Raw genomic sequence first — 109,807 nt, forward strand, 5'->3', positions numbered from 1 at the left:
CAAAAGACGACCTTCGACGGGATGGAATGATCGACGAAGACGGTGAGGTCAAAGACGCGCATATTGCGGTTGACCGGCTTGGAGACGGCGAATACCGGCTTCAGGTATCGGACGACTTCTAAGCGCGGTTTCGCTGTTTCTCTCAAAATTTTCGCGCGCACCAGGGGTGCGTTTCATCTGCTTCCCGTGGAAACCACGCGCGGTGCGGGGTAAATTTGATTTTTGTGTCGTTAGACACACTCGCTAAGGGGATGTTGCCACGCAGTGGGAACGACCCGTGCGGTGGCCGGTGCGATCGACGACCCAACCGGAAACCCGGTGTCCACTCGAAATGGTGGTTTCGGTGAAAATCAGTGATTAGTATATAAAAGAACGACCAGAGAAAGAGCGTTGCCACTGTCGACCGGGCTTGTTTACCCCGGTCCGTAGCGTTCAATCAACCGATGCGCAATGCCGGTTCTTGTGTTCCCATTTCCGACATCGAACTTGACGATCGCCGCGTCGAACGTCGCCGGATCGCGACCCGCTTTGATCCACGAGATACGGCCGTACTCGAGCACTTCGCCGACGCTGTCGTAGCTGGTCGACTTGTAGGTATTCAGTATCTCTCGAATGCGGATCTTCGCGTTCTCGTCTGGTTTGTGTCCATTCTTGACGAGCTCCGCGCCGTATCGCGTGAGCCAATTCTCCCACGCGCGTCCCTTTCGCTCGAGATCGCGGGGATCGACCTGTAGTGTGTCCTCGATAATTCGAGTGGTTGCGTCGACGGTTTCGTCGAGCTGTTCGACGTGCTCGCGAACTCGCTCCCTAATCTTTTCGCTGAGGAACCCAACGTTCCCGTTCTCGTTGTCGAGAAGGTCGCTCAGCTTCCCGAGCGCCCGGTAGACTGTCGAGGTCGCCCAGTCCGTACCTTCCACGATTTCGTCGACGTGCGCCTCACCTCCGTCGGTCATGGCAACACGCTCGAGCACGTCCTGGTCGCGATCGGTGAGCCGGGTGAGCGTCGAGATCAGCACGGACTCCTGCGAGGCTTCGATCGACGGCGTCGGATCGCTGTAGAACGCGATCTCCCGATCGGATTCACAGGTAGGATCGAAATGATCGTCGCTCACAAATGCGACATCTCCTTTCGTCGGCACGTCCGCCCACTCGAGCACGTTCATTAGCATTTCCTCGAGCTCGCGAGCGAGGTCTTCGTGATCAGACCAGCGAACGCTCGTGTCCGCGTTCCACCCCTTCTTGAACAGCGCGCCGACCTTCGGGTGGTAAAGAGGATCGCTACCGGATTTCTTTCGCACGTGCTGCGGGTGGTAGTGCTTTACCTGCATTCCGCGACGGAGGCCGTCAGGAAGCTTACTGACCGCCTTCCGGTCAAGCCGGAGTTGGTGGTTGTACCCGACAATTTCGGTGTTGTCTGCCGAGTAGACGATTTTCGATCCTTCGTTATTCGCGAGTAAGTGGTAGATCCTGTGAAAAATCCCGTCGCCCTTCACGACTTTCTTTCCGAACTCGCGTGTGATACGAACGTAGCGCTCGTACTGTGTGATCGTTGAATATTCGTGCGGTGTGCCAGTGAAGTAGTTGCGGTTCCACTGAACACCGGCAACATCGGCGACTGTCTGTATTACACGTGGAATTAGGTTCTCGATTTCACGGGGCTCGAGGTTGACTGCTGTTTCTAATTTGCAGTTCGTCGCGAGCCCGAGATCAGCCGGAACGGAGTTCGGTCGACGTTCATCGGACCAATCGAGCCGTGGTTGAATCAAAAGCGGTAGTTTTCGGTTCTCTGGTCCGTGTGCCGTAATTCGATATTCGCGAAGATTTCCATCCACTTTGTCGGACGGGCGTGCCTCGAGTCCGCCGTTCTGATAGCCAACAGAGACTACCCACGGATCGCCGTCGATCTCGAGATTCATATCTTTCTGACCGCCGTCGAGTGCGCTAACGATCTTGCCGAGTTGCCAGTACGGGGAATCACCGTACTCGTCGTAGCACACGTTTCCACGGATTTCGTGAACAACGCTCGCAGGGTGTTCCGCGCTCATGCTGTCTCACCACTGAAATCCGCGAGCGTCGCGTCGGCGCTGTCCTCCTGGTCGCGAACATCGAGCGGGATCGTCGTCGGATCTGGATGGTGAACCAGCTCGACGTTCTCGAGCTCGGCGACGATCGTCTCCGCGAGCAACCGTCGGTGACACCAGCGCGGATCCTTCTCCCAACAGACCAACCAGATATCACGCTCGCGAGCGCGATCGCGTAGTTCTTCCACGACCACGGCCGGCCCCGGACGTGCGATATGCGCGCGATAGCGTTGCTCGTAGTCGACGTTATCCCAGGCGACGGCCGCCGGAATCGGCTCGTCGTTTTGCTTCGCCGCTGTCTCGACGGTCTTGAACGCCTCGAGAAGTGGTTCGGGCGGTGCGACAGCTGGGATATTCCGATCGACCAGTTTGTCGATAAAATCTCGAGGTCGTCTTACAACGCCGAAAACGTCGTCATCGTCCGCTGGTTCGAACGGCGACGACGGCGAGAGCCCGGTGAAGTACGTCGTTCGAACCGTCACGCCGACGCACCTCCTTTCCGCTGAATTTCGGACGGGTCGAATATCCGGCTCCACGTGAGTTGTGCGTAATCAGCGCGCTCACCGGCGTCGATCCACGAGGAAACGAGATCGTCGACGATCGTCGCCGGCACCAGCTTCATCGCGATCACCGGCCGGGCGGGGGTGGGTGCACAAACTGCGAACAGATAGACCGCTCCCTTCTCGAGAAGGTGTTCGTGCTGTTGCTGGCGAAGGTAGTACCGATCACGGGTTTGACTCTCGCCGTAAACGACCATCACCGATTTGATCTCGACGAGCGTCCCGATCTCCACGACCGGGAGCGCAATCGACGGCAGCTCGGCGGACGGAACGATCACCGTAGTCGCTCGAGCGTCGGCGTGTACGTCCTCGATATCGTCGAGGTGCTCGATCTCGGGAACAGTTTGAATAACAGCCGCTTCCGCGTTCTCGCCGCCGTGTTTCGCAGAGATTCGCGCTTGAGAACTCACCGCTCGTCACCTCCGGATCGGCAAGTGTCCGCCTCTTGTGAGCGGACGACGTCTCTCAGATGGTCCCGAGCCCGTCGAAGGTTCGGGTCGAGTGTTGAGAGATTCGGCGGCACGTCCGCCCTACTCAGGAAATACTCTATTTCTGTTAGAGCGGCTTCCGCCTGCTCGTCGTCGTCGTGAATCTTCGACGGGGCAGTCGTTTGGGTCGAGTGGTCAGTACCGCTCGAGGAAGTGCCGCCGTCGGCCCGAACCTCGCGATCGTCGTCTTCGTCCTGATCAGCGTCCGCGTGTACTGACTGCTTATCTGCTAGCTCGATAGTGACCGTCCCGCTGATTCGGACCTTTTCAGGGAGAACTCCAGCTTGATCCGGCACTCCAGCTATCTCAATAACAGCGTCGGCAAGTTCGAGAGTACCGATATTCGCTAAGTCGGCCGAATCGATTGCTGTCGTGTCAAGTTCAACGGTTCGTTCAGTATCGTCACTTTGCATCCCGATCACCCCCAAAATCCGTCAGCCTGATCGCGGCCATTCCGTGCTCGATCTCGCACGCAACGACGGTCGCAGTAAACGTCTCCTCGTCGCTATCGACTTCTACGGACACATGACGCCAAATATCCGCGAAGTCGAAGCCTTCGTTAACAGCCCTGGTTACATCGGTCGAGAGAATTAGGTCGCCATCGAACTCGTCAACCTGTTCAACCGGGATATGTTCGCCGTTGATTCGGTAAGTTCCGCTCGAGGAGTTGCCGCCATCGGTCCGTATCTCGCGATCGGCGTCTTCGTTCTGATCAGTGTCCGAACCCTCCGTGGTAGCGGACCACTTCGATTTGATCCGCTTTCTCGAGTTGCGGGCGGTGATAATCCAGCTACCAGTATGGTCAGTCCGTTCAGACAGACAAACGGGACACTCGGGTTTCCCGTCGATGGCTACATCTGCCAGATTCCCGCAGTCACACCTCTCGAGTTCGTCAAGTTCGTTGCAGGTGTCGTAGCTCATCGATCGAGCCTCCAGAACCGCGAGAAGTGGTCTCGAGTTGTCCAAGGGCGGATGCTCGCCGTGCCACCGCCGTAGGCCCACACTGTCGCGCCGAGAACATGCTCACGGGCAATGGATCGGCGATCGCTCACCGTTCCTCACCCCCGTCGGTCGCAACGGCTCGAGATTCGACGTGCGACCGAATGTTTGACGGAAGCTCGTCTATCGGAACGCCGAACCGATCTGGTTGCTCGAGCGGATCAACGTCGACGACGTCTTTTCCGGCAGCACTTCCGTGACCGAGCCGCCGAATGGTGTCGCATTCCGGGCAGCGGTGCGCGCGATCACGCCGATCTCCGTACCCGCGACGAAACTCGGGAGTGACGTGACTGCCACATTTCTGACACTGATTTCTGCCCGATGCGCTGGGATTCCAACGCATCATTTCTTGCACACCTCGTTGCTGAGAACGTTGGACGGAGAGGTGGCTGAGCTGCTCGGAGTTGAGAAGTTATAAAATTTCTGATGGGACCGCCGAGAGTCGAACTCAGGTCCTACGGACCCCATCCGCAGAGGATACCACTACCCCACGGTCCCGCATGTAAATCGGATGGGAGTGCGCTGTTTAAGCGTGTCGTTTCGCGAATATCCCCAGACGAGAACGGCCTCGAGGATCAGACCAGAACCCGCTCGAGTTCCACGACGGTACCCGATTCGCTCGAGTCATCACCGACCAGCGTCCCGAGACAAACCGCTGCTCCGTTCGGCGTGTAACAGGTCACGAGCGAGCCTCGGTCGGTGTCGGGAACGTCGAGTACGCCGGGGGCGTACACCGGCGCGCCTTCGGCGACTTCGCGGGCTGCACTGTCGGCGATGACGACCGAGGGAATGTGTTCGAGGATCCGTTCGCCGGGAAGGACGATCTCGTGAAGCGATTCCGGGTCGTCGTCCTCGAGCCAGAAGGCGAGCGCGTCGAGGAACTCCTCGGCGGTGTGGAGTGTTCGGTCGTCGAACGGCTCCGTCGCCGTCCGGCGAAGGTGACCCATGTGACCGCCGGTTCCGAGCGCCAGTCCGATATCGTGACAGAGTTTTCGAACGTAGGTACCGCTTTCACAGCGAATTCGCAAGAGGACTTGCCGGTCGCCCGCCTCGAGAACCTCGAGATCGTACAGTTTACGAACCCGTAGGCGACGCGAGACGGCGCTTTTTCGGGGCGGTTTTTGATAGATGGGGCCTTCGAACTCCGAAATTACGGGTTCGACGTCCGCAGGAACCGGCGCGTGACACTCGAGGACGGCGACGTACTCCTTTTGGCCCTCGAGAAACGCCTGCGCGAGGCGGGTCGCATCCCCGAGCATGACAGGCAGACAGCCGGTCACCTTGGGATCAAGCGTTCCGGCGTGGGCGGCGCGGTCGATAGTCGTTCCGGCCGCCGCCTGTTCGAGCGAATCGCTGACGGCGTCTCGGATCCAGCCGCTGACTTGGTGGGAGGACGGGCCGGGCGGTTTATCGAGATTGACGACGCCGAAGCTGAGCAACTCGGCGGGTGAACGGTCGTCCGGTGGGCCGCGGAGATTCATCAAAACTCGTAATCCAGTTCAATCGGGCTCTGTCCTTCGTCACCCTCGCGGTCGAACTCGTCGACTGCGGTAACGAGCATGTCGAGGACGGCGTCCGGTTCCCAGCGGGCGGTGTTGACCGAAAGGTCGTAGATCGTCAAATCGCGGATGTCGATCCCGTAGTACTCCTCATACCGCTGGGCTTCGCTCGCCTCTCGAGCCTGGGTTTCCTCCGTCGCTCGGGCCGGGTCTTTGTCCTCCCGTTCGGCGATCCGCTCGCCGCGAACGCTTGCGGGGGCATCGAGCCAAAATCGAAAGTCGGCACAATCGCCCGCGAGCCAGCCGGCGAGTCGAGATTCGAGCACGAGATCGTCCTCTTCGGTGGCGATCTCCCGAAGACGGCGATCCAGGTCGTGGTCGATCTGGTCGTTTTCTTCGGCGAGTTTGTTGAATTCAAGCGGCGTATACCCGCGTTCGTCGGCGAGTTCGCGAAAGATATCACCGCCGCTTACGTGAGAGAGACCGAAGGCGTCAGCAAGCAACCCCGCTGTCGTGCTCTTTCCGCTTCCCGGCGGTCCGGAGACGGTGAGTAACATATCTCACCTCCACGCTACCGGGTAAAATGGGTTTTGAATGCGATGCGACCCAGTCGGCATTCACGGTCTCGAGTCGAACTTCAACGCCGAATAACTATTCGGTCGATTCGGTAACGACAGCCGCCAGCCTTTTGCTCTGCGTGCGGTCGCAGAGCGACCGCTCTCGGCAAAATCCTCAAAAGAGCGCGGCGCGTTCTTTCGGACTGGGCGATTCCTTCGGAATCGCTTGCAGTCGGCGCTCTGCGCCGACAACCTCGCGGGAGCTACGCTCCCGCTTAGCGTTGATGAAAAGCACGTCGTCACCCCCTCATCCGCGCCGTTGGCGCGGCTTCGAGGGGTTCCTCGGCCCGCTCGCTCACTTGGCTCACGGTATCCCGTTCGCCTACTCGCGGCGCGTTGCGCCGCGCACCCGTTCGCTCGCGGGTGCTAGCGGTAAGTCTTCGTACTATACGTACCGCGCAGTTCGAGATACGCTTTGGCTACAAAAACAGGATCACCTGTTACTGATAATGAATAAGGCGAATAACGATGCGGTACCCGTTTGCCTACTGCGAATTCGAAGAAAAACTTTTCAACGGAAATGGATCAAGACAGTCGAGGAGATACGGTAGTCTCAGGTACTCGAGGGCGTCATATCGATGTTCAGCGCTTTCCGAAGCAACTGCGTAAAGCCCATCGAGCACAGGAAGTACCAGACAATCCAGGCGAACATCGGTCCGATGAGTCCTTCCTGCCACTGGACTTCGCCGACGAGCGGCATGACGACGTACTGTTCGGCACCCTCGAGCGTCGGCACTTTCCAGTACATCCAGAGGAACAGCGGAATCGTAAAGAGCATGATCCAGACCATGGGTCGGAACTGCTCTTTGAACATGCCGAGGTTGTCGGCCATGGCTTCCATCTGCTCTTCGCGAGCCTGTTGCATCTCGTTTTCGAGCGCCTCGAGTTCGGCCTCGCTCGCGTCGCGCTCTTCGGCTTCTTTCTTGCGCTCGCGAACGTCCTTTTGCTTTTCCTGCATGGCCTTCATCCGCTCTTGATACTTGCCGATGCGTTCGGTGTTCATCAGATTCGCCTGCAGCAGGGTCGAATACAGACCCGTGAGCATCGCAACCGCGAGAATCACGGCGTAGAACGGAAGCGCGGCGTCGAGCGGGCCGAAAATCATTTCGACGGTACTCCCGACTGTATTACGAACCGAATCGAGCCAGTAGCCGATCATCAAGAGCACGGAGCCGACGGCTGCCATCTTGTCCCACTGGGACCACTTGGCTTCTTCCTCGTCGATGTCGACGTCGGGGACATCGATACCGCCACCGCTACCGTCGCCGTCCAGTGCCTCGTCGTAGGCTTCTCTATCGGCGATTTCGAACCCTTCCTCACCGTCGACGAGGATCCCTTTCTCGATCAGTCGTCCCCACTGTCCGCTCGTGAGGTCGTCGCGGACGTCCGACCATTCGATCTCTCCTCCGTTCTGATCCGCCGTTTCGCGGATCGCCTCGAGCGCCTCGGTCATCGAGCCGTCCTCTCGGACGAGAGAATTGATTTTATCGGCTGTACGCGTCATCTATTCGCTCTTTGGGTGGTCCGATATACAAGTGTTTATCTTCGACAGCGAGCGGGAGATCAAACACAAAATACCGTTGCAGCGGACGGATGCAGAACAGAGCGACGAAACGGGGCGTACGTGTCTCGACAGATCGGGTGAGTCGCTCGCTCGAGTGGCCGGAATCCTCGTTGGTGAGCCGTCTCAGGTTTCCGACTCGATCGTTTCCTTGACGTCGTCCCAGACCTGCTCGGGGGCCTGCTCGCCGTCGACACGCTCGAGCGCTCCCTCGTCCTCGTAGTGTTCGATGACCGGCTCGGTGTTTTCTCGGTAGACTCGAAGCCGTTCTTTGACGGTTTCTTCCGTGTCGTCGTCGCGCTGGACCAGGCGTTGTTCGACCTCGTCGTCTTCCGGCGGATTGTACTCGACGTGGTAGATGTCTCCAGTCTCGGGATCCATCCGGCGGCCGGTGAGGCGGTGAACGAGTTCCTCCTCGCTGACGTCGAGCTTGAGAGCCAGATCGAGGTCGGTCATTCCCTCGAGTTCTTCGGCCTGCTCGAGATTTCGCGGATAGCCGTCGAGGACAAAGCCATCGGCCTGCGACAGCGCTTCGTCGACGATGGCATTGACGACTTCGTCGGGAACGAGTTCGCCGGCGTCCATGTACTCGCCGGGCGTGTCGTACTCGAGGTCGAGGTGGGAGATATCCATCTCCTTGTTTCCTCGTAAGGCGTCACCGGTCGTGATGTGGTCGATACCGAAGTGATCGGTGATTTTCGCGCTCTGTGTTCCTTTTCCGGCTCCAGGTGCCCCTAGGATCAGGATTCGTGGCTGTGCCATACGAAAGTCTTCAGCGCCGTCGCATAAAGGCTTAAAGAAACGAGAGCGTAGTTTCGGTATGAGCCGATTCGACGCGGCCGAGCCCGCAGAGCGGCGTTCGTTGTTCGTCGACGCGATCACTGCCCACCGAGATCGCGGGAGCCAGTTTCTGACCGTCGAAGTCGACGAGAGCGCACTCGAGACGGATTCCGAAACCGTCGAACTCGGTGCCCCGTGGCTCCAGTTCGCCGACGGCGTCGTTAATCTCGACTGTACGGACGACGAACTCGACCGGCTAAAGTCCGTACTTTCGGAGTTCCCCGCGTTCAGGATCGACGAAGTGACGCGTCCGGAAAACGCACAGGGTATCAACGTGCGCGTGAGCGCGAAGGCTGATGCGAACCGGATTGCACAATTTCTCGACGCAGCGATTCAGGCGGTCTACGATCTCCCCGAGGATAGCAAGGTTTGGGTCGTCGAACTGTAAGACCCGTTGACCCTCCTACTGAATCGAAAGCGACCCGTCGCCGTCGTCACCCTCACCCTCGTCCCACTCGAGTTCGAATTCGACGCTGAACTCGGCCGAGCCGCCGGAACTCGAGGTCTCGCGTTCGGCCTTAATTTCGAACGTCGGCCTGGATGGGGGCTCCATCGTTACGGACTCGGAACCCGCCTCGAGCGTGAGATCGTCCGATCCTTCGAGCGTGTCGGCGACCGTCCGAAGGTAATCAGCTATTTCCGCTCGATCCATCCGCCGTTCGAACGAGAAGAGTACTTCTTCTGGCATACGACATCTAGGAGAGTCGCAATATAAAGAGTATCGCCTGATCGTCGGTAAGTAAGTCGTGCTGGATACTAACGTAATCTGATTTGTCTTCGATACCGTCCTCTTTTTACCCACTGAGGGTCTTGCTCCGCACATGATGCCAGACGAAATGACGGTTAGGATACTTTTTCATCTGCAGTCTCGAGGACCGATCCGTGGAGGTGTATTGAATGGATGCTAAAAGCACGCAACCGCCACAGGAAGCGGACACCCAGTGGTTACCGCGATGCGATAGCGAACGACTACCTCACTCGGAACCCGTCACAACGCATCGGACTGTCGTAGATGGGGTGACCGGCGACGATGAGTGACGAAGAACTCGCCAAAGACCTCGGACTCCTCTCGGCGCTGACGATCGGAATCGGGACGATGATCGGCGCTGGGATTTTCGTTCTGCCCGGCGTCGCTGCACAGGAAGTCGGTCCCGCTGTCGTCATCTCGTTCATTCTCGGTGGCATGATCGCATTGATAAACGCGATGTCCGTGAGCGAACTGGGAACGGCGATGCCGAAAGCCGGCGGCGCGTACTATTACATCAACCGCGCACTCGGTCCGCTGTTCGGATCGATTTCCGGAATGGGTGATTGGATCGGCCTCGCGTTCGCCTCCGCGTTCTACTGTATCGGATTCGGTGGCTATCTGGCGGATCTCCTCGAGGGCGTTACGATCTCCTTGCCACTGCTCGGTTCCGTCGCCTTGCTCCCGACGATCGGGCTCGGTCCGTTTACGCTCGGCGGGATTCAGATCGGCGCGATAATCGCCGGCGTCATCTTCGTCGGAGTCAACTACATCGGAGCCAAAGAAACCGGAAGCATCCAGACGGTTATCGTCACACTGTTGCTCGGTATTCTCACGATATTCGCCATCATTGGCTTCTTCTCGTTCGAGTGGAGCACGGTCATGACCGACGGAACGCTGACGCCGATGGGAACGTTCGAAATCCTGCCGGGTGCCGCGCTCGTGTTCGTCTCCTACCTCGGCTACGCGAAGATCGCTACCATCGGGGAGGAACTCAAAAACCCCGGTCGAAACCTCCCGATCGCGATCATCGGAAGCGTCGCGATCGTCATGGTCATCTACGCGATCCTGGTCGGCCTGCTGATGGGGCTGATTCCCTATGATGTGCTCGATCCAGATGCGCCAATGTCCGAAGCCGCGGGAGTCGTCTTCGACTTCCAGATAGCGGTCGCCGGATTCGATATCCCGGTGCTCGGTGCTGGCGTCACGTCGATCACGCTCGCCGCCCTGTTAGCGACCGCCTCGAGTGCAAACGCATCAATTCTCGCCTCGGCCCGGATCAACTTCGCGATGGGACGGGACAAGATCGTCTCCGATTCGCTCAACGAGATTCACCCGAAATACGCGACGCCGTACCGCTCAATTGCCGTCACCGGCGTGATGATCCTCGTTTTCATCGTCTTACTGGGCGAAACCGTCGAGATCCTCTCAAGTGCGGCCAGCGTGCTCCACCTAGTCGTTTACGCGTTGATCAACGTGTCATTGATCGTCTTCCGGGAGGCCGACGCGCCCGAGTACGATCCGGAGTTTACCGTTCCGTTTTATCCGTTCACCCCGATCCTCGGGTTCGTTTTCTCGCTTGCGTTGATCTACTTCATGGACCCCGTCGCGTCCGCTATCGGGTTGTTGTTCGTCGTCTTCGCGGTCGTCTGGTATTTCGTCTACGCTCGCCACAAAACCGACCGCGAAGGGCTGTTGAGCGATTATATCCTCGAACGCTCCGAAGAGATGCCCGACTCAGCGGTTTCAGCCGTTAGCGCTGTCAAACCAAAAGGGGAGGACGAACCGCAAGTAATGGTTGCCATCGCAAATCCGCGAACGGAACGTGCACTCCTTACCCTCGGGAGCGCCCTCGCGAGCGAAAAAGGTGGCTCAGTTCTCGCGACACATATCGTGCAGGTCCCCGACCAGACGCCGCTACAACAGGGGGCGGACCACCTCGACCGAGTGAGCTCCGAATCTAAACGACTGCTCGCCGACGCGAAGGAGAGCACCGAAACGTTCGACGTCGACGTCGAGACGAAGACGATTATTTCCCACCGCTCGCTCGACGAGGTCTTCGACGCCGGACGAGCCGACAACGTCGAGGCCATCGTCATGGGAAGCGGCGGCTCGATGCTCCAGAGCGGCCGCGTCGAACGGCCGCTCGAGGAGTTGACGAACGAACTCCCAGCCGACGTGGTGGTACTGAACGGCGAGGAAGTCGCTCCGGACCGACTGTTAGTTCCAACCGCCGGCGGCGAGGAATCGGAACTCAGCGGCGAAATTGCCTGGGCGCTTCGCGAAGAGTACGGAAGCGACATTACGCTGCTTCACGTCGTCGATACCCCCGACGAACGCAAAGAGGGTGAAGCGTTCATCAGCGAGTGGGCGACAGAGAACGGCCTCGAAGATGCAACGCTCCGCGTCGACGATTCGGGCGATGTCGGAAGCGCAATCGAACGGGAAGCCGCAGATCACTCGATGGTCCTCATCGGTGCGACGAGACGCGGCTTGCTCTCGAGATACGTTCGCGGCTCGGAAGTGTCGGACATCGTAGATCGGCTCGACGTGCCGGTGCTTCTGACGGAAAAACGCGCCTCGCGGACGCTTCGCGAACAGTTGTTCGGTCGACGAGAAGAGTAAGGGGATTGATCGACTGGAAGTAACGATCTTCAGACATTCACTCCAACCTCGTGTCGACCCGAACATATTCGACCCATCGGCCGATTTGAGCGGTAATACGCTGTTTCTGGCTGCGAATAGCACATTGAGAGCGACAGAAAAAAGACCCGTGGGTCAAACAGACTAGTGACGGACTACGGGGAGTACACAACTGGTCACGAACGACACCACTGAAGCGACAGTCGTGAGCAGTGTAGCGGGCAGCGTTTCCAAATAGATAAGTGCTCCCAGCGAGCATCGTCCGACATATACCCGGTTTAGAAATAGAGGTGAACACAATCTACAGCGCACTTCCAACTCCGACTCCATCGCAGATTGGCACCGGTGCCGAGGAGATGACACGTGTCGACGTGTTCGAGGACATCTTCCTCGTCTTCCTCGCACTCGGTACGCTCGTCGGTATTATCGTCGTCTCGTATACACTGTACAACGCGTACAAGTACCGTGATACGGAGGACCGTACCGATGACGAAAATCTGCCGGCGCTCGGAGAACTTCCGACAGGCGGGGGCAGCGGCAAGAAACTATTCGTCTCGTTCATTCTGAGTGCGATCGTCGTGATCGCACTGATCGTCTGGACGTACGGGATGCTTCTCTACGTCGAAGACGGTCCCGACGAACTCGACGAAGACGCGATCGAAATCGACGTCCAGGGAGCGACATTTAGTTGGTCCTACGAGTACGAAAACGGACTCGAACCGAACGAACTGGTCGTTCCAGCTGACGAACCTATTCAGATAAGCGTCACATCAGTAGACGTCTGGCATACGTTTGGGATAACACAAGAACGGGTGAAAGCCGATGCTATCCCCGGTGAAACCGATGAAACGTGGTTCATCGCCGAGGAGCCGGGCGAGTACGAGAACGCGATCGAATGCTTCGAACTCTGTGGGTCGGGTCACTCAAATATGGACGATGATCTCCGCGTCCTCGAGGATCAGGAGGCCTACGAGGAGTGGGTTGACGAGCAGTTCACGCTCGACATCACCCTTGAGGACGAAGACGAAGAGCCCGTGACCGAAGGCATCGAGGAGCTCACCCTCGAGCACCAGGAAGAAGAGGGTCACGACTACGCCTACGACGGCGACGAGTTCGAGAACGGCTCGATCACGATCAACGAGATCGATCAGGGCGGCGACTACGACGTCGAGATCACGCCCGAAGACGACGAGTTCGAGCCGGTCGAAGAGAGCATCACCTTCGTCGGTCCGTCCGACGAAACGTTCACGATCGAACCGCCGGAGGATGAAGAAGACGACGGTGACGAAGACGAGGATAATGACGAGGAAGAAGACGACGAAACGGACAATGACGAAGAGGATGGTGAGAACTGATGAGTGATCTTCCGCCAAAAACGTCCATCAAACGGTGGCTGGTCACGACGAATCACAAGGACGTCGGCATACTCTACATCACGACAGCGCTTTTCTTCCTCGTCCTTGGTGGAATGCTGGCGCTCCTCTTCAGGACGCATCTGTGGCAGAGCGGCGGTACGGGCATTCTCTCTGACAACGGATTCAATCAGGCCGTAACGGCACACGGGCTGTTGATGGTCTTTTGGTTCCTCTCGCCGATTGCAACCGGCTTCGCGAACTACTTCGTCCCGCTACAGATCGGGGCCAAGGACCTCGCGTTCCCTCGATTGAACGCGTTGAGTTACTGGTTCTACCTGTTCTCGGGACTGCTGATCGCACTCTCGTTCTTCCAGGGCGGAACGTTCGCCGGCGGCTGGACGATGTACGCACCACTGAATGTGCCAACGTACACGCCCGCTGTGGAAGCGACGACCGGGGGGACCATCACGGTCTTTGCGTTGATCCTGTTCGTCTTCTCGATCACAGTCGGGACGATAAACTTCCTCGTGACCATCCACCGGTCGCGCGCTGAAGGGCTCGGCCTGTGGAACATTCCGCTGTTTACCTGGTCGTGGTTGCTCACGGTCTGGATGATGCTGTTCGCGTTCGCGGCTCTGCTCGCGGCGCTCTTACTGTTAGGAATAGACCGGGTCATGATGACCCAGTACTTCGCGACCGATCAAGGGTCGGGACTGCTCTGGGCGCACCTGTTCTGGTTCTTCGGCCATCCGGAGGTGTACATCGTCTTCTTCCCCGCACTGGGGATCATGTTCGAGACGTTCCAGACCTTCTGTGGTCGCCGTCTCGTCGGCCGGAAATGGGTCATCATCGCGATGGTCCTCGTGGCGGTCCAGTCGTTCCTCGTCTGGATGCACCACATGTTCCTGACGACGATCAACTTGGAGATCAAGACGCTGATCATGGCGACCACCATCGGGATTTCGTTACCGTTCGACCTGATGGTGTTCGCGCTGATCTACACCATGGTCAAGGGGCGGGTCAGATTCACGACGCCGTTCCTGTTCAGTCTCGGTGCGCTCGTCCTGTTCATCCTCGGCGGTATCACGGGGGTCTTCCTCGGCGCCGTCGTGTTGGACTACGAGTTCCGTGGCACCTACTGGGTCGTCGCTCACTTCCACTACGTGATGGTTTCGGGAGTCACCGCGTTGATCGCGGGACTCTACTACTGGTGGCCAAAGATCACCGGGAAGATGTACTCCGAGAAGCTCGGCAAACTCAACTTCGCCGTCTACTTCTTCGGATTTAACCTGCTTTACTTCCCGATGTTCCTCGCCTGGGAGACGCCGCGGCGCGTCTTCCACTTCGCGGAAGGGATGCAAATCTACCACCAGATGGCGACGGTTGGCGCGTTCGTCCTCGCCACCTCGTTCGCGATCATGTTTATCACGTTCGCTCACAGCTACCTGTACGGGCCGAAAGCACCCGATAACCCGTGGAAATACTCCCGAACGGCAGAATGGGCGATTCCGTCGCCCCCGCCGCTCGAGAACTGGAGCGGCCGCCCATCCTACGCGAGCGGCCAACTCGAGTTCGTCGACGACGCCGCGAAGGCGACCGACGGCGGCGTCGCGACCGAATCACCCGCCGCGCAGGCGGAAGAAGAGCACGCCGATCACGCGAGTATCTGGCCGTTCGGTATCGGCTTGGGTACGTTCGTGACGTTCCTCGGAGTCTCCGGACTGACGCCGTACGTCTACGAGTTCATGGAGTCGGCGGTCGAAGCCGGCGACGCCGAAATCGCTAATGGCCTCCCGGCCGGCCCCGCCGCCGAACCGGACATTATGTACCCGATCATCACGGTCATCGGGCTCGTGATCCTCGCGTACACGCTGTTCAAGTTCGGCGTCGAGGAGTTCAACGCACCCGAGATGGCCATCGCCGAACGCTGGCCGTTCGGCGGCATCGACAACACCAAGATGGGCGTCTGGGTGTTCCTCGCATCCGACGTCGTCGTCTTCGGCGCGGCAATCGGTGCGTACGTGTTCATGCGCATCCACATGGGCTGGACCGAGTGGGAGACAATTCCGTTCGCCTCCTGGCCCGGCCTGTTGAACACGTACATCCTGCTCACCTCGAGTTTCACCGTCATCCTCGCACTCGTGATGGCAGAACGCCAGAACAAGAAGGGGCTTCTCGCAACCCTCGGCGCGACGATGTTACTCGGATTCGCGTTCATGGGCGTCAAGGCCTACGAGTACAGCGTCAAGTTCGGTGACGGAGATTACTGGTTCTCCGGGCTCGAATACTCGCTGTACTACGTGACGACAGGACTCCACGCGTTACACGTGATCCTCGGCCTGCTCGTTGCAGGCTTTATGATCTATCGAGTGCTCTCGATAGACGCCTATCTCGAGGATCACAGGCCGGTGGAGTACTTCGGTCTCTACTGGCACTTCGTCGACATCGTGTGGGTCTTCCTGTTCCCACTGTTCTACCTGGTGTAGGGGCCGTCGCGACGACGGATTCTTTTTGCGTTGGTTTTGAAGGCTCGATGTCCGAAAACAGGTCGATAGCCGCACGATTGTAGGAGATTTGGCACTCGATCTCGAGCGATATGAGGAAGCTATAAGTGGCCTTCAGCCCCAATCACCAATCAATGGCGAGTGTTCGGACCTACGCGATCATTTACGTGGTGTTGCTCGTACTGGGTACTGCGAAGTTCGTATTCTTCGAATTCGACTTCGACTACTGGACGGCGATAAGCGGGGTCATGCTACTCGCGGTAATCAAGTCCCTCCTGATCGCCGGCTACTTCCAGCACCTCATCGAAGAACCCCGGGCGATCAGCTATATGATGACTGTGGCGGTATTCATGGTGTTCTTGCTTACCGTGGCGGCTGGCTTCTCCATTCAGTAACCGGCTCGGTCGACGCCGTTTTCGGTTCGTCTTTCCGTTCGACTCGAGATTTCGTGTCAATTTGTTGCTCCACCTCAAATCCGAATCGATATCTACGGAATCCCCTCGAGTAGTTCTCTCGTCTGCTCTCTCGAGAACGCCTTGAGGGTCTCGGAACTGACATTCCCCTTTTCGGTGACCGCGAGAACCGCCTGCGCGGCCGTTTCGTCGTCGGGAAACTCGCTGATAGTAATCGTGTCGTACCGTCCCATCAGCAAGTAAAACGCCTCGAGTTGCCCGCCCATCTCGTCGAACAGTTCCTCGATTCGATCGACGCGCTCCGGGCTGTCTCTGACGGCCTGTGCGCCTTGTGCCGTGAACTCCCAGAGGGTGACGTACGTCGGCATTGCGGTGCTAACGCCACCGGCAGGGGAAATAAAGGCTTGCTCCGAAGGCGGTGGTGAATCGATCCCCGCTCCGAGAATACCGACTACTCCTCGGACAGCCGCTTCGAGAGGCGGTCGAGTTTCTCCTCGGCGGACTCCCGCCGCTCGCAGGTCGTATCCGGCGAGTACTCGAGGTCGACCAACGCTCCGTCATCGACCGTTACGGATAGCACGCCGCCGTCCTCGCGCGCGTCGGGCGGGAGCCGTTCGACGGGAACGTCGAACTGTTCTTTCACGTCGCCGTCGTCCTCGACCAACACGACGGCCGTCTCGCCGTCGACAATTCGATCGATCGTCGCGGTGAATTCCCCGTTCATCATCCGGAAACAAGCGATCCAGTGGCTTCAACCACCGGTGACTGGGGGAAATCAAGCTGGCGTCGCTGTCGTCGTCCGGTTTCTCCTCGAGCAACGCCTCGGGATCGTTCGGAAACGCGTCGCTCGTCTCCACGCTCGCGTCGTCGCCGTCTGTCGCGACGACGATATCGCTATGGACGCCGGTCCAGTAGGTCTCGATTCCCATCTCCGCGTACCGCTCGAGCACTACCTCGTCCGGGTGACCGTACTGGGAGTCGTAATCGCTCGAGACGACGGCGATATCCGGATCGACGGCGTCCATAAACGTCGGCGTCGACGACGTCGATGAACCGTGGTGTCCGGCCTGATAGACGTCGGACTCGAGGTCCGATTCGCGCTCAGAAACCATGTCGTTTTCCGCGTCGTCTTCGGCGTCACCGGTCGTCAGGTACCGGAACTCGCCGAACTCGAGTGCTATACCCACGCTGTTGTAATGCATGTCGTCGGACGAGTCGTCCCCCTGCGGGTTCAAGACGAGTCCGTCGACGTCCGAATCCTCGATCGGCAACTCGTCGCCCTCCTCGACGATCAACAGCTCGTGACCGTGCTCGTCGACGGCGTCCAGATAGTTCTCGTAGGTCTGTGAGTCGTGCGGGACGCCGGAATCGTAGACGTTCCCTATGCCGTGCCTTCGGTTTCGAAGTGTTCGATCACCGCGGCGTGGCCCCCGATATGATCGGCGTGGGCGTGGGTCGCGACGAGATGGTCGATGCGGTCGATATCCTCGGATACGAGGTACGAGATCACGTCGGAGCCGTCCTGTCGCCAGTCGCCCGTATCGATCAGGATCGTCTCGTCGTCGGGCGTGACCACGAGGGTGGAATCGGCCTGTTCGCGTTGCCCGCGTCGATTCTCGCCTCGGGGTTCATCGAAGAGGCTAAACAATCAGGTAGTGGGGAGGAGCGATCGGGAGTACTGCCCACATTGCGGCGAACAACTCGATTGAGGGGGTGTTCGATTCTAGCAACGGAGTAAGTGGGTTGGGGCAGATTTGAACAACGCCAAGACGTTCCGGGTCGCTCATTTGGTTCGCTTCCCGGACTGCGACTTATCTCGTTCAAATTGCTCGTGACAATTTCTGACGACACGAACTCCTCGCTTCGCTCACGGCTCCGCTCGTCGTTGTTATATCGTCAGAAATGGGTTGGGACAGATTTGAACCACGGTCGTTCCGCTCACTCTGTTCGCTTCACTCCCTGATTCAAATCTCCCGTGACAATTTCTCAGCGACGAGCGCCTCGCTCCGCTCGTCGCATGATGTCGCTGAGAAATGGGTTGGGACAGATTTGAACTGCTGCAAGACATGCTCGCGTCGCTGCGCATGACTTGCTTAGTTCAAACTGCCCAACATAACGATTTTGGTGCTCGCGGAGTTGCTCGCAGCAAAAGTAGTGGGTTGGGGCAGATTTGAACTGCCGACTTCCTCCGTGTGAAGGAGGTATCATAACCGGACTAGATCACCAACCCGCAGGCGATTGTATCGCCGCTTTCGACTTAAGACTTCCTTTCAATCCCGATCGACAACAGCTCGAGCGGGCCGCATCGAATCCGACCGTCGAAATCGTGACGCAGTCTCGAGAGGGTCAATTCGATCTCCGTAACCGACTCATCGAGAGGAGGGCAGCGAACGCCGCGATCGCAGCCGGGACGGTGAATCCCGGGATCCCGTCGTCAGCCGTCTCGTCGTCACCTGTCTCATCGTCGTCTTGCAGTTCACTCCCGTCCGGGTCATCGCCGCGGGCCTCGTCGTCCCGTTCACTTCCGTCCGGTTCGTCGTCCGACCGTTCCGACTCGTCCGCTCGGTCGGGCTCGACCGTCGTAGTCGCGTTGCGACTGTTCGCGTCCGTCTCGACCGCGTGGCGATACGTCCCCGGTTCGTCCGGAGCGTCGACGGTAAACGAAAGCGTTTCCGACGTTCCACCGCTGAGGTTCAAAGATTCCTCCTCGCGCACCGAGCCATCGAACTCGTAAGTGACCTGATCCGTAACGTTCATCTCGTCCGCATTTTCGACTGTTGCCGTAATCTCGAGCGGGTCGCCCGCAGTCGCCTCCTCGGGCGCTTCGATCTCAGTTACCTCGAGAGAGTTGGCAGTTACCGACACGTTGACCGCCCTCGTACTCGTATCCGTCTCGCCGTCGTCGTTCTCGACGGTCAGTTCGATCTCCGTCTCGCCGGTCGATTCCAGGGTGACGTTCGTCCGTTCTCCACTTACCTCCTCGTTGCCGACCGTCCAGTCGTAGGCGTCGATATCGTCGCCCGTGGTGTTTCCGGCGTCGAGGGTCACCGTTTCTCCGACGACGGGGTTCGACGGCTCGATGTCGAACGCGGCCTCGAGTGGGGATCCCGCGCCTGGTCCCGTACCAGGACTCAAACCGCCGTCGACGGGTTCGCCGCCAGTGAGTTCGAGATCTATCGTTTCGTCATCGGGCGTCTCGACATCGATATACTCGTCGAGCGTATCGCAGTACTCCTCGTCGTCGACGCCGCCGCGCTCTAAGACCTCCGCGTCGACCGGGTCGGCGGATCCGAAGGCCGTGTAGAAGACGAACGACTCGTTAGAGTACTCGAAGGGTTCGGCGTCGAACGTGACGTAGCCGTCGTCGCCTTCGTAGGTGACCTCCCAGACGACGTGGTCATCGTCCACGACCGTCCCGGAACCGGGTGAATCGCCAGCCTCGAGGGGCGTGCGTTCGTCGTAGTCCCCATGGGTGCAGGCGTGATCGTGGTCGACGTTCCTCTCGCCGAGAAGTTCGAGAGTGTACGTCACCGGTTCGGGTTCCGGTTCGGGCTCCGGCTCAGGATCGGGATCCGTCCCGGGACCGGAGCCGGAGTCGGATTCGACCGTGAGCTCGACCTCGTCGGCCGTCCCGTCCGTGCTGTACTCGGCGACGATGGACACGTCGCCGTCGGCTTCTCCCTCGACCGTCGTTCCGTCGACGGACGCGATGCCGTCGTCCTCGCTCGAGAGCGTCGCCTCGTCGGTGACGTTTTCGGTCGTCCCGTCGTCGAAGATTGCCGTAACTGTCACCTCGGTCGCCTCGCCGGGCTCGAGGTCGGTCGCGTCGAGCTCGAGCTCGACGGCCTCGAGTGTCGGCTCGGGATCGGACGGTTCGTAGTCGAACGCTCCGGCCGGAAAGGTCAGTGACTGTTCGGTAGTCCCGGATTCGAGGTCGATCGGCCCCTCAACTGCGTCCGGCCCAGCAGCATCGCCGATGTGGATGGTGACGTTCTCGCCAGCGGCGCTGTCGAGGCTCAGCTTCTCGTCGAAAGCTCCCGAACCGCCGTACTCGCCGTCCGTCTCGACGGTGATCTCTCCGGCGACGTCGCCGCCGACCACGGCGACGATGGTCGTCCCGGTGGGAACGTCCGTCCCGTCTTCGTCGATAGCATCGCCGTAGAAGCTCGCCGGCTCACCAGGTGCACCGTCCTGCGCTGCAACAATACCACCACCGACGACGACGGCAAACACTACTACCAACGCTACTGCGGGCGGTCGTAGATAGTTCATTGGCATTCGGAAAACTGCCACACGACGGTTATTCACGGTCCTCGTCGCTCGTTTCGTCCGTCATTTCGCTGTCGGCAGTCTCGTTGCTACTGTCATCCTCGGCACCAGCATCGGTCGCCTCCTCGAGATCGTCGTCAGGATGTGAGTCGGCAGATTCTGCGTCAGACGTATCGTCTGTTTCGTCGGGAGCAGTGTCCACGTCGTCACCCTCCGCATCGCCAGTGGTTTCCTCGGAATTGTCTCCGTCCTCGGTCACGTCGCCGTCTGCGTCTTTATCGGCTGTTTCCCCCTCGAGAACGCTCGAGCGAACGGACGCGTCGTAGTTCGGGTCTACGATCCCGCGAACGTTCCGGTCGGGTTCGTCGACGTAGACCCAGTAGGTATCGTCCCCCTCGATCGACGACGACGTCCCAAGCTGCGTTCGCTGCTGTTCGTCAAAGACGGTGATTCCATCGCCACCGGCATCGATATTCACGAGGTCGTCCTCGAGGTCGCGCGTGCTTTCGTCTTCACCCAGTGCGAAGTTCGAACTCGCGAGATGCCAGCCGTTCTCGAGTTCGATCCCACCGGGCGTCGGGACCTCGGTCGTCTCGAATTCGTAGCCGAACCGTGCATCGCTGTCGGCGTCGACGTACAGCCCACGGTGGAGCGCACCGGGCGAATCGATGACGTCGTCCTCGTCGTAGTTCTCACCGAGACTGACGTAGCTTTCCGCCTCAGTGTCCCACTGGTTGATCGAATTGACGCCCTCAGTGTAGAGTGTCGCGGCCTGCGGGATCGACTCCGTGTTGAATCCCTCCTCGAGGGATCGGACTTCGTGAACGAGTTCGACCTGGCCTTCGAATCCGGTTTCGACTCCGTCGATGACGACAGTTGCTGGACCGGGCTCGACCCCTTCATCGATCGTCGTGGTATCGATTGTCGCCTCGGTGAGTTCGCCATCTTCGATGGCAACATCGGATTCTTCCGCGAGAACCTCGTCGTCACGGACCAACTGTACTGTCGCACCCTCATCGGTAATCTGATTCCCGTCTTCGTCGTTCAGCGCGGTTGCTGATACTGGCAGCGGTTCGTCATCGGAAACGATTCCCGCAACGTCGTATCCTACTTCGGTCGTGCCGACAGCACTCGGATCTTGACTAACTATGAAGTCGATTTGCCCGTCGTCAGGCGTTTCGACCTCGATGTATTCTTCGATGGTGTCAGTCTCGTATACGTTCCCAGCCCCCTCAATTTCGCCGACTTCGTCGCGCTCAATGACGTTCGCGTTGACAGGTTCCGCTGCACCATTGGCGACGTAGAAGACGAACGGACCTTCATATCCTGAGTCGTGTTCTGTAGTGTCGAACGTCACGTAGCCTGCACTGCCGTCGTACGTAACGTTCCAGTATACGTGGTCGTCCTCCAGTACTGGTCCATCACCGGGTGAATCACCGCCCTCGACCGCAGTTCGGGAATCCACCTCGCCGTGGAAAGCAGCATGGTCGTGATCAATATCTGTCTCCGCGAGGAAATTCACCCCCGGCGGTACGTCAACGTCGACAGTAGTGACGGGCGTCTCGTACGCGACGCCATCCGCGTCGCGGATCTGGAAGACGACATCGACTGTGCCATGTCCTTCACCGTCCAGTACGACACTGTCTCCGTGGTCCTCGATACTCAGTAGTTCTTCAGCAGTTTCGTCTTGTGGCTCGGCTCTGAGATCATACCCGGCTTCTTCACCGAGGTCAATCTCGTTATCGTCTTCATCGACGGCTACAGCATCGAGATCAACTGCAACGAAACCACCGTATCTCTCCCCCGGTGGATCTTTGATTTCCGGCAGTTCGCCATCCCACTCGTTCCCATCGACCGATGCGACGACCTCACCATCCTGCTGAAGTTCAAACTCGTTGATATTGAGTGAGTCGTCTTCCTCCCCATCTTCTTCAGCAGCGACAGGACCTGTCGCGAATAGGAGCCCTGTGAGTGCCATCGCGACGAACAGAATCAATCCTACTTTGAGTACGTTTTCTGGCAGTGAATGTTCAATTGTGTTATGAGTCATACAATACACCGGTCTATTGGTCATCTATAAAATTGTTATGGACTAATACAGTATTAACAACTAGAACTATTTCATTTGAGGAGTTTAATAACAGTCGGTACACCAATTGAGAGGTGTTGTAGACATCCAGAAATGGCTGTATTTTCCACCACAGAACGGCGAAAACGGTTGTGAAAAGTAATTACGGGGGTTGGAATTCGAGAACGATCACCCCGTCGTCGGGTCCGACTTCGATGTATTCGTCTAGGTAGGCACAGTCGCCATCGCCGACAGGCTTACCCCCAATTTCGGTCCCGACGTGAAGGGGTGTCGACCCGTCGGCGGTGTAAAAACGAACTGTCCGTCGTCGTGTTGCTAGGCGAGCGTGCCATCGTCAAGAACAGGCATCCCTCGATACCCTCGAACATCAATCGCCACATCATAGTAAACACTCTATCAAAATTAGCCGTGTTTAATAATACACCAGGTCAAGATAATAACATATTTATGTGCTTGCTCACACACGTTCGTATGAACCTGACACGCCGTTCGATGGTGAAAGCAGGCGGAGGCGCTATTGCACTCGGAACGATCGCCGGCTGTCTCGGCGAGCCGGACGAGAGCCAATCAGAGGGGGGATACGCCGCGTTCTTTCCACTCTGGGATTGGGCGGAGGAGATCGCAGACGGCCAGATCGATTTCGAGAATGCGATCGAGACCGGCGAGATGGGCCACGGGTGGGAACCGCCGAGCGACCTCCAGCGAAACATCGCGGACTCGAACGTATTCATCTACCTCGACACAGACGAGTTTCCGTGGGCCCAGGAGTACGCGGCCGAGTTCGAACGCGATTACGACGATCTCACGCTGATCGACGGCATGGACGGACTCGAGAACCAGCTTCTGGAGATGGATTCTGACGGAGATATCGACCGCGAGCCAGCGGAGTACGATTTCGACCCGAACGACCTCGAAATTGAGGGGTTCGATGTCTACAACCAGCGAACGGGTAATGAAATCGCCTACTGGCATATCGACCACTGGCACGGCGGCGTCCCAGATATTCCCCTCGATAGTGAGGTCGTGATTACGGGGATATTCGAGGACGACGAGGGCCGAGTCTTGCCGATCGGCGACGACGAACAGTTCCAGCTCGAGGCCAGTTTCGTCGAGGAGGCAGACGACGACCTCGAAATCGAGTCTCGAGGGGACAACGTCGTCTTTGACGGCCACGAACCGACGCAGGCGCGAATCGTGTTCGAACTGGTCGCCAACGGGGACGTTGTCTGGGATACGAGCGACGAAGCGATGTTGGTCTCGGTCGTCGAGGAACTCGAGGAGACGGACGCGCCGGAGTACCCCGATCCGCACGTCTGGGTCGATCCGGTCATCGCCCAGGACGTGGTGATGACCATCGCAGAGGGCCTCGGTGACGCGGATCCGGACAACACCGAACTGTACGAGGAAAACGCGCGAGCGTACGTCGAAGAACTCGAGGATATCGACGCGCAGTTCGAAGCGCTCGCCGAAAACGCGAGTCGGGACGTTGCCGTCTTCGCGGGTCACGATTCGTATCAGTACATTGAAACTCGCTATGACTTCGAGTTACACACGCCCGTCGGGATCTCACCCGACGAAGCAGAAACCAGCGCGGACATCTCCGAAATGATCGAACTCGTCGAGGAGCACGATATCGAAACGATCCTGTATGACCCCTTCGAAACCCAAAATCCCGACGAGGAGATCCCCCAAATGGTCGAGGTGCTCCTCGAGGAAACCGACGCGGAGCACTACGAGCCGCTGTCACCGGTCGAAGGGACCACTCAAGAGTGGAGCGATGCCGGATACGGCTGGATCGAACAGATGGAAGAGATCAATCTCCCGTCGTTAAAGCGCGCGCTCGGAGCAACGTAGTTTCACGCGGAGAGAGAAACTCGCCGATTACGGACCGGAGCGGTTCAAAACGGAGCAATTCAGAACGGAGAGATTTAGAACGGAGCGGATCTGTTCCAAATCCGATCTGGAACGAGGGTGGTTCGGAACGGAAACGGGTAGCAACGTACTGGACACTCTCGAGTAACGGGCTGTGTTCGATGTCAAAAAACAGTTCTCGCCAGCGCTGGCTGACCTACGACGATTGTACTTCGAGGACGATCCGTCCGTCGTCGGGCGTCTCGACCACGACGTACTCCTCGAGTGTCTCGCACTCGTCATCGTCGACCGCGTCGCGTTCTTCTTCGGTACCCTCGTCGGGTTCAACCGACCCCTCAGCCGTGTAGAAGACGAACGGGCCGTCGTACTCGTGAGCGTCGGCGTCGAACGCGACGTACCCCTCATCGCCTTCGTAGGTCACCTCCCAGATCACGTGCGTCTCGTCTTCCGTTGGTGCATCTTCGCCCGAGTCACCGGCCGAAAGCGGCGTCCGATCGTCGAAGTCGGAATGGAGACACGCGTGTTCGTGATCGACGTTCTCTTCGACGAGTAACTCGAGCGTGTGTTCCTCCGGCTCGGAATCGGGCTCTGACTCGGAGTCATCATCACCGTCGCCCGTCGTTTCGGTACCGTCGTCAGTCTCTTCGGACGCATCGTCGGACGCGCATCCGGCGAGCACAGCCATCGATATCGCCCCTGTACCGGCTTCGAGGACCCTTCGTCGTGAGAGCTCCATGCTATCAGTACCGTATTTGTTGTTTAAAATTGTTACTATAAAGAACAGTTTTAATATTCTTCGTGCCTCCGATAGACGAAGGAAAGACAGCTGAATTATCTCCGTCCATCGTCGGTGGGCGCTCCGGCACACTTCCAAAGATGCGTGACGATTACTCCACTTCGTGTCCGTCGTTTCCACCGAGAGTTCGATACGATAATGTCCCGTTGCCGGCTCGAGATGGAATCCGAAAACGCGTTCGGAGAGTACCGTACTTTTGTATAGCGTTATGGGGTTTATTGTATAACCAAGTCCAGAACGTCGTGCTCAAAATCAGTACGTTAAACTCGGTTCGTTCGTTATCGTCTCGTATGTCCCAGGAACTCGAACACGAGTGCCCGGAGTGTGGGGTCAAAACCTTCTACCGCGCCGCCAGTACGACTCTGCACCTCGGCGAGAAGATCAAGTGGCACTGTCCGGATTGTGAATACGGCTTCGTCCAGATCAACGACATCGACTCGAGCGCGGTGTAGCGCCGCGACAAGAACGTTCGACTGCTCGAAGTCGGTTCCGCCGCCTCGAAGGCTTACAGTTCCGACATCGGGAAGAAGCTCCATTCAGTACTTCGGCCAAAACGCCGCTATTCGAGATCCGCGATCGACTCGAAGGAACCGTCGGCGATCGCGTCCGCGGCCCGATCACTCTCGAGATCGTCCGAAACGTGATTCGGATACTTTCGGCGGAAATAGCCCACGATATTCTTCACGTCCCGTCGAAGGAACGTCGTCGCGTTTTCGTGGTCCGTTGGGACGGACTGGGGCCAGTCGAAGATTTTTATCCCCGCTTCGCTGACGAAAACGTTGTACTCGCTCATATCGGCGTGGACGTAGCCGAGCTCGTAGGCTCGAGTGAGCTCTTGCAACAGGAGGTCGAGCACGCCCCGAACCTGTTCGTCCTCGAGTTTGGTCTGGGAGAGTTCGACGCCGTCCATCTTCTCCATGACGATGGCGTGGCGGTTCTGTTCGATCGGACGCGGAACCGATACGTCAGGATACAGGGACTCGAGGATGTCGTGTTCCCGTTCGGCGGCTTTTCGGGCGGTGTACATCCAGGAGACGTGATCGTTATCGGCGGTGTAATCGCGCTCTTTGTGGACCTCTCGAAAGTTCGTATAGCCCTCGCGGTGATACTTCAGCGCAAGCGGTTTGTACGATTTGACCTCGTAGACGTCGCTTTCCTTGCCGACGCCCAGCGGCGATCCGAACTCCGAAATCGTGTCGCCTTCGACGAGCGCGCGCAACGCGAGCGTATCGTAGCCCTCGAACTGGAGGGTGTATCCCTCGTACTGGATCGTCTTTTTCTCGACTAATCCGCGTTTGAGACACCGCTCGAGGCGGTAGTCGACCTCCTCCGGAGTCAATCCGGAAAAGTCCGTCAATTTCTCTCGCTGGACCCACTCGGAGAAGCGCATCCCCTGTTCGACCCCCGAGAGGAGATAGAAGTCCTCGGTTTCGAGTTCCGGCAAGAGATTGGCGATATTCCGCACCATGGGCGGTGTACCCGCCGGATACGTAAAAACGTCGTGACGCGCGACTCTCGAAGGGTTGTCGAAGGAATACTCGCGGCCATAAACCGTATATCGGGATAGCAATTCTTTACTCGAGCGCCTGCCAGCGGTTCGGAAGATGTTTCGAGCGCGACTGACCCGATCATCTCATTGGTTCGCTCCGGCCCACACGATTGGCTGTTCGCTTCGAGACACACGAGTGAGCGGTTGATCGATCGAGTTCCGCACGAGGAGCGGCGAATGGGTAGCGCAACTGGATCGAACCAAACGTCATCGAGAAGTGATCTACATTGCACAATACACGTCGACCGCTTCCCTAACTCGTAGTGGGCGAGCGAGCACCAACGAGTGGGTAGAACAGTTCGCCCACCGCTCTAACACATACCGACCACGCCACTCAACGGACAAACGGTCGCTGAATCGTCTGGCACCTGTAGTGTCGACAGTTTCATCGAAAATATGCTCGCTCGACGCATTGTTTCACACGACTTCGATTTCAGTGGCAGAACTTCCGAATGATCCACTTTGCGTACTCGAGACTGAGAGCGTATTGATCGAAAGAATAGGCTTTAGTAAATCACCCTACTGCGTCGGGATGTAGTGTCTCGCTGTTTTCCCCGGGCCGGTCAATCAGTTCGTCGCCGCCGGATTCCTCGAGGGTGCAGTCACGATTGTTCCAGCGTGACGCCTCGAGCGACGTGATTTTATGTAGTAAGTCGTCGCCGTCTAGCGGTTCACCAGACCCGGTTGCTCGAGTCCCCGACCAGCGCAAATCGTAACTACTAAGCGTGTTTTAGGACCACCTAAAATCGAATGGCAGAATTGCAGGCGACCGATGACCGCTCGGCTGGTCGGGACCGAGAGAATTGGGTCACGCGGAAGCTCGTGCTCTTTTGTCTCGCGAGCGCGGCTATCACCGTCGCCGCGGGATTAGTGCAGGTACGGTACGGCTCGTACTCGATGACGTTCCCAGAGGCCGTCCGCGCGGTGACCGATCCGACGATCGTGTTCAACCTCGAGGCCTGGAACGCGTTCCTGCTCGGCGGCGACCTCCCCGAGATGGAGCCGAACAGACTCATCGTCTGGGAGATGCGGTTGCCGCGCGTGCTGGTCGCGATCATCACCGGTGCCACGCTTGCGATCTCGGGCGCGATCTTTCAGGGAGTGACTCGAAACGAACTCGCGAGTCCGTTCGTACTGGGCATCTCGTCGGGGGCCGGATTCGCCGTGCTCGCCACGCTGGTCGTCTTCAGCGGGCTCGCACCGTTTCTCCCGTTCATCGCAACCCTCGGCGGTACCCTCGCGTTTCTGGTCGTCTACGTGATCGCTTGGAAGGATGGAACCAGTCCCGTGCGGCTCGTGCTCGCGGGCGTCATCGTCAACATGGTTTTCCAGTCGCTTCAGCAAGGGCTGTTCTTCTTTGCCGACGACCTCGGCGTCGTCCAGACGGCAATTTCGTGGCTCACCGGATCTCTCACGGGGACTGGTTGGGGTGAGGTTCGGATGGCGCTCCTCCCCGCGATCCTCTCGATCGTCCTCGCGCTGGCCGGCGCACGACAACTTAACATATTGTTGCTTGGCGAACGCACGGCTCGATCGCTCGGCATGCGAGTCGAACTGATCCGATTCCTCCTCTCGGCGGTGGCGATCCTCGCTGCCGGCGTTGCGATCTCCGTCGCGGGCGTGGTCAGCTTCTTCGGCCTCGTCGTCCCGCACATCGTACGAAACACGATCGGGAGCGACTATCGTCCCCTCCTGGTCGGATGTCTGTTTGCCGGTCCGGCGCTGATGGTCACCGCCGATGTCGGCGCCCGTCTCGCGCTCGGCGGAACGCAGATCCCCGTCGGCGTGGTCACCGGGCTGATCGGCGGCCCGTACTTCCTCTATCTGATGCGAAAACAACGTTCCATGGGTGAAATCTGATGGTCCAAGATAACGACAGTTCGAACCCCACCGACGCGGCGCCCGACGGACGGGCGACCGCCGAACCGCGACTCGACGCGAACGAAACGGCTTCGTCTGTACCCCCGAGAACGGATTCGATGGCGACAGACCCGATCGATAGCGATTCGGAGCGCCACGACGACGGAGCCGACAGCGCACTCGTCGGCGACTCGCTCGAGTTGAGCTATCCCGGGATCGAGGAGACGATCGTCGACTGCACGCGGGTCGACATTCCGGCGGGAGAGGTGACCGCACTCGTCGGTCCGAACGGCAGCGGAAAGAGTACCCTTCTGAAGGCGCTCTCGAGTCACCTCAAACCCGAAAGCGGAGTTGTCCGTCTCAACGGGGAGGACCTCCGGTCGTTCGGACAGAAAGAAATCGCCCGCGAGCTCGGAATTCTCTCCCAGGAAAACGATTCGGCGAGTTCGCTCACCGTCGAGGATCTCGTCTATTACGGTCGGTATCCACACCGTGGAGCCTTCGATGGGATCTCCGAGGAGGATCGACGAGCCGTCGAGCGGGCGATCGACCTCGCGGGTATCGATCACCTTCGGAACGCGGAACTCGGACAACTCAGCGGCGGTCAGAAACAACTCGCGTGGATCGCGATGGTCTTCGCTCAGGACACCGACATCCTCCTGCTCGACGAGCCGACGACGTACCTCGATCTCCACCACCAGTTTCGCGTGCTCGAGACGGTTCGTCAGTTAAACGAACAGCGGGACGTCACGGTCGCTATCGTCCTCCACGACATCTCTCAGGCGGCTCGGTTCGCGGACTACCTCATCGCGATGGACGACGGGAAGCTCTACGACTGGGGACCGCCCAAGGAGATCGTCACGGAGCAATTGCTGGCGGACGTATTCGGCGTCGAGGCGACCGTCCAGCACGAGCCCGAGTTACAAATCCTTCCGAAACGAGCGCTCGCGACTAAACGTCGGTAACGATACCGTCGATTTCGAAACTGCTTTAAACTTTTAGGCTAGCCTAAAAATATGGGAACCGAAACGTACCGAACGAGACGACAATTGCTTCGATCGAGCGCTGCGGTGGCCGGAATCGGGGTGGTAGCCGGTTGTATAACCGACGACGGAACCGACGATGGAAACAACGACGGATCGAGCGGCGGCTACGAGGTGACGATGGAGCCCATCGGGACCGTCGAGTTCGACTCAGTTCCGGAGACCTGGGCCGCTAATAACGGAAGCTGGGCCGATATGGGCGTCGCGCTCGGGCAGGACCCCCCGGAAGCCGTCTACCTCACCGATCGGTATCACACCCAGCTGTACGACGAGATTCCTGGCGTGAGCGTCGACAAGAGCGACATGACGGCGCTCTGGGAAGGCGAACTCGACCCGGAGGAGTTCCTCTCGCTGGGCCAGGACGTCGACGTGTTCGTCATGGACCCGAACTTCATCATCGGTCGAACCGATCACTGGAGCGAAGAGGACGTCGAACAGATCGAGGCCGCGGGGACGCCGTTTTTCGGAACCAGCATCTTTTCCCGGGGCTACGATTGGCACGACTACGAGTACCTGACGCTGTACGACGCGTTCGAGAAACTATCGGAGGCGTTCCAAGAAACGGAACGCTACGAAGCCTTCGAGGCGGTTCACGACGAGTTTCAGGACGAACTCGAGAAGATCGTTCCGCCGGAGGACGAACGGCCGTCGGTCGCCATCATGTGGCCCCAACCGGCCGAGCAACCGACGGAGTTCTCGCCGTACCTCATTGACGAGGGAACGAGTTTCAAGCAGTGGCGGGATCTCGGCGTCGAGGACGCGTTCGCGACGACGGAGGTCGACGATTTCCACGCCGGCCGTTCGCGGGTCGATTACGAGTTGCTGCTCGATATCGATCCCGACGTGTTGTTGGTCCGAGCCAACGAGGCCAAGACCGCCGAGGAATTCCAAGACACCGTCGTCTCGTTTATGAAAGAACACAACGTCGCCAGCTCGCTGACCGCGGTCGAGAACGACGACGTCTACCGCGGCGGGCCGCTGTACCAGGGTCCCATTACGAACCTCGTGCTCACGGAGCGTGCGGCGAACCAGGTCTACGATATCGACCGCGAGTTGTTCGATCGTGATCGCGTCGGCGACATCGTAAACGGGGACTTCTGAATCGATCTCTAGTATGTCCGATTCGCACCCGAAGGACGCAGAACCGACCGACGACGAGTACGACGTCGTCGTCGTGGGCGGCGGCGCGTCTTGGAGGGGGTCGCCGACTACTGGGACTGGCGCGTCTGGGAGGGACTTACGGCGACGAGCAGCGGCACGAACACGTCGACGAGTGGATCGAGGGAACGCGTCCGACCGGCCGCACCCTCGAGGACGATCGCGTCAAACGAATTCGACGGGCGATCAAACGGGAGCGACTCGAGTTCGAACGGGACGACGCCGACCGCCGCCGCAGAATCGAACGCAGTCGCGAACTCCTCGAACGCCACCTTTGAGGGGACGATACGGCCGTGTGACCTGAAATCGGCCGCGTGACCTGAAGCTTGGGAGCATGGAATCGGTTTCACGCTCTCGAGCAAGTCGGCGTATCTCGAACCGTTGCATCATATTTAGGCCGCCCTAAACATCGGCAGGTTTAATATATTTAGGCCAACCTAAAGCTAGTGGACTATGTCTACTATCCAAACTGACGTAACAGCCGAATATCTCGATTCGATGGAACCCGCTGCTGATGATCTCGTAAGGGAGATGGAAGAACACGCGAGGAAGGATGGGATTCCCATTGCCAGTCGTTCAGTTGCGGGCCTCCAATCGATCCTCGCGCGTGCAACCGGCGCTGACCGCGCTCTCGAGTTCGGAACAGCCATCGGATACTCGACGCTGCACGTTGCGAGGACGGGAACTGACGTCGTTACCACCGAAGTTGACACCGAACGGATTGATTCTGCGGTCGACTATCTGCAACGTGATGGCATCGATGTCGAAGTGCTCAGCGATCCCACGAAAATCGACTCGGCTTCGACGGGCGATGGATCCGTGTTCATCGTCGAAGGACCCGCACTGGAGACGGTATCCCAACTTGGCGGATCATTTGATCTCATTTTCCTCGATGCTATCAAGGAAGAGTACGAGGAGTATCTCGGTGAATCGCTGCCGTTGCTGACAGTCGGTGGGGTCGTCGTTGCAGACAATCTTTTGCGAGGAGGCGAAGTCGCGGCCGCTGAAATAGCTAGCGAAGAAACCACTCAATCGTCAGTAGCTGCAGTTCAAAGATTCAATGAGTCGTTCATCAACCACGACGAACTGACTGCTATCATCACGCCGCAGGCAGACGGGACCGGTATTGGGGTGAAAGTCGAGTAATCGAAGCAGGCGTGGGCGATTTGCAATACATCGAATCGGAAATTAGTTCGAATCCGTTTTAGACCCGAGTATTTTAGGTTAGCCAAAATCAAAGCATATATGGTATTTTAGGTGCACCTAAAAATATGGCATTGAAGCCGGCTGCATTTCACTTACCAACGGCCGATAGAATCCTACTCTCAACAGAGGCGAATCCAGAAAAACGTCTTCCAGTACAACCCAGAGGGAAAATCGATGGCTGATGTCCATTCCGAGGATGCATCGCCATCCCATCGGAATCGGTCGGAAAGAGTGATGGTCGACCCAAAGCTACTCATGGTTTGTGTCGGCGGGTCAGCGGTAATCGTGCTTAGCGGGCTTATTCAGCTAAGTTTCGGTGCGTATTCGATGTCAATCGGACAAGCGTGGCGCGCATTATTCGATCCTGCCGTCATCTTCGATTACCGATGGCTGCTGAACTTCTTCCTCGGAGAGGGGCTCTTAGAGACGCTCACCGGATACCGGGTCGAACAGTTACCTGAACTCTCCACCGAGACGCATATCGTGTGGGATCTACGATTGCCGCGCGTGATCGTTGCGATTATAGTGGGAATGAATCTCGCCGTTTCCGGTACTGTCTTTCAAGCGGTCACTCGAAACGAGCTTGCGAGCCCGTTCATTCTCGGCGTTTCTTCCGGAGCGGGCCTTATGATCCTCCTCGTTCTGACGGTGTTCTCCGGGCTGACGACGTTCCTTCCGTTGATTGCCGCAGCAGGAGGTGCCCTCGCATTCCTTCTGGTGTACGTAATCGCGTGGAACCACGGAACGAGTCCTGTCCGCCTGGTTTTAGCAGGTGTTATCGTCGGGACGGTGGCCGGGTCCTTCCAGACAGCGTTGTTCGTGTTCACCGACGACATCGGTGTCGTTCAACAGGCAATCTCGTGGCTTAATGGATCCCTTTCAGGTGTTGGTTGGCAGGAAGTGAGGATGGCACTCCCCTGGTCGACCGTTGCCGTCGGAATCGGGTATCTCAGCTCCCGACAACTCGATGTGCTATTACTCGGCGAGGATACTGCCTCATCCCTCGGAATGTCCGTCGAACGCATCCGATTTGCGCTTTCAGGCGTCGCCGTCCTTGCAGCGGCTGTGAGCATTGCCGTCGCAGGAATCGTTAGTTTCGTTGGATTGATCGTTCCACACATCGTCCGGAACCTCGTCGGTAGCAACCACAAGAAGTTGATGATCGGCTGTCTGTTCGTCGGTCCTGCGTTGATGATTTCAGCGGATGTCGGGGCCCGACTCGCGCTGAATCCGGTTCAGATCCCGGTCGGGATCGTGACGGGGCTAATCGGCGGCCCGTACTTCCTCTACTTGATGCGGAAGAAACAACAATTGGGTGAACTCTGATGAACGGATTTCTACACAGTACACACTCGAGCGGCATGAACGCACCAGTTACCGACGGAGAACGAGAGCGCATCGATTCCGAAGTTACCCATCAGGGTACTGTCGAACTCACCGGGACAAACATCGGAATCACATATCCAGGTGCTGATGAACCGGTAATCGACGGAGAATCAATCGAGGTCCCGGAAGGGGAGGTTACAGCACTCATCGGACCAAATGGTAGCGGAAAGAGTACACTTCTGAAAGGAATCGCTCGCCAAGTCTCCTTGGATTCGGGCACCGTACTACTCGACGGACACGACGTCCACGAACTAGAGAAAAAAGAATTCGCTCGAAAACTCGGCCACCTCTCGCAGGAAAACGTGTCACCTGGCACCCTCACTGTCGAAGAACTCGTCTTCCACGGCAGGTACCCGCATCGAGGATTTTTTGAAGCCGTAACGGACGAGGACGAGGAAGCCGTCGAACGCGCTATTTCACTTGCAGGAGTAGATCACCTCCGAGAGCGAGAATTGAACAATCTCAGCGGCGGACAGAAACAGCTCGTCTGGATCGCAATGTCGTTAGCGCAGGAGACGGAAGTGCTCTTGCTCGATGAGCCGACCACGTTCCTCGATGTCCATCATCAGTTAGCGGTAATGGAGATCGTCGAAACGCTACGGGACCACAGCGATGTTACAATTGTTCTCGTCTTACATGATATCGAACAAGCAGCTCGCTACGCGGACCACCTGCTCGCACTCAAGGAGGGATCAATTCACGCGCGTGGTCCGCCAAATCAGATTCTCACAGAAGGTTTGCTAGCAGATGTCTTTCAGATCGAAGCTCGCGTAGAGTCCGACGACGATTCGATCGGACCGAAGATCGTTCCAATAAGTCCACTCCACGAGGACACTTCTATCAATCCAGACCAGTAGTCTCTGCGGATTTCCATAATTTCCCACCGATTTATCTGTGAAAAGACCAGGTTTTAGGTAGGCCTAAATCACAACACTTTTAATCTTTTAGGTGAACCTAAACTTGTATGACGAAAAGACGACGTGTACTCGCATCGACTGCAAGCCTTCTGTCGGTCGGCGTTGCAGGATGCTTCGCGGATACTGATGATTCGGACGGTGGAAACCCCGAGAACGGAGAGGTCGACCCGTACGAGGTGTGCGTAGAACCGGGAGGGTGTCACACATTTGATCACGTCCCGGAGGAATTCTTCGTAATACCAGGATCGCAAGAGGATATGGCGATGGCGCTGGGTCTACAACCGGAAGCCCACGCATACCCCGAACGGAAGCCGTACAAATTCTACGACCAGCTACCCGGTGTCGAACACAACCCTGCTGATATTCTCCAGTACGGTGAAGGAGAATCAGCACGAGACTACGATCGAGAGATTTTCTACGAAATCGATCCCGATGTCATCTTGGCCGATCCACGGATGCTCCAAAACTACTCTAACTGGAGCGACGCAGACATGGATGAAATCGAGACGGCCGTCGCTCCCTTCCTCGGGTCATCCATTCGATTCGACTTCGACGGCGAGGAACCGTACTACACGATGTACGAACTATTCGAGAAGGTAGCCGAGATCTTCCAGCGCCGAGACCAGTACGAGGCGTGGGTTTCGCTCCGCGACGAATTTATCGAGGAGATCGAATCGAACCTTCCAGCCGAAGACGAGAGACCGTCGGTTGCTCTCTTCTGGCGAGGTATCAATGCTGACGCAGGGGAGTTCCAGCCAGCACCCATCAACGAGAAACGCAACGATGCACAGAGTTTCCGAGATCTCGGTTTCGAGGATGCGTTCGAAGGGATGGACGTTCCCGGCGACATCGGATACGAAACCTTGCTCGACGTTGATCCGGATTACATCGCCGCCCTCAACTTGTCCTCGATGACCGGCGAGGAGTGGCAAACGGAAGTCGTGGAACCGCTCGAGGACCATTCGACCGGCCGCCGGCTATCGGCGGTCGAGGACGGTAATGTGGTTCGCTCGTCCGGGCAATTTATGGGTCCAGTCGCACATCTCTTCTCGACCGAGGCGCTTGCCAAGCAAGTGTATCCGGACCAGTTCGGCGAGTGGCCCGGCGATTCGGTGGATATTCCGACCGACGAACAGCTCTTCGATCGGGAGCGCGTCGCGGATATCATCAACAACGAGATATGAGAACAGATCACCGCGATTCGCTAGGAACGAACCTTTACGGCGTTCTGAGAACCCGCCTTCGAGGGTCCATCACTCGAGAGCAGCATCCGTCGTTCAGCCGACGGCGCTGATCCCGACAACCATGATCGGAACGACACTCGGAGACATTCGCCAGCATTTAGAGGCGCTCGCCGACGAGACGGGACCGTACTACCTGCGCTGTGGTCGCACCGGCGAACGCCCCGCGCCCGCAATTGGTCTTCGCTTCGAAAACAGGCCGACCGCTCGAGCGGGCGCGCGAGCGACAGAACAGTACCGGGCCGCCCTCCGTCGGTACGACCCGCAACTGCCGCGGTACGACGTGATCGTCTGTCAGGATAGCAACGACTCAAATGGAGGGACTTCGCCTCGAACCGTCGGTAACTCCTCCGACGAGGATACTTCTCGCGATGAGGTGTCTCGACAATCGACCGACGTTCACGACGCGGCCCTGCCGATGCCGCCCGACGGAGTGGACGGCGAGGAATCGCTCATCGACTTCTGTCACGCCATCGCCGGAGCGGTGTTCGAGACCGTCGCCGAATCGTCCCATCGGTCGGTCGAACGGGCGATTATGGATACGTACCTCGAGATTGCGGAAACGATCGAATCGCCGGACGAGCTTTGCCTTCGATTGCTCGAGAGCATGGCGATCGAACTCGAGCGACAACTCGAACCGGCGGAGCAGGCGCCCCTTCTGCTCGCCGCCGCACAGCGATTGTCGTCTCCGCCGGCGAACGACGAACCGCTCGAGGTGACGTTATCGAGACTCCAGTCGGTCGCGCTTCTCGAGGACTACACTGTCGAAGAACACGCGGTCGAACGCTCGGTTCGGTCCCGATCGTGGACCGTAACGTTGTCCGCCTACGCGCTCGGACGGGCGGAAACAGGCGTCGTAACGCTCCCGCTCGTGATCGAACTGTTCCGGTACTGGTCCGAGCCGAACGTGGCGATCTCGAGCGCCAAGTCGGTCGGCGAGAAGGAGTCGACGTGGGAATTCGTGCTGACGACTGCGTCCGAGGAGAAACCGTCCGGTCTGGTCAGCGTTCCGCCCGAATAACGATCGTTGTGTGCGAGATTTCTACGTCCCAAGCCAAATACTCATCAGTAAGAACAGGATAAGCAGTTACCGATCTATCCGAGCTATGCCAAAAATCGTCTGCTGAATATAGAGGATAAGTTCGGTAGTAGGCCGTGTTTTTTCTCAGATGATTGTAGACTCAAGAGAAGACCACACAACTGCGTATCGCTTGGATTGAGGTCGGGATACGTATCCCATCTGACTGGCTATCTGAAGATAGAGACAGCAAAAACTCGTCCATACATTATTCTATCATTCAGCGCAAAATATTTTATAGTGGCCTTGGTAGGTGTTCCAGGCTCAATGTTGAATTGATACACGTCGTGATCATCGCAACTTATCTAAGATGGTTTCGTGGTGTAATCTGTCGAAGACTGTCCGGCGACATTCGGCTGTCGTAGCCACATAGGTACTGATACCAAAACTCAAACTACCTGATCAATATCGGACTCCGTTAATGAGACAAATCACACTGCTGCTCGATGCTGGTGAACAGGGGTTTCACCCGGCGGATGTAGCCCTCCGTGAGGAATCATCTGTTACTCGCAAACAGATACACTACCTCAACGTCCTCGATGAAGAGACGTTCGTTACGCTTTACGAGGTACAAGGAGACCTTGAGAGGGCTATCGAGATACTCGAGGACAGGTCGGACGTGTACAATGTGGACATCGCGGGGGATAGAGAAGGTTTCATCTTTGCTCATCTAGCGGCTGCAGAACCGGACCTGACGATGACCAAGATCCTCGACCAGAAGGAGATACTGATAGAATATCCAATAATATATACGAAACAGGGGGTAGAGATCAGACTTGCCGGAACTAGCGAGGCGATTCAGGAGGCTGCGTCGGAGATCTCTGATAGTGTTCGCACCGAACTAGTGAATCGAGGGGAGTTCCGACCCACTATCGAACAACTCCAGAAGACGCTAACCAGACGGCAGCAGGAGGTTCTTGAGCTCGCTGTCACGATGGGTTATTTTGAATTCCCTCGTGAGACGAACTATGAGGAAATTGCGGAAGAGTTGGGGATAAACCAGTCTACAGTCGCCGAGCATATCCAGCGGATAGAGGCCAAGATACTCACCCACTTCGTCCCTCAATTGTGAATCCATCGGACGATTCCACATCCGCTTTCACTCATCTCGGAGCGCCTCAAGTCTGCACAGCAGTGATTCCTATAGTCGCAATATAAACCCACCCAAGATGTCCGGCGACAATGGTGAACTCTCAGCGTCTTAAGTAGTAACCGTGACGCAAATCAAAGACACGAGCCGCGAGATGCGCATCGACCCTGACTCGTTCGCAGGCGGATACTTCGAAAACGCAGTGTATCGCCACTGGGACCCCTACGAGGACGTCCCCCAGGCTGACCTCGAAGCCGACCGGGAGCGGCTCATCGCGGACGAACCGACTGCGGCGGAGTTCGATGAGTTCCGTGGGTTCATCGCCGAGTTCGGCGCGGGTGAGGAGGCCGTGACCGAGGACCTCGCGCCCCTCATGATTGCGCTGGACGACATCAACGACCAGATGTTCGTCTCGAGCCAGCTCTACGAGGAAGCCAAACACACACAGTTCTTCGACCGGTACTGGCGCGAGGTGGTCGATCCCGTTGCCGAGACGCTCGGCCACGAAGTGACGGCTCCGACCGACCAGCGTTACTTCAACGAGGACTACGTCGCCATCTTCGATGCGACCGAGGAAGCGATGGAGCAACTGCTGACTGACGACTCCCCGGAGCAAATGGCGCGCGCCATCAGCCACTACCACCTCACTATCGAGAGCGTGGTCGCCCAAACAGGGTACTTCGGGTTCCAAAGTATCTTCAGTGACAGCGGCCGCGACGACGTGGCCCGCCGCGAGTGGCCGGAACTGTCTGGTCTCATCGAAGGTATCACCTACGTCCGAAGCGACGAGGGCCGCCACGTTGGCTGGGGAATGCAGAAGGTGCGCTCGCTTATTCAAGATGCTGGCGTCAAACCCCAAGTTGTCCGAGACACTCTTCAAGGACTGATGCCCCGCGTCGTAGGCGCTAGCGCGACCGACTCGGAGATCTCTCGTACCGAACCGCTCGCCGAATTCTCCAGAGACAAACTGACGCGGCGCATCGAGATTATCACCGACAAGGACGCTACACTCCCCACGATAGAAGAACTCACCCGCGTCGAGAGTGGTTACGACGCCGGGAGCCACTAAGCTACCCTCACATCCAGGTGACGTTTCCGGGAACCTCCTCTCTACGAGATACGCGCTCTGTATTCGACACGATGCTGTGTGTCTTACTCGAATCTGATAGAACGCTTGCTGGTCAATAGGCACTTGTAGTGAGCATAGACCGTGCGTTCGCGCGGGGCGTGAGGACTCGGACAGTAACCAAACGAATTCTGAGACGAACGATCGTGCTTCGACAGCCCTCCGTAGAACCAAGACGAGGCTCCGCAACCACTAACTCGAGTCGACACGTCTGTCGGTGTATGACAACGGGTGACCTCGAGCGCCGGGACTGGCGACTAATCAAAGACGACCCTCGCGACGGCCCGACACAGATGGCACTCGAGGAGGTCGCGGCCCGAACGGCCCTCGAGGACGACCTCCGAACGGTTCGGGTCTACTCCTGGGAACCCAGCACGCTCTCGATGGGGTATCGACAGGACGCGGAGACGGTCGACTGGGAGTGGTGTGAACGAAACGGAGTCGGCGTCACCCGGCGGCAAACGGGCGGCGGCGGGATCTACCACGATTCGGTCGCCGACATCTCCTATACGATCGTTGCACCCGCCGAGGAGGTCCCCGGGGATCTCATGGACTGTTACGCCATGTTCTGTGAACCGATCCTCGAGGCGTTCTCCCGGATGGGCGTCGACGCGGCCTTCGCGAGTACCGAACGCGACGCGATTTACCAGCCCTCGTGTTATTTGCGGGATATTCATCCGGCCCACGACATCGTCGTCGACGGAGCCAAGATCAGCGGCAACGCCCAGTACCGACAACGAGACGTCGTCATCCAGCACGGCTCGATAAGCTTCGATCTCGAGCCCGAACGCCACGTCGGCGTGTTCGACACCGACCTCGAGGCGGCGACGTTCACCGATCGTGTGACGAGCATTCGCGAACAGGCGGGCCTCGACCGCGAGGAGGCCGTCGATACCCTCGCCGAGAGCCTCGGCGACTGGTGTGACGCCGAGGAAGGAACGTGGCGCGACGACGAACTCGAGGCCGCAGAGGAACTGGCCGGACGGAAATTCGGAGCCGACGCCTGGGTCCGAGACCGAGAAGAGCTCGAGGCCGGCGAGCGCTGAGATCGATCGTCGTCGGGTGCCGTTCGGGAACCGCGAGCGCTGGTTGCATCGAGGAGAGATCGCGCCGGTTCGTTATACCTATCACGGCTCGGTACTGACGAGAATCCATGAAGGTCGGCGCACACGTTTCGATTTCCGGTTCGCGTGTTTCCTCGGACGAAGAGACTCCACCCTATAGCGACATTCGGAACGCGGTCCACCGTCAGGTCGCGTTCGGCGGCAACTGCGGGCAGGTCTTTACGACCTCGCCGCAAGTCTGGGCCCAGCCCGAAATCGGCGAGGACGCCGCCGAGGGGTTCCAGGACGAAACCGAGGAACTGCTCGATGGGCCGTGGGTGATCCACTCGGCGTACCTGGTCAACCTCTGTACGCCCAAAGAGGACCTCCGTCGAAAATCAAAAGAGAGCATGCAGGCCGAACTCGACGCGGCCGATCGACTCGATATCCCCTACGTAAACGTCCATCTGGGCGCACACACGGGAGCTGGCGTCGAAGGCGGTCTCGACAACGCCGCGGGCGTCATCGACGACCTCGACGTTCCCGAGGACGTGACGATCCTCATCGAATCCGACGCGGGAAGCGGCACGAAACTCGGCGGCGAGTTCGAGCACCTCGCGGGGATCATCGACCGCACCGAGACGGATATCGGCATCTGCATCGACACCGCTCACACGCTCGTCGCGGGTAACGATCTCACGACGCCGGAGGCCGTCGACGAAACCGTCGGCCGGTTCGACGACGAGGTCGGCTTAGAGCACCTCGAGTACATCCATCTCAACGACTCGAAACACGATGTCGGCACGCACAAGGACGAACACGCTCACATCGGCGAGGGCTACATCGGTGAGGACGGCATGAAGGCGATCGTCAACCACCCCGATCTACGGGAATTGCCGTTCGCACTCGAGACGCCGACCGAGGACGGCCGCGGCTTCGCCTGGAACATCGAGAAAGTCAGGGAACTGCGCGAGGAATAAGAGCCGAAACCGCGGGCTGATCACCCAGTCCAAATTTTCCACGCTCCGAACCGATCAGCCGTCGCGAACGGCACTGCGAACCGCCGTTCGAGACGATCTTAGGTGTCTTCTTGCACTTCCCACGCCAGCTCGAGCGTGATCTCTTCTCGAGCGCCCCCGAGCATCGGCGACCGCTCCTCGGCCTCGATGGAGTACTCGATCGACGATGCCGGCGACAGCGCAACCATCTTGTTCCCGATTCGAATCTCCGCGACGTCGTCGTTTCGAAGCTCTCGAGCAAGTTCCTGTACCAGGTCCGACGCTTCTTCCCGTGCGATTTCGTCTTCGTAGGAGGTCGTATCGCCCATAGGGAACGACCACCGATCTATCGGAAATAGGTTGGCCGCGAATCCGCAGGCCCGGCCGCGAGCGACGGTCCGCTCCTCGACGGAGTGAGACTCCCCGCCCGGCCCGAACCGACCCGCTTTTACTCGAGACGCCGCAGTATCCACTCGTGCGCGAGTTTGCAGCCGAGTACCTGCGTCGAACCCGCGAGGGGATGTGGGACGACTCCCGGGACGCGCTCGCTCCGCTGGCTCTCGAGTCGAAAGACCGAATCCTCGACGTCGGCTGTGGGACCGGCGAGTTGAGCCGAGTTCTCGCAGCCGAGTCCCCGGGGACCGTCATCGGCTGTGACGTCGATTCGACGCTCCTCGAGACCGCCCGAACGCGAAACGGCGTTTCGTCGGTCGCCGGAAACGCCCTCGAACTTCCGTTTCCCGACGACACCTTCGATCTGGTCGTCTGTCAGGCGCTGTTGATCAACCTCCCCGAGCCAGCCGCGGCGGTTTCGGAGTTCGCCCGCGTCTCGAGCGATCTCGTCGCGGCGATCGAACCCGATAACGCCGCCGTCGAAATCGACTCGAGCGTCGACCGCGAGGAACGGCTCGAACGGCGGGCTCGTCGGGCCTACCTCGACGGCGTCGGAACGGACGTTACGCTGGGTGGCGACGCGAACGAGGCTTTCGAATCTGCGGGTCTCGAGGTGTGCAAAACGCGGTCGTACGACCACGTTCGGACGATCTCTCCACCTTACGAGGAACACGCACTTACTGTCGCCCGCCGAAAAGCGACGGGCGCTGGACTGGCCGATGACAGAGAGACGCTCCTCGCCGGCGAGTTGACCGAAACGGAGTACGGAGATCTCAGGAGTTCCTGGCGCGAGATGGGGCGGTGCGTGATCGACCAGATGCAGACGGAATCGTATCGGCGATCGGAGCGCGTTCCGTTTTACGTTACGGTCGGGCGCGCCGACGACCGATGATCAGTTATTCCTCTCGATAGCCCGACAAAGAGGCGAGGACACCGAGAAAGCCGATAACGACGATCAGAATGCCCGAGAGCGGATCGATTAGCCCTAACAGTCCGAGGACGGAACCGGTGACGACGAGACCGACGTTCGCAAACAGCGCGACCCGCGGCGTGAGTATTCTTCCGACCATCGACGATGCACTGCTCATACGAACAGGTCACGGAGCGACGGCAAAGACGTTTCGTCACGCGAACATTCCCGGAAACGTTGAAAACGGCGGAATCGATCACGCGTGCCGATTAGACGACATCGCCGCGAATCGTCACGCCCTCCTGGTTGGCCCGCCACTCGTGGACGGCCTGTGCAGCTTCACCCGCCTCCGGTTCGTCCATTCCGAGCATCTCGAGGGCCGACGAGAGCGTCGGGAGCGCGAGGTCGCTCTCGCGGAGTTTTCGAAACGCCTCGTCGCTGCGCGTGCCGTCGACCCAGAGACAGACGCCCCGCGGATCGAGCAACTGGGTGTAGTCTTCTCGAAGCTTCGCGCCCCGTAGTCGCTGCGTGACGTTGTCCTCGAAGGACGTATTACACACCTCGAGGTGAACCGGTTCGTCTTCCGGAAGCAAGTGCGCCGCGAGGCACTTCTCGGGTGCGGCGTGACCGTTCCGATTCGCCCGAAGGAATTCGGGGAACTCGTCCGCCCACTCGGTGCGAACCGACTTGCCGACGCCGTCGACGTCGTAGGAATCCTCGGTCTCCTCGACCGCCGGTCGGTGACCCGAGTTCTCCCGCATGAGTACGTCTTTCGTGAGGTAGATATCGAGCCGTTCGACGGGGTCGAGTCCCAGGGCCACATCCCCGAACGCCCACACCTCGCGGACGGGGACCGGCATGGGATCGTCCTCGACGGTATCGACGACGTTCTCGAGTCGATCGACCGCCGTAGAACGGTCAAATCCAGTCATTATGCCTCGTAGGGGCTCGATGCGCAAAATCGTTTCTTCGCGCGCTCGAGGAATCCCGGCACGAATAACCGTTCGTTTCCGGCGAAGGGAGTCTCGGAAACACCGGACAGAAGGCCTTTATATCAACCATACTGAAAATCCATCGATGGACGAGTCAGCCCCTCCAGGCGACGGTGGAGACGACCGCGGCCTCGAGAATCGCCGACAGTACGAGATCCTTCGACGCGCCATCGAAGACGCCCTGTTGAGCGTCATTGGAACGGTAGTTTTGCTCGCGTTCGCGTTCAGTTTCTTCTCCGTCGGTGCCTTCATCGTAATCGACGGCGGAACGACACCGGCCTTCGCGATCGGCGGGACGATGATGGCCGTCGGAGCCCTCGGTGCCGCTATTCTCCTCGATCTGTTCCCATAGGAGAATAGTGTCGCAGATCCCGTGTTCTCGTACGATCTGCTGTAACGATTTACCGTCCCAACCGCAGGACGGGCGCGGTTGAACCGGAAATGACGGACAGCAGTTCGTATCAGAGATCGATCCGCAACCGCTTGTGTCAAGAGCGCAGATTTTTGGTTCCGCCCGACGAACGGACGAGTATGAGACATCGGATCTTCAACGAGGGCAGCGACGACGACCTAGTCTTCATCATGGGCTGGGGGAATCGCTGGACCCACGAAAACGTGAGCTGGCTCATCGGGAAGCTCGCTGACGCCGGATTTCGAATCCACGCCTTCGAGCTCCCGACGAACATCGAGGACTTCAAAGCCGACTGGCTCGAGCCAGTCGTCGAGTACGTCATCGATCTGGACGGCTACCAGCTGCTCGGACACAGCGCCGGTGCGCTCGTCGGACAGGCCCTCGACGGGGCGGAAAACCACGTCTATCTGAGCCCCTGGTGGGGTTACAGCGAAGATCACCCCGAATTCGCCCTCGAGCTCGTCGAGAAAATCCCGACGGGCTTCCCGTTCGTTCCCTTCGGCGGGATGGGAAAGACCGAACTCGGAAGTCTCGCGACGGATCACCAGATCGCGACGACCCCCGAGTGGGTCTCACCGGCGTTCATCCGGGAGACGCGACGAGCACAACAGGAGCTACTCACGATCGACCACGACGCGGTCGTCTTCTGTTCGCTCCGCGACCCGGTCATTAGCCTTCGACCGATCGGCGAGCGTGTACCGTCAGAACACGTCGTGCTCTACAGCGGCGGTCACGAACTGTTTTCCTCCAAACCCCGCGAACGCTACGTCGACACTCTCATCGACGCTCTAAAAGACGGGGCCGAAGCCGTCGAAGACCGCCCGGCCGTTCCGGCCTGATCGATAGCGACACTCGAACACCTGTCGCTCCGTTTTCTCGACAAGAAGCAACGACTGACTAGTCGCCGAGTGCGCCGACCAGCGCGCGAAATTGCGTCGGACCGTGCTCGAGCAGTGCCCGCGGAAAGCCGCCTCGAGCGTTCGCCAGCGCGGTGATGAGCCCACCGGCCGGATCGTCGAAGAGTCCGGTTCCGTGACCGACGAGAATCCGTGACGGATCGAGGCCTGTAAACGCTTCGAACGGCGGCGTCGGGCGGCAGAACTCCGAGGCGCTCCGGGCCAACCGTATACAGTGGTGCGGTTCCGAGCAAGTCGGGGATGTACAGCGTGTCGTCGCTCTCGCGATAGGCGACCCCCTCGGACCACCCGGGTATCGGCCCGACCTGTTCGACGGCGAACCCGGACGAGCCGAGTTCGCTCTCGTAATACTCGAGTGGCACCTCGAGGCGTTCCGGCACGCGTCATCCACGAGGGAACGGAGACGGGAACGTCGTACCGCCGCGCGAACGCCGCCGAATCTCGAGCGTGGTATCGCGAACAGACCGCGATCCCGGCAACGTCGCCGAGCGCGTCGATCTCCTCGTCGATACCGGGCGCGTCTAACGGGTCGAACAGCCAGACGCCGCCGTCGTCGCCGACGAACGCGTGGCTCGCACGCAGTCCCGTCTCCTGGGGATGAGCCAGCCAGCCGAAGCCGCTGTCGAACGTATCGATCATCCGGTAGCCACTCGAGTCCGACCGGTCGTACATGACCATCTCCTCGAGAGAGTGGGAGGTGTTAGCCCATAGACGTTTCGCCGCCATCGTCCGAAACCGAATCAAGGAGTTTCGAGAACACCGTTGGAGACGAAACCGACATACACCCGGACCGACTAGGCGCTCACAATGGAGTGTAACCGGTGTGAGGAGCCCTCGGTCATGCACGCCGCGTACTCGGGAGCCCACCTCTGTGAGGCTCACTTTCGCGAATCGGTCGAAAAGCGCGTCCGTCGCAGAGTTCGTCGGGACGACCTCGTCCCCCACGACGCCACGCCCGAAAACCCGCAGACGTGGGTAATCGGCCTCTCCGGCGGCAAAGACAGCGTCGTGCTTACCCAAATCCTCCACGACACCTTCGAGGAAGACCCGCGCATCGAACTCGTCGGATTGACCATCCACGAAGGGATCGAAGGGTATCGCGACAAATCCGTCGACGCCTGCGTCGACCTGTCCGACGACCTCGAGATCCGCCACGAAGTCGTCAGCTACGCCGAGGAGTTCGGCGTCGAGATGGACGATGTCGTCGAAGACGACCCCGAAAACATGGCCGCTTGCGCCTACTGCGGGGTGTTTCGTCGAGACCTCCTCGAGGAGTACGCCGAGAAACTCGGTGCCGACCTCATGCTGACCGGCCACAATCTGGACGACGAAGCCCAAACGGCGATGATGAACTTCCTCGAGGGCGACGTCGCCCAGATCGCGAAGCACTTCGACGCCAGCCTCGGTCCGATTTCGGAACGCGAGGAGCAAGAGGAGTTCGTCCCGCGGGCCAAACCCCTTCGAGACGTTCCGGAGAAGGAGGTCGCTCTCTACGCACATCTGGAAGATCTCCCCGCACACATCACCGAGTGCCCCCACTCGAGCGAAGCCTACCGCGCCGAGATTCAGCAGCTCATCTACGACCTCGAGGAGAACCACCCGGGAACGCGACACTCGATCCTTTCGGGCTACGAGGAACTCGCCGGCATCGTCGCGGATCGCTACAACGGCGACGGCGAGGAAGGAGCCGATCTCCGCGAGTGTGTCGAGTGCGGATCGACGACGACACGCGAACGCTGCCGGAAGTGTTCGTTGTTAGACGCGCTCGTGTGATACGGTTTACTGTAAGTCATTTCCGGCGCAACCGCAGGACTGGACGCGGTTGCAACGGTTGACTCGCTTCGCTCCTCCACTGAGACTCGTCTCACACGGTTCGACTCACCACCGGTAAATTGGTGCAGTAATCCGTATGAGGCCAGCGTTGTCAGACGAATGCGTCGGATACCGTATTCGCCGTTCTATCAACGTGTTCTCGAGCGTGCACGAGATCGATCTGCGTAGACACGTTCAGGTGCCACCCCTCGAAACCGATTCCACTACGCTGGAGCAGGCTGGCTTCGCTGTTGTCGAGTAAGACGCGAGAAACGAGAATGGACTGAACGGATTATCGAATGACGTCGACGCCGTTTTTCTGCTCGACTTTGTTTCTGCCACCGTCGCTCTGGGTACCAGGATGCGAGTTTTCGACGTTTTGGCTCGCATCGAAGTCGGCTTCGTTGACCCCCTCGATACTCTGGCGGGACTTGTCCGCCTGTTTCTGCGTCGTCGGGCCGAGAACCTGCGCGCTCTGGACGCCGGTCATGATGGCCATGACGCGAACCTTACCCTTGTAGTTCTCCTGAATGCGCGCGCCCCAGATGACGTTTGCACTCGCCTCGAGTCGTTCGGTGATGTTATCCGCGATACCTTCGGCCTCTTTCAGTGTGAGATCCGGTCCACCGGTAATGTGAACGAGGCCGCCGGAGGCACCCCGATAGTCGACATCGAGCAGCGGGTGGTTCATCGCGTCGCTGACGACTTCCTGTGTCTTGTTCTTGTCCTGTGTCTCGCCGACGAGCATCACCGCGACGCCGCCCTGATTCATGATCGTGGACATATCCGCGTAGTCCAGATTGATCAGGCTCGGCTGGGTGATCGTCTCTGAAATCCCCTTGACCGTCTCGGCGATGATCTGATCCATCACCGAGAAGGCTTTGCCGATCGGGAGGTTCGGGACGTAATCGAGCAGCCGGTTGTTGTCGAGAACGATGATCGAATCGGCCTGTTCTCGGAGTTTCTCAAGGCCTTCCTCGGCTTTGACCGTCCGAGCGCGCTCGACGTTGAACGGTGTCGAGACCATTCCGACGACGATTGCGCCTTGGTCTTTCGCGATCTTCGAGACGACGGGGGCGGCACCCGTGCCGGTGCCACCGCCCATGCCAGCCGTCACGAAGACGAGGTCGGCGTCGCCGAGAACCTCTTTGATGGTGCTCTGGGCCATCTCGGTCGCACGTTCACCCATCGACGGATCGCCACCGGCACCGAGCCCGTTGGTCAGCGATTTCCCAACGAGAATCTTGGTGTCGGCCTCGATCATCTTCAGGTGTTGTTTGTCAGTGTTGATCGCGACGGTATCCGCACCGTCGACACCGATGTTATACAGCCGATTGATCGTGTTGTTGCCCGCACCACCGCAGCCAACGATCACGATTCGCGGATCGCCGAACTCGTCGTCGTCCATCGACTCGTCCATCTGACGAGCTTCGGCTTCGGCGTTGTCGAGGGCGTCTTGTACGATATCCTGCATCGTTACACCTTCGCCCAGCCGCGTTTACCCGCCTGATCGTGGCGGCCGTTTTGTTGTTCGTTGATCATCTCTCGGACGGCCGACCGGATTGCCTCGCTCCGGTTCGGAAACTCGCCCGAGTCGACCAGCTGTTCAACCTCGTCGATCTGCTGTTCCGGAATTCGCAGTGTCACACGCTCCATTGTTGTATTCCCTCTGGGTAAGACGGTGCGCCCCTGTTAGACGCTTTGTCTTACACGGTAGACCAGTTGTACGTCCGGTTTCCCGGGTTTTTGGCCTGGTGTAAGACGATCGTCTTACGCAACTATAGCAATGCTGTTGATGTGTAATAAACGTTTCGTAAGACGAGAAAAATTCCGTATTACGAAGTTCACGAATGCTGGCTGCTCGAGTCGAGCACGTCCGCCGCAGCCGTCCGACGACCGCATCCAGGACAGAACGCCCAGTCGGATCGAAGTTCGTCGCCACATTCGCAGAACAACCGGTGTGATGCCTTCTCGCCGCAGTTCGGGCAGTAAACGTGATCTCCCGAGAGGGATTCGCCGCACTGACCACACTGTTGGTCCCCGGACGGATGGCCGCCGCGATTCGCCTCTGGAGCGGACTGGGACGGTTCGGGGTGGTCGACGGCTGTGCCGGTATCGGCTGTCCGCTCTGTCTTACGTTCCTGTTGTGCGTTCTCGAGTGACACAGTGACGTTTACGTCCTGAGTCTCACGGTGACGATGCTCGGTCAACCGATCTTCGAGCAGCGTATCGACGCGCTCTCGAATGAGTTCGTCGATACTGTCGCCCTCGTGGGCAGTATCGTTTCGTGCTGGCTCGGCCTGGGTGATGGAGTCGTGGGACTGACTCGTCTCACCGCCCTCGAGGTACGTCCGAAGCGCGTCGCGCATGACTTCGCTTTTCGACGCGTCGAACGTCTCGAGTTCATCGATGAGCTCGTCGTCAGCACGAAACGTGATCTTGCTCATGAGTATCTCGATCGGATTCCTATTTTAGCCCCGACCATATGAATATTTGCCTTTGTCGGACGGTTGTCACACAGCCTTCGAATGATAACCCTTATGTCCGCCTCGTCTGCTATATTCGAGTGCCCGCCCTTAGCTCAGACTGGTAGAGCAGTCGACTGTAGATCGACTTGCCCCCCGTTCAAATCGGGGAGGGCGGACTTTTGCGACGACCAAATTCGTGAGCGAAGCGAACGACTGGTCGTCGCAAAAGGCTATCGCGACCCGATTTGAACACGCCAGTCGCAGCGCGCGAACGCAGTGAGCGTGACCGTCTGGCATCTGTTCAAATCGGGAAGGCCGGGTTACTCTTCCCATCGAACTGTGGCAAACGACCAATGCAATATTCCGTATGACAGCCACGTCCTCACGGAGTTTCGTCGCGACCGACAAGGTGAAAAACGGTGAACGATCACCGTGCGAGCGGCGCTGATCGTCAGGTGGTGTGCCTGAGCATCTCCACGCTGACGGCTATCCTGTAGAGCAAATAGAGCGCGGCAAATCCGATACCCAGCCAAACCCACGTCACTGCGGTTCCGAGGTCGTTCGTGTTTACGGGACCCGCCCAAATTCCGATGGACGTGGTGAAAAGAACGGTCGCAACCACAACAGTGGTGGTTCGAACGACATAATCAGCATAAATCTCGTCCAGTTCGTTCGACATGGGTCGAACACGTTACAGAGTGATCATCTTTCTTTCGATATTATCAATAGTACGTCCAATAGGGGACGCTCACTCCACCCGGATACTGATCAGAATTGCTTACAATCTGGGAGTTCAACGCGAAACAAGGGGGTACTCTCGGCGAGTTCCCATTCGTGGGTACCTCGAGAAGCCGCCCGTTTCCAGGACGACCAAACGGCTTCGAAAACGGCGAGTAACTCGAGGCTGCCCGTACACGCTTCAATCGAAACCCGTACTCAACTCGAGTCTTCGTCGATGCCACCGTACATCGACCAGAAGCCGAGGAGGATCGCGAAGAAGACGACGCCGATCGCGACTCGTAATCCGATCTCCTCCCAGCCTGTCGCCTCGGCGTGGACGAGTCCCCCGGCCCACCCGCCGATCAGGACAGCGAAGCCGGTCGCGGCCACGACCATTATCAGAAGTCTATCAGTGGGGACGTCCATTACTCGATTTCCGTCCCGAGACCGCTTAAACGGCCAGCCTGAACTGGCCACGTCGGACGCCTGATCGTGCCTCGTATTCGACGGAAACCACCAACCGATGAGTGCGACGCCGGTGGTTGTCGCCACGGCGACGAGAAAAACGACGAGACAACTCTCCGGTCGACTCCGGCTCAGAATAATTCCCAACTCGCACGCAAAACCGGGCTCCGGTCCGTACTCGAGACGCTAATATTCGTTTCCACACTTGTCGCACTCTTTCGTGCCGGGCGTCGGGTCCGGAGGTCGCTTGACCTTCTTTTCGTTGTACAGACACTGCGGACAGAGTTGCATCGTCATACGGCGTCCACCTCTCGAGGACAGCTGTCAGTCTCGAGTGGTGGCACCGATACGAGAAAAGCATCGGTAGAGTCGCCTCCCCCTAGCATATACGTTCCCATGTAGATCAATTCCTTTGGGAACGAAAGTATATGTATCGGCCAACGTATCGAGAGAGTATCCTTTCTGGCCGCTATCTCGACTTTCTGACCGCCATCTCGAGTCTCGCCAATCGCTAACTAACGAGATCCGTATCCGTCGGGCCCTGGCCGTCGAATTCCCGAACGTACTCGTCCAACTTCGCAGGGTCGTTCGCGTTCGGCAGTTGAACCTCGGCCGTCAAACACTGGGCGTCGACTCCCAGTTTCTCACAGACGAGGTCCGTCGTCGATTCGGCCATCTCCCTGTACGTCGTGAGCTTTCCGCCGACGATACTGACGAAGTTCTCGACGCCGTCGTCGGCGTGGTCCAGTCGAACGAACCCCCTCGAAATCCCTCGCCCGCCTCGAGTCGCTTCGTCGGACTCGTACAGCGGCCTGACACCCCACCAGGTTCTGGTGACGGTTCGATCGCTGACGTCCGGAAGCAGCTTCGAACACTCCGTAACCGTCCGTTCGACCTCCCACTCGGCCTGCTCGTAGTTGTCGGGATCGCTGACCGGAACGCTCGTCGTGCCGAGGACGACCTCCTCGTCGTGGGGGACGATGATATCTCCGTCGTCGGGATCGCGACAGCGGTTAAGTACCGGCTCGAGGTCGTCGTACTCGACCGAGATCATGACGCCTCTCGTCGGTCGCATCTCGATCGAGACCCCCGCAAGCTCACCGATCTGTCCCGCGTGCGCTCCGGTGGCGTTTACGACGACGGAGGGTTCGATCGTTCCGTCGATGTCGCCGCCGATCGAAACTCGCGCGATTTCCGTCTCGCCGTGTTCGCCTTCCTCGAGCGTCATCGACGTCACCGGCGCGTGTGTCAGGATTTCCGCGCCGTGATCGCGCGCATCGGCGGCGTTTGCCGCGACCAGTCTCGAAGGAATCACGACCCCGTCGGGGACCCACATCGCGCGTTCGACGTCGTGGTTGAGTTCCGGAATCTCAGCCCGAATCTCGGTTCCGTCCACGACCTCCGTCGGGATTCCGATCTCCTCGCACGCGGCGAGCTTCTCGTCGAAATACGCCGGATCGTCGCCGGCGAGTTGGACGAACAACCCTCGAGTGTGTCGGACGCATTCGCCGCCGATCGCTCGCAGGATCCGGTTTTCTCGGAGGCACTCTCGTGCGCCCGCTTCGTCGGCCTCGGCGTAGCGCGCGCCGCTGTGGAGGAGTCCGTGTGATCGACCCGACGCGCCCGAACTGAGACCGTCGCGCTCAACCAGCGTCACGTCCACGTCTCGGAGCGCGAGGTCTCTGGCGATTCCTGTGCCGGTCGCACCGCCGCCAATAACGAGAACGTCCGTCCGAGTGTTCATGGGTGAGTCAGACACTGCAGACGGACATATGTTTCACTCGAGTACGCATACGCTCGAGAATCGGGGTACCCTGCGGTAGCAAGCGGTAGGTGATGGTGTGATGGTGGCTGCCACCGCAGGGTGGGTACACTATCCGCGGACGGTTGTAAGGGTCGTCGTCGAAGGCAAGACGTGATTCGCCGGGTTCGAAGTCGAAGGAAGAAAAGAGAGTGACGGCACGAATCGGTGCTCACTCGACGGTTGGCTCGAGGCAATCGAACGCGAACACCGAAGCGATGGGGATGGATGCCGTCTCGTTCGGCGTGCGGTCGCGGCGGGTCTCACAACGCGACCGGGTTCGTTGATCGAACACGCCACGTGGATTCTCCTCGGAAGGTCTAAAAACCCTGTATATGACCTCTATAGAGCGCTACCGAGTACAGCATTGGTCTCGGGAAGATAGGTTTGCCTCCCCAAAATCACGGGAGACACGGGTCGGGTCGACGAGACACTCGTCGGCCCCGATACGCGCCGTCAGCCGCCGAACGCGAATTCATTACCGTGAACGACAGCCGTTTCGACCGGCCGCCACGCGCTCGCCAGCCAACCGCTTTTCAGCCCGCCGGGGATACGCTCGAGCATGTCCGAAGAACCCGACCGGGACCGTGCACAGGACAGCATCGACGACCGAAAAGCCGACCGAGCGGAGACAACCGAATCGATCCTCGGCGACGTCGAGGAGCACCTCGGCGAACTCGAGTATCCGATCACCAGCGAGGAGATCGCCTCGGAGTACGGCGGCGATCCGATGGAGCTTCCGAACGAAACCGAATCACTGGGAAGCGTCTTCGATCGGCTTGCGGGAGAAGAGTTCGACTCGGCCGAGGAGGCCCGCGAAGCCGTTTACGGCGAGATCACCGGCCAAGCCGGAGACATACACGAGGCGAACCCCGAACGCGATCTCGAGGGACTCGAAGAGCAGTCCCAGAATCCGGTCGACGAGCGCGATACGAATTCGCTGTGAGACTCGAGACGTGACGGGTTGGGCTCGCTAGTAGATGAGAGCAGTCGCTGTCGGATCGGTAGTGTTCGTCGAAAAATGCAGTCGTCATTCAGCGTCGCCGTCAGGCGACGGGGAAATCAGATTAGTTGCGGACGACGTTCGTCGCGCGGGGACCTTTCGGTGCCTGTTCGATATCGAATTCGATCTCTGTGCCTTCTTCGAGGTCCGGACCGCCAACGTCTTCCATGTGGAAGAATACGTCATCGTCCGCGTCGTCTGTCTCGATGAAACCGTAGCCGCCTGTGTCGTTGAAGAAATCAACGTTACCGTTTGCCATTACAAACAAATGTAGGGGTGCACCGCGGATAACGCTTGTGAGAGTCGCGGTACCACGACCATCATCGTCCGTTCGGCACGTTCTCCGACTCGTCGGTTGAATCCGCTCCGTTCGTCCGTAGTTCGGAAAAGAGACACTCAGTCCGGAGGAAAGACGTCTGCTTCGATATCCGTCGAAATCCCGTACTTGGCGTCCTCGAGCGAGGTGGGAAGGGTGATCGCCGTTCCGTTTTCACTGTCGACCGTGTCCGCAGTTTCGTCTTCGGCGTTGTTCTTCGTTGCAGCGGTACCCTCGACTCCGCTTCCGTCGTAATGCGCCCGCAGCGAAGCGCGAAGCGCATCCCGAACGCACGCTCGAGTCGCGCCCCCAACCGCCGTCGCCGTTCCCGAAAACTCGGTCCGGGGGCCACTGGGATCGTGTCCGACGACGACGGCGTCGCTGGTCGTTCCCGGAAATCCCGTCGTCTCGAGCAGGGTCGCGGCTTTGGCCTCCGCGGCGACGGTAAGGAGATTCGCGAGCGCACCCTCCGAAAGCGCCCGCGTCGTTCCGAGGAGAATATTCACGGTCCCGATCGACTCGTCATCCCCTTGCTCACTCAACTCATCCCCCTGCTCGCTCGTCTCACCATCCCGCGGGAGCACCCCGCCCGGCGGATCCATCGGGAGTGCAGCCGGGTTCGAAATTCCGGCAGTCACGATCGCAGTGACCGACCCGCATCGAGCACCGCGAGCGTCCGTCATGTCGACGCCGGTCAGTAACGCGGGGCCGCGGTCGTCGAATCCGACCCGCTCGAGTCGGTCGACGACGTACGTCTCGAGGTCCGTCCGCGGCCAGCCGTCGGGAACCGAGAGGTTGTACGCGGCGTTCGTCTTCCAGCGACCGCCGTTCGCGCCGCTCGAGAGCCACGCCATCCCCTCGCGGCGAAGCTGAACGACGCCATCCCGCCGGGTCGTCTCGAACGCCGTGCTTTCAGTCGAGCAACGAGTCTCGATTCGCTCGGTTGGATCGCTGGGAGTCGGATCGGGCGGCTCGGTCATCTTGTCGTCACCATCTCGGTCATCTCCGTCACCATCTCACTCGTCCTCCGGGGGGTCGACGCCCAGCGCCTCGAGGACCCGGTCGTTTCGCTTCCGATCCTTGACCGCAACCCGAATATGGGACTCGAGCGATCGGAACGTTGTCGCGTCCCTGACCGCGACGCCGCGGTCGCGTGCGGTCTCGACGATCGACGGAACGTCCTCGTCGCCGACGTCACACAGCAAGTAGGGTGCGTCCGACGGAGAGACGTCGAACCGGGACTCGAGGGCCTCGCGCATCCGCTCGCGTTCGCGTTCGACCCGCTCGCGTGTCTCCGCGACGAACGAATCCTGCTTGAGGCAGTACGCGCCGACGCGGGCCGCGGGCGTGCCGAGATTCCACGCGCGGCGAGCCGTCTCGAGCCGTTCGAGGGGCTCTCCCGAAGCCACCGCGAAGCCGGCTCGGATTCCCGGCAGTCCGAAGAGTTTGGTGAGCGAGCGGGCGACGACGACGTGCTCCCAGCGTTGTGCCGAGTTCCGTACCCGATCGACCACGGAGGGGCGATCGGTGAATCCGAGAAACGCCTCGTCGACGAGCAGCGTCGTCCCCGCCTCCCCGCAGCGGTTCGCAAACGTCTCGAGCGCGTCCAGTTCCGCGGCGTCACCCGTGGGATTGTTCGGCGTACAGACCACCGCGAGCGCACAGGATTCGAGCAGGTTCGTCGTCGCCTCGAGCATCGCGTCGTGGGGGGCAAAGACGGGGGCTGCTCCCTGCAGTTGGACCTCCCTGGCGTACTCCCCGAAGCTCGGGTAGGGAAGAAGTACCCTGTCACCGGGATCGAGGGTCGTCTCCATCGCGAGCCGAATCGCGGCCAGCCCGCCCGGCGTGGGAACGACGTTCTCGGCCTCGCAGCCGACGTACTCGGCGGCCGTCGCCCGAAACTCGGGATACTCGTCGTCCGGATAGCGACGCGAATCCTCGAGCGCGTCCGCGTAGACCTCCTCGACACCCTCGGGGACGAACGGGTTCGTGTTCGCCGATGCGTCGAGGATCTCTGGATCGGGTTCCCCGCCGTGGGGAACCCGGTCGCCGTCTCGAACCGAGTCAGGATCCATGGGTCGTTCCGTCGTTCGTGTCGGAGGGGCGTTCCCCGCCTCCGGATGCTTCGATGCCGAGTCGATCACAGACGATTTCGAGGCGGTCTCTGACCGCGAACATCTTCTCGTCGGGAACGAGCGAGAGCGCGCCGCCCATCGCGACGCCCTCTTTGGCCTCGCCGGCGCAGTATCGCTCCATCGCGACGTGGTCCGCCTCGTCGAAACCGGGATCGGTGACCGTCAGCTCACAATCCAGACGAAAACAGGCTTCTCCGAGCGAACCGGCCTGTTCGTCGGCGACGAAGGACGTGGTGGCCAGAGAGAGCTCGTCGTCGATGCCGCCGTGGCGCAACAGAGCGGCGACGGTCACCATCTGGGTTCCGCCGGCCAGCGTCACCGACGTTCCCGTCTCGAGCGCTCCCGCAGCGACGCCCATCGTCGCAGCCTGGACCGGATCTCCGACTCGTCGAATCGCCTCGAGCGGCCGATCCGTACAGTCGCCGATCTCGAGACCGCTCGCCGCGAGCGCCTCGTCGACGACGCCGCGTTTGCGCTCGATCGGGTTCGTTGGAAGCGACGATGACACGCTCGAGGGCTCGCCGAGCGCCGTGAGGACGCCGAGTGCGGTCGTCGTCCCACCGGGAATCGTCTCACCGACCAGGATTTCGTCGTCCGGAAGACCCGCGCCGAACGCCCGAGCGCGGTCGTAGATCGCCGCCGCGTCGGGAACGGCCTCCGGGGATCGAATATCGTTTCCGGGGGTCGCCTCGAGCGACACTGTCGGCGCGGCCGTCGACTCGGGGATCCCCGCATCGAGGACCGTCAGGTCGAACCCGACGACTTCCCTGACGGCTCGCGTGATCGCAGCGGGCGTCGGACAGCCGTTGGGACTGACCGGCGTCACTGGCGATGCCGTCGGCTCGCCGTAGACGACGATTTCGGCGTCCGCGGGCGGCGTGTGCGCCATCAACTCGGGCGTGGCACCGGCCGCGCTGATGCCGTCGATCAGCGCCGTTTCGGTGCCGCCGGCGGCGAGGATTACTCGCACGGGTCACCCCGCTTTCCGGCCCGATCCGATCGAATTTGCTCGCCAGCTCGAGCCGATCGAATTTCGGACGCAACTCGCGTCTCTTCCAGTCGATTCACGTTAATCGCCAGTCGCGGGTCGTAACTTACATGAGTCATATCTTGAGAAGTTGCGCCGACGATGTTGACCCCAGTCGGCACCAGGTGGGGTGTGTCCTCGAGTCGCGAGTCGATACGGACGCCCAGTCGACGTTTCAGCGCCGCGGGGACGCAGATCGTCCTGGAGCCAGTATCGTTGCCGTAGCGCTCGAGGATGCGGTCGAGGACGGTTTCCTCGAGCGCGGGAAGATCCGCGGCCACCGTCAATACCGGCGGCGTTAGTTCCGGCTTCTCGAGGGCGCTCATCAGGTCCGTGACGTATCCGTCACCGGCGGTCTCGATCGTGTTAATTTCGTCGACGGGCTCGAGGTGGGTCGCCGTCTCGGTCGCGTTCGGCGAGACTGCGGCGTGGATCGACTCGACGCGGCTCCATTCGAGCGCTTGACAAACGTGGTCGACCATCGGCGTCCCGTCGATCGGGTGAAGCGGTTTCTCGTGTGGACTCTCGAGACGAGTGCCTCGCCCGCCACACATCACAAGAGCATCCACGCGATCACCCCGGCGTGGATAGCGGCGACGCGTCCGATTTCGTTTGCGGCACCGAAGATGTCACCGTTGATGCCACCGAGGTGACGCACCGCGAGGAACCACGCCAGTCCGACACCCAGAAGCGCTCCACCCGCGGTCGCGGCCGCGGTGGGAGTCGGCCACGTGAGGCCGATCATCGAGATCGCGACGAGCAGCGAGATACCGAACCCGAGGGGCCCGACCGCGCCGGTGAGCGTTCCGCCCATCCCTTCGTATTCCGTGCTTCCGAGACAGGCCATCGCCGCCAATCCGAGTTTCGTGCTTATCTCCGCGACGACGACGATTCCGGCGGCGGTGAGCGCGTCGAGTTCGGTGAGTGCGAGCGCGCCGAATGCGAGTCCTGCCACGACGAGCGAAACGGCGAGGATCGCGCCGACACCCGCCGTCGTATCTTTCAACACCTCCCTCCGTCGGTCGACGTCACCGTGGACGGCCAGCGCGTCGCCCAGGTCCGCCACGCCGTCGAGGTGGTGGATTCCGGTTACCGCGTACACTGCGAGGAGAAATCCGAACGCCACCGCCGGCGCTGGGAAAGATCCTGAGATGAGCACGGGAATCGCAACGAGCCATCCGACGACGTATCCGACGATCGGGAAGGTCCACGGTCTGGAGAGAAAGGCGTCCCAATCGCCCTCGGCTTGCGGGACGGGAAGTCGGGTGAGAAAACCGAATGCGCCCCGAAGCGCACTAATCCACTTATTCATTATATCCTACCTTTTCCCAGGGAAAGGTAATTGCTTCGAGTTCGAGCGACGACTCGAGTCCGAACGTAGCGAGTTGGCCGTCGATCACAGCCGTCGTCGCTGCCAGCAAAACGGCGATAACGACGGCGACGACGGCCGCGGATTCGACCGCCGTGACGGCTCGCTCCCCGTCCGCGACGGACGGGAGTTCGGTCCCGGGCCCGTCGTTGAGAACGTACGCGCCCGGCTTCTCGAGCCGAACCGAGAGGGCGCAGGCGAGCGTGGCCATCGGCCAACCCGAGTTGGGCGACGACGGAACGCGAGCCCACCGACGGGCCCGCCCCAATGCGCCCGGCTCGGCAGCCGCCACCGCGAGACAGACCGCGCTCACTCGCGCCGGAACCCACATCACGAGGTCGTCGAGACGCGCGCTCGCGGTTCCGATCGGCTTCGATCGGTAGCCGAGCATCGAATCGAGCGTGTTGACGCCCTTGACCCAGGCCGCGGCTCCGACCGCGACCGGCAACGAGATGGGAGCCAGCACCGCAAACGGGAGCAACGCTGCCACGAACCCGTCCGAGAGATTTTCGGCGGCGCTCTCGGTCGCCGCGCTTCGAATCTGGGCCGGCGACAGGGCAGTCGCATCTCGGCCGGCGAGCCCCCGAAGTTCCTCGCGGGCTCGTTCGAGGTCCGATTCCGTCGCCTCGAGGACGGATCCGGTAAGCTCGAGGAGGAGCCGCAGGCTGGTCGACGAAAAGAGAACGAGCGCGGCGGCGAGCGCGCCGAGTGCCGGGTTGACGGTGGCCATTGTGAGAACGGCGAGCCCGGCGAAGACGGCGGGAACGAGCGGCAGGACGAGCGCGATGACGACGCCGATTCGGCGCTGCCGGCGGTCGTCGCCGCCCCAATTCCGGTCGACCGAACCGACGAGTCGACCGAACCACGCGACGGGATGGAGCCTGTTCGGCGGCTCTCCGACCAGCAGGTCGAGGGCGAACGCCAGCGCGAGGACCGCAAGCGTCGTCAGGGGCATCGGAGCCCCTCCGTCGAGCGGGGTCCACACCGATTCACTCCCACGGTCGACCCCCCTCGAGTAGCTCCGGAACCTCCTCGAGCGTGACGCCGCCTGGTGCACTATCGTCGAGCAACAGCGCGGTTCCGCCGACGGCCTCGACGCCGCCGTCGGTCGCCGGGTCGTCGCCGACGTGGACGAGTTCCGACGGCTCGACGCCGAGCCGATCCGCGGTCACCTCGAATATCTCGGGTGCGGGTTTTCGCCAGCCGCAGCCGACGCTGGTCACGACGGCGTCGAAGTCGTCTCGGCTCAGGTCGGCTCTGACCAGCGTTCGACCGACGAGCTCCGGAACGCTACAGTTCGAGCAGAGGCCGACCGGGCCCGGTCCGTGCGCTCGAGCGGCTTCGAGGGCTGCTCGAGCGCCGTCTCTGGTCTCGACGTCGGGATCGAAGGCGGCCACGACGGCCCGTCGGGCGGCGTTGGACGGACAGTCCTCCCCGCGGCTCGCGAGCGCTCGAGCGACGTGGGCCGGGAGGGGGACCTCCGCTCCGTCGGGTGCGTCGATGTGCATTTCGGTGTATGCATCGTCCCAGTCGGGCGGCACGTCGACGCCTCGCTCCTCGAGTTCCTCGGCGACCGCCGCCGCCGGATCGTCGGGTTTCGTCGCCGTCACGAGCGTGTCGAACAGATCGAACGTAACTCCCACGTGCGTGTAACTGGAACAAGCTGACTTTAGTTTCGCGGTCGGCCGCCGCTCTTCAGGACGAGTCGGAGAGAAACGACCCGCGAGCGGCGAGTCGGTCTCCCTCGAGTTACGAGAAAGTAACACCGAACTCGAGGGAGACCCAATCGCGTGAGAAAAGAGCTATCGAGAGCAAAATACTAGCGGTCGAAACCGGCCGCCAGAAACCGACATACGACGTTTGGAAAACCCTACAGACCGATTCCGACAGATCGCACGGACTGATTCCGACAGATTAGTCGCGCCGAGCGAACGCGAGGTTGCCCGAAATGTTCTTGATGTAGATGTCGACCACGTCACCTTCCTCCGCGCCGGGGACGAAAATCGTGTACTTGCCTTTCTCCGCCACACCGTCTCCCTTGCGACCCGTGCCGGTGATCTCGACGGTGTAGGTCTGGCCCTCTTCGACGGCGTCGCGCTGTTGTTGTTGCTGGGCGCTTGAGGAGCGTTTGGTGACGGGACGGAACGCACCGCAGGCGTCACAGCGGAGCATCGGCGTACGGTCCTCGCGGACGAGACGGGTGTCCGGCAGGCCACACTCCGAACAGAGGACGTACTCCTCGACGTAGGCGTCGACGACGGCGTCGAAGTCCGACTGGGAAAAGGTCCCGTTGTACCGTGCGCGGCCTCCCTCGAGTTTCCCGCTGGTACCCAGTTCTCGCTGGACGAACCGGTGGAAGTGCTCGGTCTCTCGAGAGAGCACATCTGCGACGTCACCGATGTTTGTAAAGCGGGTGAACGCACCGTCTTTCTGGGGCTGTGCATCGGGAATCTGTAACCGTTCTTCGTCGCCCCCGATATCGGGGACGTTCTCCATCGCTCGGTCGAGACTCGATTCGTAATCCATATCCGGGCAAAAGCCGCGGGAACGTAAATCCGTTCTGCTATGGTGTTCGTGGTTCGAGTGGGGCCGTTTGCCCCGCCGCTAGATACCCAACTGGACCCTCAGAAATAGCGCCAGCGACAGTACCGACGAAGACAACGACGAACCGCTTATTCCCAAACGGTGTTGATCTCGGCCTCTCGGACGGGTCCGTCAGATGTAATGACTGCGTCAGTCTCCTGTGCACGGTGACTCGCAACGATCATGGCATCATGAATACGCAATTCGTCGACTACCTGCACATATTCGACGAGTTCGGTCTCAGCAACTGGAGCAACCGATACTGGACCGTTTCCGACAAGCGCTTGGCGAGCGTCATCGGGCGTCCCGGTTAACTGCACACCCCTCACATCCTTGTCTCGAGAAACTGTATAGAGGACCTCAGCAAGAGCCGTACTTGGGGCCTGAACGACCGTTTCTCCAGCCTCCGCTCGTGCAAACACGCGATCGGCACCGTCCGGGAGTCCGTCGACCAAGTATACGAGCAATGCGACCGCATCGGCAGTGTACGTCGACACGCTCAGTTCTCCTCGGAATTACGATCGCGACGGTCACGCAAGCGCTCGGAGAGTTCCTGTCCGATTTCTTCGCGTTTCTTCGCCTCGGTATCGTCTGGGACTAACAAGCCCCGAGCGTCGGTTCGTGTCCGCTTTTTCACGACGATTCCTTCATCGGTATCCAACCAGATAACCTCGTCTCCAGGATCGATATCGTACTTCTCACGCAGGTCCTTCGGAACGGTCGCCTGCCCTTTTTCAGTAACGCGTGTGCTCTTGCTCATACGCGGTAATACGTCCTGTAATACCAAAGTTTGCGCCCGATTCGTCAAAAATGGTCGACTCGCCCACGCACGTTCTTCGCGAGAGTCCGAAACGCGAACCCGACCTCACGTCGCGATTTCGTCGAGTAGTACGACCCGAGCGACTCGGGCACAGTCGGCTCGAGGCCCGGATCTCGAAGCGCTTCGATACCGGTCGCGAGCAGTTCGGCCTCGAGTTCGTGGACCCGATCGTAGACGTCCCATAGCGTCGGACAGCCAGAGATGTCGGTCGAGTCTTCAGCGACGATTTCGCCGCCATCGATTTCCTCGGAGAGCCGCTGGAGCGTGACGCCGATTCTCGAGCGGCCGTCGACGAACACCTTCGGCGGTCCGAGGCCGCGGTATCGTCTGATATCTGCGGGGTGAAAGCTCAAAACGCCGTGGTCGGTCGCCGAAAGGATCTCGCCCCGAACGAGTCCGAACCCGAACCTGACGACGACGTCACACTGCGCCGCGGCAGCCTCGACGGCCGACTCCGGGAGCTCGTTCCAGTTGCCGTCTTCGATCGGACTCACGCGACGTATCGCCGACTCCTCGAGACAGTCTACGTCCTCGACCCGCTTTCGGTGCTCGAGCGGATGCGCTTGGCCGCCGAGCAGTTCGGCGAGCTTTCGCTCGGCGACGACCAGCGTCCAGGCCCGCTCTCGAGCGAGGAGGTTCGCGCCCAGTCGGAGCGTGTCGACGCCGAAGCCGCCGTTGACGGCCGAGGCGGCCGCATCAGGGTCGACGTCGTGGTCGTCGGAATCTGCGACGAGGACGAGCGGAATTTCGACGTCCGTTCGCTCGATCGCGCGATCGAGGGCTAACACCTGCCAGCGCTCGAGGTACGGATCGGCGAGGACGCAGACGCGCCGAGGGCCGGTTTCAGGGCCGCCTTCGGTGTCGTGGTCGTACTCACTGCGCTCGCGTTCGTCTCCGTGCGCTTGATCCGTCGTCGCTCGCGTTCGCGTTGCGGTCATTCGTTGGACGAGTCTGCCGAATGACTCTGCACTGGTTCCTCGAGGACGGCTCCGTCCCGGGCATCGGTCGGCACTTCGCCTGCGCCCTGCTCGTTCGCGAGCGTCTCGAGGCTCTCCTCGACGGTTCCGTCCGGGTGACTCGTCGCGTCGTAGAACTCCCGCGGCGGGCCGACCCACGCGCCCATCTCGAGGGCGCGTTCGATCGCCCAGCGGTAGATGCTCCCCCAGCCGGGGAAGTCCGGATCGTAAAACGTCCGCTGGTGCCAGTCGAGGACGAGGACGCCGTTTTCGTCGCGAGCCTCCTCGAGGATTCGCTCGACGTTGTCTTTGATCCCCGACATCGTCCGCGCGGATTCCATCGTCGTCTGATCCATGATCGTCCACGGGAAGACGACGAACTCGTCGTCGAACGGCCGACGCAGTTCGTAGCCGTACTGGTACTCGAGGCTGTGCGGGTCGGCCAGCGAGGTGTCGTAGTCGAGGCCGATCTCCCGGTGGTGTTCCCAGGTCTGGGGTTTCGAGAGGTTGAGGTAGTGCTGGCGGTTCCCGCGGACGGTTCGTCCCGTCGCGTCCTCGATGCGGTCTTTCTCGTAGCGAAGCCGGGCGGGATCCCTGGGCGACGTGTACGATCCCTGTAACCCGACCTCCCAGCCGCCGTTCTCGAGGCTCTCGAGCGTCGAGACCAGTTGCGGGTCGGTTACGTCGTACCGGCCGGAGTACCGACTCCAGCCCGAGAGCGTCGCCCACTCCCACTTGGGCCGTTCCGTGATGTGGCGCTCGTCGAGGACGTAAAACGCCGACCGAACGCCGAGCATCGACTCGAGGGCCATGATTCGTTCGAACTGCCAGTAGGGATTTTTCGCGGCGAGAAGCCCGGTTAGCTCCCGAGGGTCTCGTTGCTCGAGGCAGTCGAAGAGGTAATTCTGCGGGGTTTTGTAGACCCGATCGATGTCGTGAGTGAGACAAAGCGCGAACGTGTACGCGTCGTCTCCGCGTGAAGCCATACCGGAAGGTCACCCCAACGAGAACTAAATAGACACCGTCGATTTTCAGTCAGCGGACTCGAGTTTTGGCTGTCGACAGCCGACCTCTCGGGGGGACACCGATACCCCGACGGAGCGTCCATCGACCCCGAATTATATGCCACTCGGACTCGAGAATGAGTGCAACAGGCCGATGGCTTCCGACGAAATCGCACACCCGTGGTTTGCGACGTTGTACGACGCGCTTTCCCCGATGGAGCGGCTGCTGGCACCCCACCGGAACTACCTGGCTGATGGGCTCTCGGGGCGCGTCCTCGACGTGGGTACCGGTAACGGAGCCATGTTCACCCACGTCGCCGGAGACGGCGAGCGGGAAGTCGATCGATCCCTCGAGTACCACGCCATCGAACCCGATCCACACATGCGCAAGCGGGCCGATCAGGCCGCGACCGAGGCCGGACTCGAGGTGGTTCTTCGGGGCGAACGCGCGGAGTCGCTCCCCTATCCAGACGATAGCTTCGACGTGGTACTCTCCGGACTCGTCTTTTGTACGATTCAGGAACCCGACACCGCACTCGAGGAGGTCAGCCGAGTACTCAAACCCGGCGGCGAGTTCCGTTTTCTCGAGCACGTCCACGCCGACGGCTGGCAGGGTGCGGGACAAACCCTATTAAATCCGCTGTGGAAGCGGGCCGCTGGCGGCTGTCAGTTGAACCGGGAGACGGTCGAGCGGTTCGTCTGTCACGACGGATTTTCGGTCGAGGAGGTCGAACGGCTCGAGTTCGGCGTCTTTCCCGTGAACCCGGTCGTGCGGGGAACGTTGTTCCGATCACGAGAGAGTCGGCTACTCGGCTAACGGATTCCGGAACTCGTCGGTACCGACTCCCGCGAGCGCCTCGAGACAGAACCTGCGGAGAAGCGCCGCCACCCTGAAGTTGCAGGTGGAACCGTTTCACGTCTGTCCGGGATAGAATGTCACATGTCCGAACCCGATCGAGAGCCGACGGAAAAACCGACGCACGATGCGGAGGAAGCCGAGCAGGAGGGCAAGTGGATGGCTCGAAACTGGATCGGGATCGCCGTCGTCTCGATATTCATGTTGCTAGCGATCGTCATCGGAATGATGCAGGCGACCGGCGTGGTGGACGTCTTCGCTCCGTTCGCAGAGACCGAGACGCAACAGTGGGGCGTCTTCTTCGTGATCGCCCTCGCGGTGATCGCACTGGCCGCCTGGAGTTGGAAGGAAATCGTCGGGTAGTCCCTCTCGATACAATTTTTTGACGCCGTGATGAGGTCATCGCGAAACGCAAAATCAGCAACCCGTGGTACGCGATGGCGTTACACGCCAGTGACGGACAGAAACCCGTTTAGGTACCGGACGACCACAACGGACAATGAGTTACCGAATCGGACTCGTCGGCAAACCCTCTGTCGGCAAGTCCTCGTTTTTCAATGCCGCGACGATGAACGACGTCCCTGAAGGGGCGTATCCGTTTACGACGATCGACCCCAGCGTCGGCGAAGCCTACGCCCGCGTCGACTGTGCCGCACCCGAGTTCGACGAGGAGTGTACGCCGAACGTCGGCTACTGCGATCACGGTACCCGTTTCGTTCCGACGAAACTCGTCGATGTCGCCGGGCTGATCCCCGGCGCACACGAGGGGGCGGGCCTTGGCAATCAGTTCCTCACCGACCTCAACGAAACCGACGTGCTCGTCCACGTCGTCGACTTCTCGGGCGAAACCGACCTCGAGGGCGAACCCACCGAGGGCCACGATCCGCGCAAGGACATCGCCTTCCTCGAGGAGGAACTCGACCAGTGGTACTTAGACGTCCTCGGAAAGGGGATCGAACGCTACGCCTCGGGGTACACGACCGAAGACGACGCCATCGAGGAGGAGCTCGCCGAACAGATGAGCGCGTTCAAGACCAACGAAGACGAGATCAAGCGCCTGATTCGTCGGGTCGACGTCGGCTTCGAACCCGAGGAGTGGGACGACGAGGACGAACTCGAGTTGGCTCGCGAAATCCGCAAGGAGACCAAGCCGATGGTGATCGCGGCGAACAAGATGGATACGCCCGAAGCGCAGGACAACTACGAGGAGATCACGAGCGATCCCGAGTACGAGCACCTGACGATCGTTCCCTGTAGCGCCCACGCCGAAAAGGCGCTCAAGTCCGCCGACAAGTCCGGCGTCGTCGACTACCGACCCGGCGATGAGGACTTCGAAATCACGGATGACGTCTCCGGCTCGCAGGAGCAAGGCCTAGAGCAGATCCGGGACTTCCTCTCCGAGTACGGCGCAACGGGCGTCCAGGCCGCCCTCGAGACGGCGCTGTTCGACGTACTCGGCGTGATTCCGGTGTTTCCCGGCGGCGCGAACGGGCTGGGCAACGAACGCGGCGAGGTGTTGCCCGACTGCTACCTGATCGATCCGAACTCGACCGCGGAGGACTTCGCCTACAGCCTGCACTCGGACATCGGCGACGGCTTCCTCTACGGGACGGACTGCCGGACGAACCGACAGCTCGGCAAGGACTACGAGGTCGAGCCGCGAGACGTAATCGAGATAACGACGACGAACTGAAAGTTGGAGTGCTGAGTTCGTTACCGCTTCCAGACGAATTCTTCGACGGTACTGTCGAGCCGACTCGAGAGCCTCGAGAGCCAAGCGGCTGGCGACACGAGACGCAGTTCGTCCTCATCGACTTCGATCCGGTCGCCGGCGTAGGGATCGCGGGCGGCGCGCTCGTCCTCGTCGCGTCCCGCGTTCGCAACGTCGACCGCGGTCGACATCGAGCATCGGCCACAGGCTTCGCGATCGTCGGTCATTGACGATTCTGGGTCCGACTACGGGCTGATTCACCTTAAGCGCAGGCCAGCACAATCAGCGCGACACACAGAGAGCAACTCACCTGCACGCACAGACCAGTAACGTGACCAGCACCGCAGGTTAGCACCGTCACAAGGACAGACAGCAACCGACCGGCGGACCCCTACGCGGGAACCCGGTCGCCGACGCGCCGACGACCTTTTGGTGATACCGTGGTATCTCCCACCATGAACGGAGATCGGGGTCGACCGAGCGTTTTCACGGCTCACGACACGACCAGCGTGACAGCGGGACGTCTCCAGCCGAGCGCTCGAGCGACCGGGTCGGGGTCCACAAGCGGTGACACCACATGAGCGAGCGCCAAAACCAGGAACCAGAAGAATCCGATATCCGCGAGCGGGACACTGAAACAACGGGAAACGGTGGCAGAGCCGAAACGAAAGTCGGCGGCGGAGCCGGAACGAAAGCTGGCGACGAAATTGGAGTGAAAGCCGGCGACGAATTCGACGCGGACCTCGAGGAACTCCCGTCCGAGGTGCTCGAGTCCGTCCCCGTCTGGGAGGACGAGTACCTCGATCGGGTCAGCGACCGACTGATGCACACCTACGACCTCGAGAAGGACATTCGAGAGGTGGGCGAGTCGTTCGACCTCTTCGGCGAGCTTCGCGTCGAGAGCAGCAAACACCTGTTTCATCCCTCCGTACAGTACGCGAACCATCACATGCGCGAGTACCTCTACGGGGACCGGCGCTCGAGCGTGACGGTCGCCGACCTCGAGCGGCTGGTCGAGTTCGGTCACGACCTGGCCGACGATCGGGTCGATCCGAGCGACGAACACCGCGCGACGGAGTTTACGTTCGTCCTCGTGACGGCCGCTATTTCGGACGACGTTCGCTCGTTCGTCGAGGGATTCTCGGATCGAACGCTCCTGAAGTACGGCTATCACGGACATTACGAAATCCACCTCTGTGTCGTCGCACCCGACCAAGAGGACATCGTCTCGAGCGATCGAACCGAGATCCACAGCGCCTTCGGGCTGTGGGACCCCGTCGAGGAAGAACGCGGCTTGCTCGGCCGAGTCCGTTCGGCGCTCTTTTTATAGCCCAGAGACGCAACTCGCGCCGTCGTCGACGAAACGGTGCAAAACGGTCGAGCGAACACCGATTCGGTAGTCGACCGAGCCGTCGAAATTACCGGTTAGTCGAAATGCGCTCGAGCTAGTCGTCGTCTTCGCTCGTCGCACCGGTCGGTTCGTCAGTCGAGAGTAGATCGTCTCGGTTCTCCTGAAGGTTCGACCAGCCCAATCTAATGATCGCGATTGCGAGCCAGATCAAGATGAACGCGAGCAGCATCCGAAGCCCGCTCGAGACCTGCTCTAAGATCGTCGCATCGGCCATCCACTCCGAATTGAGCAAGCTCATATAGAGGTTCTCGTACAGCGCGAGCCAGAGGAGCCCGAGGATCGTGATAAAGACCATCACGACGACCGGAACACCCGTACTCACCAGCTGTTTCGTGTCCTTCCAGTTGGCGAGCCAAATGGTCGCCGTCAGGAGCGCCAACGCGGCGAGCAACTGGTTCGCGCCACCGAACAGCGGCCAGAGCTCTTCCCACTGACCGCTCGAGACGAGCAAGAACGCGGCGAGGGTCGCGATCGACGTGTTGACGTACTTGTTCTTGACGACTTCTTGAGCCGAGGAGTCGGGCGTCGCGACCAGCTCCTCGACCATGTACCGGCCGAGCCGAAGCCCGGTATCGAGACTGGTCAGCAGGAAGCTCACGAACACGAGCGCCATGAACACCTCTCCGTACTGAATCGGGATATTGAGTCCCGTGAGGATGAGTCCACCACCCTCCGCGAAGTTCGGAAGCGCGGCGTCGATGCCGCCGATATCGGCGACGTCGGTGACCGCGATCACCGAAACCGCCGCGAGCGCGGTCGCCGCGAGCAGTCCCTCCGCGAGCATGCCGCCGTAGCCGATCAGGCGGGCGTCGCTTTCCTTGTTGAGCTGTTTGGCCGTGGTTCCCGAGGACACCAGCGAGTGGAAGCCGCTGATCGTCCCGCAGGCGATCGTGATAAACAACAGCGGGAACAGCGGCATCGCTTCGCCGACGAGTTCGCCGCCGAAGAAGCCGGTGTAAGCGGGCAGTTCGATCGTTAGCGGCTCGTTCGACGTGCCGAGCGCGGTGCCGACGACGACAGCCAGCAAGGCACCACCCACTCCGAAGTACAGCAGGAACGAGGAGAGGTAGTCACGCGGCTGGAGCAACACCCAGACGGGAAGGATGCTCGCGACGAACGCGTAGCCGAGCGAGACGATTATCCATCCGGCGACGTTTCCGCTGTCGAACACCGACGCACCAGGAACCCACATTCCATCACCCGGGAGGAGAACGATCGTTCCGTCAGGCATCCCGGCGGTTTCGAACAACGCGATCGGGAATTCCATCCCGACGAAGACGCTGGCGAAGACCCCGGCGACGAAGATGATCGTCCCCGGAATGAACGGAAGATCGAGCTGGTAGAGCCAGATTCCCGCCACGAGCGCGAGCATGATGTACAGGATGCTCGCGGTCGCCGCCTGCGGATACGCGTTGAGAATAATCGCGACTAACAGCGCGAACACCGCGACGACGAGGATGATCACCAGGAACGCGAACCAGAGGAACATGTTCTTCCCCCGCTCACCCACGTACTGACCGATGACGAACCCGATCGATTTCCCCTCGTGGCGAATGCTCGAGGACAGGGACATGAAGTCGTGGACGGCTCCCATCAGCGGGTTACCAATCGCGACCCAGAGCATCGCCGGGACCCAACCCCAGACGAGCGCCGCCGTGATCGGGCCGGCGATCGGCGCGCCCCCTGCGATGCTCGAGAAGTGGTGTCCCAGCAAGACCGGCTTTTTCGCTGGGACGTATTCTTGTCCGTCTTGATACTTGTGGGCGGGCGTCTCGCGCGAGTCGTCGAGTTCGACGAACCGCTCGAGGTATCGCCCGTACCCGATATAGCCTATCGTAAAGAGAGTGACGATAGTGGCGACAATCCAAATTACCCCTGTCATAAGTGTCTACCAACGCGATTCATTCATATGCATATAAATCATGTGGGATGATAACAGCGAATGGCGGCGTTGAGGCACTATACAGCGAAAAGCGCGCAAGAACGAAACGAAACGTGACTAACGCTTTGAAATTTTGGCATCGATATCGAGCACGTCAGCTACTCGAGCGAGCCGATCACCTTTGATCTCCTCGATCTGGGTCTCAATCTCGGCGAGAATCGGCGGTGACAGCTCCTCGGCGGCCGTCCCAAGCCGTTCGTTCTCCGTCTCGACCCGATCACGAAGGTAGCGGGCCCCTCGGCCGTCCTCTTCGGGGTCCGGCTCGGGGGTAAGCCTGTTCGCGACCAGTCCGTGGACCTCGAGGCCCTGCTCGGCGAGGTCGTCGATCGCCCGACTCGTCTCCCGAATCGAGAGCGAGTCGGGGTTGAACACCAGGAAAAACGACGCCTCGTTTCGGAGCGTTTCGCCCGCGGTTTCGAAGAATTCCTTTCGGTCCTGCAGATGGGCGAGAACGGGGTCCCCGTCCATCACCCGACGGGGCTCCTGATTCCCGATCGCCGCCTTCTCGAAGAGGTCGATGCTCTTCCGGCGTTTGGCCAGCAGACGGTCTATCCAGCCCTCAAGGTAGTCCGGGAGCGAGAGCAATCGGAGCGTGCCGCCGGTCGGGGAGGTGTCGAAGACGACCCGGTCGTACTCGTCGCTGCTCTCCATAACGTCGACGAACCGATCGAACAGCGCCGCCTCGTACGCGCCGGGGGTTCCGTGGGCCATCTCGATCTGTCTGTCGATGTCGTTGACCATCGCCGCCGATACCTGCTGGGAGAGATTTCGCTTGACCTGCGTGAGGTGGTTCGAAACCTCCTGCTCGGGATCGATCTCGAGGGCGTGGAGATTCTCGACGCCGTCGACGGGTCGCGGGTCGTCCCCGAACCGCTGGTCGAAGAGGTCGCCGATCGAGTGGGCCGGGTCGGTCGACACGACGAGCGTCTCGAGACCAGCGTCGGCGCATTTGTACGCGTACGCCGCGGAAACAGTCGTTTTCCCGACGCCGCCTTTTCCGCCGAAGAAGACGTACCGGTCCATCAGAAGTGGTACTGTCGCCCTTTGCGCTCGACGAGCGATGCCCGATCCCACAGCCGGCGCTCCCAGGCCTCGAACTCGTCTTCGAGGTACGGCAGGAGTTCGGCCGTGTAGTACGACACCGGCGACGGAACGCCAAAGGCGTCCGGGAAACACGACAGCATGAACTCGTCCTCGAGATCCTCGGCTTCGGCCTCGATCTTCTCGTAGGCCGGGTGAGAGAGCATGCCGTGATAAAGTCCGCGGAGCCACTCCTCTACGGTCTCGCGGAAGGTAGCGATGCGGTCTGCAAGCGTCATTAGCGAACATGCTCGAGTACGGAGCCAAAAAGCTGTCGTGTCCTCGAGTGAGCGAGAGGTTGTGGCGGCTGTCACCCATCCGCTTTGAGTCGTGTAATGTGCGCCGGGCATCTCTGTCCTGAGAGCACGCACGCCGGCGAGTGAGCGGTCGTATCATTGAGACACGTTATGCATCGAATACACCGGGCATCACCTTCGACTCAGCTTTCCGAAGGTGTTCTGCCGCGGTCGACGTTGCACAGTTTAGTTCGCGAGCGATCTCTTCGCTCGTCACACCGCGTGGCGTATCGTAGTATCCGAGGTCGATGGCGACTCGAACTGCCTCTCGTTGTCGGTCGGATAATCGATCAACGACGCCGTCAGCCGCGACCGTTTTCCCGCCGACCGAGTCGATTTCGACGCGAACGCCGTCGGGAATACCGTCGACCGCGGCCTGTATATCGGCGCTTCTTCCCACCACAGTGAACGTATAGCTTCTCCCGACGTTCCACTCGGCTGGCGGTATCGTCATCAAACTTCCTCGCTTGAAGTTTTCCCACAACGCTCGAGCGTCGGTCGTCCCGTCCCCCGCCACGAAACAGTAACTCTCGCGGTCGGTAACCGGAAGTAGCTCGTACTCGTCGATGGCGGAATCCTTTCGGAGCAGTTCCTCAAAACGCTGAACGTCGCCACGAACTCGCAACAAAAACGACGCCGTGGGCGCGACGATATTCCAGTTGACAACCTGTATCCGGTCGAACGAATCGCCGTCGTTCGTCGCCCGCTCGTAGGTCAGCGGCAACTCGAGATTCCGTGTATGAATAGTGATTCGAACGCGTTTCATGCGCGTGATTCGGAGACGTGTGAATAAAATAATTGGTTCGAGCGGCGACGATTCGGACCGCCCCGACTCGCGCTACCGGATAAACCCGGCAGAAATGTGCGGCTATACGAATTCCAATCAGGAGCGCGTCTCACCGGTCGTGAAGCAAAATATTGGCAAAATCGACCGGACCATCCGAGGAGTACTGGGAATCTGGTTCATCGCAACGGCGACTGCTGCGTTTATAGACGATCAACCGACAAAAGCCGCGACGCTTGGCACCGCTGGTGTCGGATTGCTGGTGAACTGGTACACCCAGTTCTGTGGCGGCAACGCGCTCTTCGGAATCGACACCGCCTCGGGTGAATCGCACACGGATGAACGAACGCCAGCATGAGTACCGGAATGGACGGCCCGCTATGAAGGTGGATTTTATGCTCGTCTACGGCTGTCTCTTTACGTCGATTCTGATCATCCCCGCGTTCCTCCAGTATCTCTTCTTGTTTCGCGGAATCGAATACACTGAAACGGTGTTTCTGGTCGTCGGGATGCTCGCGATGCTCCCAGGGCTCATGATGGGAGCAACGGCGCTGTGGATCACAGCACGCGGGTGACGAACTCTCGTGTGAGACAGCTACTCGATGGTTGATTTCGTAACGCAAAATCGAAGGCACCACGTGAAACGTCGGTTTCCACTATCAGGGCCAGAGTCCGCGGGCTTCATGAGCCTCCGAAATACGCGACAGCGCGACGATGTAGGCCCCGTCCCGCCAGCTCACGTCTCGAGCTTCGACCTCCGATCGAACCCCGTTCCAGGCGGTCACCATCTCGGACTCGAGTTCGGCGTTGACCTCCTCGAGGGTCCACGCGCGACGGTTGATATCCTGAAGCCACTCGAAGTAACTCACCGTCACGCCGCCGGCGTTCGCGAGGATATCGGGGACGACGGGGATCCCGCGTTCGGAGAGGATGGCGTCGGCGGCGAACGTCGTCGGGCCGTTCGCGCCCTCGACGACAAGATCCGCCTGAATATCGTCGGCGTTGGCCTCCGTGATGACGTTGCCGACGGCCGCGGGGATGAGCACGTCGACGTCTAACTCGAGCAGCTCCTCGTTGGGCATCACGTCGTCGGCGTTCCCGGTGACCGCCTCCGGCTCCTCGTCGTGGGCCGGAATCGAGGCGACGTCGATCCCGCCGGGATCGTAGACTGCCCCGTTGACGTCGCTGATCGCGACGATGGTTGCGCCCCACTCCTCGAGTTGGCGGGCTGCGTTCGCACCGACGCTGCCGAATCCCTGGACGGCGACCGTGGTGTCCTCGAGCGGGGAGTCGTAGTACTCGCAGGTTTCTCTCGTCACGATGGCGACGCTGCGACCGGGTGCCTCTTCGCGACCGTGGCTTCCGCCGACCGCAGGCGGTTTGCCGGTGACGACGCCGGGAATGGTCTCGCCCTGTTGCATGCTGTAGGCGTCCATAATCCAGGCCATCGCCTGCGAGTCCGTCCCCATGTCGGGGGCCGGAATGTCCCGCGTCGGGCCGATTACGTCCCGGATCTCCTGCGTGAATCGGCGAGTCAGTCGCTCGCGTTCGTCCTCGCTCAACGATTTGGGATCGACGACAACGCCACCCTTCGCGCCGCCGAAAGGGAGATCCATCACGGCACACTTCCAGGTCATCCACATCGAGAGCCCGACGCACTCGTCTCGAGTGACCTCGGGGTGGAATCGCAGACCGCCCTTGTACGGCCCGCGAACGCTGTCGTGTTGGGCCCGAAAGCCGGTGAAGACGTCGACGCTTCCGTCGTCCCGTTCGACCGGGACGGTGACCTCGGTTACTTTTGCGGGGTGGTTCAACCGCTCGAGAATGTTGTCGCCGATATCGATCTGCGAGCCGGCGCGGCTGAGCTGTCGCCTGGCCGTCTCGAGCGCCGTTTCCGGCTCGGTCGCGGCCGCTTGCGCTCGAGGCGGCTCGGATGATAGGTCCGGAGACATGAGTTACTCGATCGGAATCTCTCGATTCCGCATCTCGGCACCACACTCCGGACAATCGATCGGGGACGTCGCTCGGGCGACCGCACCGCAGGAAAAACACTCGTAGGTCGATTCCTCGTCGGGATCTGTAGTTACGTCTTTCATAGGTATCACTGACGAACCGGAGACGTGGCGTTCGTCCGTACGGAATTATAATAGGGATATTAGGATAACAGTATCCGTTATATTACTAGCACAGCTTCCCGGAAGGGGTTCACTATTCAACCCCAGGTGTTCCCGTTTCCGGGAGGCCGATTTCGTCGAACAGCAGCGAGAACAGTTTTCGCTGGACGGTTCGGTTGTGTCCGTAAAACGCAGCCGGGGAGATATCGAGCGAGTCGGCGATCTCCTCGCCCGTTTGCTCGCGCGGCGATTCGAAAAACCCGCCGTGGTAGGCCATCCGGACGACCTCGAGCTGTCGCTCGGTCAACTCCTCGAGCAGCTCCGTTCGCAGGTCGCCCGCGGACGTCCGTTCGACGGGTTGCTTCGAGCGAAGTTCGACCGAGTCGAAGCTGTTCGTCACCATTCGGGTCGGCGCTCTCGCGTCGACGTTGTTCGGGACGTCGACGACGATCCGCGAACCGGTCGGCGTCGCCCGTACGCTTCGAAGGACGACGCCGTGGTCCGCGAGTCGCAGGGCGAGAAACGGCATCGAAAGCTTGAGGAGGATCGATCCGCCTCCCTGCGCTTCAGGGCCGGACGATTCGCCCGCGCCGACACCGTCGCTGACAACCTGCACGTCGTCGACCGAGACGAGATCCTCGGCGGCGGCTGCGACATCCTCGACCGGAGCGCCGTCGATCGAAGCGAAGACGGAGACGGCGGAGCCGTCCTCGTGTTGACGGACTCCGCCGTCGAACGCAACCTCGCAGTTTGCGCGGCTCGCGAGCTGCTGAAACACGAACGTCTCGTCGTCGACCTCGAGATCGAGGCGCGTACTCGAGACGGTCAGGAGGGCATTTTTGCGTTCGACGGCGGCGATCGCCGACGCGATCGTTTCGCCGAGTTCCTCGAAGACGGCCTGGGAGACATCGTCGAACGCGGCCGAACGGTCCGCGTAGACCGCGAGCACGCCGTAGGAGAACTCGTCGTAGGAAAGCGGGACGCTGATCGCGGACTGGAACTCTTGGGAGAGGGCCTGTTTGCGCCAGGGTTCGTCGCGGAGGCCCTCCGCTACGTTTGTGACGACCGAGACGGCTCCCGACTGTGCGGTGTCGCTGGCCGGTTCTCCCGTTTGCCCGTCGACGGAGCCGGTGACGGTGTCGAGGTAGCCGCGATTCTCGCCGTCGTGTGTGCGCGCTTCAAGGTGCGTTCCGTCGGGATCCAGCTCGCCGATCCAGGCGAAGGAGAACCGATCCGCGCTCGTCAGTCGGTCGCAGACGGCGGTTTCGATTTCGTCGCGAGTTTCGGCCCGCACCATGGCTTGATCGATCTCTCGAATGAGTTCGTTGATCCGGTTGAGTCGCGCCAACCGCTGGTTTCGATCTTTTAGCTCGCGCTCCTGTTCGTGGAGCGCGGATTCGCGCTCGACCCGGTCGAGCGCCGCTTCGGCTGTCGTCGCGAGCAGGTCGATGACCTCCCGAGCGACGTCGTCGAACCCTCCCGAGGCCGTCGACCCGGTGACGAAGACGCCGTTGTTTCCGAGCGGGATGTACGCTCCGCCACGAAGGTCCGTGTCCGTCTTCGAGAGCCGTTTGGACTCGCGAACGTCCTCGAAAAACCGCCGCTCGCCTTCGACGAAGGCGTGACCCACGATGGAGTCGGTCGTCGTCCGATACGCGGAGAGCGAGCCGTGCGCGCGCTCCATCTCCCGCGTCGCGGCCGCCGGTCGGATCGCACTCTCGTCGGTATCGAACAGGTACACGGCGTTGGCTTCGAGGTCGAGCACGTCGCCGGCGTCCTCGACGACGATGTTGGCGATTTCGTCCCGGCTTTCGGCGAGCAGCAGTCGCCTCGACGTCCTGTGAAGCGCCGTCAGGGCCTCTTCGCGGCGCTTTCGAGTCGTAATGTCGCGACAGCTATAGAGGAGCCGTCCGTCCTGGATCGAGACCTCGCGGACGTTGACCAACAGCGTGTGTTCCTCGCCCGCCTTGTCCGTCGCCGTACACTCGAGGTTCGTCAACACGCCGTCGACCGCGAGTTTCTCGCGGTCGAACAGATCGGGGCCGAGCAGCTCCTCGATCGACCCCATCTCGTGAATCTCGTCGTCGGTGTAACCGAAGATGAAGTGGACGTTCGGACAGACGTACGTGAACTCACCGGACTCGTCCGTGATGAGGACCGTGTCGGTCATGTGGTTGAGCGTCACTCGATGGAGTTCCTCGGACTCGCGCAGTTCCTCCTCGAGTTCGATGCGGTCGGTCACGTCGGTTCCCTCGGCAACTATCGAAACGACGGCTCCCGAGTCATCGCGAACGGGGCGAAGTGTCACCTCGAGGACCCGTTTCGTCCCGTTCGCTGGATTGGCGGCTCCGCCCTCGCTGCGCTGACTGAGCAGTTCGCGGTCGACGACTTCGCCCGACGCGGCTCGCTCGAGCGCCGTTTCGATCACCTCGCTGTCTCGTACTCGCCACCACGGAGTCGCCTGGAACGGCCGGCCGCGAACGTCGTTGTGAGTCGCGTCGATCGCCTCGAGAGCGGCCGTATTCGCTCGAACGACGGTCCCGTTGAGGGCGAGTTCCCAGACGTACGTTTCCGGGTCAGCAAAGATAGTCCTGAATCGACGTCGGGACGCTCGAGCGCGCCGACGCGTGCGCTCGCGATCGATCACTCGCTCGAGCGCCGCAGCGAGTTCGCCGGGCGGTCGTTCCCGCGGAACGTACTCGGCAACGCCGGCGCTGATCGCCGCACTGGCGACCGTCTCCGATCCGTCGGTCGGCGAAAGGATAACCGGCACCATCGACTGGGCGGGTTGCAACCGCTCGAGTAATTCCACTCCGGTTCCGTCGGGGAGTTCGCCCGCGGCGAGTATGCAGTCGATACCGGGGCCGGGAGCGGGGGCTGTTTCGGGGGCGGACGCGAGTTCGGTATCGGATGTCGATTCGGGAGTGGATGCAGGTTCGGTATCGAAGACTGATTCGGCAGCGAGTGCAGGTTCGGAAGCGGACCCGAGTTCGATTGTCGCCGCCTCGGGGTGCTCTAGCGCTTCTGCGACCGTTTCCGCGCGAGAGACCGAGACGGATTCGACGGGCACGTCACCGACTGCACTCTCGAGAACGGACTCGAGCGAACGCGCCCCGTTACCCGGACCGTCGGCCGCCTCGACGACGAGCACGTGGATATCGTCGATGAGGTCTGGAAACTCCATTCGTCGTTGCTACACGCTCGAAAGGATAGAAAGCACCGGTCCCGCCGGGGCGACCGCTTCCGATTGCCGTTCGGGTCGGTCCGACGTGGGTCAGGTCGCTTTCGATAACTGCTCGGACATCGGCACCCAGCCGTCGTCAGGATCGACGCGGTCGGCGAGCACCGCGTTGAGAACCGCACCCAGAAGCAAGCAGAGGCCGCCGAAGTAGACCCACGTCAGGACCAGCAAGATCGCGCCCGCGATATCGAACAGGGCGACGCTCTCGGAGGTCAACACGTAGATGCGAAAGCCGACGGCGAGGAGCGACCACGTCACGGCGGCGAACGCCGTTCCGGGAAGCACCTCGCGAACCGAGACGTCGGGTTCGGGAAACACGTAATACATCGGAACGAACAGGACGAACAACAGCCCCGCCAGGGCGATCGTGCTCGCCGCCATCGCGACCGGTCCCTCGAAGAGGAGCGACACGCTCACGCCGAGGAACCCGACGAGCGCGACGCCAATCGCGACGGTGACGGTGAGCAAGACCGCGTAGAGAACCGTCACGAACGACGCAGAGAGCGCGGCTTCGATCGACGACTGGGACTGCCTCGAGCCGTATACTGCCGTAAACGCGCTATTGACGGCCTGGAATAGGCGGGCCCCACTCCAGAGCAAGATGCCGAGCGCGAGCAGGCCCGCTCGAGTTCGATTCGCGCCGTCGCCGGCGGCCTCCTCGAGTTGGTCTCGGCCGATCGTTCCGTCGAGGCCTGTCGCGGTCTCGAGCGCCTCGAGGACGACCTCGAGGGACTCGAGTATGGTGACGGCGACGAGCAACAGGATGACGAGCGGAACGAGCGTATTGAACGCGTGATACGCCAGCCCGGCGGATTTGACGCTGATCTGGCGCTCGCGTGCGACGGCCGTAACATCCGTGGCGAGTGTCCGGATGCTCGAGGGAATCATATCCATCGTTCATCGACGGCACCGAAATATTCTCGTCTCGAAGAAGCAGTTGTTCGAGTCCGTTCTATACCCTCGCCCGTCGCACCTATTCGTCGACGACGACCGATTGAACGTGACCGACGACGCCGCTTTTGAGTTTGACGTGTGGTCCCTCCGGATCGTCGCCGTAGATCGTTCCGACTTCGCCGTGAATCGGTTCCTGGTCTGTAGATTCGACGTCGGTATCCTCCTGAATGAGTTCGACGGTCATTCCCTGTCGGAGTTCCTCGGCGGTTGGTCGTTCGGTGGACATTGGACTAGCTAGAGTTCCGAGCAAGTCGTCTGAAAACGTGCTGCCTGCATATTCGGCGTCGCTTTTTCCCGGTCTCCACTCGAATCCCTACTCGTCCTCGAACTCAATGGCCGCGGAGTTGATGCAGAACCGTTTGCCCGTCGGTTCGGGGCCGTCTTCGAAGACGTGACCGAGGTGGCCGTCGCAGTTCGCACAGAGGACCTCCGTCCGTCGCATTCCGTGGCTGGTGTCCGTGCGAGTTTTTACACGCGCGTCGTCGACGTCGTAGAAGCTGGGCCAGCCGCAGCCGGATTCGAACTTGGTGTCCGATTCGAACAGCGTCGCCCCGCAGCCGGCACAGGCGTAGCTCCCGTCGGCTTTGTGATCGACGTATTCGCCGCTGAAGGCCGGCTCCGTTCCAGCTTCTCGAAGGATCTCGTACTGCTCGTCGGTGAGTTCCTCGCGCCATTCCTCGTCGCTTTTTTCGGTCGGGTCGGGTCGGCTCTCTCTCGACGGATCGTCGCTCGAGCTCGCGTTCGTTTCTGGTCCCATACACCCCCGTAGGGGCGAGAGATTCAAGAGTCTGTCCGGCCCGGTTCGGTTGCATCACGCGCAACCGACTCGAGGAACCGACTCGAGTAACTGACCGACGACGAGCAAGCACCTATCGTCCGGTAATGACGTTCGTGCTCTTACAATCCGGGCACTGGGTCATTCGTCCGAGTTTCGGGACCTCGAGTCGTCGCCACTCCGTCGAGCCACCTTCCGCTTCGAAGCCGCAGTTTAGACACCGCGAGTGCGTGACCGCCCCTGATTCGTAGGCCATACGCGATAGTATGGTACGGACTTGCATAGATATTTTTCTCCCGCGTGCTGAGAGTCAGACTGGATTATCGGTTTCGCGGACCGATGTCGTCGCTTCGATTCCGTCGGACCGCTCGTCGACCGACCGGTGATCGAGGCTGATCGCCTCGAGTTCGATTTCGGCTCTGGTCGTCTCGCTGTCGAGTCGCGCGCGCGGAATCGTGGTGAGTTCGAGTTGATCGCCGACGTCGACCGATCCGGTGAGATCGTGCTCGAGCGATACGGGAAGCGTTCGGTCGCCGTCCGTCAATTGGACGAGTTGCGCGTCGACGTACTCGCAGTAATCGGGAACGAGCCTGAGCGACGTTCCGGTCTGACAGGCCTGACAGCGAACTGTATCGCGGAGTCGTCGATCGTGTTGGGGGACCGTCGTCTCCTCGCCGCACCGGTCGCACTCGAACACCGCCGTCACGACGCGTGGCTGTAGCGGTTCGATCGACCGAACCGTCCCGTCGACGGTGATAAGCCGATTCAGGTGACTCGAGCGAATCGAGGTGAGCGGATAGCGGACGCTGTCGGGAACGTTTTGCAGGCGGAAGTAGAGTCGTTCGTCCGGCCGAAGGTCGGTCTCGAGGTCGTCGAACCGCTGATCGACGAACGTCGCGAGCGCCGCTCGACCGGCCTCGAGGGTCCGGTCGGGATCGCTCAGCAACGGCGCGGTGAAGCGGTAGTCCGTTCCACACTGATCGAACGAAATCGACAGGTTCCGACGGTCGGGGAACGCAACGAGCAGGTCCCTGATGTCGTCTTCGATGGACTGAAACACGTGCGTGTGCCACTTCTCGATCAGTTCCTGCTCGGAGATCATCACCCGATCTTCCTCCTCAGCGGCCTTCGTTAGTTATGGATTACTCCGTTGAGAGTGACGAGACGATACTGACCGATCGGGTCGACCGAACCGCGGATCGAATCGCGGTACTGGAACGCACACATTGACGAAGCCCGGCCGCGAAGTACCGGCAATGACAGTTTCGCGAACCGTCGAACTCGAGGGGCACATCATCGACTCGGGGACGATGGGCCGGTGTTTCGGCGTCGTCATGGATCTCGGCGGCGAGTTCGAGGTCGAGGAGTTCGACGTCGGACGGCACAAACACGCCCAAACCTACTGTCGCATGCGAGTCATCGCGGAGTCGGAAGAAGACCTTCGGGCGATTCTCCACGAACTGAACCAGAACGGTGCCACGGTGGCCGATCCGCGGGACGCGACGCTCGAGGCCGCGCCGGACGAGCAGGTCGTCCCGGTGGATTTCTACTCGACGACGAACCACCCGACGTTCGTCCGCGTCGACGGCTCGTGGGTCGAGGTCGCGGACCCCGAAATGGACTGTGCCCTCGTCGTCGAGCGAACGAAGGACGGTCCCGCCGTCCACACGAAAGTCCTCAACGCCGTCGACGAAGGGGATCTCGTGGTCACCGGCGAGACCGGAATCAGGGTCGAGCCGCCCGAGCGACCCCGGAACGGAGGGAGTTCGTTCGGCTTCATGCAGGGTGGCGTCTCGAGCGAACGACCCTCCGCCTCGCTGATCGAAGAGATCGCAGACGAGATGCGCGAGGTTCGGGAGAACGACGGCACCGTCCTCGTCGTCTGCGGGCCGGCGATCGTCCACTCGGGCGGCCGGGACGCCCTCGCGGATCTCGTTCGCGAGGGGTACGTCGACGCGCTGAGCGCGGGCAACGGGTTCGCCGTCCACGACCTCGAGCGGGACCTCTACGGAACTTCTCTTGGCGTCGACACGGAGTCGCTCGAGCACCCCCGAAAGGGCCACAAACACCACATCTACACGATCAGCGAGATCGGACGCGTCGGCGGGATCGAAGCGGCCGTCGAGGAGGGAATCGTCCAAGAAGGAGTGATGTACCAGTGCATCGAAAACGACGTCCCCTACGTGCTGGCCGGATCCATCCGGGACGACGGGCCGCTCCCGGACACGATCACCGACGCCATCGAGGCACAGGACGCGATCCGAAAACAGGCTCACGAGGCCGATCTCGTGTTGATGCTCTCGACGTTGCTCCACTCCGTCGCCGTGGGGAACTGCCTCCCCTCGACCACGAAAACCGTCTGCGTCGACATCAACCCCGCGACGGTTACCCAGTTACTCGATCGGGGAAGCGCTCAGGCGATCGGCATGGTCACGGACATCGGGACGTTCATCCCGATGCTGGCCGAGGAGTTGCTCGAGGAGTGACTCGGGCCCGCCCCGCCCGTCGGATCGGTTAGCAGCTGGACGACTTCCGTTCCGCCCTTTATCGATTGTTCTCGAAGCGAACGGTCGGGAAACCCAACTAGTGAGGGGTTTCTATTTTATATCCACCTGTTGTACGGACCATCCTCGAACGGGAGCGCGTCGGGAGACAGAGAATGCAACAGGAACACATCGAGGCCGGCAAGGCGATCCAGAAGCGAACTGGAAAAACGTTCTATCTCGCGACGCGGTTTCTTCCGGAGCGGGTTCGCCACGCCACGCACGTGCTCTACGCGTTTTTCCGAATCGCTGACGAAGTGGTCGACGGCGCGAACGGCACGCCGCCGGCGGAACAGGCCGCTCGCCTCGAGTCGCTCCGAGCACAAGCTCTCGGCGAGGAACCGCCCGAGGACGACGTGCTCATCGCCTTTCGACAGCTCTGCGAGCGTTACGACATCGGAGAGCGCGAGATCAACGTTTTCATCGACGCGATGAAAACCGATATCGAGACGAATCGGTACGAAAGCTATGACGATCTCGAGGCGTACATGCGCGGGTCGGCCGCCTCCGTCGGCGTGATGATGACGGCGATCATGGAGTCCGACGAGGCCGAAACCGCTCGTCCCCACGCGGTGAAACTCGGGGAGGCCTTCCAGATGACGAACTTTTTGCGGGACGTTCGCGAGGACGTCCTCGAGCGCGATCGAATCTACCTCCCGCTCGAGAGCCTCGACGAACACGGCGTCGACGAACGGGAGGTCGAGAGCCTCGAGTTCTCCGAGTCGTTCGTCTCGCTAATGCAGTCGGAACTGAAGCGAACCGAGAGGCTGTACCGCGAGGGCGTGGCGGGGATTCGGTACCTCCCGAAGGACTGCCAGCTCCCGGTGTTGCTCGCCGCGGTGCTCTACGCGGAACATCACGCCGTTATCCGGGCGCAAAACTACGACGTGTTGAACGAGGAACCGTCGCTCTCGACGACGCGAAAGCTGTGGTGTCTCGCGAAGACGGGATGGCACTGGCACTGGAACCGCGATCCGGAGGCGGTCTTCAAGCGCGTGTCCGCCGTGCCGCCGAGCGAAACCGGCCATCGCGACCCCGGACACGGAGGCCACGTTCCGACGCAGTAAGCGGACCCCACACAGAGTCGACCGATCGACTCGATTGCTGGACGGATCGCGATCCGAACGTCTCTTGCAACTATAACGTCTCCCGCCACCGTTCGGGAACCGCCGACGTAACCATCTCGAGGTCGTAGCGCTCCGTCCGAAAGAGCGCGACACAGAACAGGAGCGCGACCCCGGCCGCGATCCAATTTCCGTAAAGAACGTTGATCGTCCCCCACAGCAACACGAAGCTCACCAGATCGTCGAGGATGAACTCACAGTCGTCCGCTCGAGCCCGGAGTGCTGATCGGTCGAACGCTAAATCGACGAGGACGACCGCGACGGTCCCCGAAAGGATCCAGCCGAGGTAGTTCGAGATCGGAACCCCGTAGTAGACGCCCGGCGGATCGAACGACCAGAAGCCGATCGCGACCGCGGCGGGATCGAGCACGAGGTCGACGGCGACGACCGCCGCGATGGCGACGAGCAGCCGAACGAGCGCGCCGTCGGCGGCTTCCTCGAGGACGAGTAACGTCAACAGGTAAGCGTTGAGTACGAGCGGGACGAAGAACAACGGGAGGGCGATCGGGACCTCCCCGAAGAGCATCGGACCCAATTGGATCGCGTATTCGAAAGCGCCGTACGGCCAGCCGGTTCGGACGCCGACGAGTTCGATCGCGTAGGTGTAGCCCGTCAGTAGCCCGAGCAAGCCGAGCGCTCGCCAGCCGATTCTGGGGAGTAGTCCGACCACGAGCGGCGAGCGCATGACCGCCGTTCCGAACAGGATAAACAGCGGGTTGTACGCCAGCGGCTCCGGCAGGACCCCCTCCGCGCTGGCGAGCAACGTCAGGGCACCGACGACCGGAAACACCACCGCGATCGTAAACCGGTTGTTCCGGACGATCTCCTCGAGTCGTCGCTGGGTCGCCGCCCGCATTGCTGACGTCCCGGCTTCCTCAGCCATAGAACACCCCCCAGAGGCCGCCCATCGTCAGAACGGTGCCGACGACGGTGTTGATCGCGGGGAACCACCAGTACGCCCGGTCGGCGGCCACGCTCGCGGTTGCGACGACGACGACGAGCATCGGGTAGACGGCCATGAGGAGTCCCAGTCGATACTCGAGGGCCCCGAAGGCGACGGCGGCGAGGAGCCAGCAAACGCCGCAGTAGGCGTAGGTCCACCGTTCGCCCAGAACCGTCGCCGTCGTTCGAATTCCCGTCGTTCTGTCCGGTTCGATGTCGGGGATCGCCGAAAAGGTGTGCATACCCATCGCCCAGAGCCAGCCCCCCAAAATTGCGAGAAGCGGTGGTTGCACCCCGGCGACGGCAGCGTACGCCGCTCCGGCGGGAGCGATGTAGAGGCCGTTCGAGACCGAATCGAGCAATGGCGTCGTTTTGAATCGGATCGGTGGGGCGCTGTAGGCGGCTCCCAACGCGAGGAACGCCACAATCCATGGCCACGCGACGGAGGGAAGCGCCGGAAAGAACACCAGCGGAAGGAGTGCACACCCGGTGACGGCGACGGGAACGATCCGCTGGCCCTCGTACCGAGTTTCCTTCTCGTCTTTTTTCGGGTTCGCTGCGTCGATATCCCGATCGTAGATGTCGTTGATCCCGTATAAGAACACGTTCGCCGGGAACAGGAAGTAGCCGAACAGGACGACGACCGGCAGCGAAACGAGGTCGCCGGCCGACGCCGCCGCGTAGGCGACTCCCACGAGAACCGGCCCCGCGAGGTACAGCCAGAAGCGCGGTCTCGAGAGCGCGATGAGGTATCGAAGCTGGGACTCGAGATCGTCAACCCCGTTGGAGCTCTCGAAACGCGCTTGTTCGGCGTGTTCGCGTGTTTCGTCGTCGCTCATTGATCGGGGTATCGGCCGTGGTCCTCGAGTACCGCCTCGGCGGTGAGTTCGCCGCTGATGAGACACATCGGGACGCCGATGCCGGGCGTCGTGTACGAGCCGGTGAAGTAGAGGCCGTCGACCGCCTTCGACCTGTGGGGCGGCCGAAACAGCGCCGTCTGGCGGAGCGTGTGGGCCATCCCGAGGGCCGTTCCCCGGTAGCTGTTGTACCTGTCCGAAAAGTCCTCGACGCTGAATCGTTCCTCGAGGACGATCCGGTCGCGGAGGTCCTCGCCCGTGTTCGTCGCGATATCCTCGAGAATCCGATCTCGGTACCGGTCGCGTCGTTCGGGCGTGTCCTCGAGACCGGGCGCGATCGGAACGAGGACGAACAGCGCACCGTGGCCGTCGGGTGCAACGTCGTCGTCAGTTTTCGACGGCACGCAGCAGTAGTAAGCGGGGTCGTCGGGCCAGGTCGGGTCGTCGAAGATCTGCTCGAAGTGCTGTTCCCAGTCCGTCGGAAGGACGAGCGTGTGGTGGGCGAGTTCCTCGAGGTCGCCCTCGACGCCGAGGTAGAGCAAGAACGCGGAGGGAGCGTACGTCCGCGACGCCCAGTAATCCGCGTCGTATCCCCGCTGTTCGGCCGTGAGCAGTTCCTGTTCAGTGTGGGCGTAATCCGCGTTGCTGACGACGATATCGGCCTCGAAGGTGTCGGACCCGCCGTTCGCCTCCTGTGCATTGAACGATCTCTCCGACTCGAGCGGATCGGAATCCGTCTGACTCTCGAGCGGATCAGAACCGGACCTGTCGGGGAGAGAATCGGGTATCGCCGACGATACCTGTCCCGCCCCCCGCACGTCGGTTTCGACGAGAAATGCACCGTGGCGTCCTTTGATCGCCGTGACTGGGTGGTTCGTTTCGTATGTGACGCCGAGTTCCCGGCCGAGTTCGACGAGTCCGTCCATCACGCCGCCGAGCCCGTTTTCGGGGTACCAGACGCCGAGGTTGAAATCGACGTGACTCATCAGATTGTACAGCGCGGGAGTGTTGTTCGGCGATCCGCCGAGAAACACCAATGTGTACTGCATGATTTGCTGGAGCTTCGGATGGTCGAAGTAGTCCTCAACGTGCCCTTGCATCGTCCCTAACAGGGAGAGCCCGCGTGCCTGCCGAGCGACGTCGAGGTCGAGATAGTCCCGGAGCCGCGTTCGGTCCTCGTAGACGAAGTGTTCCATCCCGACCTCGTAGTTCTCTCGAGACGTCTCGAGGTACCGTTCTAACGCCTCGCCAGCACCGTCTTCGTAGGATTCGAAGAGTTCTTTCGTCTCCGCAAGCTCCGGCGTGATGTCCACCTCGTCGCCGTCCTTGAAGAAGATTCGATAGTGCGGATCGAGGTGGGTGAGTTCGTAGTAGTCCGTCGGCGTTCGATCGAACTTCCCGAAAAAGCGCTCGAAGACGTCGGGCATCAGGTACCACGACGGCCCCATATCGAACCGGAAGCCGTCTTTTTCGAGCACCGACGCCCGACCGCCGAGCTGTTCGTTCTTCTCGAGAACGCGGACGTCGGCCCCCGCATCCGCGAGGTGACAGGCCGTCGACAGCCCGCCGACACCACCACCGACGACGACCACTGACTCGCCAGCCAACGGGTTCATTGGGAGTAGGTAGTATAGACTGGTTGATAAGGGTAGGTCACACATACGTAGGGTTTCCTGAACGAAGAACCGGAGAGTCGCGGTGACCCGTCGGCGCCGTCACTCGAGCACTTCCTCGTGAACCGATTCGCCGCTGCCGGGTTTTGATTCCCATTCCCACTCGTCTTTGACTCTGATGCGCCCGTCTTCGGTCAGTCCGACGTCGCCGACCGAGTGACCGGTCGCCGTTTCGCCGTCCGCATTGATCTGTGCGTATCGGATATCCCACCGCTCTCCGTCGAACGTCCCGACCAGGTGACCGTCCACGACCGATCCTCCCGAGTAGTTCGCGTAAATTCGGTCTCCGGTTTGTTCGAAGTGAAAGCGCGTATCCGCGCCGACTTCTCCTTCCTCGTCGTTTGCGACGCCGGCGAGCGTTCGGCCGTCCAGCGAAATATCGTCTGCCATATTCGGAAAGCGGTAGCTCGTCGAATAACGATTTCGGGTTCGTGGTGTCGTGACACAAAAGACAACCGACGGCGGCTGCTCGCCGGACGGAACGGACTACCCGTCGCTATCAACGTGTAGCGCGTCGACGGACGCCCAAGAAAACGAAAAAGGGTCGCGCGAATAGGAAGCTCAGAGTCCTCGCCACGTCTCTACTCCCACGAGGATGCGCGACCCGTGTCGGCATGTTCGGTATTCAACAAGCGACACACTGCACGCCTGTCACCGGACTTGCTATCGACCGGCGGTATCTCTACGTATGGGACGAAGCCACATAAGTCTATGGGAGATAATATCACGCACACACCTATTCGACTGTCGGTCGAGGGAGATCCAGAAAGCGAACGGCTAATCGAGGGAGGGAGATAGAGGTCTCTCGAGGCTGAGAAGCTTCCGTGTGTGAGCACGGATCGCAATAAGTCGATTAGTCGATATGTCCTTCGCGACGGAGCTGGTCTGCGTCCTGTCCGGAGTAGCGCCATTCGATGGTCGCCTTCTCGTCCTGCCAGTCCCACGGTTCCGCGACGACGATATCGTCCTCGTTGATCCAGGTCCGGTACTTCATGCGGCCGGGGATCCGACCGAGACGCTCTTCACCATCCTGGCAGCGAAGCCGGACGTGGTTTCCACCGAGATGTTCGGTAACGACTGCGAACACCTCATCGTTGTTGGGCATGCGAAGGTTTCGCCGCCCTGTGTCTTCAGTCACACTAGCGATACGGTCGGCCAACGGTTAAATCATTTGAGTCGCACGTTATCGTGACACTCACCGACACACAAGTTCCCAATTCGCCGAGAGAGTCCGATTGATTGCCGGTTCTGGCTCAAATCGGACAGCAACAATCTCCGTCTCTTAGGGTTCGCTGATCCGAAGCACCGGTTTGATCGTCTCCCCGTTCTCCGAGTCCTCGACCGCCTCCTCGATTTCGTCGAACTCGTAGTAGGTGACGAGTTCGTCGAACGGGAACTTCCCCTGTCGGTGGAGTTCGATGAGGTCGGGAATGAACTGCTTCGGATTCGAGTCCCCTTCGACGATTCCCGTAATCGATCGGCCGTTGAGGATGAGGTCGTTAACGTCGAAGCTCGCTTCGGTTCCGAGAGCGGGTGCGCCGACGATGCCCGCAGTACCTCGCTGGGTGAGCGAGTCGATCGTCTGCTCGGCGACTTCGGGGACGCCGGTCGTCTCGAGGGCGTAGTCCACCCCACCACCGGTCAACTCGCGCACCGTCTCGACGGCGTCGTCGACCGACGCGGGGTCGACGGTTTCTGTCGCGCCGAGATCCGCGGCCAGTTCGCGACGGTTGTCTTTCAATTCGACCGAGATGATGTCGGTACAGCCCTCGATTTCGGCGGCCATCACGGCCGAGAGGCCGACCGAACCCGCTCCGAAGATGGCAATCGAAGAGCCGGTTTCGGGTGCCAGCGAATTGATGACGGCACCCGCGCCGGTCTGAATCCCGCAGCCGAGCGGCCCGAGGAGTTCGAGCGGAACGTCATCTTCGACGGGAACGACGTTCCGTTCGGTGGCGATCGCGTGGGTCGCGAACGACGATTGGCCGAAGAACCGTCCGCTGACGGTCTCACCGTCTCGAGAGAGCGGCGAGGTCCCGTCTTCGGGCCGAGCGCCGCCGAAGTTGTGTGCGAAGAAGTCCTCGCAGTAAGCCGGGTGGCCCGAGTGGCAGCTAGGACACTCCTCGTCGTAATCAAAGCTTAAGACGACTCGATCACCCGGCTCGACCGCCGAAACGTTCTCGCCGACCGATTCGACCACGCCGGATCCTTCGTGTCCCAGCACCGCCGGTAGTGGCGTCGGGTACAATTGATCGCGAACGATCAGATCCGTGTGACACACGCCAGCACCGACGACACGTACAAGCACTTCGTTGTCCTGTGGGTCCTCGAGTTCGACACCCTCGATATCGAACGATCCCCCCTCTTCGTTGACGACTGCTGCGTCTATCTGCATGGTGGTACCAGATACCACTGGGACCGCCAAGTATGTTATGAACAATCATACAAGACTCACCAACTCAAAAGAAACCCGCCCCGCGAACAATCGCCGTCGGTCACAAGGCTCGGTCGGAGTCCGGATTCTCGAGGTCCCACAACACTTCCGGAAGGAACGCTTCGAGGTTCTCGATGACGCGCCGGTCGCTGACGTTTAACCCCTCGCAGTGGTCGTGTGCCGAATCGCGGATATCGACGTGGAGGTCGCCGTCCTCGAGCCAGACGCCGAGTGGAAAAACGGAACAGCGCGTGGGTTTCCAGTCCTCCTCGAGGTGGAGCGAACAGAGGCCGTCCTCGCGGAGGAACGCGCAGGCGTTGCCGTCCTCGTCGACGTGTTCCTCGCGTTCTTTCTCCTCGCGAGTGACGAACTTTTCGCCGCGAAAGTCGGTCGTCGTTTCGGCGAGGTTCGCTCGAGCGGCGAGTTCGATCAGATCCCGATCGTAGAGCAAGACGCCGTGGTGGCAACACCAGGTACAGTCCTCGACACACTCGAACGTGAGGTCGGGATCGAACTCGACGACCGCCTCTCGACCGTCGTAAACCTCGATTCGTCGCGGATCGGTTTCTCGACCGTCCGGCGTGTCGGTACTCACGCTCGAGGGGAGGAGGTGCGTCCGGAAGTGCCTTTCTCCACGTCCTCGAGTCTCGAACTCGCCCGACCTGCTGCTATCCCATGACTTACCCGTCTGGCAATCCGTCGATAACATGAATGTCTCCAGCAGAGTTCGAGCACCCCCCGGAGTCTCCCGAGGACCGTCCAGCCGTCCACTGTGAGGCGTGTCGGGCCGCTTTCGAATCCGAGAGCCGGCAGGCCGTTTCGTTTCTGCTTCTGGATCAGCTTACGATCCCCGCGATCGGCTGTTCGGAGCACGTAGAACGGTTCAGTTCGGTCTGCGGGTTGACGAGCGAGGACACGGCCGATCTCCTGGATCACCATCCCGCCGGCGGGATCAGTTGTCCCGGCTGTCGACTCGCACCTCACAGCTCGGCGCGGCCTCTCATCCCGGTTCAGGACGGCGCGGTCATGCTTATGGCCTGTCCGAACCACCAGTCCGAGATCGTTCAGCGGTACCAGACGGGACTCGAGACCCAACAGTTTCTCTCCTCGAGCGTTCGGTCCGGCGCGAATCTGTCGCCGTAATCAGCGTTCGACCTCAAGCTCAGTTCCCGCTCGAGTCCACGACGGTGTTCCGCAGCGTGCCGACTCCCTCGTAGGTGATCTCGACGGTATCGCCGGGTTCGACCAGCCCCGGATTCGCCGGACTACCGAAGGCGACGACATCGCCGGGTTCGAACGTGACGCGCTCTGATAGGTGCGAGATGATTTCGTACGGATCGAACAGCATTAGTTCCGTATTCGCTTCCTGTCGACGTTCGCCCGCAACGTCCGTCCACATGTCGATCCCCGTCGGATCGAGATCGGTCTCGAGCCACGGGCCGAGCGGGCCGGAGTTGTCGAAGGCCTTGCGCGCACTGCGTCCCGCCTGGTCGAGCGCGTCCATATCGTTCATGATCGTGTAGCCCCGAACGATTTCGGGGACCGCCGAGGGCTCGAGGTTCCGGCACCGAACGTCGATGACCGCGGCGAGTTCGCCCGCGTAGGTTAGTTCGTCGGTGAACGAAGGGTACGGAATCGGCTGTTCGTGTCCGAGCAGCGACGTCGGTGGCTTGATGAAAAAGTCGGGTTCCTCGGGACGTTCGTACTCCATCTGCTCCAAGGTCGCCGCGTAGTTCCGCCCGACGCAGTACAGCGCGTCGGGATCGGACGGCGGGAGCAACGGGCCGTCGACGCCGACGTCGTACTCACCGTCATCGGCGTGTATTGTTCCGTCTTCGTACCGCCCAGTTACCGGTCCCTTCGGTGTCGCGAGCCGTGCGATTCGCATGCGTCGTGCTCGAGAGCGCGGCAGGGTAGTCGTATCGGTTTCTCCGGATCGAAACGAGATGGGTCACTCCTCGACGACGAGATACGTGTGCGAGCCGCGGTGCTCGAGCGAAACGCAATCGGTGCTTACGTTCGTCCGGACGAACTCCTCGACGCCTTTCGCTCGCAAATCGCTGACATCGATCCGCGGTCGGTCGGAATCGACTGCCGGTTCTCGAGCGCTTCGGTCGTCGTCGAACTGCTCTCCGAGTTGATTCATACCAGTCAGTTGGAGCGATAGTACGTCAAACCGATCCGTCCGCGGTGAAAGTGAAAGTACGGGACGGAGTCGAGGTGTCACGATCGCACTCGTTCGCCGCTCTCAACCGTCTATCGCGGTCCGTCGCTCGATCGCGGGCGTTCAGTTATAGTGCGAAGCGGCAGTGACGGGTGCCGGTGACGGATGCACGCGGCGCTTCGAACTCGAGGCCTCGCGGCGGGCACTAACCGAGTCGCTTCACGTCGACGCGGTGGGGCAGATCGTCGCCGTCAGTCGGTTCGCCGTCGCTCGGTTCGCCGTCAATCGGCTCAGCAACTCTCTCGCCGTCAGCTGTCCCGAGCACGACCGACTCGCGGATCGCGTTCGAGGCGCGTTCGCGCCACTGTTCGAGTTCTCGTTCACGCCGTTCTCTGAACTGATCCGGATCCGATGTCTCCGCCTCGAGTTGATCGTCGAAGGAGGGGTAGGCCTCGAGCACTTCGCTCTCGAGGAGGTCGGCCGGCTCGAGGTGGATCGCACCGCTCACGCGCCCGGCTTCGTCGTGAAAGACGTGGAGTCGAGCGCGCATCCGGCCGTGGAACGGGGGTGTCACTCGAAGGACGGCGGTGCCGGGGTTCTCTCGATTGTAGATCGCCGCGTCGACGACGTCCTCGGCGGCGACGGCGACCGAGCGGATCGACGACGGATCTGGATCGGACATGAGTAGTCGACTCGTCAGTACCGTATCTCGAACCCGTCCTCGCCCTCTGGTTCCCCGTACTCGGCCTGCACGTCGTTTACGTCCGCGGCCGGACTTCCCTCGTGACACCACTCGACCATCGACTCGACGTCGGCTTCCCGGCCCTCGAACACAGCTTCGACGCGGCCGTCCTCGAGGTTTTTCACCCAGCCGTCGACGCCGGCATCCCGGGCCGTGTCTCGAGTCGTCGCGCGATAGTAGACACCCTGAACGGTTCCGGAGACGAACACGTGCGCTCGAGTTCGGTCTGTCATGTGGGGTGGCAAGCGGCCGAGGGGTAAAAATCCGGCTCCTCGAGCGAATAGCGGATTTCGACGAGTCAGCAAACGGATACCTGCTCAGTACAGCCGGACGCTATAGCGGAGTCGTTCGGTGAGATCCGGTCGCTGTTCTTGAGCCTCTCAGTACACCGATGCGGTCGATAAAGACCTCTCCCCGCTCCGAGAGACTCGAGTGAAGCCGGTCGTAACGCCGAAGTCCCTCAGCCCGCTGGCGGTCCCACAGCGACATATCGCCTGGGCGATGGGGGTCGCTGTGATGACCACGCAAGCGCCAGTGGACTTCGCTCTTTCACTCCGCCAGGCCGCACACCGCATCCGCAACGCAGGCCTGCCCTCCCCCGGGTCGCGCGGCTCCGCGGAAGGGTCGCGGAGCCGCGCTCCCGGCCACAGCCTTCGGCCTACCAATTTGCGGTGGCATGCGCTGGTGTGTTGCTCGAGCGGGACGAGGATTTCGGGGTCGTGTTCCCACAGAACCCATCGGAGCAAGTGAGCAGAGCGTTACGATCAACGTAACTCACTCTCGAAAACCCCCGAATCGACAAGCCAAGGGTGCTTGAGCCCCTTCCTTCGAGTAGTGACGGTCAGACACCGCGACGGCATTCACTTCGAGGGCGAGCCACACGTTGTCGCCGACGCGCGGAGTGCGGTCGGTGACGTCAACGTCGTGAGCCACGCCCACGCCGATCATACGTTCGGGTCGACGACCGCCTCGCCGGAAACGATCGTTTGCTCGGCCGAGACGGCCGCAATCGCGAAAGCGCGCTCCGGAACCGAATTCCCGTTCGTCGAGTCGACGCCGGGGGTCGAGCTCGTCCCCGCGGGCCACGTCGTCGGCTCTCGAGCGGCCGTCTTCGAGAACGCGACGGGTCGGCGCTACTGCTACACGGGCGACTTCTCGATCCGCAATCGGGCCTATCTCGAGGGATTCGACCCCGACGCCGTCGACGCGGACGTGCTGGTGATGGAGACGACCTACGGACTCCCGAAATACCGGTTTCCGGACCAGACGGAACTCGAGACCCAAATCCGGGAGTGGATCGCGGAGCACGACGACCGGCCGCTGTTCCTGTTCGGCTACTCGCTCGGACGGGCGCAGAAACTCCAGTGGCTCGCCAAGGAGGTCTCGAGCCGCGACGTGCTCGTCTCGGAGTCGATCGATCGGGTCAACCGGGCGATCGAACGGGCGACCGACCTCTCGTTCCCGGCTCGAGCCTACGAGGATGGCGAGCTGCGGGAATTGGAAGACGAAATCGTCGTCCTCCCGTCGAATCAATCGAGAGCCGACTGGGTCGAACGGACGGTCGAGCGGGTCGACGGGCGCAAAGCCGGATTTTCGGGCTGGGCGGTCGACGACAGCTTCCTGTATCGGGGTAACTACGACATCACCTTCCCGCTCACCGACCACTGCGACTACGACGAACTCCTCGAAACCGTCCGGCGGGTCGATCCCGACGTGGTGTACACGAACCACGGCTTCGACGAGGCGTTCGCCGACGTGCTCGAGACGAACGACGGCTATCGAGCGCGGCCGCTGAAACGAAACCAGACGACGCTCGAGGAGTTCTGCTGACGATGGGGTCCGATCGTCTCGAGGTGAGGTGCGACTGATGGGCCCGATCGAACGCCTCGAGGAGGAGTTTCTCGACGTCTCGAGTTCTCGAGCGGATATTCGAGAGTTGCTCGAACTCGTCGCCGGCTCGATCCTGTTTCTCGGCGTCGCCTACGGGCTGACGGCGGTTCTCCTCGGTCGAACGGAAGCACTCGTCGTGGCGGGGGTCCTCGGCACGATATTCGCAATTACGATCGTCTCGCAGGCGTACTGGGCGGTCACCGGCAGGGACGACTATCGAGACGAAGAAAACGGCTGAGTTCGAAGACGGCTGGTTCCGATCACTCGTTGATCCCGCCCGCGAGCAGCCGTCCTGCGCCGGGGACCTGCGTGCTCAACTCGAGACGATCGAGAATCTCGTAGGTCGTCGCAGTCGCCGCCGAGAACACCGGGAGCCCGAACCGATCCTCCGCGGCCTGAATCGAGTTGAGCGACGGCATCTGGACGCACGACGAGAGGACGAGCGCGTCGGCGGAGTCAGTGTCGAGCCCGTCGGCGATATCGATGAGGTTTCGCTGGTCGAGCTGGGCGACCTCGAGGTTGTCCGGGCACTCGAGGGTCTCGTAGTCGACGACGTCGACGCCGGCGCTTTCGAAGTAGTCGATCACCGTCCGCGTGAGGTCTTCTACGTACGGCGCGATCAGCGCGACCTCCTCGGCCTCGAGGCGTTCGAGCGCTCGCACGAGCGCACCGGCGCTCGTGACGACGGGTGCGTCGCCGTCGTTCTCGGCGGTTTTCTGGTGGAGCGTTTCCTCGCTTTCTTCGTGGTAGCCCGGCCCCTGAGCCATGATTCCGATGAGACACGCGTACGCGAGCACGTCGCACCTCGCGTCCGAGAGGAGGGTGGCACAGTGCTCGGATTGGTCGTCCATCCGCTCGAGTTCCTCCTGAGTGACGCTTTGCATTCGCATCCGACTCGAGTGGAACGTGAACTCCTCGCCGTAGTGGCCGGGACGCGACTGTAGCATCGCTGGTATCTCCGTTTCCATCGTGACGTTCGAACTCGGGACGATGAGTCCGATCCGGAAAGGGTCTGACATGGGACGTGGTACCTACGGTCTCGGCACTATAGAAAGTGGTCGTATATCGGGTGTCTGAAACGCGGTCTTCGAACGATCACTCGCCGGTCCGAAGGTAGTGGAACACGTACGTCTGCGCGTAGCCAGCGTACTCCCCGCCGAAGCGCTCGCGAATCGCTCGAGAGGTCTCGGCGTAGTTGCCACGGTCACAGTCGGGATAGTAGTCGGCGATGGCGGTTTTGATCCAGGTATCGAGCGGAACGGATTCGTCGAACCCGAGCGAAAACAGGAGGATGCAGTCCGCGACCTTGTCGCCGACGCCGACGAACTGCTTGAGATGGTCGCGAGCGTCTTCGTACTCGAGATCACGGGCATTTTCCGGATGGCCGTCGCCGTTCGCGACCATCTCGGCCGTTCGGACGACGTACGGTGCGCGGTAGCCGAGTCCGAGGTCACGGAGTTCGGCTTCGGTCGCGGCTGCGAGCTGTTCGGGGCGCGGGAACGCGTGGTAGGTGTCTCCGCCGAACTCGATCTCGTCGCCGTAGGTCCGAGCGAGCGTCGAAACCATTCCGTGGATTCGGCTGACCCGCATCTGGGCCGAGCAGATGAACGAGATCAGGGTCCCGAACGGCGGATCCTCGACCAGTCGGAGGCCGCGATAGGCCTCGTAGGCCTCCTCGAGGAACGGATCCGCCGGCGCCGAGTCGACGATCGACTCGAGGTCGTCCTCGAGCCTGAGCAGTCGTCGGACCGTCGGCTCCCGATCGGCGCTCGCCTCCCACTCGAGGACGCCGGCGGTCGGGTCGGCCGCGTTTCCGGTTGACCCCTCGCTGCGGCGTCGAACGCGGATGACGTCCCCGTCGACGACGGTCGAATACCAGCGGTCGTGGCCGGGGCCGGGTTCGGCGTCGTCGTTGTACATCTCGCCGTCTTCGCGCCGCCAGAGGTAGCTCTGGCCGCTCTCGAGCGTTCGGTACAGATCGAATCCACCGGAACACTCCTCGATCGGAATCGTTCCCGTTTCCATTGTCTCGCAATTCGGTAGCGGCGGCTTGGGCCTTTCGAAGGGGCCGATGGCGTCCGGAGACGAGCGTTCGCTGATACGAATGGCAGACGTTCGTGGGCTGGTCAGCGAAAAGTCACATCAACGCCGGGCAAACCCGCTGTGGACGGTTCTCACTCTACTCACGCGGGGCGAAGCTTCATACTGTTGGCTATACAATAACACGATATGAACTGCAGGGTTGTCGTCGAGGCTGCCGTGCCCGTATACGATGTCGAGACGGAAAACGAGGCCATTCGAATCGGGATTTCCAAGACCGGTGAGATGTTGAACCCTGATCTGAACTACGTCGAAATCAATATGGGGACCCGAACGTCCCCCTCCGGGGAGGAACTCGAGCCCGCCTTTATCGCCGCCGACGAAGCGCTCGTCGCGCTCGAGCTCGAGATGACGGTGTTCAACGTCGAACGCGAGGAACACGCCTCCCGAATCGCCCGCAAGGAAATCGGCCAGCGACTCGAGAACATTCCACTCGAAGTCCTCCACGTCGAGGTAATCGAGGACGATGACGAAGAAGACGAAGAGAGCGAAGCGGTCGACGACGAGACAAAAGTGGACGACGACGACGCGTCCGAGAGCGATGACGACAGCGCAGAATCCGGTGACGACGAAGAGACAGAAGAATCAGTTCTCGAAGATGACGAGTCGGGAACTGAAGCCGACGCAGCTGGAGATGAGGACGTACTGCCGGAGTTCGAAGAGTTACTCGAATGATTTTTCGGTCCGGAATCACCGATGCAACAGTTTCGTCGTGGAATCGTCTTGTTTCTCGGTGAGCCATACCAGTTTCGAAGGGAAACCGTAGCTGGCCACGACCGCACGGGTTGTGGAATAATGTGAAATGTCTCGTTATCTGATCGGGTTCGGCCTTGCTAACTCGAACGGATCGAACGACGAACCGACAAAGCGAGGAAAAGTGGACTCAGCAACGAGTAGGATATCCATACGACCACAGCGAGCGGTTCGGCCGCTTCTGAAGTCGATTTAACAACGCGGGTAACCGAAAATCGCTATTGTGGGAGAAACTGACCGGAGCGAGACAGGAACTCAGAACCAGCGTTGTCACTCAGGTAGTTAGTTTCAGAGGAGTCGACGTGTCTTCAGTCTGCGGTTGCGGCGACTGCTTCCTGTTCTTCTTCCTCACGCATATTGTACGTGATTCCCCCTGCGATTGCAAAAACAGCGGCTTTGTGGTCCGTCTTCGATTTGTGGATTGATGTCGGCCGAATACCAAGCGATTCGTATTCGTCGAGGTTAATCTGACAGTCTTCCCACGCCGCGCACTGGTTCGATACTTCGGCAAGAAGGCCGTGAAGGTGAATGAGCTCCTGTTTCTTCATAACCATGCAATTCTAACCACTGCAGGGTTATATTATTATCTTGAGAAATGTTAACACGCACGGCCGCTCTCCGTAGTTGCCTGTTTCTACAATGGACGGTTCAACGGTTGAGCCAAATTCGGCGAAACTCTCAGGAAGCGTTGCGAAAAATCGGTTAGGAAGGTCTTAACCAACTGCTAACCTCGAGCGGTCTCCGCTTGAGGACTACTCGAGATGGAAGTGCCCGTCGACGAAACGGCGGCACTATCGAGCGAGAACAGTGCGTTCGAACACGCTTACCCTAACTGTTTGAGTGTCCGGAGATCGCGATCGGTTCGAGTAAACTCCGAGGTCTGTCTCGAGGCGTGGCAGTTCGGGCAATGAAAGAGCTCCGAGGTGTCCGGAAGGTCGGTTGGTGATCGCTGCCAATCTTTCGTACACTCGGGACACAACAATTGGATCGACGTCTCATCCATGGTACTGTATTGCACACCGAGTGTGAAAAAGCTTCCTCGAGAGTGTCAGCGTGACGATGTTACTGCGGCGAGGTTGGTCTCGAGCGGGAACCCGATTCAGTTCGTCCCGATGTCTTCGAACGGTAATCGCTTCGAACGGCAATCGGCATGGTAACCGGAGTAAGAGGCAGGAGTTTATGCCGGAGTCGCCGTGTCCGAGGCCTCGAGTAGTTCCTTGTAACGGTTGCGGATCGTTACTTCCGAGATGTTCGCGACTTCGCTGACCTCGTTCTGGGTGACCTTCTCGTTGGTCAACAGTGCCGCGGCGTAGACCGAAGCGGCGGCGAGTCCAACGGGGGATTTCCCGCTGTGGACGCCTTCCTCGCGGGCTGCATCGAGCAGCTCTCGAGCCATTCGTTCGGTCTCCTCGGAGAGGTCGAGCCCGCTGGCGAACCGGGGCACGTACTGTTCCGGATCGGCCGGCTGCACCTCGAGGCCGAGCTCCCGGATCACGTACCGGTAGGTTCGCGTTAACTCCATCTTGTCGACGCGGCTGACGGCCGAGATCTCGTCGAGACTTCGTGGCGTGCCAGCCTGTCGAGCGGCGGCGTACAACGACGAGGTCGCGACCCCCTCGATCGAGCGTCCGGGGAGGAGGTCTTCCTCGAGTGCGCGTCGGTAGATGACCGACGCCGTTTCGCGGACGTTCTCCGGAAGGCCGATCGCGCTGGCCATCCGGTCGATCTCGCCCAGCGCCTGTTTCAGGTTTCGCTCCTTAGAGTCACGCGTTCGGAAGCGTTCGTTCCAGGTGCGCAGACGCTGCATCTTCTGGCGCTGGCGGGAGCTCAGTGAGTTCCCGTAGGCGTCTTTGTCCTGCCAGCCGATGTTCGTCGAGAGCCCTTGGTCGTGCATCATGTTCGTGGTCGGGGCACCGACGCGGGATTTTTCGTCCTTCTCGGCGGCGTCGAACGCTCGCCACTCTGGACCGCGATCGATCTCGTCCTCTTCGACGACGAGTCCGCAGTCCTCACAGACGGTCTCGGCGTGCTCGGCATCGGAGACGACCCGTCCACCACACTCCGGACAGCGCTCTTGTTCGTCGGCGTTCGTACTCGTTTCTTCTTCGGTCTCACTTTCGCGTGAGTACGTTCGAATTGTTGTATCAGTCATGGTGTATCGAGTTCGTTACTTGGGACTCCCGGGTGGGGGAACCAGAAGAAAACCCGGTCGTCGCTGCTAACATAGTGTAAGGCCGAAGAGTTTATAAGTCTTTTGCCTACGTTATAAACTGATCGGCAATTTGGTTATATAGGTTTCGGCTATATAGTGATCGAACGTGATCGATTCGGGCATGACAATCACGCTGGTGAATATAACGGTGTCGGTCCGTGCCACATGTGGATTCAGTCACGTTCGAACTCACCGTAGTCCGTACTACGGGCGGGTTATAGGTAAGTAGCTTTCGTCGCTCCCACTGATTGGGAACCGGCTCTCTCGCCGCGTCGACATCGACACGCTTCCGGAGCTGTCCACCCGTACGGTACTTCTGCATCTCACACGATGTTGTCCATCTCACACGGTAAAAAGATGGCCCTCAGTCGGAACGTCGAACAGACCGACTCGAGCGCCGGCGTCGAGCCAGGCGTGGCCGTAGGAAAACGAGGCCAGGGCGTTGACGAGGTCTCCCTGTTCGCGAAAGTGAGTGCCATCCTCGAGGTAGGATTCGGCCATCTCGTAGCACTCGGCCGCAGCCTCGGCCATCGGCGTCCCCTCCGGCGGGGCGACGGTCGCTTCCGCCAGCGCTTCGGCCAACAGTTCGCCGTACCGGTTCGTTTTTTCCTCGAGGTCTGCAGTCATCGATATGGCGTAGCTATCGGGTCTCGAGTTCGTAAGTGCGTCGTCCCGATCGCCAGTGGCGAGGAGAGATGAGACCGGAAAAGCCGGGAAACAGAAGGCGTTTTAGGCGTTGTATCCCAACGGTACCGTATGAGCGACGAGCCTCGAGTCGAGATCTACACAAAGGAGAACTGCCCGTATTGTGAGAAGGCAAAGGACCTCTTCGACGCGAAAGGCGTCGAGTACGAGACCTACAACGTCACTGGCGACGACGAACTCTTCGAGGAGATGATCGAGCGCGCCGAGGGACGCAAAACGGCACCCGAAGTGTTCATCGACGACGAGCTGATCGGCGGCTGGGACGACACCAGCGCGCTCGACGAAACCGGCGAACTCGACGAGAAACTGGGGATCGAAACGGAAACCGGCGTCGAACACCGGACACTCATCATCGCTGGCACCGGAATCGCCGGGCTGACGGCCGCGATCTACGCCGGTCGCGGCGACAACGATCCGTTGGTCATCGAGGGCGACGAGCCCGGCGGCCAGCTAACGTTGACGACCGATGTCGCGAACTACCCGGGCTTCCCCGACGGCATCGGCGGCCCCGAGCTGGTCAACAACATGAAAGAGCAAGCCAGGCAGTTCGGCGCCGAACTGAAAAACGGCATCATCGCCGACGTCGACGCTTCGAGCCGTCCGTTCCGCGTCGAGTTGACCAACGGCGATGTCTACACGGCCGACGCCGTCATCGCCGCCTCCGGCGCGAGTGCGCGGACGTTGGGCGTTCCCGGCGAGGACGAACTGATGGGCTACGGCCTCTCGACGTGTGCGACCTGCGACGGGGCCTTCTTCCGCGACGAGGACATGCTCGTCGTCGGCGGCGGCGACGCCGCCATGGAGGAAGCGTCCTTCCTCACGAAGTTCGCCGACACCGTCTACATCGCCCACCGACGCGAGGAGTTCCGCGCCGAACAGTACTGGATCGACCGCGTCCACGAGCAGGTCGAGGACGGCGACATCGAGATCATGAAAAACACCGAACTCCTCGAGATCCACGGCTCGCCCGAAGAAGGCGTCGACCACGTCACCCTCGCCCAACACGACGCCGGCCACCCCACCGACCGACTCGACGATCCCGAAACCGACCAGTTCGAGTTCGACGTCGGCGCCGTCTTCTTCGCCATCGGCCACACGCCGAACACGGAGTACCTCGAGGGCACCGGCGTCGAGATGGACGCCGACGGCTACCTCAAGACGAACGGCGGCGACGGGGCCGGCCAGACCGAAACCGATGTCTCCGGTATATTCGGTGCCGGCGACGTCGTCGACTACCACTACCAGCAGGCCGTCACCGCCGCCGGTATGGGGAGCAAAGCCGCACTCGACGTCGACGAATACCTCGAGGATCAGGAGCGAGCCGCCGCGGCGAGCGATGTCGAAGCGGCGGCCGCGGACGACTAACGACGAGGAGCAGTACTCGAGGTTTGACCGTCGAGAACTGTGCCCTTCGTGCGATTTTGTATCGTTTTGGACGCGGAGACACTCTGGTAGCCGACGAGCATCCCGCTCGAGTGTAACCTGAAATCGACTTCGGGAGGACGGGTCGAAAAGCAAGTCTTCGAGAGGGGTCTGAGTTCCACCGCGTGCTCGGCGAACTGTCAGCACCCACGTCGATCCTACCGTTCTTCTGAGTCGGTCGTGGACGAAGATTCGGAGCGAGAGACACGAGTACCGCGAAGCCTCGCTCGAGCGTACTGAATACCCGTTGCGATGAGCGCGGAACCAATGATCGCGACGATCATCGCGATACTCGCCATCGAGGTGATCGCGATCACGACGAACGCAACGAGGCGCGTCTTCCAGCGTGTTGGGCGCGGTCGATTCATGGGTTCACGTGCGGGTGGGTATCGGCGCACTGCAGCCGAGTTATCAATTTGGAAACGTGTGCTGGCTGAACAGGAGCGTTCCACCGGGATGATTGCGGTGCTAGTATAGCCGTTATCACGTAATCAGAGCCAATGAGTGTTGTCGTCTCGAGCGGTTCGTGTCATCATCGAGTGATTTCTCGAGGCGACAAAAGACCAGTGGTGGCCTCGGTAGGTGTGCGCGGGGAAGGGATAATCGGTGTGACTCCAATTGGTAGGTATTCCCCTGCGCACTCGTGGATTACGACGGAGAGTATTTCAGACCTTCCGTTCGTTTTATTTCGTTGTCAAATTGTTCGAAGCTAGCGCTCGAGGCGACTCGAGACAGCTCCAAAAAAGCGACGTTGAAGTAGTGCTGGGGTCGAGGCGGTTCGCAGCGCGCAGTTCGTTAGTTCTGCGAGCGAGCTGCGAACAGTGCAGCACCGAGAACTGCGACGAGTGCAACGGCGACACCAAAGCCAGGCGTCTCGTCATCTTCCTCGTCATCCGCTCCATCGTCTACGCCGGCATCATCGTCCGCTTCGTCGTCATCCATGCCAGCGTCGTCATCTTCGCCGATGCCGTCATCAGCTTCGTCATCTTCGGCATCGTCGTCACCGATACCGTCATCAGCTTCGTCATCTTCAGCATCGTCGTCTTCGCCGATGCCGTCATCCGCTTCGTCATCTTCGGCATCGTCATCTTCGCCGATGCCGTCGTCAGCTTCGTCATCTTCAGCATCGTCATCTTCGCCGATGCCGTCATCCGCTTCGTCATCTTCGGCATCGTCGTCTTCAGCATCGTCCGCTGGTTCGTCATCCAATTCCTCATCGTCCGCTGGATCGTCCTGAAGCGTCGCGATACTCGCATCCGACGACGTTGCAGCCGCGCCCATCGCGAAGCTCGAGCAAACGAGCATCGTCACGGTGAGCACGACCAGTAGTGTGGAGCGTACGTTCATGTTACGGCATCCAATCCGTGGCCGAGGTTCCGAATAAAGGATAGCGACCCTCCGAGTGAGTGTATCCGGGTTAGCGTGATTTCCGTGAATTTCACTATCGTTGATTCGTTTGCGATGGCGAAACCGAAGCTGGGGGTGCGATAAGACCGTTTTCCCTACTGCAGGCACGAAGTAATTCAAATATTGACTGTCATTAGCAGCGTTGTAAGTCGCCGACGGAGAGTGGACACTCGAGAAACGGCGTTCGGTCAGCGACGCTGTCAAAGGGGCCTGTGTTGGACCCCTCTTAGTGACAACGTGCGCCGGGAGAGGGGTGTCGAATGGTGATCGAGCCGTCGAAACGGTGGTCCTCTCCCGACGCAGGTACACTACGGTGTTCAGTGCTATCAACCTTCGCCGCGGTCGAGCCGGCAATTGGAATCGGTGATTATCACCGTTGCAATCCTCGGAAGTGACATCGATCGCTCGGAACTGTTCGGGGACAGCGATCACGGAAGCCGATCGGCGATCCCTTCGAAAATTTCCGTCGGGTAGATCGTCATCGCAACGCGGGAAAGCGGGAAGTCCGCTAAAATCGGGAAAAGACTTGCTTGAGACTCGTATTCCTCTCGTCGAATCGGGCCCAGAGGAAGAACGCGGGCGGGAGCGCGACGACAGCGGCGACGAACGAATAGAACACGCTTAGCGCCATCAAAAGGCCGAAGTCTCCTAACACTGGGGTGATGGCGAGCGCAAGCGCACCCGTCCCGAGCGACGTCGTGAGCATGCTGCCGGCGAGTGCACCGCCGGTTCCCGATAGCGTCGTCGTGAGCGCCTCGAGCGTCTGACCGTGTTCGTCGTACTCGTCGATGAAGCGTGCGGTCGTGTGGACGGAGTAGGCGATCCCGAGGCCGATAGAGATCGACAGGATCGTCGCCGTCAGCGCGTTCAGTGGCATCCCCAACAGCCGCATCGTCCCGATCAGGAAGGCCACGGCGACCGCGATCGGGAACACGTTGACGATGCCGAGCAGGGGCTTTTGCTCTAAGATCCAGTACGAGATCACGAGGAACACCGCAGACAGCGCGAGCGCGACGATGAGGCCCTGGACCGCCGAGTCGAAGATCATCGCCGTGATCGCGTCGAAGATGACGATCGTCCCGGTTGCGGTCGCAGTGTAGCGGAACTCGTCTGCGAACGCCTCGCCGTCGGCCGCTGCTTCCTCCTGAGAGGCCTCGGCGTCGATCACGTACTCGACCTGCGCTCCGCGACGATCCTCGGTGAGGTACTGCTGGGCTTGCTCTCCGGCGGGCGAGGCGAACAACTCGTCGTAAATTCGCTCGAGGTTCTGGTCCGGAATGCCGTTCCCGCTTCGGTCGTTGCTGGCGACGAGCGCGCCGAACTCCTCGTCCTGCTCGGCGTAGGATTGGATGACCGTAACGATACTCTGCTCGTCAGTTTGGCCACCCGGGCCGACTGCCAAACTGTCGGGCGGGTCCTCGTTGGGACTGTCCAGCGACTCGAGCGCGTGATCTTCTTCGAACGACCCCTCGACGTACAGCGTGACCGTTTCGTCCTGGTCGGCGTCGAAGCGGTCCTCGAGGACGGTGATCGTCTCCGTCACCGTGTACTCCGCCGGTGCGAACGGTTCGGGGATGTGCCCGACGTACCAGTCCTCCTCTTCGGGCGGGAGGAAGTCCTCTTCGTCGAAGGACGTGTCGACGCCCATTCCGTAGATACCCATTCCGCCGCTGAGAACGAGCAGTGCGATCACGAACAGCGTCGGTGCGTACTGACTCGCCGTCGCCGGGACGGACAGCAACCGTCCGAGCGAGGAGTCCTCCGACGCGATCGGCGAGGAATTGAATTCGGGAACGCCGTATCGCGCACGGAGAGTATCGACCTCGAGTTTCGACGCCGGGAGGAAGATACCGAAGATCAGGAACGTGAAGATGATCCCCACGGAGGAGACGATACCCATGTTCCGAATCGGGTCGAGGTCCGAGACGACGTTGGCACCGAATCCGAAGACGGTCGTCACCGTCACGATGACGAACGCGATCATGAGCTGATTGTTCGCGGTTCGCATCGCCGTGAGCGGTTCGTACCCCTGAATCGTTTCTTCGCGGTAGCGGTTGATAATGTGGATCCCGAAGTCCACCCCGACCGCGAGCAACAACACGGGAACGGCGATCAACTGCTGATCGAAGGGGATCCCGGAAAAGCCGAGGAATCCGAACGTCCAGACGATCGTCATCAAGAGAGAAAGCAAGCCCAGCGACAGATCGATCGGATCCCTGTATGCCGCGACGAGGAACGCGAGCAGGAGAACGACGACGACGGGCATCACGATCGCCAGCGAATCGCCGATGACGTTCTCGAACTCGTCGTTGATGACACCGGTGCCGAAGGCGACGATATCGGACGACTCGTCGTCGGCGCTCGACTGGACCGCCGACTGAACCTCGGCCAAATCGTCGTCGCCGAACTCCTGTGGGACGTCGTGAGAGATAACGGTGATCGACGCCGAAGCCGACGGCTCGTTCTCGTTGAAGTCATCGGAGACGACACCCGCGAACGCCGGATCGTCGGCGACGGCCTGAATCGCCCGTTCGATCTCCGTGTTCGTGGCCGACTCGATTACCTGGCGCTGTTGGGACGCCGTGTGAGCGTCCTCGTCGAGTGCCTGTGCGACGGCCGGAGCCGGCCCGTTCGCGGACTCCATCCGAAGCTCCGGCTGGTCTTCGACCGACTCGAGGACGTGCAGGCTATGGAGCAACTCCTCGCGGGTCAGGACGTTAGAACCGGTGTGGACGAGCTGCGTCGTCTCCTCGTTCACCGTGAACGGGCCCTCGAACTCTTCGTTGATCGTATCGAGCGCCTCCTGTTCTTCCATATCGTCCGTAAACGCGTCGGTCGCATCGGTTTCGGATTCGATCGCGGTGATCCCGCCCGCAAACAGGACGGTCAGGAGCAAGAAAACGACGATGACCGTCCTCGGTCGAGAGACGATCGTCTCGTTGAGGCGTTCCGTCGCCGCTTCGATTCGCTCACCAGGTCCCGTCATCTATCTCCTCTGACAGACGTACGCGCCAGCGCCGACGCCGATGAGCGAGATGAGCGCGATCATCCCAACCGGGAGGCCTCCGCTCCCCTCACCGACATCGATCGCGACGCGGGTCGTGTCGGATAGTTGGCTGTTTCCGCTCTCGTCGTCGTACCGGAAGTCGAACGAGATCGGATACGTCTTTTCGGTCGCGTCGTCGTCCGCCGCCAGATCGAACCGCATCGTCACCGACTCGCCGGGCTCGAGTTCCTCGACGAACGCCTCGTCGTCGTCGCTGTCGAGCGGATCGTCGGCGAACAGGCTCGCTTCGACGTCCGTCACCGTCTCGTCTAAGTTGTTCGTCACCTCGACGTCGACGTGTTTCTCGTCGCCGGCACCGATCTGGCGCTCGAGGACGTCGACATCGAACTGATCGCGCTGTTCGTTGACCGAGGTGACGACCTCGAGGTCCTCGTACATTCGTTGCTGGAAGTCGGCGTTTCGATACTGGACGCCGAGGTCGATCGTCCGATCGATCGCTTCGGCCTGGCCGCTGACGTCGAGCGGCAGCTCGAACGATTCGGACTCTCCCGCGCCGAGCGTTCCGACGGCGATACCTCGTTCGATCGGGATGATCGTCTCCGATTCCTCGGTGAACTGCACGACGACGTTTTCGGCGTCGGTCGGACCGTCGTTCGTGACGACGCCGTTGAGAGTGCCGTCTTCGCCCACGTGGAGGGTAGATTCGACGTCGTCGATGGTGAACTGCTGTTCGGCCTGCGGTATCACGCCGACCGCCGGACTCTCGTCGACGCGGTCGTAGCCGTCGGCCGTCTTGAACGCGATCGTGCCGTCGAGCATGTACTGGCGTTCGGACGTGTCCGGCATCACCGAGACATCGTAACTCACCGTTTCGGTTTCGTTCGGCTCGAGTTCGTCGATCCAGGCGCTGTCCCGTTCGGCGGCCGTCTCGTGTTCCGCGCTGCCGAACACGAACCCACCGCTCATCGTCTCGAGCGCCACGTTGACGTCTGTGGCCGTCTCGTTGCCCGTGTTTTCGACGTCGACCTCGAGGGTACCCGAGTCGCCGATCTGCGCGTCGGTTCTCGTCTCCACGATATCGAACTGCGCGTCGTCGTCGACGACGACATCGATCGACATGGTATCCGTTTCGTCCACTTCGTAGACAGTGCTACTCGAGGTTGACCGTTCCGTGTACATGTACGAGACTTCGACGTCGATGGAGTACGTCCCCGCGTCGACGTCCTCGGGAACGTCGATCGCGATCGGTGCTTCGTTGGGCTGGGCGTCGGAGACGGTGCCGACGGACAGCTTCCCGCTTCGCACCTCGAGTGGGGTACCGTCCGCATCGGCTTCGATCTCGACGTTTCGGGCGGTCGTCACGGCGTCGCGCATCTCGTCGACGCCCGCTTCGAAGTCGCCGTCGTTGGTCACCTGCACGTTGACCTCGTTGGTCTCGCCGGTCTGGACGGTCGGGTTCGGAACGCGAAGGTTCAGATCCGGCTCGCCGCGAGCGGGCGGCGGACTCTGTTCTTGCATCTGGTTGAGTTGCTGTTGTTGGAGTTCCTGCTGTTGTTGAAGCTCCGCTAGCGCGTCTTCGTCGTCACCGCCTTCTTCGGCCAGCACGCCGCCGACGCCTGCGACGAACACGCCGGAGGTGACCAACAGCAACGCCATCGAGACGGTTACGACGGACTTTCGTTTCATCCCCATCCCCCCATCAGGCGGGCTCGCCGCAGCTGTCGTCTGTCATCCGGGCCTCTCTCGGCGGTAATCAAATCTTGCCGAGTCGTACGAAACGATTTACAGCGGCTACTCGTATCGTCCATACTGACTGTTGCGAATAGAGAAATAAAAAACGTTTTCATTTTTGAGTTTCTAATGGGGAACGTGTACACATGACATTCGATCACCGATGCGACCCGATCGCTCAGCGGCGGACCGAGAGGGAGAATTGTTTATGACCGCCAGTCAAAGACACCAGTATCAGGGGCACACATGAAGGGATTTAGTGACGAGGAACGCGAACGAATCAGGGAAGAGCTGATCAGTTCGGGGCGCGAGTTATTCATTCAGTACGGGTTAGAACGGACCCGCATCAAGGATATCACCGAGGAAGTCAATATCGGGACCAGCACCTTCTACCAGTTTTTCGACTCGAAAGAAGTGCTCTACGGGGAGGTCCTTCTCAAAGAAGTCGAGCGGTTCAACGAGGACCTCGAGAAACAGGTCGAGAACGCGGACGATCCTCGAGAGGAGGTGCGGATCAACCTCAAACGAACGTTCGAAGAGGTCGAATCGAATCCGATCGTCAAGAACCTCATCGTCGGCGACGAACTCCGAACGTTCCAGTCCCAACTCTCGACGTCGAACCGAGAAGCGCTCGTCGAGAAGCTCGAGAACAACATCTTCAGTTCGATCACCGAGTGGACCGAACTCGACTCGTTCAAATTCGACGACGAGGTGCTGGTCGACGAACTCTTCCGAATGCTGACGTTCTCGACGCGGGCGAAAAATCTGTCGTCGGGCTCCGAAACGTGCGAGTACGACGATGCTCGGGATGCACTGATCGACGTCGTCGTCGACGGCCTGTTCGAGGAGTAGGTTCGGACGGCCGAAACGATTCGGGGTCTGCTGTCGGTTTTGGAAAGCGACGGATTCAACCGGCTCAGTTTCTACTCGAGCGCGAGCGACCAGTCGCCGTCGGCGACGACGTCGATCCAGATGACTCCGGGGTAGTCCACTCGAGTCTCGCCCTCGAACGCTTCGATCCGGCTAAACACTGTCTCGCCGGCATCGATCCCGGCGCTATCACTTTCGTCGTACATCGTGACGATGAAGTTCCCGTCTTCACTGTGTTCAGCCTCGACCGTTACGTCGTCCTCGATCTCGACCGGTCCAACGACGCCGTCGCCCGTCCCGCTGGCTTCGACCGGGATCGTCCTGCGCTCTTCCGCCGGCGCGACCGGTTCGCCGACGTGGAGCTCCCACTCGCCGTCGGCTTCGATATCGAATTGATAGTCGCCGTTCTCCGTGGGGATCGCCGCCCCACCGGTTACGTCGCCGACTTCGTTGACGAGCAGCGTTTCTTCTTCCCCCTCGAGGATGGCCATGAAATACCCCTCGCCGGAGTGGTCGACGGCGACTGCGGTCAGCCCGTCCTCGAGGGAGAACTCGTCGGTAACGGTCTGGCCAGAGCCGTCGAACGAACGGGTGTCGGGATCGAACAGCGGTGGATCGTCCTCGAGGGTGTCGACGAGCGACAGGAGTTGGTCGTCGTCCGTCTCCGCCTCGTTGTCGCCGTCATCGGTGTCGGATTCTGGCGTGTCTTCGTCCGGATCGTCGCCGTTTCCGGTATCATCTCCGCCGTTGTCGCTTTCAGTTTCGGTTTCGTTCCCGTTGTCATCGTCCGCATCGCCTGTACAGCCCGCGATGATCGTCGTCAGCGTTACTCCGCTCCCCGCTAGCAGTTTCCGTCGGTGCATAGACGAGCATCGAAATTATTACCCAATAAGTGCACATGATTTTATCAGTTGCGTAATCGTACTTTCTCGAAGCGAACGGTTTCGGTGAAATCAATAGCGGAGATTCTGAATCGGTTTCTGCTGGTCGCAGGCGCTTTGGTGCAGGTTCCGTAGCAGGCTCGAGTCACACTCGAGGCGTGTTCGATCGAGGAGGTGTGTTCTCCGGAGTAATCGATACGTCACGCTCGAGTTTCGGGTAGTTGAGTCGACAAGCGCCAAAAGCTTGAGCTGTCGCTGGTCGGTGTAGCGTTCGAAAGAAAGTGGAAAATGCGGCGAAATCCGGAACGAATCCGGGGTAGTGTGACGCGTTAGTCCTGACGGCGCAGTGCGAGCATTGCGGCACTGAGCAGTGCGACAAGGGCGACAGCGACGCCGAAGCCGGGCGTTCCGTCATCGTCGTCGTCATCGTCATCGTCGTCATCTTCAGGTGCGTCGTCGTCGTCAGCGTCGTCTTCATCGTCTGCTGGTGCGTCGTCATCATCGACACCTTCCTCTTCGACGGTCAGCGTACCGTCGTAGGAGGCGGAGTCGTCGTCAGAGTCAGCATCAACGGAGAAGTCGTAGTCGCCAACGTCGAGGTCTTCAACGGTGAATTCGGCGGTTGCCGAGTCGTCACCGTCGATGTCGAGAGTCTGGTCGTAGCTCTCGTCGTTGATCTCGAGCGTGACGTCAACGGAGGTCTCGTTCTCGTCGTTGTTATCTACGGTTGCATCGATGTGAGCGTCCTCACCAACTTCGATGTCGTCGTAGTCAACGCCGAGCGAGATTCCTTCTTCCTCGTCTTCGTCGTCATCATCGTCATCTGCTTCGACGAGTTGGACACCCCCAAGCTCGTCATCTTCGTCAGTGAGTGGTTCCTGAACGCTGAGGTCCATCTCAACGCCAGCTGCCTCGTCACTCAGGTCGAAGGTTGCACCGAAGGTACCATCATCGGAGACGTTTACGTCAGTCGTCTCAATGAAGTTGCCTTCGTCACTGTCTGCGTCAGCATCGAGTTCTGTACCTGGTGCGACGTTCGTCTCACCGTAGGCGGTTGCAGTACTCGAGTTACCGAGTTCGTCTATCTCGTCCCACTCAACTTCAGGCTCTTCGAAGGAAATCTCCGCTCCGCCGGAGTAGTCCTCCTCAGTGAATGGGTTGTTCACATACTCCTCTGCGTCGTCATCATAGAAATCCTCGGTGACGTTGAAGTAGACGTCGTAGGACTCATCGATTTCGAGCTCGTGCTCGTGGTAATTGATTTCGATGATGAGGTCGCCTTCATAGTCCTCGAGAGAGTGAACGTCGATGTCGAGGTGATTATCTGGATCGTTCTGTTCTTCATATGTAGCAGTACCGTCAGCGCTGGAGTTCCAGTTGGTGGCGTCACCGACTGCACCAGTTTCTTGCTCAACGACTTCGATCGAGATACCGGTTGCTTCGTAGAGTTCTGCGCCGCTCACATCTTCGTCAAGGTCGTTGAACACACCGTCTGCGCCAACATCCTCAACGGAGAGGAATAGCGAGTCACCGTTGGCCTCGACAAGATCATCGTTGTCGTAGTCCGTTGCGATGACATCAGTTGCAGTGACGTGTGCGTCATCGTAGCCGTCGATGTCGCTCACGTCATAGTCGTCAGCTGCGGTCTGGAGGACCGCGTCAGCTGGTGGAGCACGGTCAGTGATGAGCATGCTGTCGCGGTCATCCTGATCAATGTTTTCAGCGAGGAATGCAGCCGCATCCTCGTCAAATCCATCATCGAAGTTCTCATTGAACTCAATGTTGTCGACACCTACATTCCCGTCACCGTCGTCATAGGTACCGATTCCAATATCCCACGAGCCGCTTGGGAGTGCTTCATCGTCCTCAAGGTCTGTTGAGGTGATGTTCATCTCCTCGTCAGAGTTATGATCCTGCATATTTTCTGCAACGACTTCGACAACATCTGCCTGGGAGGAGTTGTAGAGACTCCATGGCTGTTCACCACTTGCATCCGCGTAGGCAGTGTTGTACTGCAGGACGATTTCGTCATCATCGATGTTCTCGAGAGCGATGAC

The 109,807-nt window shown here is 60.3% G+C and carries 118 protein-coding genes, 3 tRNA genes and 1 pseudogene (2 of these 122 only partly in view); 42 read left to right on the forward strand and 80 right to left on the reverse strand.

Annotated elements, in window-relative coordinates; translation table 11 throughout:
• Positions 1–122, forward strand: partial view of a hypothetical protein gene (locus ACZ5C7_RS20430; RefSeq protein ID WP_464378093.1) — the 3' portion only. Its footprint begins 52 nt before the window's first position; only the last 122 of its 174 coding nucleotides appear in the window; its start codon lies beyond the left edge, outside the window; it ends in the stop codon at positions 120–122.
• Between the two features lie 291 nt (positions 123–413).
• Here the strand turns inward: ACZ5C7_RS20430 and ACZ5C7_RS20435 are convergent, their stop codons facing one another.
• From ACZ5C7_RS20435 to ACZ5C7_RS20485, 11 genes are all read right to left on the reverse strand, one after another.
• Positions 414–2,045 carry a helix-turn-helix transcriptional regulator gene (locus ACZ5C7_RS20435; RefSeq protein ID WP_464378094.1) on the reverse strand — a complete coding sequence of 544 codons (1,632 nt, stop codon included), beginning with the start codon at positions 2,043–2,045 and terminating at the stop codon, positions 414–416.
• Positions 2,042–2,563 (reverse strand): DUF488 family protein, N3 subclade, encoded by a 522-nt coding sequence (locus ACZ5C7_RS20440; protein ID WP_464378095.1) that lies wholly within the window; start codon positions 2,561–2,563, stop codon positions 2,042–2,044. Before ACZ5C7_RS20440 ends, ACZ5C7_RS20435 begins: the two co-directional genes overlap by 4 nt.
• Positions 2,560–3,051: a hypothetical protein gene (locus ACZ5C7_RS20445; RefSeq protein WP_464378096.1), complete on the reverse strand. Its 492-nt coding sequence runs from the start codon at positions 3,049–3,051 to the stop codon at positions 2,560–2,562. The genes ACZ5C7_RS20440 and ACZ5C7_RS20445 overlap by 4 nt, the downstream gene beginning before the upstream one ends.
• Positions 3,048–3,542, reverse strand: coding sequence for a hypothetical protein (locus tag ACZ5C7_RS20450; protein WP_464378097.1), 495 nt, complete (start codon positions 3,540–3,542; stop codon positions 3,048–3,050). Before ACZ5C7_RS20450 ends, ACZ5C7_RS20445 begins: the two co-directional genes overlap by 4 nt.
• Entirely contained in the window at positions 3,532–4,050 is a 519-nt protein-coding gene (locus tag ACZ5C7_RS20455) for a hypothetical protein (RefSeq protein ID WP_464378098.1), read from the reverse strand. Before ACZ5C7_RS20455 ends, ACZ5C7_RS20450 begins: the two co-directional genes overlap by 11 nt.
• Before the next feature lie 127 nt (positions 4,051–4,177).
• Complete coding sequence (locus tag ACZ5C7_RS20460) at positions 4,178–4,471, reverse strand: DUF7563 family protein (RefSeq protein ID WP_464378099.1); 294 nt, start codon at positions 4,469–4,471, stop codon at positions 4,178–4,180.
• A gap of 84 nt (positions 4,472–4,555) precedes the next feature.
• Positions 4,556–4,626 (reverse strand) — tRNA-Pro (locus ACZ5C7_RS20465).
• A 77-nt stretch (positions 4,627–4,703) separates the two neighbouring features.
• Positions 4,704–5,609: an RNA-guided pseudouridylation complex pseudouridine synthase subunit Cbf5 gene (locus tag ACZ5C7_RS20470; protein ID WP_464378100.1), complete on the reverse strand. Its 906-nt coding sequence runs from the start codon at positions 5,607–5,609 to the stop codon at positions 4,704–4,706.
• Positions 5,609–6,184: a (d)CMP kinase gene (gene cmk, locus ACZ5C7_RS20475; RefSeq protein WP_464378101.1), complete on the reverse strand. Its 576-nt coding sequence runs from the start codon at positions 6,182–6,184 to the stop codon at positions 5,609–5,611. Before cmk ends, ACZ5C7_RS20470 begins: the two co-directional genes overlap by 1 nt.
• A 613-nt stretch (positions 6,185–6,797) precedes the next feature.
• Positions 6,798–7,748: a DUF106 domain-containing protein gene (locus tag ACZ5C7_RS20480; protein WP_464378102.1), complete on the reverse strand. Its 951-nt coding sequence runs from the start codon at positions 7,746–7,748 to the stop codon at positions 6,798–6,800.
• Positions 7,749–7,931: 183 nt separating this feature from the next.
• Complete coding sequence (locus ACZ5C7_RS20485) at positions 7,932–8,567, reverse strand: adenylate kinase (RefSeq protein ID WP_464378103.1); 636 nt, start codon at positions 8,565–8,567, stop codon at positions 7,932–7,934.
• 58 nt (positions 8,568–8,625) lie between these two features.
• Between ACZ5C7_RS20485 and ACZ5C7_RS20490 the strand changes: the two genes are divergently transcribed.
• Positions 8,626–9,033 carry a hypothetical protein gene (locus ACZ5C7_RS20490; RefSeq protein WP_464378104.1) on the forward strand — a complete coding sequence of 136 codons (408 nt, stop codon included), beginning with the start codon at positions 8,626–8,628 and terminating at the stop codon, positions 9,031–9,033.
• 15 nt (positions 9,034–9,048) lie between these two features.
• Here the strand turns inward: ACZ5C7_RS20490 and ACZ5C7_RS20495 are convergent, their stop codons facing one another.
• On the reverse strand, positions 9,049–9,333 hold the full coding sequence (locus ACZ5C7_RS20495) for an amphi-Trp domain-containing protein (protein ID WP_464378105.1): 285 nt from the start codon (positions 9,331–9,333) through the stop codon (positions 9,049–9,051).
• Positions 9,334–9,675: 342 nt separating this feature from the next.
• On the opposite strand from ACZ5C7_RS20495, the gene ACZ5C7_RS20500 reads away from it, so the two are divergent.
• The 4 genes from ACZ5C7_RS20500 (at position 9,676) to ACZ5C7_RS20515 (ending at position 16,287) form a co-directional block, all read left to right on the forward strand.
• Positions 9,676–12,015 (forward strand): amino acid permease, encoded by a 2,340-nt coding sequence (locus ACZ5C7_RS20500; protein WP_464378106.1) that lies wholly within the window; start codon positions 9,676–9,678, stop codon positions 12,013–12,015.
• Between the two features lie 374 nt (positions 12,016–12,389).
• Positions 12,390–13,388 (forward strand): cytochrome c oxidase subunit II, encoded by a 999-nt coding sequence (coxB, locus tag ACZ5C7_RS20505; RefSeq protein ID WP_464378107.1) that lies wholly within the window; start codon positions 12,390–12,392, stop codon positions 13,386–13,388.
• A complete protein-coding gene (locus ACZ5C7_RS20510) occupies positions 13,388–15,874 on the forward strand; it encodes a cbb3-type cytochrome c oxidase subunit I (RefSeq protein WP_464378108.1) in 2,487 nt (828 codons plus the stop codon). The genes coxB and ACZ5C7_RS20510 overlap by 1 nt, the downstream gene beginning before the upstream one ends.
• Before the next feature lie 152 nt (positions 15,875–16,026).
• Positions 16,027–16,287 (forward strand): cytochrome C oxidase subunit IV family protein, encoded by a 261-nt coding sequence (locus tag ACZ5C7_RS20515; protein ID WP_464378109.1) that lies wholly within the window; start codon positions 16,027–16,029, stop codon positions 16,285–16,287.
• A gap of 92 nt (positions 16,288–16,379) precedes the next feature.
• Here ACZ5C7_RS20515 and ACZ5C7_RS20520 read toward each other — a convergent pair whose 3' ends face one another.
• The 6 genes and pseudogenes from ACZ5C7_RS20520 to ACZ5C7_RS20545 form a co-directional block, all read right to left on the reverse strand.
• Positions 16,380–16,673, reverse strand: coding sequence for a GYD domain-containing protein (locus ACZ5C7_RS20520; RefSeq protein ID WP_464378110.1), 294 nt, complete (start codon positions 16,671–16,673; stop codon positions 16,380–16,382).
• Between the two features lie 83 nt (positions 16,674–16,756).
• Positions 16,757–17,029, reverse strand: a complete 273-nt coding sequence (locus ACZ5C7_RS20525) for a DUF3006 domain-containing protein (protein WP_464378111.1) — start codon at positions 17,027–17,029, stop codon at positions 16,757–16,759.
• 43 nt (positions 17,030–17,072) lie between these two features.
• Positions 17,073–17,953, reverse strand: a pseudogene (locus tag ACZ5C7_RS20530) (ComEC/Rec2 family competence protein); the annotation flags it as partial.
• A 507-nt stretch (positions 17,954–18,460) separates the two neighbouring features.
• Positions 18,461–18,535 (reverse strand) — tRNA-Val (locus ACZ5C7_RS20535).
• Positions 18,536–18,651: 116 nt separating this feature from the next.
• The gene (locus ACZ5C7_RS20540) at positions 18,652–20,577 is read right to left on the reverse strand and encodes a PKD domain-containing protein (RefSeq protein ID WP_464378112.1); all 1,926 of its coding nucleotides are present in this window, start codon (positions 20,575–20,577) and stop codon (positions 18,652–18,654) included.
• Between the two features lie 28 nt (positions 20,578–20,605).
• Positions 20,606–22,624, reverse strand: a complete 2,019-nt coding sequence (locus ACZ5C7_RS20545; RefSeq protein WP_464378113.1) for a hypothetical protein — start codon at positions 22,622–22,624, stop codon at positions 20,606–20,608.
• A gap of 510 nt (positions 22,625–23,134) precedes the next feature.
• Between ACZ5C7_RS20545 and ACZ5C7_RS20550 the strand changes: the two genes are divergently transcribed.
• Positions 23,135–24,517 carry a metal ABC transporter solute-binding protein, Zn/Mn family gene (locus ACZ5C7_RS20550; protein ID WP_464378114.1) on the forward strand — a complete coding sequence of 461 codons (1,383 nt, stop codon included), beginning with the start codon at positions 23,135–23,137 and terminating at the stop codon, positions 24,515–24,517.
• Positions 24,518–24,731: 214 nt separating this feature from the next.
• Here ACZ5C7_RS20550 and ACZ5C7_RS20555 read toward each other — a convergent pair whose 3' ends face one another.
• On the reverse strand, positions 24,732–25,271 hold the full coding sequence (locus ACZ5C7_RS20555) for a hypothetical protein (RefSeq protein WP_464378115.1): 540 nt from the start codon (positions 25,269–25,271) through the stop codon (positions 24,732–24,734).
• 350 nt (positions 25,272–25,621) lie between these two features.
• Between ACZ5C7_RS20555 and ACZ5C7_RS20560 the strand changes: the two genes are divergently transcribed.
• Positions 25,622–25,783, forward strand: a complete 162-nt coding sequence (locus ACZ5C7_RS20560; RefSeq protein WP_464378116.1) for a DUF7838 family putative zinc beta-ribbon protein — start codon at positions 25,622–25,624, stop codon at positions 25,781–25,783.
• Between the two features lie 107 nt (positions 25,784–25,890).
• Here the strand turns inward: ACZ5C7_RS20560 and ACZ5C7_RS20565 are convergent, their stop codons facing one another.
• Entirely contained in the window at positions 25,891–26,799 is a 909-nt protein-coding gene (locus ACZ5C7_RS20565) for a serine/threonine-protein kinase RIO2 (RefSeq protein WP_464378117.1), read from the reverse strand.
• A gap of 831 nt (positions 26,800–27,630) precedes the next feature.
• Here ACZ5C7_RS20565 and ACZ5C7_RS20570 point away from each other — a divergent pair.
• From ACZ5C7_RS20570 to ACZ5C7_RS20580, 3 genes are all read left to right on the forward strand, one after another.
• Positions 27,631–28,740, forward strand: coding sequence for a FecCD family ABC transporter permease (locus ACZ5C7_RS20570; RefSeq protein WP_464378118.1), 1,110 nt, complete (start codon positions 27,631–27,633; stop codon positions 28,738–28,740).
• A gap of 119 nt (positions 28,741–28,859) precedes the next feature.
• Complete coding sequence (locus ACZ5C7_RS20575; RefSeq protein ID WP_464378488.1) at positions 28,860–29,705, forward strand: ABC transporter ATP-binding protein; 846 nt, start codon at positions 28,860–28,862, stop codon at positions 29,703–29,705.
• A gap of 51 nt (positions 29,706–29,756) precedes the next feature.
• On the forward strand, positions 29,757–30,884 hold the full coding sequence (locus tag ACZ5C7_RS20580; RefSeq protein WP_464378119.1) for an ABC transporter substrate-binding protein: 1,128 nt from the start codon (positions 29,757–29,759) through the stop codon (positions 30,882–30,884).
• A gap of 107 nt (positions 30,885–30,991) precedes the next feature.
• Here the strand turns inward: ACZ5C7_RS20580 and ACZ5C7_RS20585 are convergent, their stop codons facing one another.
• On the reverse strand, positions 30,992–31,213 hold the full coding sequence (locus ACZ5C7_RS20585; protein ID WP_464378120.1) for a hypothetical protein: 222 nt from the start codon (positions 31,211–31,213) through the stop codon (positions 30,992–30,994).
• A 181-nt stretch (positions 31,214–31,394) separates the two neighbouring features.
• Between ACZ5C7_RS20585 and ACZ5C7_RS20590 the strand changes: the two genes are divergently transcribed.
• The 9 genes from ACZ5C7_RS20590 (at position 31,395) to ACZ5C7_RS20630 (ending at position 41,008) form a co-directional block, all read left to right on the forward strand.
• Positions 31,395–32,087 carry an O-methyltransferase gene (locus ACZ5C7_RS20590; RefSeq protein ID WP_464378121.1) on the forward strand — a complete coding sequence of 231 codons (693 nt, stop codon included), beginning with the start codon at positions 31,395–31,397 and terminating at the stop codon, positions 32,085–32,087.
• Positions 32,088–32,321: 234 nt separating this feature from the next.
• Positions 32,322–33,473 carry a FecCD family ABC transporter permease gene (locus tag ACZ5C7_RS20595; RefSeq protein ID WP_464378122.1) on the forward strand — a complete coding sequence of 384 codons (1,152 nt, stop codon included), beginning with the start codon at positions 32,322–32,324 and terminating at the stop codon, positions 33,471–33,473.
• Between the two features lie 35 nt (positions 33,474–33,508).
• Positions 33,509–34,390, forward strand: a complete 882-nt coding sequence (locus ACZ5C7_RS20600) for an ABC transporter ATP-binding protein (RefSeq protein WP_464378123.1) — start codon at positions 33,509–33,511, stop codon at positions 34,388–34,390.
• 107 nt (positions 34,391–34,497) lie between these two features.
• Positions 34,498–35,634: an ABC transporter substrate-binding protein gene (locus tag ACZ5C7_RS20605; protein ID WP_464378124.1), complete on the forward strand. Its 1,137-nt coding sequence runs from the start codon at positions 34,498–34,500 to the stop codon at positions 35,632–35,634.
• 121 nt (positions 35,635–35,755) lie between these two features.
• A complete protein-coding gene (locus ACZ5C7_RS20610; RefSeq protein ID WP_464378125.1) occupies positions 35,756–36,712 on the forward strand; it encodes a DUF7551 domain-containing protein in 957 nt (318 codons plus the stop codon).
• Between the two features lie 478 nt (positions 36,713–37,190).
• Positions 37,191–37,841: a helix-turn-helix domain-containing protein gene (locus ACZ5C7_RS20615; protein WP_464378126.1), complete on the forward strand. Its 651-nt coding sequence runs from the start codon at positions 37,191–37,193 to the stop codon at positions 37,839–37,841.
• A 142-nt stretch (positions 37,842–37,983) separates the two neighbouring features.
• Positions 37,984–38,928, forward strand: a complete 945-nt coding sequence (locus ACZ5C7_RS20620) for a ferritin family protein (protein ID WP_464378127.1) — start codon at positions 37,984–37,986, stop codon at positions 38,926–38,928.
• 278 nt (positions 38,929–39,206) lie between these two features.
• The gene (locus tag ACZ5C7_RS20625; RefSeq protein ID WP_464378128.1) at positions 39,207–40,031 is read left to right on the forward strand and encodes a lipoate--protein ligase family protein; all 825 of its coding nucleotides are present in this window, start codon (positions 39,207–39,209) and stop codon (positions 40,029–40,031) included.
• A gap of 107 nt (positions 40,032–40,138) precedes the next feature.
• Positions 40,139–41,008 carry a deoxyribonuclease IV gene (locus ACZ5C7_RS20630; RefSeq protein WP_464378129.1) on the forward strand — a complete coding sequence of 290 codons (870 nt, stop codon included), beginning with the start codon at positions 40,139–40,141 and terminating at the stop codon, positions 41,006–41,008.
• 98 nt (positions 41,009–41,106) lie between these two features.
• On the opposite strand, the gene ACZ5C7_RS20635 is transcribed toward ACZ5C7_RS20630, so the two are convergent.
• Positions 41,107–41,355: an amphi-Trp domain-containing protein gene (locus tag ACZ5C7_RS20635; RefSeq protein ID WP_464378130.1), complete on the reverse strand. Its 249-nt coding sequence runs from the start codon at positions 41,353–41,355 to the stop codon at positions 41,107–41,109.
• Positions 41,356–41,501: 146 nt separating this feature from the next.
• Here ACZ5C7_RS20635 and ACZ5C7_RS20640 point away from each other — a divergent pair, with 146 nt between their 5' ends.
• Positions 41,502–42,311 (forward strand): class I SAM-dependent methyltransferase, encoded by an 810-nt coding sequence (locus ACZ5C7_RS20640; protein ID WP_464378131.1) that lies wholly within the window; start codon positions 41,502–41,504, stop codon positions 42,309–42,311.
• 4 nt (positions 42,312–42,315) lie between these two features.
• On the opposite strand, the gene ACZ5C7_RS20645 is transcribed toward ACZ5C7_RS20640, so the two are convergent.
• Complete coding sequence (locus tag ACZ5C7_RS20645; RefSeq protein WP_464378132.1) at positions 42,316–42,507, reverse strand: hypothetical protein; 192 nt, start codon at positions 42,505–42,507, stop codon at positions 42,316–42,318.
• Between the two features lie 91 nt (positions 42,508–42,598).
• The gene (locus ACZ5C7_RS20650; RefSeq protein ID WP_464378133.1) at positions 42,599–43,261 is read right to left on the reverse strand and encodes a DUF7095 family protein; all 663 of its coding nucleotides are present in this window, start codon (positions 43,259–43,261) and stop codon (positions 42,599–42,601) included.
• A 145-nt stretch (positions 43,262–43,406) separates the two neighbouring features.
• Here ACZ5C7_RS20650 and ACZ5C7_RS20655 point away from each other — a divergent pair, with 145 nt between their 5' ends.
• Positions 43,407–43,673: a hypothetical protein gene (locus ACZ5C7_RS20655; protein WP_464378134.1), complete on the forward strand. Its 267-nt coding sequence runs from the start codon at positions 43,407–43,409 to the stop codon at positions 43,671–43,673.
• Positions 43,674–43,852: 179 nt separating this feature from the next.
• On the forward strand, positions 43,853–44,572 hold the full coding sequence (locus ACZ5C7_RS20660; protein ID WP_464378135.1) for an alpha/beta fold hydrolase: 720 nt from the start codon (positions 43,853–43,855) through the stop codon (positions 44,570–44,572).
• Between the two features lie 58 nt (positions 44,573–44,630).
• Here ACZ5C7_RS20660 and ACZ5C7_RS20665 read toward each other — a convergent pair whose 3' ends face one another.
• Complete coding sequence (locus ACZ5C7_RS20665) at positions 44,631–44,855, reverse strand: hypothetical protein (RefSeq protein ID WP_464378136.1); 225 nt, start codon at positions 44,853–44,855, stop codon at positions 44,631–44,633.
• 150 nt (positions 44,856–45,005) lie between these two features.
• On the opposite strand from ACZ5C7_RS20665, the gene ACZ5C7_RS20670 reads away from it, so the two are divergent.
• Both ACZ5C7_RS20670 and ncsA read left to right on the forward strand, forming a co-directional pair.
• The gene (locus tag ACZ5C7_RS20670; RefSeq protein ID WP_464378137.1) at positions 45,006–45,251 is read left to right on the forward strand and encodes a hypothetical protein; all 246 of its coding nucleotides are present in this window, start codon (positions 45,006–45,008) and stop codon (positions 45,249–45,251) included.
• 206 nt (positions 45,252–45,457) lie between these two features.
• A complete protein-coding gene (gene ncsA, locus ACZ5C7_RS20675; RefSeq protein WP_464378138.1) occupies positions 45,458–46,423 on the forward strand; it encodes a tRNA 2-thiolation protein NcsA in 966 nt (321 codons plus the stop codon).
• Between the two features lie 331 nt (positions 46,424–46,754).
• Here the strand turns inward: ncsA and ftsZ are convergent, their stop codons facing one another.
• The 3 genes from ftsZ to ACZ5C7_RS20690 all read right to left on the reverse strand — a co-directional run bounded on the left by ftsZ (position 46,755) and on the right by ACZ5C7_RS20690 (position 48,909).
• Entirely contained in the window at positions 46,755–47,936 is a 1,182-nt protein-coding gene (gene ftsZ / locus ACZ5C7_RS20680) for a cell division protein FtsZ (protein WP_464378139.1), read from the reverse strand.
• Between the two features lie 2 nt (positions 47,937–47,938).
• Positions 47,939–48,118, reverse strand: a complete 180-nt coding sequence (locus tag ACZ5C7_RS20685; RefSeq protein ID WP_464378140.1) for a ribbon-helix-helix domain-containing protein — start codon at positions 48,116–48,118, stop codon at positions 47,939–47,941.
• 188 nt (positions 48,119–48,306) lie between these two features.
• Positions 48,307–48,909 (reverse strand): double zinc ribbon domain-containing protein, encoded by a 603-nt coding sequence (locus tag ACZ5C7_RS20690; RefSeq protein ID WP_464378141.1) that lies wholly within the window; start codon positions 48,907–48,909, stop codon positions 48,307–48,309.
• A 123-nt stretch (positions 48,910–49,032) separates the two neighbouring features.
• Between ACZ5C7_RS20690 and ACZ5C7_RS20695 the strand changes: the two genes are divergently transcribed.
• Positions 49,033–49,106 (forward strand) — tRNA-Tyr (locus tag ACZ5C7_RS20695).
• 275 nt (positions 49,107–49,381) lie between these two features.
• Here the strand turns inward: ACZ5C7_RS20695 and ACZ5C7_RS20700 are convergent.
• The 3 genes from ACZ5C7_RS20700 to ACZ5C7_RS20710 all read right to left on the reverse strand — a co-directional run bounded on the left by ACZ5C7_RS20700 (position 49,382) and on the right by ACZ5C7_RS20710 (position 51,859).
• A complete protein-coding gene (locus ACZ5C7_RS20700; protein ID WP_464378142.1) occupies positions 49,382–49,609 on the reverse strand; it encodes an Mn2+/Fe2+ transporter in 228 nt (75 codons plus the stop codon).
• 257 nt (positions 49,610–49,866) lie between these two features.
• Positions 49,867–50,076 (reverse strand): hypothetical protein, encoded by a 210-nt coding sequence (locus ACZ5C7_RS20705; protein WP_464378143.1) that lies wholly within the window; start codon positions 50,074–50,076, stop codon positions 49,867–49,869.
• 550 nt (positions 50,077–50,626) lie between these two features.
• Entirely contained in the window at positions 50,627–51,859 is a 1,233-nt protein-coding gene (locus tag ACZ5C7_RS20710) for an FAD-dependent oxidoreductase (RefSeq protein WP_464378144.1), read from the reverse strand.
• A gap of 209 nt (positions 51,860–52,068) precedes the next feature.
• Here ACZ5C7_RS20710 and ACZ5C7_RS20715 point away from each other — a divergent pair, with 209 nt between their 5' ends.
• Together ACZ5C7_RS20715 and ACZ5C7_RS20720 are read left to right on the forward strand one after the other, a co-directional pair.
• On the forward strand, positions 52,069–52,203 hold the full coding sequence (locus tag ACZ5C7_RS20715; RefSeq protein WP_464378145.1) for a hypothetical protein: 135 nt from the start codon (positions 52,069–52,071) through the stop codon (positions 52,201–52,203).
• 275 nt (positions 52,204–52,478) lie between these two features.
• Positions 52,479–52,862: a DUF5789 family protein gene (locus ACZ5C7_RS20720; protein WP_464378146.1), complete on the forward strand. Its 384-nt coding sequence runs from the start codon at positions 52,479–52,481 to the stop codon at positions 52,860–52,862.
• 121 nt (positions 52,863–52,983) lie between these two features.
• Here the strand turns inward: ACZ5C7_RS20720 and ACZ5C7_RS20725 are convergent, their stop codons facing one another.
• From ACZ5C7_RS20725 to ACZ5C7_RS20785, 13 genes are all read right to left on the reverse strand, one after another.
• Complete coding sequence (locus ACZ5C7_RS20725; protein ID WP_464378147.1) at positions 52,984–53,178, reverse strand: cold-shock protein; 195 nt, start codon at positions 53,176–53,178, stop codon at positions 52,984–52,986.
• Positions 53,179–53,315: 137 nt separating this feature from the next.
• Positions 53,316–54,215, reverse strand: coding sequence for an adenosylcobinamide amidohydrolase (locus ACZ5C7_RS20730; protein ID WP_464378148.1), 900 nt, complete (start codon positions 54,213–54,215; stop codon positions 53,316–53,318).
• 36 nt (positions 54,216–54,251) lie between these two features.
• Positions 54,252–55,310: an aminotransferase class I/II-fold pyridoxal phosphate-dependent enzyme gene (locus tag ACZ5C7_RS20735; protein ID WP_464378149.1), complete on the reverse strand. Its 1,059-nt coding sequence runs from the start codon at positions 55,308–55,310 to the stop codon at positions 54,252–54,254.
• Positions 55,300–56,340 carry a nicotinate-nucleotide--dimethylbenzimidazole phosphoribosyltransferase gene (locus ACZ5C7_RS20740; protein ID WP_464378150.1) on the reverse strand — a complete coding sequence of 347 codons (1,041 nt, stop codon included), beginning with the start codon at positions 56,338–56,340 and terminating at the stop codon, positions 55,300–55,302. Before ACZ5C7_RS20740 ends, ACZ5C7_RS20735 begins: the two co-directional genes overlap by 11 nt.
• Positions 56,331–56,951: an NTP transferase domain-containing protein gene (locus tag ACZ5C7_RS20745; protein ID WP_464378151.1), complete on the reverse strand. Its 621-nt coding sequence runs from the start codon at positions 56,949–56,951 to the stop codon at positions 56,331–56,333. Before ACZ5C7_RS20745 ends, ACZ5C7_RS20740 begins: the two co-directional genes overlap by 10 nt.
• Entirely contained in the window at positions 56,951–57,709 is a 759-nt protein-coding gene (gene cobS / locus ACZ5C7_RS20750) for an adenosylcobinamide-GDP ribazoletransferase (protein ID WP_464378152.1), read from the reverse strand. The genes ACZ5C7_RS20745 and cobS overlap by 1 nt, the downstream gene beginning before the upstream one ends.
• Positions 57,702–58,721 (reverse strand): adenosylcobinamide-phosphate synthase CbiB, encoded by a 1,020-nt coding sequence (cbiB, locus tag ACZ5C7_RS20755; RefSeq protein WP_464378153.1) that lies wholly within the window; start codon positions 58,719–58,721, stop codon positions 57,702–57,704. The genes cobS and cbiB overlap by 8 nt, the downstream gene beginning before the upstream one ends.
• A gap of 34 nt (positions 58,722–58,755) precedes the next feature.
• Positions 58,756–59,409: an HAD family hydrolase gene (locus tag ACZ5C7_RS20760; protein WP_464378154.1), complete on the reverse strand. Its 654-nt coding sequence runs from the start codon at positions 59,407–59,409 to the stop codon at positions 58,756–58,758.
• A gap of 271 nt (positions 59,410–59,680) precedes the next feature.
• Entirely contained in the window at positions 59,681–60,292 is a 612-nt protein-coding gene (locus ACZ5C7_RS20765; protein WP_464378155.1) for a translation initiation factor IF-2 subunit beta, read from the reverse strand.
• 146 nt (positions 60,293–60,438) lie between these two features.
• Positions 60,439–60,846 (reverse strand): hypothetical protein, encoded by a 408-nt coding sequence (locus ACZ5C7_RS20770; RefSeq protein ID WP_464378156.1) that lies wholly within the window; start codon positions 60,844–60,846, stop codon positions 60,439–60,441.
• Positions 60,847–60,848: 2 nt separating this feature from the next.
• On the reverse strand, positions 60,849–61,109 hold the full coding sequence (locus ACZ5C7_RS20775) for an AbrB/MazE/SpoVT family DNA-binding domain-containing protein (RefSeq protein ID WP_464378157.1): 261 nt from the start codon (positions 61,107–61,109) through the stop codon (positions 60,849–60,851).
• A gap of 44 nt (positions 61,110–61,153) precedes the next feature.
• Positions 61,154–62,107, reverse strand: coding sequence for a formyltransferase family protein (locus tag ACZ5C7_RS20780; protein ID WP_464378158.1), 954 nt, complete (start codon positions 62,105–62,107; stop codon positions 61,154–61,156).
• The gene (locus ACZ5C7_RS20785; protein WP_464378159.1) at positions 62,104–63,111 is read right to left on the reverse strand and encodes a polysaccharide deacetylase family protein; all 1,008 of its coding nucleotides are present in this window, start codon (positions 63,109–63,111) and stop codon (positions 62,104–62,106) included. Before ACZ5C7_RS20785 ends, ACZ5C7_RS20780 begins: the two co-directional genes overlap by 4 nt.
• 136 nt (positions 63,112–63,247) lie before the next feature.
• On the opposite strand from ACZ5C7_RS20785, the gene ACZ5C7_RS20790 reads away from it, so the two are divergent.
• The 3 genes from ACZ5C7_RS20790 to ACZ5C7_RS20800 all read left to right on the forward strand — a co-directional run bounded on the left by ACZ5C7_RS20790 (position 63,248) and on the right by ACZ5C7_RS20800 (position 65,678).
• Complete coding sequence (locus tag ACZ5C7_RS20790; RefSeq protein ID WP_464378160.1) at positions 63,248–63,946, forward strand: class I SAM-dependent methyltransferase; 699 nt, start codon at positions 63,248–63,250, stop codon at positions 63,944–63,946.
• A gap of 123 nt (positions 63,947–64,069) precedes the next feature.
• Positions 64,070–64,348: a hypothetical protein gene (locus tag ACZ5C7_RS20795; RefSeq protein ID WP_464378161.1), complete on the forward strand. Its 279-nt coding sequence runs from the start codon at positions 64,070–64,072 to the stop codon at positions 64,346–64,348.
• 136 nt (positions 64,349–64,484) lie between these two features.
• The gene (locus tag ACZ5C7_RS20800; RefSeq protein WP_464378162.1) at positions 64,485–65,678 is read left to right on the forward strand and encodes a redox-regulated ATPase YchF; all 1,194 of its coding nucleotides are present in this window, start codon (positions 64,485–64,487) and stop codon (positions 65,676–65,678) included.
• A 20-nt stretch (positions 65,679–65,698) separates the two neighbouring features.
• On the opposite strand, the gene ACZ5C7_RS20805 is transcribed toward ACZ5C7_RS20800, so the two are convergent.
• Positions 65,699–65,923 carry a hypothetical protein gene (locus tag ACZ5C7_RS20805; RefSeq protein ID WP_464378163.1) on the reverse strand — a complete coding sequence of 75 codons (225 nt, stop codon included), beginning with the start codon at positions 65,921–65,923 and terminating at the stop codon, positions 65,699–65,701.
• Between the two features lie 350 nt (positions 65,924–66,273).
• On the opposite strand from ACZ5C7_RS20805, the gene ACZ5C7_RS20810 reads away from it, so the two are divergent.
• On the forward strand, positions 66,274–67,026 hold the full coding sequence (locus ACZ5C7_RS20810) for a DUF8052 family protein (protein WP_464378164.1): 753 nt from the start codon (positions 66,274–66,276) through the stop codon (positions 67,024–67,026).
• A gap of 115 nt (positions 67,027–67,141) precedes the next feature.
• On the opposite strand, the gene ACZ5C7_RS20815 is transcribed toward ACZ5C7_RS20810, so the two are convergent.
• The 4 genes from ACZ5C7_RS20815 to ACZ5C7_RS20830 form a co-directional block, all read right to left on the reverse strand.
• On the reverse strand, positions 67,142–68,989 hold the full coding sequence (locus ACZ5C7_RS20815; protein WP_464378165.1) for a carbon starvation CstA family protein: 1,848 nt from the start codon (positions 68,987–68,989) through the stop codon (positions 67,142–67,144).
• Positions 68,990–69,106: 117 nt separating this feature from the next.
• On the reverse strand, positions 69,107–70,072 hold the full coding sequence (locus tag ACZ5C7_RS20820) for an ArsA family ATPase (protein ID WP_464378166.1): 966 nt from the start codon (positions 70,070–70,072) through the stop codon (positions 69,107–69,109).
• Positions 70,072–70,368 (reverse strand): DUF7990 family protein, encoded by a 297-nt coding sequence (locus tag ACZ5C7_RS20825; RefSeq protein WP_464378167.1) that lies wholly within the window; start codon positions 70,366–70,368, stop codon positions 70,072–70,074. The genes ACZ5C7_RS20820 and ACZ5C7_RS20825 overlap by 1 nt, the downstream gene beginning before the upstream one ends.
• Positions 70,369–70,534: 166 nt before the next feature.
• Positions 70,535–71,191 (reverse strand): helix-turn-helix domain-containing protein, encoded by a 657-nt coding sequence (locus ACZ5C7_RS20830; RefSeq protein WP_464378168.1) that lies wholly within the window; start codon positions 71,189–71,191, stop codon positions 70,535–70,537.
• A 139-nt stretch (positions 71,192–71,330) separates the two neighbouring features.
• Here ACZ5C7_RS20830 and ACZ5C7_RS20835 point away from each other — a divergent pair, with 139 nt between their 5' ends.
• Together ACZ5C7_RS20835 and ACZ5C7_RS20840 are read left to right on the forward strand one after the other, a co-directional pair.
• On the forward strand, positions 71,331–71,567 hold the full coding sequence (locus ACZ5C7_RS20835) for a YgaP family membrane protein (protein WP_464378169.1): 237 nt from the start codon (positions 71,331–71,333) through the stop codon (positions 71,565–71,567).
• A 22-nt stretch (positions 71,568–71,589) separates the two neighbouring features.
• Positions 71,590–71,784, forward strand: a complete 195-nt coding sequence (locus ACZ5C7_RS20840; RefSeq protein WP_464378170.1) for a hypothetical protein — start codon at positions 71,590–71,592, stop codon at positions 71,782–71,784.
• 84 nt (positions 71,785–71,868) lie between these two features.
• Here ACZ5C7_RS20840 and gdhB read toward each other — a convergent pair whose 3' ends face one another.
• From gdhB to ACZ5C7_RS20880, 8 genes are all read right to left on the reverse strand, one after another.
• Positions 71,869–73,161, reverse strand: a complete 1,293-nt coding sequence (gdhB, locus tag ACZ5C7_RS20845; RefSeq protein ID WP_464378171.1) for a glutamate dehydrogenase GdhB — start codon at positions 73,159–73,161, stop codon at positions 71,869–71,871.
• Between the two features lie 3 nt (positions 73,162–73,164).
• The gene (locus tag ACZ5C7_RS20850; protein WP_464378172.1) at positions 73,165–73,305 is read right to left on the reverse strand and encodes a rubrerythrin-like domain-containing protein; all 141 of its coding nucleotides are present in this window, start codon (positions 73,303–73,305) and stop codon (positions 73,165–73,167) included.
• 112 nt (positions 73,306–73,417) lie between these two features.
• Positions 73,418–76,507 carry a bacterio-opsin activator domain-containing protein gene (locus tag ACZ5C7_RS20855; protein WP_464378173.1) on the reverse strand — a complete coding sequence of 1,030 codons (3,090 nt, stop codon included), beginning with the start codon at positions 76,505–76,507 and terminating at the stop codon, positions 73,418–73,420.
• Positions 76,508–76,597: 90 nt separating this feature from the next.
• On the reverse strand, positions 76,598–77,452 hold the full coding sequence (locus tag ACZ5C7_RS20860; RefSeq protein WP_464378174.1) for a YihY/virulence factor BrkB family protein: 855 nt from the start codon (positions 77,450–77,452) through the stop codon (positions 76,598–76,600).
• Positions 77,453–77,537: 85 nt separating this feature from the next.
• Positions 77,538–77,744 (reverse strand): DUF2196 domain-containing protein, encoded by a 207-nt coding sequence (locus tag ACZ5C7_RS20865; protein ID WP_464378175.1) that lies wholly within the window; start codon positions 77,742–77,744, stop codon positions 77,538–77,540.
• A gap of 87 nt (positions 77,745–77,831) precedes the next feature.
• A complete protein-coding gene (msrB, locus tag ACZ5C7_RS20870) occupies positions 77,832–78,275 on the reverse strand; it encodes a peptide-methionine (R)-S-oxide reductase MsrB (RefSeq protein ID WP_464378176.1) in 444 nt (147 codons plus the stop codon).
• 112 nt (positions 78,276–78,387) lie between these two features.
• A complete protein-coding gene (locus tag ACZ5C7_RS20875) occupies positions 78,388–78,549 on the reverse strand; it encodes a hypothetical protein (RefSeq protein ID WP_464378177.1) in 162 nt (53 codons plus the stop codon).
• Between the two features lie 54 nt (positions 78,550–78,603).
• Positions 78,604–79,395 (reverse strand): hypothetical protein, encoded by a 792-nt coding sequence (locus ACZ5C7_RS20880; RefSeq protein WP_464378178.1) that lies wholly within the window; start codon positions 79,393–79,395, stop codon positions 78,604–78,606.
• Between the two features lie 154 nt (positions 79,396–79,549).
• On the opposite strand from ACZ5C7_RS20880, the gene ACZ5C7_RS20885 reads away from it, so the two are divergent.
• Complete coding sequence (locus tag ACZ5C7_RS20885; RefSeq protein WP_464378179.1) at positions 79,550–80,779, forward strand: ornithine cyclodeaminase, nickel-pincer nucleotide-dependent; 1,230 nt, start codon at positions 79,550–79,552, stop codon at positions 80,777–80,779.
• Between the two features lie 173 nt (positions 80,780–80,952).
• Positions 80,953–81,903: a phytoene/squalene synthase family protein gene (locus tag ACZ5C7_RS20890; protein ID WP_464378180.1), complete on the forward strand. Its 951-nt coding sequence runs from the start codon at positions 80,953–80,955 to the stop codon at positions 81,901–81,903.
• Between the two features lie 70 nt (positions 81,904–81,973).
• Here the strand turns inward: ACZ5C7_RS20890 and cruF are convergent, their stop codons facing one another.
• The 7 genes from cruF to ACZ5C7_RS20925 all read right to left on the reverse strand — a co-directional run bounded on the left by cruF (position 81,974) and on the right by ACZ5C7_RS20925 (position 88,461).
• On the reverse strand, positions 81,974–82,843 hold the full coding sequence (cruF, locus tag ACZ5C7_RS20895; protein ID WP_464378181.1) for a bisanhydrobacterioruberin hydratase: 870 nt from the start codon (positions 82,841–82,843) through the stop codon (positions 81,974–81,976).
• Complete coding sequence (locus tag ACZ5C7_RS20900) at positions 82,836–83,741, reverse strand: prenyltransferase (protein WP_464378182.1); 906 nt, start codon at positions 83,739–83,741, stop codon at positions 82,836–82,838. Before ACZ5C7_RS20900 ends, cruF begins: the two co-directional genes overlap by 8 nt.
• Complete coding sequence (locus tag ACZ5C7_RS20905) at positions 83,738–85,375, reverse strand: phytoene desaturase family protein (protein ID WP_464378183.1); 1,638 nt, start codon at positions 85,373–85,375, stop codon at positions 83,738–83,740. Before ACZ5C7_RS20905 ends, ACZ5C7_RS20900 begins: the two co-directional genes overlap by 4 nt.
• 99 nt (positions 85,376–85,474) lie before the next feature.
• The gene (locus ACZ5C7_RS20910) at positions 85,475–85,822 is read right to left on the reverse strand and encodes a hypothetical protein (protein WP_464378184.1); all 348 of its coding nucleotides are present in this window, start codon (positions 85,820–85,822) and stop codon (positions 85,475–85,477) included.
• Between the two features lie 463 nt (positions 85,823–86,285).
• Complete coding sequence (locus ACZ5C7_RS20915) at positions 86,286–86,570, reverse strand: translation initiation factor eIF-1A (RefSeq protein WP_082146691.1); 285 nt, start codon at positions 86,568–86,570, stop codon at positions 86,286–86,288.
• A 144-nt stretch (positions 86,571–86,714) separates the two neighbouring features.
• Positions 86,715–87,827, reverse strand: coding sequence for an NAD(P)-dependent alcohol dehydrogenase (locus tag ACZ5C7_RS20920; RefSeq protein ID WP_464378185.1), 1,113 nt, complete (start codon positions 87,825–87,827; stop codon positions 86,715–86,717).
• A 100-nt stretch (positions 87,828–87,927) separates the two neighbouring features.
• Entirely contained in the window at positions 87,928–88,461 is a 534-nt protein-coding gene (locus ACZ5C7_RS20925; RefSeq protein ID WP_464378186.1) for a YkgJ family cysteine cluster protein, read from the reverse strand.
• A 116-nt stretch (positions 88,462–88,577) separates the two neighbouring features.
• Here ACZ5C7_RS20925 and ACZ5C7_RS20930 point away from each other — a divergent pair, with 116 nt between their 5' ends.
• Positions 88,578–89,009 carry a hypothetical protein gene (locus ACZ5C7_RS20930; protein WP_464378187.1) on the forward strand — a complete coding sequence of 144 codons (432 nt, stop codon included), beginning with the start codon at positions 88,578–88,580 and terminating at the stop codon, positions 89,007–89,009.
• Positions 89,010–89,028: 19 nt separating this feature from the next.
• Here ACZ5C7_RS20930 and ACZ5C7_RS20935 read toward each other — a convergent pair whose 3' ends face one another.
• The 4 genes from ACZ5C7_RS20935 to ACZ5C7_RS20950 all read right to left on the reverse strand — a co-directional run bounded on the left by ACZ5C7_RS20935 (position 89,029) and on the right by ACZ5C7_RS20950 (position 91,005).
• Complete coding sequence (locus ACZ5C7_RS20935) at positions 89,029–89,754, reverse strand: fumarylacetoacetate hydrolase family protein (protein ID WP_464378188.1); 726 nt, start codon at positions 89,752–89,754, stop codon at positions 89,029–89,031.
• 63 nt (positions 89,755–89,817) lie between these two features.
• Complete coding sequence (locus ACZ5C7_RS20940; RefSeq protein WP_464378189.1) at positions 89,818–90,012, reverse strand: hypothetical protein; 195 nt, start codon at positions 90,010–90,012, stop codon at positions 89,818–89,820.
• A gap of 223 nt (positions 90,013–90,235) precedes the next feature.
• A complete protein-coding gene (locus ACZ5C7_RS20945; RefSeq protein ID WP_464378190.1) occupies positions 90,236–90,712 on the reverse strand; it encodes a DUF8009 family protein in 477 nt (158 codons plus the stop codon).
• Between the two features lie 14 nt (positions 90,713–90,726).
• Positions 90,727–91,005, reverse strand: a complete 279-nt coding sequence (locus ACZ5C7_RS20950; protein WP_464378191.1) for an acylphosphatase — start codon at positions 91,003–91,005, stop codon at positions 90,727–90,729.
• A 601-nt stretch (positions 91,006–91,606) separates the two neighbouring features.
• Between ACZ5C7_RS20950 and ACZ5C7_RS20955 the strand changes: the two genes are divergently transcribed.
• Together ACZ5C7_RS20955 and ACZ5C7_RS20960 are read left to right on the forward strand one after the other, a co-directional pair.
• Positions 91,607–92,602: an MBL fold metallo-hydrolase gene (locus tag ACZ5C7_RS20955; RefSeq protein WP_464378192.1), complete on the forward strand. Its 996-nt coding sequence runs from the start codon at positions 91,607–91,609 to the stop codon at positions 92,600–92,602.
• A 37-nt stretch (positions 92,603–92,639) separates the two neighbouring features.
• Positions 92,640–92,900, forward strand: a complete 261-nt coding sequence (locus tag ACZ5C7_RS20960) for a hypothetical protein (protein WP_464378193.1) — start codon at positions 92,640–92,642, stop codon at positions 92,898–92,900.
• Between the two features lie 22 nt (positions 92,901–92,922).
• On the opposite strand, the gene ACZ5C7_RS20965 is transcribed toward ACZ5C7_RS20960, so the two are convergent.
• Both ACZ5C7_RS20965 and ACZ5C7_RS20970 read right to left on the reverse strand, forming a co-directional pair.
• Complete coding sequence (locus tag ACZ5C7_RS20965) at positions 92,923–93,681, reverse strand: maleate cis-trans isomerase family protein (RefSeq protein ID WP_464378194.1); 759 nt, start codon at positions 93,679–93,681, stop codon at positions 92,923–92,925.
• A gap of 76 nt (positions 93,682–93,757) precedes the next feature.
• On the reverse strand, positions 93,758–94,687 hold the full coding sequence (locus ACZ5C7_RS20970; protein WP_464378195.1) for a DNA-3-methyladenine glycosylase family protein: 930 nt from the start codon (positions 94,685–94,687) through the stop codon (positions 93,758–93,760).
• Between the two features lie 204 nt (positions 94,688–94,891).
• Here ACZ5C7_RS20970 and ACZ5C7_RS20975 point away from each other — a divergent pair, with 204 nt between their 5' ends.
• A complete protein-coding gene (locus tag ACZ5C7_RS20975; RefSeq protein WP_464378196.1) occupies positions 94,892–95,437 on the forward strand; it encodes a DUF555 domain-containing protein in 546 nt (181 codons plus the stop codon).
• 386 nt (positions 95,438–95,823) lie between these two features.
• On the opposite strand, the gene ACZ5C7_RS20980 is transcribed toward ACZ5C7_RS20975, so the two are convergent.
• The 4 genes from ACZ5C7_RS20980 to ACZ5C7_RS20995 all read right to left on the reverse strand — a co-directional run bounded on the left by ACZ5C7_RS20980 (position 95,824) and on the right by ACZ5C7_RS20995 (position 98,354).
• A complete protein-coding gene (locus ACZ5C7_RS20980) occupies positions 95,824–96,063 on the reverse strand; it encodes a UPF0058 family protein (RefSeq protein ID WP_049954084.1) in 240 nt (79 codons plus the stop codon).
• Between the two features lie 275 nt (positions 96,064–96,338).
• Positions 96,339–96,518, reverse strand: coding sequence for a DUF7836 family putative zinc-binding protein (locus ACZ5C7_RS20985; RefSeq protein ID WP_464378197.1), 180 nt, complete (start codon positions 96,516–96,518; stop codon positions 96,339–96,341).
• A gap of 174 nt (positions 96,519–96,692) precedes the next feature.
• Entirely contained in the window at positions 96,693–97,667 is a 975-nt protein-coding gene (locus tag ACZ5C7_RS20990; protein WP_464378198.1) for a transcription initiation factor IIB, read from the reverse strand.
• 402 nt (positions 97,668–98,069) lie between these two features.
• On the reverse strand, positions 98,070–98,354 hold the full coding sequence (locus tag ACZ5C7_RS20995) for a DUF357 domain-containing protein (protein WP_464378199.1): 285 nt from the start codon (positions 98,352–98,354) through the stop codon (positions 98,070–98,072).
• Positions 98,355–98,483: 129 nt separating this feature from the next.
• Between ACZ5C7_RS20995 and grxC the strand changes: the two genes are divergently transcribed.
• Positions 98,484–99,797: a glutaredoxin 3 gene (gene grxC, locus ACZ5C7_RS21000; protein ID WP_464378200.1), complete on the forward strand. Its 1,314-nt coding sequence runs from the start codon at positions 98,484–98,486 to the stop codon at positions 99,795–99,797.
• A gap of 215 nt (positions 99,798–100,012) precedes the next feature.
• Here grxC and ACZ5C7_RS21005 read toward each other — a convergent pair whose 3' ends face one another.
• The 4 genes from ACZ5C7_RS21005 to ACZ5C7_RS21020 all read right to left on the reverse strand — a co-directional run bounded on the left by ACZ5C7_RS21005 (position 100,013) and on the right by ACZ5C7_RS21020 (position 105,954).
• Positions 100,013–100,222, reverse strand: a complete 210-nt coding sequence (locus ACZ5C7_RS21005) for a hypothetical protein (RefSeq protein ID WP_464378201.1) — start codon at positions 100,220–100,222, stop codon at positions 100,013–100,015.
• 427 nt (positions 100,223–100,649) lie between these two features.
• Positions 100,650–101,201: a PGF-CTERM sorting domain-containing protein gene (locus tag ACZ5C7_RS21010; protein ID WP_464378202.1), complete on the reverse strand. Its 552-nt coding sequence runs from the start codon at positions 101,199–101,201 to the stop codon at positions 100,650–100,652.
• 568 nt (positions 101,202–101,769) lie between these two features.
• Positions 101,770–104,247 (reverse strand): efflux RND transporter permease subunit, encoded by a 2,478-nt coding sequence (locus ACZ5C7_RS21015; RefSeq protein ID WP_464378203.1) that lies wholly within the window; start codon positions 104,245–104,247, stop codon positions 101,770–101,772.
• A complete protein-coding gene (locus ACZ5C7_RS21020; RefSeq protein WP_464378204.1) occupies positions 104,248–105,954 on the reverse strand; it encodes a COG1361 S-layer family protein in 1,707 nt (568 codons plus the stop codon). It lies immediately after the preceding gene.
• 291 nt (positions 105,955–106,245) lie between these two features.
• Here ACZ5C7_RS21020 and ACZ5C7_RS21025 point away from each other — a divergent pair, with 291 nt between their 5' ends.
• The gene (locus ACZ5C7_RS21025; protein ID WP_464378205.1) at positions 106,246–106,851 is read left to right on the forward strand and encodes a TetR/AcrR family transcriptional regulator; all 606 of its coding nucleotides are present in this window, start codon (positions 106,246–106,248) and stop codon (positions 106,849–106,851) included.
• Between the two features lie 71 nt (positions 106,852–106,922).
• Here ACZ5C7_RS21025 and ACZ5C7_RS21030 read toward each other — a convergent pair whose 3' ends face one another.
• Positions 106,923–107,732 carry a cell surface glycoprotein gene (locus tag ACZ5C7_RS21030; RefSeq protein ID WP_464378206.1) on the reverse strand — a complete coding sequence of 270 codons (810 nt, stop codon included), beginning with the start codon at positions 107,730–107,732 and terminating at the stop codon, positions 106,923–106,925.
• Between the two features lie 347 nt (positions 107,733–108,079).
• On the reverse strand, positions 108,080–109,807 hold the 3' portion of the coding sequence (locus tag ACZ5C7_RS21035; RefSeq protein ID WP_464378207.1) for a BGTF surface domain-containing protein. Its footprint extends 921 nt past the window's final position; the window shows 1,728 of its 2,649 coding nt (coding positions 922–2,649); the start codon falls outside the window, past its right edge; its stop codon occupies positions 108,080–108,082.

The sequence above is a fragment of the Halostagnicola alkaliphila genome (assembly GCF_055379965.1).

Coding starts and splice junctions, on each gene's coding strand:
- ACZ5C7_RS20435 (WP_464378094.1), bottom strand. CDS start 2,045: ATGAGCGCGGAACACCCTGCGAGCGTTGTTCACGAAATCCGTGGAAAC.
- ACZ5C7_RS20450 (WP_464378097.1), bottom strand. CDS start 3,542: ATGCAAAGTGACGATACTGAACGAACCGTTGAACTTGACACGACAGCA.
- ACZ5C7_RS20455 (WP_464378098.1), bottom strand. CDS start 4,050: ATGAGCTACGACACCTGCAACGAACTTGACGAACTCGAGAGGTGTGAC.
- ACZ5C7_RS20460 (WP_464378099.1), bottom strand. CDS start 4,471: ATGCGTTGGAATCCCAGCGCATCGGGCAGAAATCAGTGTCAGAAATGT.
- ACZ5C7_RS20470 (WP_464378100.1), bottom strand. CDS start 5,609: ATGAATCTCCGCGGCCCACCGGACGACCGTTCACCCGCCGAGTTGCTC.
- cmk (WP_464378101.1), bottom strand. CDS start 6,184: ATGTTACTCACCGTCTCCGGACCGCCGGGAAGCGGAAAGAGCACGACA.
- ACZ5C7_RS20480 (WP_464378102.1), bottom strand. CDS start 7,748: ATGACGCGTACAGCCGATAAAATCAATTCTCTCGTCCGAGAGGACGGC.
- ACZ5C7_RS20485 (WP_464378103.1), bottom strand. CDS start 8,567: ATGGCACAGCCACGAATCCTGATCCTAGGGGCACCTGGAGCCGGAAAA.
- ACZ5C7_RS20490 (WP_464378104.1), top strand. CDS start 8,626: ATGAGCCGATTCGACGCGGCCGAGCCCGCAGAGCGGCGTTCGTTGTTC.
- ACZ5C7_RS20495 (WP_464378105.1), bottom strand. CDS start 9,333: ATGCCAGAAGAAGTACTCTTCTCGTTCGAACGGCGGATGGATCGAGCG.
- ACZ5C7_RS20500 (WP_464378106.1), top strand. CDS start 9,676: ATGAGTGACGAAGAACTCGCCAAAGACCTCGGACTCCTCTCGGCGCTG.
- coxB (WP_464378107.1), top strand. CDS start 12,390: ATGACACGTGTCGACGTGTTCGAGGACATCTTCCTCGTCTTCCTCGCA.
- ACZ5C7_RS20510 (WP_464378108.1), top strand. CDS start 13,388: ATGAGTGATCTTCCGCCAAAAACGTCCATCAAACGGTGGCTGGTCACG.
- ACZ5C7_RS20515 (WP_464378109.1), top strand. CDS start 16,027: ATGGCGAGTGTTCGGACCTACGCGATCATTTACGTGGTGTTGCTCGTA.
- ACZ5C7_RS20520 (WP_464378110.1), bottom strand. CDS start 16,673: ATGCCGACGTACGTCACCCTCTGGGAGTTCACGGCACAAGGCGCACAG.
- ACZ5C7_RS20525 (WP_464378111.1), bottom strand. CDS start 17,029: ATGAACGGGGAATTCACCGCGACGATCGATCGAATTGTCGACGGCGAG.
- ACZ5C7_RS20540 (WP_464378112.1), bottom strand. CDS start 20,577: ATGAACTATCTACGACCGCCCGCAGTAGCGTTGGTAGTAGTGTTTGCC.
- ACZ5C7_RS20545 (WP_464378113.1), bottom strand. CDS start 22,624: ATGACTCATAACACAATTGAACATTCACTGCCAGAAAACGTACTCAAA.
- ACZ5C7_RS20550 (WP_464378114.1), top strand. CDS start 23,135: ATGAACCTGACACGCCGTTCGATGGTGAAAGCAGGCGGAGGCGCTATT.
- ACZ5C7_RS20555 (WP_464378115.1), bottom strand. CDS start 25,271: ATGGAGCTCTCACGACGAAGGGTCCTCGAAGCCGGTACAGGGGCGATA.
- ACZ5C7_RS20560 (WP_464378116.1), top strand. CDS start 25,622: ATGTCCCAGGAACTCGAACACGAGTGCCCGGAGTGTGGGGTCAAAACC.
- ACZ5C7_RS20565 (WP_464378117.1), bottom strand. CDS start 26,799: ATGGTGCGGAATATCGCCAATCTCTTGCCGGAACTCGAAACCGAGGAC.
- ACZ5C7_RS20570 (WP_464378118.1), top strand. CDS start 27,631: ATGGCAGAATTGCAGGCGACCGATGACCGCTCGGCTGGTCGGGACCGA.
- ACZ5C7_RS20575 (WP_464378488.1), top strand. CDS start 28,860: ATGGCGACAGACCCGATCGATAGCGATTCGGAGCGCCACGACGACGGA.
- ACZ5C7_RS20580 (WP_464378119.1), top strand. CDS start 29,757: ATGGGAACCGAAACGTACCGAACGAGACGACAATTGCTTCGATCGAGC.
- ACZ5C7_RS20590 (WP_464378121.1), top strand. CDS start 31,395: ATGTCTACTATCCAAACTGACGTAACAGCCGAATATCTCGATTCGATG.
- ACZ5C7_RS20595 (WP_464378122.1), top strand. CDS start 32,322: ATGGCTGATGTCCATTCCGAGGATGCATCGCCATCCCATCGGAATCGG.
- ACZ5C7_RS20600 (WP_464378123.1), top strand. CDS start 33,509: ATGAACGCACCAGTTACCGACGGAGAACGAGAGCGCATCGATTCCGAA.
- ACZ5C7_RS20605 (WP_464378124.1), top strand. CDS start 34,498: ATGACGAAAAGACGACGTGTACTCGCATCGACTGCAAGCCTTCTGTCG.
- ACZ5C7_RS20610 (WP_464378125.1), top strand. CDS start 35,756: ATGATCGGAACGACACTCGGAGACATTCGCCAGCATTTAGAGGCGCTC.
- ACZ5C7_RS20615 (WP_464378126.1), top strand. CDS start 37,191: ATGAGACAAATCACACTGCTGCTCGATGCTGGTGAACAGGGGTTTCAC.
- ACZ5C7_RS20625 (WP_464378128.1), top strand. CDS start 39,207: ATGACAACGGGTGACCTCGAGCGCCGGGACTGGCGACTAATCAAAGAC.
- ACZ5C7_RS20630 (WP_464378129.1), top strand. CDS start 40,139: ATGAAGGTCGGCGCACACGTTTCGATTTCCGGTTCGCGTGTTTCCTCG.
- ACZ5C7_RS20635 (WP_464378130.1), bottom strand. CDS start 41,355: ATGGGCGATACGACCTCCTACGAAGACGAAATCGCACGGGAAGAAGCG.
- ACZ5C7_RS20645 (WP_464378132.1), bottom strand. CDS start 42,507: ATGAGCAGTGCATCGTCGATGGTCGGAAGAATACTCACGCCGCGGGTC.
- ACZ5C7_RS20650 (WP_464378133.1), bottom strand. CDS start 43,261: ATGACTGGATTTGACCGTTCTACGGCGGTCGATCGACTCGAGAACGTC.
- ACZ5C7_RS20655 (WP_464378134.1), top strand. CDS start 43,407: ATGGACGAGTCAGCCCCTCCAGGCGACGGTGGAGACGACCGCGGCCTC.
- ACZ5C7_RS20660 (WP_464378135.1), top strand. CDS start 43,853: ATGAGACATCGGATCTTCAACGAGGGCAGCGACGACGACCTAGTCTTC.
- ncsA (WP_464378138.1), top strand. CDS start 45,458: ATGGAGTGTAACCGGTGTGAGGAGCCCTCGGTCATGCACGCCGCGTAC.
- ftsZ (WP_464378139.1), bottom strand. CDS start 47,936: ATGCAGGATATCGTACAAGACGCCCTCGACAACGCCGAAGCCGAAGCT.
- ACZ5C7_RS20685 (WP_464378140.1), bottom strand. CDS start 48,118: ATGGAGCGTGTGACACTGCGAATTCCGGAACAGCAGATCGACGAGGTT.
- ACZ5C7_RS20690 (WP_464378141.1), bottom strand. CDS start 48,909: ATGAGCAAGATCACGTTTCGTGCTGACGACGAGCTCATCGATGAACTC.
- ACZ5C7_RS20700 (WP_464378142.1), bottom strand. CDS start 49,609: ATGTCGAACGAACTGGACGAGATTTATGCTGATTATGTCGTTCGAACC.
- ACZ5C7_RS20705 (WP_464378143.1), bottom strand. CDS start 50,076: ATGGACGTCCCCACTGATAGACTTCTGATAATGGTCGTGGCCGCGACC.
- ACZ5C7_RS20710 (WP_464378144.1), bottom strand. CDS start 51,859: ATGAACACTCGGACGGACGTTCTCGTTATTGGCGGCGGTGCGACCGGC.
- ACZ5C7_RS20720 (WP_464378146.1), top strand. CDS start 52,479: ATGTCCGAAGAACCCGACCGGGACCGTGCACAGGACAGCATCGACGAC.
- ACZ5C7_RS20725 (WP_464378147.1), bottom strand. CDS start 53,178: ATGGCAAACGGTAACGTTGATTTCTTCAACGACACAGGCGGCTACGGT.
- ACZ5C7_RS20730 (WP_464378148.1), bottom strand. CDS start 54,215: ATGACCGAGCCGCCCGATCCGACTCCCAGCGATCCAACCGAGCGAATC.
- ACZ5C7_RS20735 (WP_464378149.1), bottom strand. CDS start 55,310: ATGGATCCTGACTCGGTTCGAGACGGCGACCGGGTTCCCCACGGCGGG.
- ACZ5C7_RS20745 (WP_464378151.1), bottom strand. CDS start 56,951: ATGTGTGGCGGGCGAGGCACTCGTCTCGAGAGTCCACACGAGAAACCG.
- cobS (WP_464378152.1), bottom strand. CDS start 57,709: ATGAATAAGTGGATTAGTGCGCTTCGGGGCGCATTCGGTTTTCTCACC.
- cbiB (WP_464378153.1), bottom strand. CDS start 58,721: ATGCCCCTGACGACGCTTGCGGTCCTCGCGCTGGCGTTCGCCCTCGAC.
- ACZ5C7_RS20765 (WP_464378155.1), bottom strand. CDS start 60,292: ATGGATTACGAATCGAGTCTCGACCGAGCGATGGAGAACGTCCCCGAT.
- ACZ5C7_RS20775 (WP_464378157.1), bottom strand. CDS start 61,109: ATGAGCAAGAGCACACGCGTTACTGAAAAAGGGCAGGCGACCGTTCCG.
- ACZ5C7_RS20780 (WP_464378158.1), bottom strand. CDS start 62,107: ATGACCGCAACGCGAACGCGAGCGACGACGGATCAAGCGCACGGAGAC.
- ACZ5C7_RS20785 (WP_464378159.1), bottom strand. CDS start 63,111: ATGGCTTCACGCGGAGACGACGCGTACACGTTCGCGCTTTGTCTCACT.
- ACZ5C7_RS20790 (WP_464378160.1), top strand. CDS start 63,248: ATGCCACTCGGACTCGAGAATGAGTGCAACAGGCCGATGGCTTCCGAC.
- ACZ5C7_RS20795 (WP_464378161.1), top strand. CDS start 64,070: ATGTCCGAACCCGATCGAGAGCCGACGGAAAAACCGACGCACGATGCG.
- ACZ5C7_RS20800 (WP_464378162.1), top strand. CDS start 64,485: ATGAGTTACCGAATCGGACTCGTCGGCAAACCCTCTGTCGGCAAGTCC.
- ACZ5C7_RS20805 (WP_464378163.1), bottom strand. CDS start 65,923: ATGACCGACGATCGCGAAGCCTGTGGCCGATGCTCGATGTCGACCGCG.
- ACZ5C7_RS20810 (WP_464378164.1), top strand. CDS start 66,274: ATGAGCGAGCGCCAAAACCAGGAACCAGAAGAATCCGATATCCGCGAG.
- ACZ5C7_RS20815 (WP_464378165.1), bottom strand. CDS start 68,989: ATGACAGGGGTAATTTGGATTGTCGCCACTATCGTCACTCTCTTTACG.
- ACZ5C7_RS20820 (WP_464378166.1), bottom strand. CDS start 70,072: ATGGACCGGTACGTCTTCTTCGGCGGAAAAGGCGGCGTCGGGAAAACG.
- ACZ5C7_RS20825 (WP_464378167.1), bottom strand. CDS start 70,368: ATGACGCTTGCAGACCGCATCGCTACCTTCCGCGAGACCGTAGAGGAG.
- ACZ5C7_RS20830 (WP_464378168.1), bottom strand. CDS start 71,191: ATGAAACGCGTTCGAATCACTATTCATACACGGAATCTCGAGTTGCCG.
- ACZ5C7_RS20840 (WP_464378170.1), top strand. CDS start 71,590: ATGAAGGTGGATTTTATGCTCGTCTACGGCTGTCTCTTTACGTCGATT.
- gdhB (WP_464378171.1), bottom strand. CDS start 73,161: ATGTCTCCGGACCTATCATCCGAGCCGCCTCGAGCGCAAGCGGCCGCG.
- ACZ5C7_RS20850 (WP_464378172.1), bottom strand. CDS start 73,305: ATGAAAGACGTAACTACAGATCCCGACGAGGAATCGACCTACGAGTGT.
- ACZ5C7_RS20855 (WP_464378173.1), bottom strand. CDS start 76,507: ATGGAGTTTCCAGACCTCATCGACGATATCCACGTGCTCGTCGTCGAG.
- ACZ5C7_RS20860 (WP_464378174.1), bottom strand. CDS start 77,452: ATGATTCCCTCGAGCATCCGGACACTCGCCACGGATGTTACGGCCGTC.
- ACZ5C7_RS20865 (WP_464378175.1), bottom strand. CDS start 77,744: ATGTCCACCGAACGACCAACCGCCGAGGAACTCCGACAGGGAATGACC.
- msrB (WP_464378176.1), bottom strand. CDS start 78,275: ATGGGACCAGAAACGAACGCGAGCTCGAGCGACGATCCGTCGAGAGAG.
- ACZ5C7_RS20875 (WP_464378177.1), bottom strand. CDS start 78,549: ATGGCCTACGAATCAGGGGCGGTCACGCACTCGCGGTGTCTAAACTGC.
- ACZ5C7_RS20880 (WP_464378178.1), bottom strand. CDS start 79,395: ATGATCTCCGAGCAGGAACTGATCGAGAAGTGGCACACGCACGTGTTT.
- ACZ5C7_RS20885 (WP_464378179.1), top strand. CDS start 79,550: ATGACAGTTTCGCGAACCGTCGAACTCGAGGGGCACATCATCGACTCG.
- ACZ5C7_RS20890 (WP_464378180.1), top strand. CDS start 80,953: ATGCAACAGGAACACATCGAGGCCGGCAAGGCGATCCAGAAGCGAACT.
- cruF (WP_464378181.1), bottom strand. CDS start 82,843: ATGGCTGAGGAAGCCGGGACGTCAGCAATGCGGGCGGCGACCCAGCGA.
- ACZ5C7_RS20900 (WP_464378182.1), bottom strand. CDS start 83,741: ATGAGCGACGACGAAACACGCGAACACGCCGAACAAGCGCGTTTCGAG.
- ACZ5C7_RS20905 (WP_464378183.1), bottom strand. CDS start 85,375: ATGAACCCGTTGGCTGGCGAGTCAGTGGTCGTCGTCGGTGGTGGTGTC.
- ACZ5C7_RS20910 (WP_464378184.1), bottom strand. CDS start 85,822: ATGGCAGACGATATTTCGCTGGACGGCCGAACGCTCGCCGGCGTCGCA.
- ACZ5C7_RS20920 (WP_464378185.1), bottom strand. CDS start 87,827: ATGCAGATAGACGCAGCAGTCGTCAACGAAGAGGGGGGATCGTTCGAT.
- ACZ5C7_RS20930 (WP_464378187.1), top strand. CDS start 88,578: ATGTCTCCAGCAGAGTTCGAGCACCCCCCGGAGTCTCCCGAGGACCGT.
- ACZ5C7_RS20935 (WP_464378188.1), bottom strand. CDS start 89,754: ATGCGAATCGCACGGCTCGCGACACCGAAGGGACCGGTAACTGGGCGG.
- ACZ5C7_RS20940 (WP_464378189.1), bottom strand. CDS start 90,012: ATGAATCAACTCGGAGAGCAGTTCGACGACGACCGAAGCGCTCGAGAA.
- ACZ5C7_RS20945 (WP_464378190.1), bottom strand. CDS start 90,712: ATGTCCGATCCAGATCCGTCGTCGATCCGCTCGGTCGCCGTCGCCGCC.
- ACZ5C7_RS20950 (WP_464378191.1), bottom strand. CDS start 91,005: ATGACAGACCGAACTCGAGCGCACGTGTTCGTCTCCGGAACCGTTCAG.
- ACZ5C7_RS20960 (WP_464378193.1), top strand. CDS start 92,640: ATGGGCCCGATCGAACGCCTCGAGGAGGAGTTTCTCGACGTCTCGAGT.
- ACZ5C7_RS20965 (WP_464378194.1), bottom strand. CDS start 93,681: ATGTCAGACCCTTTCCGGATCGGACTCATCGTCCCGAGTTCGAACGTC.
- ACZ5C7_RS20970 (WP_464378195.1), bottom strand. CDS start 94,687: ATGGAAACGGGAACGATTCCGATCGAGGAGTGTTCCGGTGGATTCGAT.
- ACZ5C7_RS20975 (WP_464378196.1), top strand. CDS start 94,892: ATGAACTGCAGGGTTGTCGTCGAGGCTGCCGTGCCCGTATACGATGTC.
- ACZ5C7_RS20980 (WP_049954084.1), bottom strand. CDS start 96,063: ATGAAGAAACAGGAGCTCATTCACCTTCACGGCCTTCTTGCCGAAGTA.
- ACZ5C7_RS20985 (WP_464378197.1), bottom strand. CDS start 96,518: ATGGATGAGACGTCGATCCAATTGTTGTGTCCCGAGTGTACGAAAGAT.
- ACZ5C7_RS20990 (WP_464378198.1), bottom strand. CDS start 97,667: ATGACTGATACAACAATTCGAACGTACTCACGCGAAAGTGAGACCGAA.
- ACZ5C7_RS20995 (WP_464378199.1), bottom strand. CDS start 98,354: ATGACTGCAGACCTCGAGGAAAAAACGAACCGGTACGGCGAACTGTTG.
- grxC (WP_464378200.1), top strand. CDS start 98,484: ATGAGCGACGAGCCTCGAGTCGAGATCTACACAAAGGAGAACTGCCCG.
- ACZ5C7_RS21005 (WP_464378201.1), bottom strand. CDS start 100,222: ATGAATCGACCGCGCCCAACACGCTGGAAGACGCGCCTCGTTGCGTTC.
- ACZ5C7_RS21010 (WP_464378202.1), bottom strand. CDS start 101,201: ATGAACGTACGCTCCACACTACTGGTCGTGCTCACCGTGACGATGCTC.
- ACZ5C7_RS21015 (WP_464378203.1), bottom strand. CDS start 104,247: ATGACGGGACCTGGTGAGCGAATCGAAGCGGCGACGGAACGCCTCAAC.
- ACZ5C7_RS21020 (WP_464378204.1), bottom strand. CDS start 105,954: ATGAAACGAAAGTCCGTCGTAACCGTCTCGATGGCGTTGCTGTTGGTC.
- ACZ5C7_RS21025 (WP_464378205.1), top strand. CDS start 106,246: ATGAAGGGATTTAGTGACGAGGAACGCGAACGAATCAGGGAAGAGCTG.
- ACZ5C7_RS21030 (WP_464378206.1), bottom strand. CDS start 107,732: ATGCACCGACGGAAACTGCTAGCGGGGAGCGGAGTAACGCTGACGACG.